Annotated in this window: 89 protein-coding genes, 1 tRNA gene and 1 pseudogene; 52 read left to right on the top strand and 39 right to left on the bottom strand. The window is 51.5% G+C overall.

Going from position 1 to position 113,734, the window contains the following annotated elements:
* Positions 1–70 precede the first annotated feature (70 nt).
* The 4 genes from SPM24T3_RS12620 to SPM24T3_RS12605 all read right to left on the bottom strand — a co-directional run bounded on the left by SPM24T3_RS12620 (position 71) and on the right by SPM24T3_RS12605 (position 5,513).
* Positions 71–1,906, bottom strand: a complete 1,836-nt coding sequence (locus tag SPM24T3_RS12620; protein WP_009637148.1) for a CocE/NonD family hydrolase — start codon at positions 1,904–1,906, stop codon at positions 71–73.
* Between the two features lie 24 nt (positions 1,907–1,930).
* A complete protein-coding gene (locus SPM24T3_RS12615) occupies positions 1,931–3,346 on the bottom strand; it encodes a YfcC family protein (RefSeq protein WP_009637147.1) in 1,416 nt (471 codons plus the stop codon).
* Between the two features lie 32 nt (positions 3,347–3,378).
* Positions 3,379–4,119, bottom strand: coding sequence for an IclR family transcriptional regulator (locus tag SPM24T3_RS12610; RefSeq protein ID WP_009637146.1), 741 nt, complete (start codon positions 4,117–4,119; stop codon positions 3,379–3,381).
* A 284-nt stretch (positions 4,120–4,403) separates the two neighbouring features.
* The gene (locus SPM24T3_RS12605) at positions 4,404–5,513 is read right to left on the bottom strand and encodes an AI-2E family transporter (RefSeq protein ID WP_009637145.1); all 1,110 of its coding nucleotides are present in this window, start codon (positions 5,511–5,513) and stop codon (positions 4,404–4,406) included.
* A gap of 296 nt (positions 5,514–5,809) precedes the next feature.
* Between SPM24T3_RS12605 and SPM24T3_RS25900 the strand changes: the two are divergent.
* Together SPM24T3_RS25900 and SPM24T3_RS12600 are read left to right on the top strand one after the other, a co-directional pair.
* A pseudogene (locus SPM24T3_RS25900) lies at positions 5,810–5,950 on the top strand (fatty acid desaturase); the annotation flags it as partial.
* Between the two features lie 31 nt (positions 5,951–5,981).
* Positions 5,982–6,737, top strand: coding sequence for a phosphate/phosphite/phosphonate ABC transporter substrate-binding protein (locus SPM24T3_RS12600; protein WP_009637144.1), 756 nt, complete (start codon positions 5,982–5,984; stop codon positions 6,735–6,737).
* A 4-nt stretch (positions 6,738–6,741) separates the two neighbouring features.
* Here the strand turns inward: SPM24T3_RS12600 and SPM24T3_RS12595 are convergent, their stop codons facing one another.
* The 5 genes from SPM24T3_RS12595 to SPM24T3_RS12575 form a co-directional block, all read right to left on the bottom strand.
* Positions 6,742–8,376, bottom strand: coding sequence for an FGGY-family carbohydrate kinase (locus SPM24T3_RS12595; protein WP_009637143.1), 1,635 nt, complete (start codon positions 8,374–8,376; stop codon positions 6,742–6,744).
* A gap of 44 nt (positions 8,377–8,420) precedes the next feature.
* The gene (locus SPM24T3_RS12590; protein WP_009637142.1) at positions 8,421–9,374 is read right to left on the bottom strand and encodes an ABC transporter permease; all 954 of its coding nucleotides are present in this window, start codon (positions 9,372–9,374) and stop codon (positions 8,421–8,423) included.
* 1 nt (position 9,375) lies between these two features.
* Positions 9,376–10,362 carry an ABC transporter permease gene (locus tag SPM24T3_RS12585; protein ID WP_009637141.1) on the bottom strand — a complete coding sequence of 329 codons (987 nt, stop codon included), beginning with the start codon at positions 10,360–10,362 and terminating at the stop codon, positions 9,376–9,378.
* On the bottom strand, positions 10,355–11,896 hold the full coding sequence (locus SPM24T3_RS12580) for a sugar ABC transporter ATP-binding protein (RefSeq protein ID WP_009637140.1): 1,542 nt from the start codon (positions 11,894–11,896) through the stop codon (positions 10,355–10,357). Before SPM24T3_RS12580 ends, SPM24T3_RS12585 begins: the two co-directional genes overlap by 8 nt.
* Before the next feature lie 119 nt (positions 11,897–12,015).
* Positions 12,016–13,002, bottom strand: coding sequence for an autoinducer 2 ABC transporter substrate-binding protein (locus tag SPM24T3_RS12575; protein WP_009637139.1), 987 nt, complete (start codon positions 13,000–13,002; stop codon positions 12,016–12,018).
* Between the two features lie 426 nt (positions 13,003–13,428).
* Here SPM24T3_RS12575 and yghU point away from each other — a divergent pair, with 426 nt between their 5' ends.
* The gene (gene yghU / locus SPM24T3_RS12570) at positions 13,429–14,262 is read left to right on the top strand and encodes a glutathione-dependent disulfide-bond oxidoreductase (RefSeq protein ID WP_009637138.1); all 834 of its coding nucleotides are present in this window, start codon (positions 13,429–13,431) and stop codon (positions 14,260–14,262) included.
* 163 nt (positions 14,263–14,425) lie between these two features.
* Here yghU and SPM24T3_RS12565 read toward each other — a convergent pair whose 3' ends face one another.
* Positions 14,426–15,130, bottom strand: a complete 705-nt coding sequence (locus SPM24T3_RS12565; protein WP_009637137.1) for an SDR family NAD(P)-dependent oxidoreductase — start codon at positions 15,128–15,130, stop codon at positions 14,426–14,428.
* A gap of 213 nt (positions 15,131–15,343) precedes the next feature.
* On the opposite strand from SPM24T3_RS12565, the gene SPM24T3_RS12560 reads away from it, so the two are divergent.
* On the top strand, positions 15,344–16,267 hold the full coding sequence (locus SPM24T3_RS12560) for a LysR family transcriptional regulator (RefSeq protein ID WP_009637136.1): 924 nt from the start codon (positions 15,344–15,346) through the stop codon (positions 16,265–16,267).
* Here SPM24T3_RS12560 and SPM24T3_RS12555 read toward each other — a convergent pair.
* Complete coding sequence (locus tag SPM24T3_RS12555) at positions 16,241–17,266, bottom strand: LacI family DNA-binding transcriptional regulator (protein WP_009637135.1); 1,026 nt, start codon at positions 17,264–17,266, stop codon at positions 16,241–16,243. The genes SPM24T3_RS12560 and SPM24T3_RS12555 overlap by 27 nt on opposite strands.
* A 215-nt stretch (positions 17,267–17,481) precedes the next feature.
* Here SPM24T3_RS12555 and SPM24T3_RS12550 point away from each other — a divergent pair, with 215 nt between their 5' ends.
* From SPM24T3_RS12550 to SPM24T3_RS12540, 3 genes are all read left to right on the top strand, one after another.
* Complete coding sequence (locus tag SPM24T3_RS12550) at positions 17,482–17,925, top strand: PTS sugar transporter subunit IIA (protein ID WP_009637134.1); 444 nt, start codon at positions 17,482–17,484, stop codon at positions 17,923–17,925.
* Positions 17,926–17,944: 19 nt separating this feature from the next.
* Complete coding sequence (locus tag SPM24T3_RS12545) at positions 17,945–18,211, top strand: PTS sugar transporter subunit IIB (RefSeq protein WP_009637133.1); 267 nt, start codon at positions 17,945–17,947, stop codon at positions 18,209–18,211.
* A 128-nt stretch (positions 18,212–18,339) separates the two neighbouring features.
* On the top strand, positions 18,340–19,599 hold the full coding sequence (locus SPM24T3_RS12540; RefSeq protein WP_009637132.1) for a PTS ascorbate transporter subunit IIC: 1,260 nt from the start codon (positions 18,340–18,342) through the stop codon (positions 19,597–19,599).
* Between the two features lie 14 nt (positions 19,600–19,613).
* Here the strand turns inward: SPM24T3_RS12540 and SPM24T3_RS12535 are convergent, their stop codons facing one another.
* The gene (locus tag SPM24T3_RS12535; RefSeq protein WP_009637131.1) at positions 19,614–20,525 is read right to left on the bottom strand and encodes a LysR family transcriptional regulator; all 912 of its coding nucleotides are present in this window, start codon (positions 20,523–20,525) and stop codon (positions 19,614–19,616) included.
* 125 nt (positions 20,526–20,650) lie between these two features.
* On the opposite strand from SPM24T3_RS12535, the gene SPM24T3_RS12530 reads away from it, so the two are divergent.
* From SPM24T3_RS12530 to SPM24T3_RS12515, 4 genes are all read left to right on the top strand, one after another.
* Entirely contained in the window at positions 20,651–21,790 is a 1,140-nt protein-coding gene (locus SPM24T3_RS12530) for a M20 family metallopeptidase (RefSeq protein WP_009637130.1), read from the top strand.
* 373 nt (positions 21,791–22,163) lie between these two features.
* Complete coding sequence (locus SPM24T3_RS12525) at positions 22,164–22,847, top strand: nucleoside recognition domain-containing protein (protein ID WP_009637129.1); 684 nt, start codon at positions 22,164–22,166, stop codon at positions 22,845–22,847.
* Positions 22,840–23,307 carry a YjiG family protein gene (locus SPM24T3_RS12520; RefSeq protein WP_009637128.1) on the top strand — a complete coding sequence of 156 codons (468 nt, stop codon included), beginning with the start codon at positions 22,840–22,842 and terminating at the stop codon, positions 23,305–23,307. The genes SPM24T3_RS12525 and SPM24T3_RS12520 overlap by 8 nt, the downstream gene beginning before the upstream one ends.
* A gap of 52 nt (positions 23,308–23,359) precedes the next feature.
* Complete coding sequence (locus tag SPM24T3_RS12515; RefSeq protein ID WP_009637127.1) at positions 23,360–24,463, top strand: amidohydrolase; 1,104 nt, start codon at positions 23,360–23,362, stop codon at positions 24,461–24,463.
* A gap of 43 nt (positions 24,464–24,506) precedes the next feature.
* Here SPM24T3_RS12515 and SPM24T3_RS12510 read toward each other — a convergent pair whose 3' ends face one another.
* The 7 genes from SPM24T3_RS12510 to SPM24T3_RS12480 are packed head-to-tail and all read right to left on the bottom strand — an operon-like array spanning position 24,507 to position 31,198.
* Positions 24,507–25,565: an ABC transporter substrate-binding protein gene (locus SPM24T3_RS12510; RefSeq protein WP_009637126.1), complete on the bottom strand. Its 1,059-nt coding sequence runs from the start codon at positions 25,563–25,565 to the stop codon at positions 24,507–24,509.
* Between the two features lie 57 nt (positions 25,566–25,622).
* Complete coding sequence (locus tag SPM24T3_RS12505; protein ID WP_009637125.1) at positions 25,623–26,738, bottom strand: FAD-binding oxidoreductase; 1,116 nt, start codon at positions 26,736–26,738, stop codon at positions 25,623–25,625.
* Positions 26,731–28,116: an NAD(P)/FAD-dependent oxidoreductase gene (locus tag SPM24T3_RS12500; protein ID WP_009637124.1), complete on the bottom strand. Its 1,386-nt coding sequence runs from the start codon at positions 28,114–28,116 to the stop codon at positions 26,731–26,733. The genes SPM24T3_RS12505 and SPM24T3_RS12500 overlap by 8 nt, the downstream gene beginning before the upstream one ends.
* Complete coding sequence (locus tag SPM24T3_RS12495) at positions 28,109–28,435, bottom strand: (2Fe-2S)-binding protein (RefSeq protein ID WP_009637123.1); 327 nt, start codon at positions 28,433–28,435, stop codon at positions 28,109–28,111. The genes SPM24T3_RS12500 and SPM24T3_RS12495 overlap by 8 nt, the downstream gene beginning before the upstream one ends.
* Positions 28,432–29,229 (bottom strand): ABC transporter permease, encoded by a 798-nt coding sequence (locus SPM24T3_RS12490; protein WP_202799592.1) that lies wholly within the window; start codon positions 29,227–29,229, stop codon positions 28,432–28,434. Before SPM24T3_RS12490 ends, SPM24T3_RS12495 begins: the two co-directional genes overlap by 4 nt.
* Positions 29,229–30,119 (bottom strand): ABC transporter permease, encoded by an 891-nt coding sequence (locus SPM24T3_RS12485; protein ID WP_009637121.1) that lies wholly within the window; start codon positions 30,117–30,119, stop codon positions 29,229–29,231. Before SPM24T3_RS12485 ends, SPM24T3_RS12490 begins: the two co-directional genes overlap by 1 nt.
* Complete coding sequence (locus tag SPM24T3_RS12480) at positions 30,119–31,198, bottom strand: ABC transporter ATP-binding protein (RefSeq protein ID WP_009637120.1); 1,080 nt, start codon at positions 31,196–31,198, stop codon at positions 30,119–30,121. Before SPM24T3_RS12480 ends, SPM24T3_RS12485 begins: the two co-directional genes overlap by 1 nt.
* A 226-nt stretch (positions 31,199–31,424) precedes the next feature.
* Here SPM24T3_RS12480 and SPM24T3_RS12475 point away from each other — a divergent pair, with 226 nt between their 5' ends.
* Positions 31,425–32,231 carry an IclR family transcriptional regulator gene (locus SPM24T3_RS12475; RefSeq protein WP_009637119.1) on the top strand — a complete coding sequence of 269 codons (807 nt, stop codon included), beginning with the start codon at positions 31,425–31,427 and terminating at the stop codon, positions 32,229–32,231.
* Here the strand turns inward: SPM24T3_RS12475 and SPM24T3_RS12470 are convergent.
* The gene (locus SPM24T3_RS12470; protein WP_009637118.1) at positions 32,228–32,701 is read right to left on the bottom strand and encodes an Lrp/AsnC family transcriptional regulator; all 474 of its coding nucleotides are present in this window, start codon (positions 32,699–32,701) and stop codon (positions 32,228–32,230) included. The genes SPM24T3_RS12475 and SPM24T3_RS12470 overlap by 4 nt on opposite strands.
* Before the next feature lie 146 nt (positions 32,702–32,847).
* On the opposite strand from SPM24T3_RS12470, the gene SPM24T3_RS12465 reads away from it, so the two are divergent.
* The 4 genes from SPM24T3_RS12465 to SPM24T3_RS12450 all read left to right on the top strand — a co-directional run bounded on the left by SPM24T3_RS12465 (position 32,848) and on the right by SPM24T3_RS12450 (position 37,568).
* Entirely contained in the window at positions 32,848–33,252 is a 405-nt protein-coding gene (locus SPM24T3_RS12465) for a DUF2000 domain-containing protein (protein ID WP_009637117.1), read from the top strand.
* A gap of 258 nt (positions 33,253–33,510) precedes the next feature.
* A complete protein-coding gene (locus tag SPM24T3_RS12460) occupies positions 33,511–35,622 on the top strand; it encodes a TonB-dependent siderophore receptor (protein WP_009637116.1) in 2,112 nt (703 codons plus the stop codon).
* A 23-nt stretch (positions 35,623–35,645) separates the two neighbouring features.
* The gene (locus SPM24T3_RS12455) at positions 35,646–36,677 is read left to right on the top strand and encodes an ABC transporter substrate-binding protein (protein ID WP_009637115.1); all 1,032 of its coding nucleotides are present in this window, start codon (positions 35,646–35,648) and stop codon (positions 36,675–36,677) included.
* A gap of 69 nt (positions 36,678–36,746) precedes the next feature.
* The gene (locus SPM24T3_RS12450) at positions 36,747–37,568 is read left to right on the top strand and encodes a CPBP family intramembrane glutamic endopeptidase (protein WP_009637114.1); all 822 of its coding nucleotides are present in this window, start codon (positions 36,747–36,749) and stop codon (positions 37,566–37,568) included.
* Positions 37,569–37,575: 7 nt separating this feature from the next.
* Here SPM24T3_RS12450 and SPM24T3_RS12445 read toward each other — a convergent pair whose 3' ends face one another.
* The 7 genes from SPM24T3_RS12445 to SPM24T3_RS12415 all read right to left on the bottom strand — a co-directional run bounded on the left by SPM24T3_RS12445 (position 37,576) and on the right by SPM24T3_RS12415 (position 44,798).
* Positions 37,576–38,175, bottom strand: a complete 600-nt coding sequence (locus SPM24T3_RS12445) for a M15 family metallopeptidase (RefSeq protein WP_009637113.1) — start codon at positions 38,173–38,175, stop codon at positions 37,576–37,578.
* 43 nt (positions 38,176–38,218) lie between these two features.
* Positions 38,219–39,031 carry a gamma-glutamyl-gamma-aminobutyrate hydrolase family protein gene (locus tag SPM24T3_RS12440; RefSeq protein WP_009637112.1) on the bottom strand — a complete coding sequence of 271 codons (813 nt, stop codon included), beginning with the start codon at positions 39,029–39,031 and terminating at the stop codon, positions 38,219–38,221.
* A gap of 190 nt (positions 39,032–39,221) precedes the next feature.
* Positions 39,222–40,232, bottom strand: coding sequence for an ABC transporter ATP-binding protein (locus SPM24T3_RS12435; protein WP_009637111.1), 1,011 nt, complete (start codon positions 40,230–40,232; stop codon positions 39,222–39,224).
* A 1-nt stretch (position 40,233) separates the two neighbouring features.
* Positions 40,234–41,283: an ABC transporter ATP-binding protein gene (locus SPM24T3_RS12430; RefSeq protein WP_009637110.1), complete on the bottom strand. Its 1,050-nt coding sequence runs from the start codon at positions 41,281–41,283 to the stop codon at positions 40,234–40,236.
* Positions 41,284–41,338: 55 nt separating this feature from the next.
* Complete coding sequence (locus SPM24T3_RS12425) at positions 41,339–42,190, bottom strand: ABC transporter permease (protein ID WP_009637109.1); 852 nt, start codon at positions 42,188–42,190, stop codon at positions 41,339–41,341.
* Positions 42,187–43,125 carry an ABC transporter permease gene (locus SPM24T3_RS12420; protein ID WP_009637107.1) on the bottom strand — a complete coding sequence of 313 codons (939 nt, stop codon included), beginning with the start codon at positions 43,123–43,125 and terminating at the stop codon, positions 42,187–42,189. The genes SPM24T3_RS12425 and SPM24T3_RS12420 overlap by 4 nt, the downstream gene beginning before the upstream one ends.
* An 80-nt stretch (positions 43,126–43,205) precedes the next feature.
* Positions 43,206–44,798, bottom strand: a complete 1,593-nt coding sequence (locus SPM24T3_RS12415; RefSeq protein ID WP_009637106.1) for an ABC transporter substrate-binding protein — start codon at positions 44,796–44,798, stop codon at positions 43,206–43,208.
* 295 nt (positions 44,799–45,093) lie between these two features.
* Here SPM24T3_RS12415 and SPM24T3_RS12410 point away from each other — a divergent pair, with 295 nt between their 5' ends.
* The 8 genes from SPM24T3_RS12410 to SPM24T3_RS12375 all read left to right on the top strand — a co-directional run bounded on the left by SPM24T3_RS12410 (position 45,094) and on the right by SPM24T3_RS12375 (position 58,021).
* Positions 45,094–46,089 carry a GntR family transcriptional regulator gene (locus SPM24T3_RS12410; RefSeq protein ID WP_009637105.1) on the top strand — a complete coding sequence of 332 codons (996 nt, stop codon included), beginning with the start codon at positions 45,094–45,096 and terminating at the stop codon, positions 46,087–46,089.
* A complete protein-coding gene (locus SPM24T3_RS12405) occupies positions 46,076–46,771 on the top strand; it encodes a creatininase family protein (protein ID WP_009637104.1) in 696 nt (231 codons plus the stop codon). Before SPM24T3_RS12410 ends, SPM24T3_RS12405 begins: the two co-directional genes overlap by 14 nt.
* Before the next feature lie 53 nt (positions 46,772–46,824).
* Positions 46,825–47,919: a ketopantoate reductase family protein gene (locus tag SPM24T3_RS12400; RefSeq protein ID WP_009637103.1), complete on the top strand. Its 1,095-nt coding sequence runs from the start codon at positions 46,825–46,827 to the stop codon at positions 47,917–47,919.
* Complete coding sequence (locus tag SPM24T3_RS12395; protein WP_009637102.1) at positions 47,903–48,667, top strand: SDR family NAD(P)-dependent oxidoreductase; 765 nt, start codon at positions 47,903–47,905, stop codon at positions 48,665–48,667. Before SPM24T3_RS12400 ends, SPM24T3_RS12395 begins: the two co-directional genes overlap by 17 nt.
* Before the next feature lie 255 nt (positions 48,668–48,922).
* The gene (locus SPM24T3_RS12390; RefSeq protein WP_009637101.1) at positions 48,923–50,221 is read left to right on the top strand and encodes an MdtA/MuxA family multidrug efflux RND transporter periplasmic adaptor subunit; all 1,299 of its coding nucleotides are present in this window, start codon (positions 48,923–48,925) and stop codon (positions 50,219–50,221) included.
* Positions 50,218–53,472 (top strand): efflux RND transporter permease subunit, encoded by a 3,255-nt coding sequence (locus SPM24T3_RS12385; protein ID WP_009637100.1) that lies wholly within the window; start codon positions 50,218–50,220, stop codon positions 53,470–53,472. Before SPM24T3_RS12390 ends, SPM24T3_RS12385 begins: the two co-directional genes overlap by 4 nt.
* The gene (locus SPM24T3_RS12380) at positions 53,469–56,597 is read left to right on the top strand and encodes a multidrug efflux RND transporter permease subunit (RefSeq protein ID WP_009637099.1); all 3,129 of its coding nucleotides are present in this window, start codon (positions 53,469–53,471) and stop codon (positions 56,595–56,597) included. The genes SPM24T3_RS12385 and SPM24T3_RS12380 overlap by 4 nt, the downstream gene beginning before the upstream one ends.
* Before the next feature lie 23 nt (positions 56,598–56,620).
* On the top strand, positions 56,621–58,021 hold the full coding sequence (locus SPM24T3_RS12375; RefSeq protein WP_192807948.1) for an efflux transporter outer membrane subunit: 1,401 nt from the start codon (positions 56,621–56,623) through the stop codon (positions 58,019–58,021).
* 68 nt (positions 58,022–58,089) lie between these two features.
* On the opposite strand, the gene SPM24T3_RS12370 is transcribed toward SPM24T3_RS12375, so the two are convergent.
* From SPM24T3_RS12370 to SPM24T3_RS12360, 3 genes are read right to left on the bottom strand one after another with little or no spacing between them, the layout of a single operon-like run.
* Positions 58,090–59,502: an efflux transporter outer membrane subunit gene (locus SPM24T3_RS12370; RefSeq protein WP_009637096.1), complete on the bottom strand. Its 1,413-nt coding sequence runs from the start codon at positions 59,500–59,502 to the stop codon at positions 58,090–58,092.
* Entirely contained in the window at positions 59,495–62,644 is a 3,150-nt protein-coding gene (locus SPM24T3_RS12365) for an efflux RND transporter permease subunit (RefSeq protein ID WP_009637095.1), read from the bottom strand. The genes SPM24T3_RS12370 and SPM24T3_RS12365 overlap by 8 nt, the downstream gene beginning before the upstream one ends.
* 10 nt (positions 62,645–62,654) lie before the next feature.
* Positions 62,655–63,788: an efflux RND transporter periplasmic adaptor subunit gene (locus SPM24T3_RS12360; protein WP_009637094.1), complete on the bottom strand. Its 1,134-nt coding sequence runs from the start codon at positions 63,786–63,788 to the stop codon at positions 62,655–62,657.
* A 668-nt stretch (positions 63,789–64,456) separates the two neighbouring features.
* Here SPM24T3_RS12360 and SPM24T3_RS12355 point away from each other — a divergent pair.
* The 3 genes from SPM24T3_RS12355 (at position 64,457) to SPM24T3_RS12345 (ending at position 67,860) form a co-directional block, all read left to right on the top strand.
* Positions 64,457–66,085, top strand: a complete 1,629-nt coding sequence (locus SPM24T3_RS12355) for a PTS transporter subunit EIIC (RefSeq protein WP_009637093.1) — start codon at positions 64,457–64,459, stop codon at positions 66,083–66,085.
* A gap of 134 nt (positions 66,086–66,219) precedes the next feature.
* A complete protein-coding gene (locus SPM24T3_RS12350) occupies positions 66,220–66,909 on the top strand; it encodes a hypothetical protein (protein ID WP_009637092.1) in 690 nt (229 codons plus the stop codon).
* 15 nt (positions 66,910–66,924) lie between these two features.
* A complete protein-coding gene (locus tag SPM24T3_RS12345; RefSeq protein WP_009637091.1) occupies positions 66,925–67,860 on the top strand; it encodes a hypothetical protein in 936 nt (311 codons plus the stop codon).
* Between the two features lie 60 nt (positions 67,861–67,920).
* Here the strand turns inward: SPM24T3_RS12345 and SPM24T3_RS12340 are convergent, their stop codons facing one another.
* Positions 67,921–69,678, bottom strand: a complete 1,758-nt coding sequence (locus SPM24T3_RS12340) for an ABC transporter ATP-binding protein/permease (protein ID WP_009637090.1) — start codon at positions 69,676–69,678, stop codon at positions 67,921–67,923.
* Positions 69,679–69,839: 161 nt separating this feature from the next.
* Between SPM24T3_RS12340 and SPM24T3_RS12335 the strand changes: the two genes are divergently transcribed.
* On the top strand, positions 69,840–70,559 hold the full coding sequence (locus SPM24T3_RS12335) for a tetratricopeptide repeat protein (RefSeq protein ID WP_009637089.1): 720 nt from the start codon (positions 69,840–69,842) through the stop codon (positions 70,557–70,559).
* A 45-nt stretch (positions 70,560–70,604) separates the two neighbouring features.
* Here the strand turns inward: SPM24T3_RS12335 and SPM24T3_RS12330 are convergent, their stop codons facing one another.
* Complete coding sequence (locus SPM24T3_RS12330) at positions 70,605–71,546, bottom strand: LysR family transcriptional regulator (RefSeq protein ID WP_009637088.1); 942 nt, start codon at positions 71,544–71,546, stop codon at positions 70,605–70,607.
* A 164-nt stretch (positions 71,547–71,710) separates the two neighbouring features.
* Between SPM24T3_RS12330 and lysA the strand changes: the two genes are divergently transcribed.
* A complete protein-coding gene (gene lysA, locus SPM24T3_RS12325; RefSeq protein WP_009637087.1) occupies positions 71,711–72,982 on the top strand; it encodes a diaminopimelate decarboxylase in 1,272 nt (423 codons plus the stop codon).
* Positions 72,983–73,040: 58 nt separating this feature from the next.
* On the opposite strand, the gene SPM24T3_RS12320 is transcribed toward lysA, so the two are convergent.
* On the bottom strand, positions 73,041–73,385 hold the full coding sequence (locus SPM24T3_RS12320) for a PTS lactose/cellobiose transporter subunit IIA (RefSeq protein ID WP_009637086.1): 345 nt from the start codon (positions 73,383–73,385) through the stop codon (positions 73,041–73,043).
* A gap of 171 nt (positions 73,386–73,556) precedes the next feature.
* Here SPM24T3_RS12320 and SPM24T3_RS12315 point away from each other — a divergent pair, with 171 nt between their 5' ends.
* The 4 genes from SPM24T3_RS12315 (at position 73,557) to SPM24T3_RS12300 (ending at position 77,550) form a co-directional block, all read left to right on the top strand.
* Positions 73,557–74,903 carry a PTS sugar transporter subunit IIC gene (locus SPM24T3_RS12315; protein ID WP_009637085.1) on the top strand — a complete coding sequence of 449 codons (1,347 nt, stop codon included), beginning with the start codon at positions 73,557–73,559 and terminating at the stop codon, positions 74,901–74,903.
* 20 nt (positions 74,904–74,923) lie between these two features.
* Entirely contained in the window at positions 74,924–76,360 is a 1,437-nt protein-coding gene (locus SPM24T3_RS12310; RefSeq protein ID WP_009637084.1) for a glycoside hydrolase family 1 protein, read from the top strand.
* A 14-nt stretch (positions 76,361–76,374) separates the two neighbouring features.
* Positions 76,375–76,692 (top strand): PTS sugar transporter subunit IIB, encoded by a 318-nt coding sequence (locus tag SPM24T3_RS12305; protein ID WP_009637083.1) that lies wholly within the window; start codon positions 76,375–76,377, stop codon positions 76,690–76,692.
* Between the two features lie 84 nt (positions 76,693–76,776).
* Positions 76,777–77,550 carry an FCD domain-containing protein gene (locus SPM24T3_RS12300; protein WP_009637082.1) on the top strand — a complete coding sequence of 258 codons (774 nt, stop codon included), beginning with the start codon at positions 76,777–76,779 and terminating at the stop codon, positions 77,548–77,550.
* 78 nt (positions 77,551–77,628) lie between these two features.
* On the opposite strand, the gene galR is transcribed toward SPM24T3_RS12300, so the two are convergent.
* Positions 77,629–78,633, bottom strand: coding sequence for an HTH-type transcriptional regulator GalR (gene galR / locus SPM24T3_RS12295; RefSeq protein WP_009637081.1), 1,005 nt, complete (start codon positions 78,631–78,633; stop codon positions 77,629–77,631).
* 281 nt (positions 78,634–78,914) lie between these two features.
* On the opposite strand from galR, the gene SPM24T3_RS12290 reads away from it, so the two are divergent.
* The 3 genes from SPM24T3_RS12290 (at position 78,915) to lplT (ending at position 85,092) form a co-directional block, all read left to right on the top strand.
* On the top strand, positions 78,915–81,173 hold the full coding sequence (locus SPM24T3_RS12290) for a molybdopterin-dependent oxidoreductase (RefSeq protein WP_009637080.1): 2,259 nt from the start codon (positions 78,915–78,917) through the stop codon (positions 81,171–81,173).
* A 545-nt stretch (positions 81,174–81,718) separates the two neighbouring features.
* Entirely contained in the window at positions 81,719–83,887 is a 2,169-nt protein-coding gene (aas, locus tag SPM24T3_RS12280; protein ID WP_037378394.1) for a bifunctional acyl-ACP--phospholipid O-acyltransferase/long-chain-fatty-acid--ACP ligase, read from the top strand.
* Positions 83,884–85,092 (top strand): lysophospholipid transporter LplT, encoded by a 1,209-nt coding sequence (gene lplT, locus SPM24T3_RS12275; RefSeq protein WP_009637077.1) that lies wholly within the window; start codon positions 83,884–83,886, stop codon positions 85,090–85,092. Before aas ends, lplT begins: the two co-directional genes overlap by 4 nt.
* 57 nt (positions 85,093–85,149) lie before the next feature.
* Here the strand turns inward: lplT and SPM24T3_RS12270 are convergent, their stop codons facing one another.
* On the bottom strand, positions 85,150–86,190 hold the full coding sequence (locus SPM24T3_RS12270; protein ID WP_009637076.1) for an NADP(H)-dependent aldo-keto reductase: 1,041 nt from the start codon (positions 86,188–86,190) through the stop codon (positions 85,150–85,152).
* 536 nt (positions 86,191–86,726) lie between these two features.
* On the opposite strand from SPM24T3_RS12270, the gene SPM24T3_RS12265 reads away from it, so the two are divergent.
* The 3 genes from SPM24T3_RS12265 to SPM24T3_RS12255 are packed head-to-tail and all read left to right on the top strand — an operon-like array spanning position 86,727 to position 89,847.
* Positions 86,727–87,452 (top strand): hypothetical protein, encoded by a 726-nt coding sequence (locus tag SPM24T3_RS12265; RefSeq protein ID WP_009637075.1) that lies wholly within the window; start codon positions 86,727–86,729, stop codon positions 87,450–87,452.
* A gap of 29 nt (positions 87,453–87,481) precedes the next feature.
* A complete protein-coding gene (locus SPM24T3_RS12260; RefSeq protein ID WP_009637074.1) occupies positions 87,482–88,663 on the top strand; it encodes a cysteine desulfurase family protein in 1,182 nt (393 codons plus the stop codon).
* Between the two features lie 20 nt (positions 88,664–88,683).
* Entirely contained in the window at positions 88,684–89,847 is a 1,164-nt protein-coding gene (locus SPM24T3_RS12255; RefSeq protein WP_009637073.1) for an MFS transporter, read from the top strand.
* 87 nt (positions 89,848–89,934) lie between these two features.
* Here SPM24T3_RS12255 and SPM24T3_RS12250 read toward each other — a convergent pair whose 3' ends face one another.
* Together SPM24T3_RS12250 and mutH are read right to left on the bottom strand one after the other, a co-directional pair.
* Entirely contained in the window at positions 89,935–90,153 is a 219-nt protein-coding gene (locus SPM24T3_RS12250; protein WP_009637072.1) for a YgdI/YgdR family lipoprotein, read from the bottom strand.
* A gap of 111 nt (positions 90,154–90,264) precedes the next feature.
* Complete coding sequence (gene mutH, locus SPM24T3_RS12245; protein WP_009637071.1) at positions 90,265–90,951, bottom strand: DNA mismatch repair endonuclease MutH; 687 nt, start codon at positions 90,949–90,951, stop codon at positions 90,265–90,267.
* Positions 90,952–91,647: 696 nt separating this feature from the next.
* Here mutH and rppH point away from each other — a divergent pair.
* The 12 genes from rppH to recD all read left to right on the top strand — a co-directional run bounded on the left by rppH (position 91,648) and on the right by recD (position 110,597).
* Positions 91,648–92,175, top strand: a complete 528-nt coding sequence (gene rppH / locus SPM24T3_RS12240) for an RNA pyrophosphohydrolase (RefSeq protein ID WP_009637070.1) — start codon at positions 91,648–91,650, stop codon at positions 92,173–92,175.
* An 11-nt stretch (positions 92,176–92,186) separates the two neighbouring features.
* Positions 92,187–94,433 carry a phosphoenolpyruvate--protein phosphotransferase gene (gene ptsP / locus SPM24T3_RS12235; protein ID WP_037378392.1) on the top strand — a complete coding sequence of 749 codons (2,247 nt, stop codon included), beginning with the start codon at positions 92,187–92,189 and terminating at the stop codon, positions 94,431–94,433.
* 317 nt (positions 94,434–94,750) lie between these two features.
* Positions 94,751–95,620 (top strand): prolipoprotein diacylglyceryl transferase, encoded by an 870-nt coding sequence (gene lgt / locus SPM24T3_RS12230; protein WP_009637068.1) that lies wholly within the window; start codon positions 94,751–94,753, stop codon positions 95,618–95,620.
* Between the two features lie 6 nt (positions 95,621–95,626).
* On the top strand, positions 95,627–96,421 hold the full coding sequence (thyA, locus tag SPM24T3_RS12225; protein ID WP_009637067.1) for a thymidylate synthase: 795 nt from the start codon (positions 95,627–95,629) through the stop codon (positions 96,419–96,421).
* A gap of 242 nt (positions 96,422–96,663) precedes the next feature.
* Positions 96,664–97,155 (top strand): prepilin peptidase-dependent protein, encoded by a 492-nt coding sequence (locus tag SPM24T3_RS12220; protein ID WP_157135292.1) that lies wholly within the window; start codon positions 96,664–96,666, stop codon positions 97,153–97,155.
* Positions 97,149–97,718 carry a prepilin peptidase-dependent protein gene (locus SPM24T3_RS12215; RefSeq protein ID WP_009637065.1) on the top strand — a complete coding sequence of 190 codons (570 nt, stop codon included), beginning with the start codon at positions 97,149–97,151 and terminating at the stop codon, positions 97,716–97,718. The genes SPM24T3_RS12220 and SPM24T3_RS12215 overlap by 7 nt, the downstream gene beginning before the upstream one ends.
* Positions 97,715–98,239, top strand: a complete 525-nt coding sequence (locus tag SPM24T3_RS12210) for a DUF2509 family protein (protein ID WP_009637064.1) — start codon at positions 97,715–97,717, stop codon at positions 98,237–98,239. Before SPM24T3_RS12215 ends, SPM24T3_RS12210 begins: the two co-directional genes overlap by 4 nt.
* Positions 98,232–98,588: a prepilin-type N-terminal cleavage/methylation domain-containing protein gene (locus tag SPM24T3_RS12205; protein ID WP_009637063.1), complete on the top strand. Its 357-nt coding sequence runs from the start codon at positions 98,232–98,234 to the stop codon at positions 98,586–98,588. Before SPM24T3_RS12210 ends, SPM24T3_RS12205 begins: the two co-directional genes overlap by 8 nt.
* A gap of 157 nt (positions 98,589–98,745) precedes the next feature.
* On the top strand, positions 98,746–102,120 hold the full coding sequence (gene recC / locus SPM24T3_RS12200; protein WP_009637062.1) for an exodeoxyribonuclease V subunit gamma: 3,375 nt from the start codon (positions 98,746–98,748) through the stop codon (positions 102,118–102,120).
* Between the two features lie 145 nt (positions 102,121–102,265).
* Positions 102,266–105,151, top strand: a complete 2,886-nt coding sequence (gene ptrA / locus SPM24T3_RS12195; protein ID WP_009637061.1) for a pitrilysin — start codon at positions 102,266–102,268, stop codon at positions 105,149–105,151.
* Positions 105,151–108,720: an exodeoxyribonuclease V subunit beta gene (gene recB, locus SPM24T3_RS12190; protein WP_009637060.1), complete on the top strand. Its 3,570-nt coding sequence runs from the start codon at positions 105,151–105,153 to the stop codon at positions 108,718–108,720. The genes ptrA and recB overlap by 1 nt, the downstream gene beginning before the upstream one ends.
* Positions 108,717–110,597 (top strand): exodeoxyribonuclease V subunit alpha, encoded by a 1,881-nt coding sequence (gene recD, locus SPM24T3_RS12185; protein ID WP_009637059.1) that lies wholly within the window; start codon positions 108,717–108,719, stop codon positions 110,595–110,597. The genes recB and recD overlap by 4 nt, the downstream gene beginning before the upstream one ends.
* Positions 110,598–110,663: 66 nt before the next feature.
* On the opposite strand, the gene argA is transcribed toward recD, so the two are convergent.
* Entirely contained in the window at positions 110,664–111,989 is a 1,326-nt protein-coding gene (gene argA, locus SPM24T3_RS12180; protein ID WP_009637058.1) for an amino-acid N-acetyltransferase, read from the bottom strand.
* 224 nt (positions 111,990–112,213) lie between these two features.
* Here argA and amiC point away from each other — a divergent pair, with 224 nt between their 5' ends.
* Positions 112,214–113,476 (top strand): N-acetylmuramoyl-L-alanine amidase AmiC, encoded by a 1,263-nt coding sequence (amiC, locus tag SPM24T3_RS12175; RefSeq protein ID WP_009637057.1) that lies wholly within the window; start codon positions 112,214–112,216, stop codon positions 113,474–113,476.
* Positions 113,477–113,576: 100 nt separating this feature from the next.
* Here amiC and SPM24T3_RS12170 read toward each other — a convergent pair.
* A tRNA-Met gene (locus tag SPM24T3_RS12170) sits at positions 113,577–113,653 on the bottom strand.
* Positions 113,654–113,734 lie beyond the last annotated feature (81 nt).

Here is a 113,734-nt window from a genome sequence, read left to right as displayed (position 1 = left end):
TTTAAACCTGCACAATCTTGGTTCACGGTTGTTGTTCGTTCAGCGCGATCACAGTTTCGCCATCGCCTGATCAGAGGGGCAAAACGCTGATGATCAGTCTCGATGGCCTCAGAGAATCGACAAATACCTGATTGGTCGCCGTCTGTTTTAATCTTGCCTGACCTTCCGGTTCGCCGCTGTTGGGGTTGCTGTCAAAGCGCGGGAAATTGCTGCTGGCGATGTCCAGGCGAATGCGGTGCCCTTTTTTGAACAAATTACAGGTGGCAAAAGGCGCGATAGTGACTTCGACAATTTCATCGGGTGAAAGCAGCTGCTCTTTTTCCCAACCCTGGCGATAACGACAGCGAATAATTCCGTCAGTGATGTTCATCGCATAGCCCTGCGGATAATCTTTTGAGGGCGGATAAACGTCGACCAGCTTGGCGGTGAAGTCGGTATCGAGCGCCGAGCTGGAAATCCACAGCTTGATAGTCACGTCTCCTGCGACCAATAGATCCTTTTCAAGTTCTGGAGTCTGGAATACCAGCACATCTGCGCGCGCGCTCAACGGTAAATTATCGCCACGCGTGCCGAAAAATTCACTGCTTTCGCGCTGGTCAAACGCGCCGCCCTGAAATACCGGCAAGCCCGAGGTCACGGAACCGCCAATCGTCGGCACTGGGTGATGCGGGTCCGCGAGATAACGCAGCGGGGCGGCAGAGCGGGAGGGTTGCTCGCAAGACAGAGCGCCGTCACGATGTAAAAACAGGGTGGTGGGTTGGCTGCCTTTTAACGGCCATTGATCGCTGTTCAGCCATTTTCCGCCGTGCTGCAAACGCCCGGCATCATTTTTATCGCCGCCACCGCCGCCCATCACAAACACTTCAACCTCGTGCGGTGCCTCTTTGCTGGCCGAATTTTTTAACCAGCGATCGAACCAGTCGAGCCTGCAGGTCATCCAGTCGGCTGCAACGTTGTTATCAAATGCCGCGGCGCGCCCAAACTCGGCGTTGCCGCTAAAGGTGATGTTACGGTCGCCATGCAACCACGGACCCATGATCAATCGCTGTGGGTAGGTTTTGCCCTGACAAAATGCCTTGAAATTATCCAGCGTCGAGCTGACATAAGCGTCGTACCAGCTGGACATAAACATCACCGGCATATCAGGAATTTGCTCAAAACTCTCGGCGGCATAAATCCCGTTTTGTCGCCAATAATCCGAGAATTCGCCCTGCGACCACTGCTCGAACAAATAATTTTCATATTCCGGGACGTGGCGCAGCGGGGAGTGTCCGGGAAACCACGGCATTTGCGCAAACCAGTCGAGAATATTCTCCTGTTCCAATGCCTTGCGAATCAACGGATTTTGCTGCGCCAGCGGGCTTTCCTGCGACCATTTATACGCCCAGGTTGCTTGCTTGAGTTCGAAGGCTCCACCTTGGCGAATGCCGCACTGAAACGCATTATGAAAACCTCCGGAATCCAGCACCATGGTTTTCAAACCGGGTGGATTAAGACAGGCCATCGCCAGCTGGGTATGGGCAGCATACGATAGCCCCATGCTGCCGATATCTCCATTGCACCACTGCTGTTCGATAATCCATTGCAGGGTATCGAAGCCATCGACGCCCTCTGAGGTATATTTTGTGAACACGCCTTCGGAACCATAACAGCCGCGACAGTCCTGAAATACCACCGCATAGCCGCGATTGACCAATGCCTGCGCCATATCGCGACGCGAAAGTTTGCTGCCATCGACATTTACCTCAGAGCGCGACTGCCCGCGTTTGTTATAAGGCGTACGTTCAACCACCACCGGGAAAGGGCCTGAGCCAGCGGGTAAATAAATGTCGGTTGCCAGATTTACACCATCGCGCAGGGTGATCATCACGTTTTCAAGCAGAGTCATTGTGGTTTCAGATTGCATTATCGTTTTCCATCGAAGGATAAGTTAGTAGCCGATGGCGACTGCGACAGTTAGCATCGCAATCGCCAGCGCGGCAAAAATAAGAAACAGCGGCAGCAGAAACTTCGCCCACTGAGTCCATCCCACTTGTGCAGAAGCGAGGAAAATCAGTAGCCCGCTGGAGGTGGGCGTTATCATGTTGGTTAGCCCGTTGCCCATCAGGAAAGCAAACACGGTGGTCTGTGGCGCAACGCCGGAAAGCTGCCCCAGTGGCCCGAGTATCGGCATGGTGACAGCAGCCTGGCCCGAGGTTGAAGGGATCACAATGTCCAGTAACAGCTGGCAGATAAACATGCCGTAAGCCGAAATGTACGGGCCGTGCTGCCCGACCAGCTGCACCAGCGCGTTGATTAAAGTGTCCATCACTTTGCCCTGGCTGAGCACGATTTCAACCGCCGTTGCCAGCCCAATCAGCAATCCGGCAATCAGCACTTTTTTCATCCCGCCGACAAAGGCATCCGCCGACGCGCTGGCACCCATGCCGCTCATTGCCGAGAAAATCATGCTTAAAAACAGGTAGTAGGCCGAGAGTTGGGTGTTTTTCCAATGCCACTGATTGGCGGCAAAAACCATAAAGGCTATGCCAACCAGCAGAGTCGACATCATCAGGCAGTGGCGCAGCGAAAGCGGCTGAGTAGAGAACGAAGTGTCGATCGTGCCGCCAACGGGGCCGTGTCGGCGTATCGCCCATAAAACGAAAGCGACGCCTGTCAGCATAAACAGCACATAGGCCGCCAAACGCATGCTCAGGCCACTAAATATCTGCACCCCAACCAGCGGCTGCGCGATGGAAAGCGCATAAGGATTAGTGACAGACGCCAGATAGCCGACCTTGACGGCGACAGCGACAACCGCCAGCCCGAGAATATTGGGCAAGCCAAGCCGGTTCATCAAGGCCACCACCAGTGGGATGACCAGCAAATACTCTTTCGCCAGCCCCATAAAGGTGCTGCCCGCTGAAAACACCAGCATCAGCGTGGGTACCAGAAAGTAAATATTACCTTTGGTGATACCCAGCAGACGTTCCAGCGAGGCTTCTATCGCGCCCGACTGGTTCAGTACGCCAAACATCCCGCCGATAAACAGTACCATGACGATCAGCCCTGCCTGTTTCACAATCCCCGCTGGGATAGCCATCACGCCGTCAATAATGCCGACCGGCGCGGCTTGTCCCGCGGCTGGAGCTGCTCCGAGACCTAGCATCTGGGTCAGTGAATAATGTTTTTCAATGACCTGATAGGTTCCTGGGATCACCTTTTGACCCTGATGCTGAAACTCCCCCGAGCTGAGTATCCAGGTCATGACGACTGCCACGACCACGATAAACAGTAAAACCAGCGTCGGATTCATTTGCTTGCCGCTGGTGAATTTCTTGTGCGTTGTCAGGCTGGATTCAGTCATGGTGTTGCCCTCTGTTCAAGATAAAACAACCGCTAAAGTGTGCAGTAGGATGAACATCCCAGCTGCGCCGAAATTTGTGCCGCTGCCTGGCTTAGTTGTTCGATGACCTCATCGGCGCTCGGCTCGGCGCGCTGCATAGGTGCGCTCAGACTTAACGCCGCGATACATTCACGGCGGCTATCAAATATCGGCACGGCAAAGGCCCAGACTCCCGGCGTCAGTTCTCCCCGCGAGCGGGCGAGCTGTTGTTGGCGTATCTCTCTTAGCTGAGCGGATAACTGCGCTGGATCTTTTGCCTGTTCGACATATTGGTCCTGTAAAGCCTGCGTGGCGTAGGCCAGCAGCAACTTTCCCGAAGGGCCTTCGCCCAAACGTCGACGATTACCTACCGCGCTTCTCACCTGAAGCGTCTGTTTTGAGGTGCGAGAAATAATCTGAACCACTTCTTCACCCTCGCGCAGGCGAATTTGTAGATTCTCGTTTAGGCGTTCGCTCAGTTGGTCAAGCCACGGTTCTGCCGCGCAGAGCAGCAAGTTCTGGCTTCGAGCACTGATGCCAAGCACCAAAATTTGGTGCCCCAGACGATAAGTCGCCGGATCGCCGCTTTTTTGGACATAGAACCGTGCTTCGAGGGTCGATAGCAGGCGATAAACGCGCGACTTGGTAATACCGCTGCGGCGCGCAATTTCGCTAAGACCGATCCCAGGGCGGTCTGCCAGCAGGTTTAACAGCTGCAAAGCGCCGTCGAGGCTTGCTACGCCAGGCTCATTCATTTTTTTCCTTTTATTATCGGTAGGTTCGTTAGGTGAACCGATGTTTTATTTTTTGTGAAAATAAACATTGCACGTTTTATCAACGATGACAAGTGAGAGCAAAAGGTAAACGCGCGCCAGGTCACAGAGTTTTATTCGGCATTAAGTTGAAGTTTATAGAGGGTAATCAGTGACAGTATTTGAAATGGGGAATGATGGGCTACAAGAGGGAATATTGCTGGCGGATCCAAAAAAATAAAAAAGAGCGGTGATTAGCCGCTCTCAGTTGTGAGCAATCGAAATTATCAGTTTTCAGGCGGTGCTTTGCCGTCTTCAATAAAGTCTTCGTCAATCTCTTCGATATTTTCTTCATTATCGCGACCGGAAAGAATATTCCAGCAGGCAATAAACAGCGCAGCGATGAGTGGACCGATCACAAAGCCGTTAATACCGTAGACTTCCATACCACCCAGCGTGGCGATAAGGATCATGTAGTCAGGCATTTTAGTATCTTTACCTACCAGCAGCGGGCGAAGAATATTATCCACCAGCCCGATGATAACGACAAAGAACACGACCAGGAAAATACCTTGCCACAGCTGGCTGGAGGCGAAGAAGTAAATCGCCGCCGGAACCCAGATAATGGCAGAACCTACCGCCGGAATAAGAGACAGGAAGGCCATTAGCGCGCCCCACAGCAAAACGCCCTCAATACCCGTTATCCAGAACGCCAATCCGCCCAGCGCGCCCTGCACGATGGCGACGATAACGGTGCCTTTAACCGTGGCACGAGATACCGCAGCAAACTTCATAAACAGATGATGTTTAACGGGTTTAGTTAGAGGCAGTGCTTCGAGAATCAGGTTTACCAGATAAGCTCCGTCCTTTAGCAGGAAGAACAGCAAGTACAGCATAATGCCGAAGCCGACCACGAAACTAAAGGTGCCTTTACCGATTAGGAACACGCTGCCAGCCAGATATTGGCTGCCTTTGAGTGCGAAACCAGAGAGCTTTTGCTGAATGCCAGCAGCAGTGTCGAGGTTGTATTCGGCCATTTGGTGCTGCGCCCAGACCGGCAAATGCTGGATAACGTCGGCAATAATAGTTGGAAGCTGAGTATTGTTATGCTGCAGCTTGCTGTAAACCATATTGAACTCAATCGCCAGTGAAGAGGCGATAACCGCCAATGGCGTGAATACAATCAGGCAGATCACCAGCAGTGTCAGCAATGCCGCGATGCCGTTCTTGTCTCCAAGCCAGTCTCGGAACTTGGTTTTTAGCGGATGGAAAATTATCGCTAAAATAGCCGCCCACAGTACGGACGAATAGTACGGCTGTAAAACATCCAGAAACGCCCATGTCACGATGAAAAGTATCAGGATGAAAAATCCCTTGGAAATGCCGCTTAATCTCATGTGTTTCCCCTGAAACTCAATTTAGTCATCGAACTATAGAGTGAAGCTGCCGCTTTGCAACTTTACGACAGTGACTTAAGCACTTCTGACGCAGAAAAAATAACTTAAGTTAAATTATCGCGCGTAATTCTGTTTGAGCCTTCCTTAAGTCAGAAAATACATGTTTTGTGGTTCACAAAAGATTTTAACAGCAGCCCCTGTGGCGTATGCGCATTGGCTTAAAACTAAAATTACGATAAATAATCAACATCCGTAAATTAGTTGATATTTCTGAGCCTAATAAATATTAGAGTCATCTAACCAAAATCCGCTATTTTCTCGAACAATGGGCGGCAGAAGACCCGCAGGCCAGAACGGTGATTAATCAAGCAGCCTTGATCTGGGGTATACTTTTTCTTAATCTTAATTATCACTCAGTGCAGCACAACCTTCCGGGGCGCTCATCCCTGTAAAACGTAGGCGAAAAGCATGAATAATGCAGTTTCTTTACCGATGTATGCGGTAAATCCTCCTGATGTTGACGCGCTATGGTCGGGTTTGCGTGAGCTGATGGCAGAAGAGGGCCTTACTGCTGGCAATGCGTCTTTATCCTGGCCACAAGATTTGATTCAACATTGGCAACAGCCACAGTTGTTGTTAAGCCAAACCTGCGGCTATCCGTTGGTGACCCGTCTAAAAGATGTGCAACCGCTGGGCTGTTTCCACTATTCAGCGCCGGGCTGTGAAGGGTTGGGTTATCGAAGTTTTTTAGTCACGCGCCAGAAAGATATGGGGGCTGGGGTAACCGATTTTCGCCAGCGCGTAGTGGTGTGCAACAGCGAAGATTCGCAGTCGGGTTTTAATGCGCTGCGCAAAATGGTTGAGCCGTTGAGTGAAAACGGCTGCTTCTTTCGTCAGATTATCTTTAGCGGTAGCCATCGCCAATCTTTGCAGGTGATCCAGCAGGGCGAAGCGGATATTGCCGCTATCGACTGCGTGACTTTTGCTTTATTAAAGAAATATCAGCCGCAGGCGCTTGCCCAATTGAAGGTGATCGGTGAAACGCCGCTTACTCCGGGGTTGCCGCTGATTACCGGCCCCAACACTTCTGCCGATCAAATCTTCGGGCTGAGAAAAGCGCTGAAAAGGCTGGTCAGCGAGCCGCGTTATCAGCAGCTCTGCCGCCAGGCGTTGATCACCGGTTTTAGCAAAGTCAGCCGCAAACAGTACGACATCATTCTTTAAGCGCTTATCCTCCCTGCATCAGGCGGCGATATTTCATGTGATCGTTATAAAGCTCATGAAATACCTTATATTTTCGGTCGTAATACTCTTTGATCTTGTTGGTCTGCGGTGTCACCGTCTTGCCGATACGGCTCATGGCCGCCATCGCCTCGGGTAACGATTCATACACTCCCGCAGCCACCGTGCCCATCATTGCGCTGCCTAGCAGCATCGCCTCGCTCTCTTCCGGTAACAGCATCGCGCAGCCGGTCGCGTTGGAGTGCTCCTGAACAAATACCGGATTTTTAGTACCGCCGCCGCTGGCCATCATGGTGTCTATCGCATAGCCGCTGTGATTCATGGTTTCGATAATGTGCCGCGTACCTAGCGCCAGCGCCTGAATGGTCGCTAAATAATGCAGCGCCATATCTTCCGGCGTGCGAGAAAGTTTCAAGCCGGTGAGGGTGCCGGTTAAGGTCGGATTGGCGCGCGGTGAACGGTTGCCGTGGAAGTAGGGCAGCATGTGAATATCCTGGGTCAGGAAAGCAATATTTTCGCGTTCTCCCGCCATCTCGCGCAGCAGCGCATTCAGGGTTTCATAAATTGTTTTACCGCGTTCTTTGCTCTGCTTCAGCAAATCGGCATAACAGGGATGTGACTGAATTACGTGGTCGATAAGTGCGCCGGTGGTCGATTGACCGCCTTCGTTGAGCCAGTAATCCGGCAACAGTGCAGAGAAATAGGGTCCCCAGATGCCGCCAATATAGCGAGCAGATCGCGACATCGCCATGTGTGCGGTCGAAGTACCCCCGATCAGCGCGATACGGCGGTCGAAATCGGCGGTCTCGCCGGATGCGCCGCTTGCGCCAAGAATTCCCAGACTGCCGGCGTGGGCATCGATAATCGATACACTCACTGCGGTGCCCGGCATCAGCCCCAGTTCACGGGCGGCAGTTTTCGTCAGGCCGTGTCCTAGCGGCTGGCCCATGGTTTTCACCTCGCTGCCAATTTTCGCCGCGTTGTTATCCAGCAAATCTTCAAGACCGATCTGCTTGAAATAACTGGTGTCCCAGCGATCTTCGTGGCCGATATAGGTCCATTTACAGACAGTAGAACATAGCGAGCGGGCAGTATCGCTGGTTGCGCGCCAGGTCAGGAAGTCAGGTAAATCAAAAAGATGGCCAACGTTACTCCAGGTAGTCGGCATATGCTGTTTGAGCCATAGCAGCTTCGGTGTCTGCATCTCTGGCGAGATAATGCCGCCTACAAACTCCAATACCCGATGGCCGGTAGCGTTAATGCGTTCGGCCTGTGAAATAGCCCGGTGATCCATCCAGACAATAATGTTTTGCTCGCTGCGACCCGAGGGGCTCACGGTCAGCGGTTTGCCTTCTTTATCCAGCACCACCAGCGAACAGGTGGCATCAAAGCCCATGCCTTTGACCTGAATCGGGTTGATATCTGCCTGATTCATTGCATCTTTTACCGCGTTGCAAACGGCGGCCCAAATTTCATCCGAGGATTGTTCCACAAAATCGGCTTTCGGGCGGTACAAGGTAATGTCGCGGCTGGCCTGACTGACCATGTGTCCCTTCAAATCAAACACGCCTGCGCGAGCACTGCCAGTTCCCACATCCACGCCAATAAAATAACTCGCCATGTTTAGATCCTTATGTCTCTGTAATCAATGTCTTTTAAAGTCGATTATGATTTACGATTCTGTAATGCGATAAACAGGATCAACACGCCGCCCCAGAGCGCCATGGTCAGATAACTGCTGACGCCCATCAGGTTCAGGCCGCTTTCCAGCATCTGCAATACCACCAGCGCCAGCACCAGACCAATCACTCGACCAAAGCCGCCGTCAGGATTGATGCCGCCCAACACCGAGGCCAGAATAGTGACCAGCAGGTAGGAGTCGCCATAACCCGCCTTGGCCGAGTTGAATTTCGACATCATCAGCAGCGCCGCCGCCCAGCCAAACAGCGCCGACAGTACATAGACCACCAGCGTCACGCGATGGGTACTGACACCGCTGAAGCGCGTGGCCTGCTCGTTGGAGCCCATCAGGTACAAACTTCGGCCCAGCGTAGTGTGCTCGAGCACGACCCACAGCAGAAACGCCACCAGTAGAAACAGCACCAGCGCAATAGGTATTCCTAGCAGATTTCCGCTGCTAAGATACTGAATAGCAGATGGAAAACCGGAAATCACCGTTCCTCCGGTAAGCAGGATATTCAGCCCGGCAATCAGGGTCATAGTGCCCAATGAGGCGAGAATGGGTGAGACGCCAATGTAGGCAATCAGCGAGCCGTTAAGCAGGCCAATCACGATTGCCACGGCGATACCCGCCAGCATTGCCAGCGCAAAATACAGCGGCTGATCAGGGTGGGCGACCAGAATAGCCGCCATCACCAGTGAGCAGGCGTTGGCTCCGGCGATTACCGACAGATTAATGCCGCCGGTTAACATGGTTATGCCCATTCCCAGTGCCAGCATGCCAAGGATCGGCAGTTGCGAAGAGATGGACTGGAAGTTGCCAAGACTAAAGAAACTTTTACCCAGCGTGAACGAGAACAGCAGGGCGACGGCAATAATGATCAACACCTGCAAACGGATGATTCTGTCAGCGGGGATAAAGCGGGTTAATGTGCTCATGTTAAATACCCTTCGCCAGTTTGCGTTTTTCATTCCACGCGGTGCTGCTGATGCTGACCAGAATGATCACTCCGCTAAACACCTGATGCCAGTAAGAGGAGATCGACAGCAGCGTCAGACCGTTTTGCAGGAAGGCCAGCAGCATCACGCCGAGAATGGTGCCGGTCAGCGAACCGCGACCGCCGGTCATGCTGGTGCCGCCCAATACCACGGCCGCCAGTACTGTTAGCTCAAAGCCCAACAGCGAATTTGGCGCTACCGATTGGGTGATTTGCGCTTGCACCACGGCGGCAATGCCCGCCAGCAGCCCCATAAAACCGTAAACGTAAAAGTGTAATCGCAGAATGTTCAGGCCCAGCCGCGATGCTGCATCGCGATTGCTGCCCATGGCATAGATTTGCCGACCAATACGGGTGCGGTTCATTAGCACGCCAGTGGCGATAATCACCGCCGCCAGGCTGAGCAGCGGCAGCGTCAGGCCGTAATCGTTGCCGTCGGAAGCGGTGAACGAGAACCAGTTTATGCCGTTCATAAACCAGTCGGGGAAGCCGTACAGCCAGGTACCGTCGGTGAAATACACCAGCAGGCCGTAGTAAAGATTTAGCGTCGCAATGGTGATGATGATTGCCGGCACGCGTAACCAATAGACCAGAAAACCGTTGACCAATCCGAGCAACAGCCCGACGCCCATCGCCATCGCGAAAGCCACCGGGAAGCTGCCGCCGTGATGAATGATGTAGCTCGCCATTACATATTGACCCATCGAGGTCATCGCCGGAAACGAAATGTCGATCCCTCCAGCGATCAGCACTACGAACAGGCCGCAGGCTAGAATCCCCAGAATGGCATAGCTGGTGGCGACATCGGTGAGGTTGCCGATGGTCAGAAATTCTTTGGTGCTGATGCTCAGGCCAACCGCCAGTAATAGCACCAGCACCCCAAGCCAAAACTCATGATAAGAGAGGGCTTTAGATAAATGATTACGCATTGATCACCTCCGCAATCTGCTGTTCGCTACACTGGTGCGGCGAGAACTCGGCGACCAGCTCACCTTTGCGCATGACCAACACGCGGTGGCTGTTGTAATAGGCCTCCGGGATTTCGTCGCAAATCATCAGCACCGCCATGCCCGACTCGGCAAGATCGCGGGCAATTCGGTAAATCCCTTCTTTATTAGCGATATCAACGCCAACCGTGGGGGAGTCGAGGATCAGAATATGTGGCTCGGTGGCGACCCATTTGGCGATGGCGATGCGCTGTGCGTTACCGCCGGACAGTGTTTTCACCGGCAGCGCACTGTCAGAGACCTTGATATTCAGATCACGGATCAGATCGTTAACCACCGATTTAGCTTTGCGATGATTCATCAGTCCGCTGGGTTTTTGCAGCTTGTTGAAGATCGAAACCAGTGTGTTGTCGTAGATCGACTGCTCCATAATCAGCCCTTGAGTCAGGCGATCCTCGGAAACATAGGCGATGCCATTGCGAATCGCGTCACGGTTGCTGCGAAAACTCACCGGCTTGCCATTAATGCGGATCTCGCCGCTGTCGGGGCGGGTCATGCCGAACAGGCTGAGGCACAGCTCGGTTCGCCCGGAGCCGAGCAGTCCAACGATTGAGGTGATCTCGCCCTGACGCAGCGACAGGGAAATATCCTGATATTGCCCGGCGCGGCTAAGGTGACTGACTTCCAGCAGCGGCGTGACTTCAGCGGGCGCGCGATGGGGCAGGTGGCTGTAGCTGAAACGCTGGCCTGTCATGAGAAACGCGAGCTCATTGCTGTCAAGTTCGCTGGCTGGATAGGTGCCGACCAGCTTGCCATCTCGCATCACGCTGATTCTATCGGCGACTTCCATGACTTCATCGAGGCGATGGCTGACAAACACTACGCAAATATTGGCCGCTTTAAGCTCGTTCACGACTCGCAACAGGCCATTGACCTCGGTACGCGTCAGCGAGGCGGTGGGTTCATCCATGATAACCAGGCTGGCGTCGGCGGCGATGGCGCGACAGATAGCGACCAGTTGGCGATCGGCGATCGACAGTTTTTCAACTTTGCGATCTGGATCCAGCGCCACGCCAACGCGTTTCATCGCCGCCAGAGCTTTTTGGCGCATTGCGTCTTTATGCACCCAGAAATCGCCGCCGGGTAAATAACGGTGAATGGCAATATTCTCGGCTACCGATAAATTAGGGAATAACGATAAATCCTGATAAATCACCTGAATGCCGTAAAAAGAAGACAGCTGCGGGGTTAGCGAATGGAATAATTTGCCATCCAGCATAATTGCCGCGCCTTTTTCAGGCTGATAAACCCCGGAGATAACTTTAATAATTGTGCTCTTTCCGCAGCCATTTTGCCCGGCCAGACAGTGAACCTCGCCCTTATTCAAAGTCAGAGTGACGTTATCCAGCGCTAATACGCCGGGAAATTTTTTACTGATATGTTCGAGGCTGATTAATGCCTCGGATGAGGAAGCAGAATGACTCTGGCTGGAGTCAAGCGTCGCAATATTATTCATCGACATTTTCCTTACTGCACTGGTGATATATCGATGCGGGTTAGGCATCGATATATTAAATAACCTACTAAAAATAACTAACTGTAATTTTAAAAAACCGTGCCGAAGCGATTATTATTTTAGAAGCCCAGGCTTTTGGCATTATCTGCCGAAACTTCAAGAATACGGTTAAAGCGGATCACGCCGGTATCCATATCGACGTCGGCTTTGCCCAGGCCGTCAATAGTCAGATCCTTGGTGACTGCCTTACCCTGTAGCATTTGATCTGCCAGACTCACCAGCGCGAAACCCGCGTCTTTCGGGTCCCACAGCAGCACTTTTTTGATATCACCGCGAACCAGATACGGCGCGGCCTGCGCTGGCATGGCTATGCCGACGACGGCAACTTTATTCTTGGCGCGTTTTTGCTGAATCGCCTGACCTGCACCAATTGGGCCTAATGAACCAAATCCAATAATCCCTTTCAGATCCGGATAGGCTTTCATTAAGTCGAGAGTAGTGGAATAGGACTTATCAATACTTTCAGCCACCGGCAGGCGCGAGGTGACTTCATGCATATCGGGATATTTTTCTTTTTGATATTTAATCGCGGTATCGGCCCAGGCATTATGCAATGGCACAGTCAGTGAACCGACATAAATAGCGTAGCCTCCTTTACTGTCCATAGCTTTTGCCAGCGCATCCATATTGGCTTCGGCATATTTCTGGCTGTCGATGGTTTCAATATCCCATTGGCCAATTCGCTGGTCGGGAGATTCATTGGTCAATACCACAATTCCGGCCTCACGAGCTTTTTTAAGCACCGGTTCTAATACTTTGGCATCATTTGGCACCACAATAATCGCGTCGACTTTTTTAGCGATCAAATCCTCAATGACTTTTACCTGTTGTGCCGGATCTGGCGTAGAAGCGCCGACTTCATAGGCATTAACGTTTAATTTGGTAGCGGCTTCTTTTACCCCGACTTCCATACGTGTGAACCATGGAATACCGGTGACTTTAGCGACGACGGCAATATCGTAAGGCTTGGCGGCAAAGCTTGGCGTTGAGATCAACATGCATGCTGAAATTACACATGCACTGATTAATGCGTGGTTAAATTTCATGGCTGTACCTTTGTTATGTGTAGGGTGGTTATTTTTTCCACACAGCGAGATTAACAAAGGTCGAACTGGCCCATCGTTTAAAAGTTAACAATGTGTGATAAAAGCCCGTTATTGTTATTATTTATAATAAATAATGTTAATTTATGGTTAAATTTAATCTCGAATGACGCTAACTCATCCACCAAATCAATGCCATCATGTTAAATTATTAGATATTTAGATCATTAATTTAACTTTTACTTAACAATTGAGCTTGTTTTGCTGCTTCTTGCTGGGTGAAGAATGGCGGCTTTTAAAAATGAATTCGTAAACTGTGAGAACTATCACGCGCCATCGACAGCACGGGCAGAGTATCCGCAGTCAACGGGCCTGGTCTACACTGGGGTAAAGCCGTGCCTTCAATCTAACAAATACAGAGGAAGTGTTATGAGTTATCAACCACCTAAAGTCTGGACCAATAACGAACTTGGCGGCGCATGGGGCAAGCTTAACCGCCCCGTGGCTGGCGCGACTCACGAGAAAACACTGCCCGTCGGCAAACATCCATTGCAGCTCTATTCCCTGGGCACGCCCAACGGCCAGAAAGTGACTATTTTGCTGGAAGAACTGCTGGCGCTGGGTGTGACAGGGGCGGAGTATGACGCGCATCTGATCCGCATCAACGAGGGCGATCAGTTCTCCTCAGGATTTGTCGATGTTAATCCAAACTCCAAGATCCCCGCGCTGCTTGACGTTTCCGGCGACGAACCGGTGCGAGTGTTTGAATCCGGCGCAATCCTGCTTTATTTGGCCGATAAGTTTGGTTTCTTCCTGCCAAAAGATCGCGCCAAGCGCACCGAAGCCCTGAACTGGTTGTTCTGGTTGCAAGGTTCTGCGCCATACGTCGGCGGCGGTTTTGGTCATTTTTATCACTATGCGCCGGAAAAAATCGAATACGCCATTAACCGCTTCACCATGGAAGCCAAGCGCCATCTGGACCTGCTCGACAAGCAGCTGGCCGAGCACCGCTTTATCGCCGGTGACGAATACACAATCGCCGATATTGCTATCTGGCCGTGGTACGGCGCTTTGGTTAATGGCCTGCTTTACGAGGCGGCAGAGTTTATCGATGCCAAGTCTTACACTAACCTGCTTCGCTGGACCAATGAGATTGAAGCTCGACCAGCAGTCGCGCGTGGACGTATCGTCAACCGCACCTGGGGGGAGAAACAACTGGCTGAACGCCATGATGCAGCGGATTTTACGGCGCTGGGTCTCTAAGTCTTAATTTAATCACCGCGTGAATGAATGCTTCCTCGGACCTTGAACTGCGAAAGAGTTTTGAACTGCGCATACAAAGTCTGAGGAGGCATTTTATTTTCATTTTACACTCTGCTTTACAGATACCTTCTCAGACCCTCGATTAAACAAAGCAGCGCCGGATTTACCAAGGCACGACTTTCCCCTGATAATCCAGATAATGTAGTCCCGGAACGCCTGAATAGGTCTCGATAGTTTTCACTAGATTTGGAATACTTTCATCAATGGTCAGGCGCGCCTGTGGCCCTCCCATATCGGTTTGCACCCAACCCGGTGCCATCAGCAGCAAGGTACGCGGGTCTTCACTATGGCGGGCGGCGAAGCTGCGCATAAACATATTCAGCGCCGCTTTACTGCCGCGATAAACTTCATAATTGCCGTTGGTATTATTGGTCAGACTGCCCTGACCCGATGACATAATGCCAATTGAACCCGTCGGCGGCACCAAATCTTCAAATTTCTCAATCACTCGCAGCGGGCTGAGTGCGTTGGTCACCATCACGCGAATAAATTCCTCTGTCGAAACATCGGCAATCGTTTCTCCGTCGGCATTTTTAACCCCGGCGTTGACGAACAGCAGGTCAATCTGGCGGTTTCCTAACCTTTCATGCAGCGCATCGACGTCTTGCGGCACCGTGATATCGGCGGTCTCAACCTCAAGCTGCTGCGGCCAGACTTTCTGCAGTTGCAACAGCTTATCTGTTGATAAAGCTCGCCCGGTGGCGATCACTTTCGCGCCATGCTTGAGATATTCTTCCGCCATTGCGAAGCCGAGACCGCGCGAGGCGCCGATAAGCAAAACGGTTTTCTGTACAGAATCTGTTGTCATCTCTATTTCCTCTGGAGGGTTACTTAAGCAGGATTGCTGCCGGTTGAGAAACTTTACGCCTGTCTCAGATAAGGCGGAAGACGCAGCATTTGCATTGATAAGCTGCATAGAGCGCCTTTCAAGTTTTCGGCGAGGGCATTAGTATGGCTCAGGCGCAAAGAGACCAAAATCCGCTTTCTGGCAAAGTGATTTCTCACTTGAAAAGGCAGGCCCATGACTGAACCCGATCTGAATTTACTGATTGCTCTCGCCCCGCTGTTGGCAGAAAGAAGTGTAGCAGGCGCGGCTCGCCGTCTGGGATTAAGTGCCTCGGCGATGAGTCGAACGCTGGGGCGTTTGCGCGAGGCAACCGGCGATCCTTTGCTGGTACGAGCAGGGCGAAATATGGTGTTGACGCCTTACGCCGAGGAGATCCGCGAGCGCACGCATCATGTTTTGGCCGAGGCGCGAGCGGTTCTAAGCCCGTCGAAGGCCGAGCTGGATTTAACCACGCTGGACCGCACTTTTACCCTGCGAGCCAATGACGGTTTCGTTGAGGCTTTCGGCGCGGCGCTGATTGCGGCTGCGGTCAAGGCGGCACCGCGCGTGCGGCTGCGTTTTGCGCCCAAGCCGGAGAAGAGCGACCGGCCTTTGCGCGAAGGTTTGGTCGATCTCGAAATTGGCGTCTTGGGGGAAATGGGGCCGGAAATCCGCTTGCAGGCACTGTTCAGGGATCGTTTTATCGGTGTCGTGCGTAAAGGGCACACTCTCGAAAATCGTCGGGAAATTACCGCCCAAGATTATGCTGCCTGCGATCACGTTGTCGCGACGCGCAGTGGTAAAGCCAGCGGACCCGTGGATGAAGCGCTGGCAGAGCTGGGGTTGCAGCGCAATATTGCCGCCGTGGTATCGAGCTTTCATTCCGCGCTGGCGGTGGCAAGAGGGTCTGACCTGGTCGCTCTGGTGCCGGCGTCTTTTCTGAATTATCTGTCGGAAGAGGGAACAGCAGCCAGCTTCTACGCCTTTGAGTTACCGGTTAAAACGCAAAGTATTACTGTGTCTCAGATGTGGCATCCGCGTTCTGAGGTCGATTCGGCACATCGTTGGTTACGCCAGTTGGTGCACGCAACATTAGTGAACGGCAGTGCTACCACGTAGCATAAGCTGGGTCGGCAATGTGCTGTTCTCTTCCACCTCTTCTCCCTGAATGGCCTGGAGGATCAGTTTGCCGGTCAGCGTGCCCATCTGCTTGTAAGGGATCGCCACGGTAGTCAGTGCCGGTGAGCAAACTTGCGCGATATCGCCGTCGCCCAGACCGGCGATCGCCAGCTGTGCCGGTACTGAAATGCCCTTTTTGTGGCAGGCGGCGATGGCTCCGCTGGCCAGCTCGTCCGACGTACAAATCAGCAGGTCAAGCTCGGGCCAGTTCAGCAAAATTTCGGGCAGCAATTGCTGGCCGGTTTGAACCGTTGGCGGTAAGGAAGTGCTAACCACTCGATGCGGTGACTGGTTTAGAGACAGCATGGCAGAGTGCCAGCCGCTAAGAATTTGTTGCACCATATGATGTTCGTGGGCGGCGCACAGCAGAGCAATGTTGTGAAAGCCTTTCAATGCCAGCGCATTAATCAGCTGCTTGATTGCCAAACCAAAATTAGTGCCGATATTGATGCCAAGCGGGGTGGCGATAGTGCCGCCGACCTGAACCACCGGAATAGTCGACTTTAGCAACAGATTATTGCTCTCCTCGCTGCTATCGAACTGATACATCACCATCGCGGCAGGGTTATAAGACAGCATCATTTCAACCAGCCTTGACTCATCGGCGGCGGTAAAATGATCCTCCGCGAGGATCATATTGTAGCCTTTAGGTTTCAATACCTGATGCAGCGCTTCGGAAAACTGCGAACAACCGGGCGTGCTGGTGGAAGGCACCACCAAAGTAACCAGACGTGAGGTTGACGAGGCCAGATTACTGGCGGCCAGATTAGGCACGTAACCGAGTTCGCTGATCGCCGCCTCAATTTTTTCTCTCACCTGCGGCGACACTTTTTCCGGCTCTCTAAGCACGCGCGAAACGGTCATCGTACTGACGCCGGTCATTCTTGCGACGTCGGCCAGAGTACTCTTCCCTGAGTTTCGCCGTTGTTTTGCCTTCATTTTTTCCCCTGTCGTCTGATGCGCAATAGTGCCGCGATCGCCTGGACCTTTTTTACGCCTGTCGGCAATTATAGTCGATAGACTTTATAATTGTTAGCGTTAACATTGTGTTATCGAATTGCGTGTTAGCGCTAACAGCTTTTGCGATTCCCATCACAGAAAACAATCGGATGCATCACATATACTCCTGAAAACGTTTAATCAGTGAGGTTCCCATGCTCGCCAAATGGCTAACAGCAGACCGGGTCAAAATCGTGGAACAGACCGCTGGATGGCGTGATGCTGTCCGGCTATCCGCCGCGCCTTTATTGGCCGCCGGAGCCATTTCTCCCTGCTACGTCGAGGCCATTTTCGCTTCGCACGAGAAGCTGGGTCCTTACTACGTGATCGCGCCGGGGCTGGCGATGCCGCATGCCAGACCGGAAGAGGGGGGGATTACCCCCGGGCTATCATTGCTGTATGTCAAACAAGGCGTGCATTTCGAATCGGAGGAAAACGATCCGGTGTATGTCGTGGTGATGCTGTGCGCCATCAACGGCGAGGAACATCTGGAGATGATTTCACATCTGGCAGAGCTGTTCAGTGATGAAGATGACTTCCAGGCATTAATTAAGGCCGATACCTATCCGGCACTGAATGCACTAATCCAAAAATACTAATCGACGGTGTGAGAACAAAATGAAAAAGATCCTGATTGTTTGCGGTAATGGTTTGGGCAGTAGCTTTATTGTTGAAATGAACGTCAAGAAAATCATTAAAGAACTGGGAAAAGAGGCTGAAGTTAGCCACACAGATTTAAGCTCGGCCAAGTCTGAAGCCGCGGATATTTATATCGGCTCAAATGAAATTATAGCCAGCCTCGACGACGGAAAACGCACGGTGTTTGGTCTGAATAATTTACTGGATAATGCAAAAATAAAAGAAATCCTAAGCAATAATTTATAACTTTTATAACGATAAATCACTGAACTCTCAGGCTGCCATCCGGCCGCCGCTATGACCCTGTGTCTGAAAGCCGGGCTTAGAAAAAAGAAATTCAGCGGCATAATATTACCGATTATTTGGAGTCTTTTATGCTCAGTTTTATTATTAATGATGTTCTAGGGACACCTGCTATTCTTGTCGGCCTGTTTTCATTAATTGGCCTGTTATTACAGAAGAAATCTTTCTCCGATACTATTTCAGGCACCCTGAAAACGATTATGGGGTTCCTGATTTTAATTGCCGGTGCAGGGGTTATTGCCACCACGCTAACCAGCTTCAGTGAGTTATTTGTTCACTCGTTTAATATTCAAGGCATAGTGCCAAATAACGACGTAGTGTCGGCGATTGCACAGAAAAACTTCGGCACCTCAACCGCGATGATTATGATATTGGGCATGCTGTTCAATATTCTATTTGCGCGACTCACGCCGCTGAAATACATCTTCCTGACCGGGCACCACACGCTTTATATGGCGGCGATGCTGGCGGTTATTTTAGCGACCGGTGGTATGAGCGGTTTCCCGCTGGTACTGACTGGCGCGCTGATCCTCGGTGCGCTGATGGTGATATCGCCAGCCATTCTGCAGCCGTTCACCCGTAAAATTACCGGCAGCGACGATTTTGCGCTAGGCCATTTCGGATCAACGGGTTATCTGTGCGCGGCGCTGGTCGGTAAACTTATTGGCAAGGGCAGTCGCTCTACTGAAGAGTTTAAGGTGCCCAAGCATCTGAAATTCCTTCATGACTCATCGATAGCCATTGCGCTGACCATGACAATTCTGTTCATTGTGCTGGTGTTGGTCGCTGGCAAAGAGTTTACCGAAACTCAGGTTAGCGGTGGGCAGAACTATATTATCTTTGCGATTATTCAGGCGATTACCTTCGCTGCGGGCGTATACATCATTTTGGCCGGTGTGCGTATGGTTATTGCCGAGATCGTACCGGCGTTTAAAGGCATTGCCGATAAAGTCGTAAAAGACGCCAAGCCCGCTCTCGACTGCCCGACGGTATTCCCGTTTGCGCCGAACGCGGTGATTATCGGTTTCCTGAGTAGCTTCTGCGCGGGTCTGATTTGTATGTTCTTCTTCCCGATGTTGGGGCTGAGCATTATTGTTCCCGGCTTGGTGCCGCATTTTTTCTGCGGCGCAACCGCGGGAGTTTACGGTAATGCAACCGGCGGGCGTCGCGGGGCTATTGTCGGCGCTTTCGTCAATGGCCTGATTATCTCCTTTCTGCCCGCGATTCTGCTCTCGGTGCTCGGCGGCCTGTCGAATTCAACCACCTTTGGCGATGCCGACTTTGGGGTTGTGGGCATCATTCTCGGCAAGTTGATGAGCGCGTTTCACTAAGTGAATAGGGGGATTCATTCCCCCTTTTGCTGAAAAAAATTCAGCAGCAGTTGCCACAGATGATGCGCCGCTGGAGTAAACCGCCGGTCGGAATTACGCAGCAGGTGGCACTGCGCCTCGCTGGCTATTGGATGGTCGATAGGTACTGCGACCAGAATGTTATGTTCGATGCGTTCGCCCGCCGCCTGGGCGCTCATAAATGAAATTCCCATGCCCGAAATGCTCAGGCTCATGGCGGTTGAAAACAGGTTGCAGCGGTAAGCCGGGGTAAACAAATAGCCCTGACTCTGGAACATTGCGTTCATATGTCGCTGTAAACCAAACGTTTCACTCAGCGAGATCAACCGATGCTTGCTCAGTTCCTCGATAGTCACCGTTTTTAATTTTGCGACCGGATGTTGCGGATTGACCACCGCGCAAATCGGCCCCCACGGGAAGCTATGACGTTTCAGTTCTGGGTTGCCAATTGGCCCAAACGCCAGCGCCATATCTGCCTCGCCCTGCACAATAGACGCAAGCGTTTCCTGCATATTGCCCGCCACAATCTCGACAAACACGTTGGGATAAGAGGCGGCAAAAGTCTTCAGCACGTTTTCGACAAAAGTATCGACCAGACCCGCGCCAACGCGAATAGTGATCGCACCGCCTTTCATATAGCGCAGATCTTTTAAATGGCGCTCTAGCCGCGTGCGCCGTTCACGGCTTTCAAAGAAATCATCGGCCAGCAATTTTCCGGCCTCAGTCAACACCACGGTACGGCCTTTACGCTCGAGCAGAGGCAGTTGCAAATTGCGTTCCAGCAGGGAAATTTGGCGACTGATCACTGAGGCGTTAATCCCCAGAATATCTGCGGCTCGACGAATACCGCCCTGAATGCCGACTTCATACAAATAGCTGATTTGTTTTTCGTGAAACAGCTGGCTCATTTTTTGCGCTCGCGAGTGTTGCCCATAGGTCAACAATATAGTTATTGAATGGACATTTAACTAGCCCGTTAGGTTGGTGATAATCGAAATAGACTAATAAACCGTCGCCAACACCAGGAACCTTTATGTCATCTGCATATGATTACCTGCAACAGAACGCCGCGCTGATCCTTGGCGATATTAAACGTCTAGTGCAGGCACAGTCCCCTTCGTTAAATAAAGAGGCAACCGATCTCTGTGGCGAAGTCTTGCAAAGTATTGTCGCCGAGCGCCTCGGCGTTGCGGCAGAGGTTTGCCATCAGGAGATACTTGGCAATCATCTGTCGTTCAACGTCGGTAACGGACCGCTGCTAACCAGCATTCTCGGGCACTTCGACACCGTGTGGGACATTGACGAAATTCCGATGATCGAAAAAGACGGCAAGCTTTACGGGCCGGGCGTGCTGGACATGAAAGCCGGGCTGGTTCAGTCAATCTGGGCAGTGCGCGCACTTCAGCAAACCGGCGGTTTGGCGGCTCACAGTATTCGATTTATTTGTCCATCTGATGAAGAGTTGAGTAGTCCAAGCTCTCGTCAATGGATTGAGCAGCAGGCCAGCGGTTCTTCCCGCGTGTTAGTCGCTGAACCGGCAGTGGCGGAAACCTATGAGGCTAAGATAGCTCGCAAAGGGTCCGGGCGTTTTGAGGTTCACATCACCGGTCGCGCGGCCCATGCCGGGAATAACCCCGAAGAAGGGATTAGTGCGGTGCTGGAGATGGCGCACCAAATTCTCTATTTGCAAAGTCTGGGCGCACCTGAAATCGGTACCACCATTAACATCGGTGTCGCAAAAGGCGGGGGCAAGTTAAACGTTGTTGCCGACCATGCCCAGCTCGGCGTCGACTTGCGGGTAACCAATCTGGCTGAAGGGCTGCGCGTAGAGGCGGCAATCAAAGCCTGTGTGCCACACCTTGCTGGCGCGAAAGTTGAAGTCACTGGTGGCATGACGCGCCCGCCGATGGAACAGACACCGCAAAATCTGGCGTTGTTCAAACAGGCGCAGCAGGCAGTAAAACGTCTGGGCATTGATCTCAAGGGTAAATCAGTGGGCGGCGGCAGTGACGGCAATTTTACTTCGGCACTCGGCATTGCCACTCTTGATGGTTTAGGGGCTACCGGCCTGGGGATTCATGCCCGTCATGAACATATTATTATTGCCGACATCCCTTTACGCGCTGCGTTGATTGCCGAAATTATTCTCGGCGAAGACGGGCCGCAAGGATGATCAAATAACGCCTAAATTGCTCTCCAAAGCAGGGCCTTATTTTGGTGCATATTATCCTGAGGTGGTGCGTTGAGATGTGTAATCACTAATATGGCTATTAGGCTTTTTATTACCGTCCTTATTTAATTAGGGGCGGTTTTTCTGTTTTTATTTTATTGCATTCTTAAGTGTTATTTTCTTATTTATTTCTCTTTAGTCATCTAATAATCGATCTTTTAGTTTATTTAGTTATTTAACTGATATTGGCACGGATCCTGCCTTCTCTTAATTAAGTGAAAAAAAATACCGGCAGATGAAAGGTTAATTATTCGCAAAGCCATTAACACACCAGATTAATTGATTTTTTGATATTACTTTGAAGAAGGGAAGTAGCATGACAGACACACGACTATCTGAAGATAAACCGGCGGCAGAGGCCGAAGAGTGGAAGGTGGGTAAGGGCGCTTACATCGCGCTGATCGCCGTAATCCTGATGTTCTCGGGCGCGTTTTTGAAAGTTGACGGCAAGGCCTGGCTGGGTGCTTTTGACTTTACTACCCTAGGTGGCTCGTTTGGCACAATGAAAAATCCGGCTACCGATACTTTCGTCGGCGCAGGCGGACTCTCAGCTAAAGCCGGCTTCCTGTTCGCGCTGTCATTGGTGCCAACGGTGATGCTGGCACTGGGCCTGCTGGAAATTTTCACCCATTACGGCGCTATTCGTGCGGCGCACAAGTTACTGACTCCATTGCTAAAACCGATCCTCGGCATTCCGGGGCATACCGGACTGGCGTTGATTACTGACCTGCAAAGTACCGACGCGGGCGCAGCGCTGAGTAAAGAGCTGTACGACAGCAAACGCATCACCCGCAAAGACGTGGTGATCATGGGAGCCTGGCAGTATTCCGGCGCGGGACTTATTAATAACTATTTTTCGATTGGGTCCGCAATGTTTGCTTCATTAACGCTGCCGGTGATTATCCCGCTGTTGTTGATGTTTGTTTTGAAATTTGTCGGTGCCGTGTTTGTTCGCTTTATGTTGAGTACTGTTTATAAGAAGGATTTTGAGAATGAGTAATGTAGCCAAAGTTAATAATAATCCGTTTGATATTTTCGTTATTGGTGCGCGCAAAGGTTTCAATATCGCAATTAATAACCTGATGCCGAACGTGGTCATGGCTTACGTCATTTCCGAGATCCTGAACCTCTTGGGCGTAATGAACCTGATTGGTCACGTTTTTGCACCATTAATGGGCTTGCTGGGGCTGCCGGGAGAGGCGGTAACCGTGTTGCTGACCGCCTGGCTGTCATCATCGGCTGGTACTGGTGTGGCGATCAGCCTGTTGACCAAAGGCACGCTGGACCCAGCGCAAATCACTATTTTGGCTCCTGCAATCTTCTTGATGGGGTCGCAGTTGCAATACATGGGCCGCCTGTTGGGCGTTGCCGATGTGCCAAAAAAATATTGGCCGCTGTTAATGCTGACCAGCATCTTTAACTCTATTATCGCCATGATTGTTATGCGGATTATCTCCTGATAACGCATTTCGGCCTAAACAGTAACTGTGAAGTTTTACAGGAGACGATTTCGTGTCAAAAACATTAGCTCACTATCAGCATTTGCATCAGATCCCCGAACTGGGCTTCGTGGAGTTCAAAACTTCGGCCTATATCGCCGAGGCACTGGAAGCGGCAGGTTTTAAAGTCACCCGAAATGTTAACGGCACCACCGGCATTATTGCCGAGCTGGACAGCGGCCAACCTGGCCCGGTGATGGCGTTGCGCGCTGATATGGATGCGCTCGGTCATATTATCGATGGTCAGCTGGTCGCGCGTCACACCTGCGGTCACGACGGTCATTCTTCTGTGGTGCTGGCCACTGCTCAGGAAGTGATAAAGGAAGGGATAGTCAAAAAAGGCCGTCTTAAAATTCTGTTCCAGCCTGCCGAAGAGCTGGGAACGGGGGCGTTGGCGATGGTAGAAGGCGGCGCGCTGGACGACGTCGATATGCTGCTGGGTTTTCACGTTCGTCCACTGGAAGAATGCCCTATGGGGCAGGCGGTTCCGGCGATGCTGTATTCGGCCTGCGCGACCGTCGAGGCTACGATTACCGGTTTGCCTTCGCATGCGGCGCGCCCGCATCTTGGTATTAATGCGCTGGACGCCGCCGTGGCTGCCGTACAGGCGGTCAATACGATTCATCTTGCGCCGAACCTGACCTGGAGCGTCAAGGCTACGCGTTTCCTTTGCGATGCAGGCGTGACCAACTCGGTGCCTGATATCGCGACCGTTTGTTGGGATCTGCGTTCGCAGTACAACGAGCCGATGGATGAGCTTAAAGCCAAGGTGTTAAAAGCTATTGAACACAGCGTGGCGGCATTGGGTGCCAGCGCTGAGAGTAGAGTGATGAAGGAGATGCCTGCGGCTATCGTTAACGATGAGATAACAGCAATCATTGCCGAGTCGATTGTCGAAGTGTTAGGACCTGAAGGTCTGACCGAGCCGAAATTCACGCCGGGCAGTGAAGATTTCTTCCACTATCCGCGTCAGTGTCCGCAGGTGAAAACGGGTTTCTGGGGTTTGGGTGCCAATCTGACGCCGGGGCTACATCATCCTGAGATGCGCTTTGACCTTGAGGCGCTAGAAATTGGCGTAAGAGTATTTAAAGGCTGCGTGAAAAGAGTGCTGGGTTAAGGGGCGATTCACGCCCCTGCCTGAGTTGGAAAAGGTGATTATCTTATTGCTCGACGCTGCGGTTCCACTGGGTATTCCATTTAGGACGATTTTGATTAATGGTTTTCCAGTCCAGCACCACGGCGTTTTTAACGTAAGACTGCATCTGTTTTAACTGTTCTCCGGCAGCGCCACTTTCCGTAACCTGAGTATTCGTCGGGCTGTAGGCGGCGTGATCCAGCGCCAGTTTCTGCGCTTCAGGCGAGATAACCCAGGCCGCCAGTTTTTGCGCCAATTCCGGCGAGCTGTTGTTGGCAAGCACACACTGCGCTGACATCAGCAGCACGCCGCCTTCTTTCGGCGAGGCGTAGGCTACCGGCAGACCCTGACTTTTCAGCGCCGCGGCGAGTGTTGGGGTGAAGGGAAAAATCGCTGCCTGACTGGTCTGGATCATTTCTGCAAGCGTGGCCGAGTTGGCGATGTACACCTTCACGTTGGGTCCGACGGTGCTTGGCCACGCCTTGAATCCCGGCTCGACATTGCTCTCGGTACCGCCGTGCAGGCGGTTAATCATCAGGAAACCGTGCAGGCCAAAAGTTGAAGACGGCAGCGACTGGAATACCACTTTGCCTTTGTATTTAGGATCGGCAAGATCGTTCCACGAGGTGGGTGCCGGCCATTTATTCTCGGCAAATATTTTGGTGTTATAGCCCAATCCGGTTAGCCCCATGCTGATCCCGGTCGCCATATCGCCTTCAATGTGCGCCTGAGGATACAGCTGTGCACTCGCGGGTGACGGTTGCTGTTTCTCACATAAATTCATGCTGATAGCGCGATACATTACCCCATCGTCAAGGAACATCAGGTGCATCTGCGGACGTTCTTTGCTGGCGATCGCCTTGGCAAGAATATCGGATGAGGTTCCCGGAACGACCACCACTTTAACGTTATTGGCCTTCTCGAATGGCGGGAATACGTAATCGGTATAGGTTTGCTGCATGGTGCCACCGTTCATGCCAACATAAAGCGTAGTTTCTGCCTGAGCCGCCAGAGAAGACGACATCAGTACCGCTGCCAGACTAAACGCCATGAAGGAAATTCGCGAACCAGAAACAGTTTTCATCGTTGACTCCTGAGTAGTGGGGAAATTTTCAAGATGCTAAACCTGCAGACCAGCGGCCTACGACAGGGTAAATCGCTGTAAATCAAAAGTATGGATCGGCGTCTCGGTACGGCCATCAATGACCAGGTCGGCCAGAACTTCTCCCACTGCCGGGCCTATCTCAAAACCAGCGCCGGATAAGCCAAAGCCGTGAAACAGTCCGGCGGTTGTCGGGCTGGCACATAGGATTGGCTGTTTGTCTGGCGTATAGGCTTCGACGCCGCTCCAGGTACGGATAATCTGCACATTGCGCATCGAGGGGATCAGCCGGACGATGCGAGCCATCAGCGTTTGCAGCATCTCGGCGGTGGAACGACTGGTAGAATCGGTTAGGCCAATGCCGCGTCCGCCGCCCATCACCACGTTGCCGCGCTGAACTTGGCGGCAATACACCTCGCTGCCGCATACACCCAGGCTATAAGGGATAAAAAACGGTAGCGGCTCGGTGACCGCCATTGCCGGATAACCTTGAGTGAGCGGCACTTCATCACCAAACTGTGCGGCGAGATCCTTGCTCCAGGCCCCGGCGCAATTTAGCAGGTTAGGCGCGGTAAACCGGCTCCCGTCCGCGCCACTGACATGGAATTCTTCAGACAGCTTCTCGATGCCGCTAACGGTGAAACGTTCAAAAATCAAAGTTCCGGCTCTACGTGCCGCTGCGGCGAAGGCCGGTGATACCAGTCGTGGATTAGCCTGTCCGTCTTGCGGGCAGTAAGAGCCGCCGGTGACATTGCTGGCCAGCCACGAAAAGCGCTGGCGCAGCGTCATGGGTCCAATCAATTGCAAATCGAGGCCAAAGTCGCGCGTGCGTTCACGGTAACTTTCCAGTTCGGCAAACTCCTGCTGTGATCGGGCCAACTTGAGGTGACCGCTTTGAATATATTCCCCGTCGATGCCGATATAGTCGGGCAAGGTGTCCCAAATTCTTTTCGCGCGCACCGCCAGAGGAAGCTGCTCGATGGTGCGCCCCTGGCGACGCACGCCGCCAAAATTGACTCCGCTGGAGCGACTGCCGCAGGTGTCTCTTTCCAGCAAAATGACCCGCAATCCACGACGGCTCAACGACAGCGCCGCCGAACAGCCAACAATACCGCCGCCAATAATGACAACGTCCGCAGATTGAGGGTTAATCATGCTCTTTCTCCGCAGTAAACACTGGGATTGGTTTGATCGGAATTTGTGCGCGCAGGCGGCCAGACTGCTCGGTAGATTGACCGCTGGTGGAGGCAAGCAGTTCTGCAGTCGCAATGCCGCACATCCGACCCTGACAGCGACCCATGCCGCTGCGGCAAAACGCCTTGAGCTGGTTTATTTCGCGACAGCCGGTTTCGGCGATAGTGCGGCGTATTTCTCCGGCGCTCACCTGCTCACAGCGGCAAATAATCGTGTCGTCCGGTGCGCTGGACGCCCAATCATCGGGAAAAGGAAAAGCGTTATCCAGCCCGCGAGCAAAATGATTGAAGCGATCCAGACGCTGGTTGATTGCACTCAGTCTACGATTATTAATCGGGATATCAGCCTGTTGTAGCAGACGAAGCGCCGCTCGTTCTCCGCTAAGTTCAGCGGCGGCGGCGCCGAGAATGCCCGCGCCGTCACCCGCCAGATAAACGCCTTTTTTGCTGCTGGCTCCTTGCTGCTGGCGCGGCAGCCACGCGCGCTGGCGAGTGGAATAGTCAAATTCACAGCCGAACAGGTCGGCCAGTTGGGTTTCTGATCGCAGGCCATAGCCAAAGGCCACTGCGTCGCAGTCAATTTGCTCAATTCGTTGCGGATGATTTTTAGATTGCCAACGCAGGCCGCTGACCTGAGTTTCGCCGGTCGCGGAGAGGATACGTGCGCCGGAATGCAGAGCAACGCCCTGACTGCGCAACCAGGCGATAAAATACAGTCCTTTCATCAGTACTTTAGGTGCTTTACTCAGTGCCGGCAGTGCGGCCATCTTTTGGGCAGAATCGGCGTAGTCGAGCACTGCGCGTACATCGACACCGGCTTTCCTGTACTGCCAGGCCAGCAGGTAAAGCAGTGGGCCGCTGCCTGCCAACACCACCTTGCGGCCAATCGAACAACCCTGATATTTCAGCGCCACCTGTGCGCCGCCGAGTGAGTAGACGCCCGGCAAGGTCCAGCCGGGAAACGGCAGGATCCGGTCGGTAGCGCCCGTGGCAATGATCACCTGCCGCCACGGCACGCGGCTAAACTTTTGGCTGTGCGCATTCCACAGATCCAGCGCCTGTTCGTCGGCTCCCCATGCCAGTTCAGACGGGCGATAGTCTATCTGGCCAGTAAGTTGTTCAAAAGTTTGGTGGACTGCCTGCGCCGCGCGGGCATCGAAGCCATAAATTTGGCGCGGCGTACGCTGAAAATGAGGCGGCTGCTGGCGATAAATTTGCCCGCCCGCGCGAGGTGATTCGTCGATAACTATTGGATGCAGGCCGTGCTCGACCAGCGTTTGCGCCGCACGAACGCCCGCAGGACCGGCTCCTATCACCACCGGGGGAAACGCGTTATTCATGGTCGATGCCCTCAAGCGCAGGCCGTGTTCTTAACCGCATACCAGCCTCAAGCAGCGTTGAGCAACTGCGCAGGCGGGTGCCGTCTTCGCGCCAGATCCAGCAATCCTGACAGGCTCCCATCAGGCAAAATCCGGCGTGCGGCTGACCGCTAAATTCGTTATCGCGCAGTCGGTGACGTTGGGTCAGAATCGCGGTGAGCAGCGTATCGCCTTCGCAAGCCGCCAGCGTGATGCCGTCCAGGGTGAAAGTCAGCGCTTGGCGGTTAAACTCTTTAACGCGCTGTAACTGTCCAGCAGGAGCATTCAGATTATTGTTCATCCGCGACCTACCAAAATTCGATCCAGTCCGTAGAAGCGATCCAGTACCAGCATGGCGACGGCGGTAATGGCAATCATCAGCGCCGAGACGGCGGCCATCATCGGGTCGATGGATTCGGTGGTGTACATATACATCTGCACCGGCAGGGTTACGGTGGCGGGTGAGGTCACGAAAATCGACATTGTGACCTCATCAAAACTGTTGATAAACGCCAGCATCCAGCCGCCGCTTATTCCCGGCAGGATCATCGGCAAGGTAATGCGCCAAAATACGGTTGCACGGCTTGCCCCTAAGGATATCGCCGCCTGTTCGGCCGTGCGGTCGAAACCGGCCAGTGCCGACAGGACCAGGCGCAGCACGTAGGGGGTAATCACCATGGTATGTGCCAGCAGCAGCCAACCAAAATTGCCGTTGCCACCGAGCAGGGTAAACATACGCATCAGCGCCACGCCGAGCACCAGATGCGGCACCAGCAGCGGCGAAAGCAGCAGGCTACTCAACAGCCCGCGACCGCGAAATTCATAACGTGCAATCGCCAGCGCGGCCGGCACCGCCACTACGCAGGCGAGAGTTGCCGAAGCAATGGCGAGAATAATGCTGATGTAAAAGGAGTGAATAAACTCGTCGTGGCTAAACAGCGTGCGGAACCAGCGGAGAGAAAAATGTGTGGTCGGCAGCGTTAACGTCGGATAGGGCGTAAAAGCCATAATGCAGATGATCACCAGCGGAGCCAGCATGAAAGCCACCACCAAAGCATTAAAAGCCAGCGCCAACGGTCCATTTTTCGGCATCATTATTCCTCCAGGCGCTTTTTATAGCGCTGTTCCAGCAGGCGGTTGTACGACAGCATGATGAGCAGATTGGCAAGCAGTAAAATCAGTGCGATCGCCGCACCCAGCGGCCAGTTCAGCTCGCTCAGATACTGGTCATAAACCAGCGTGGCGACCATTTTCAGACGCCGTCCGCCGAGAATGCCCGGAATAACAAACGAGCTGGCGCCGAGGCCAAATACGATAAGACTGCCGGATAAAATCCCCGGCGTGAGCTGCGGCAAAATTATGCGGCGCAGAGTGGTGAAACGTGAAGCTCCCATCGACAGCGCGGCATTGGCAAGGCTGGGATCGATTTTTTGCAGCGAGGTCCAGACGGGGATAATCATAAACGGCAGCATGACGTGTACCAGCGCGATAATCACTGCCGCCGAGGTGTACATGATATGCACCTGGCCAATCCCCAGTGCGGCAAGAGATTGATTAATCAGGCCATTGTCATTGAGCAACAGGCTCCAGCCAAACGATCGCACGACCACCGACACCAGCAGCGGCGCGAGAACCACCACCAGTAAAATAGAGCGCCACGGGCTTTTCATCCGGCTAAGGATCAGCGCCTGCGGCACGCCAACTAGCAGGCAAATCCCTGTAACCACCAGACAAATCCACAAGGTGCGCCAAAAAATGCCGTAATACCAAGGGTCGCTAAGGATGGTGGTAAAATTATCGAAAGTAAAAGTCCCGGCCTGCGCGCCAAGATCCGGATTGTTGACATTGAACGCCAGCACTAACGTCATCGCCAGCGGTGCTATCAGCATCACGAGAAACAGCAGGATACCGGGTGCAGACAGGAACCACGGCCTTAATGGCAGCAAGGGGGCCGGTGACTTTCCGGCGTGCAGGCTCATATCCATCAGGCAATCTCCCTTTCACCCGGCACCGCAGGCAGCAGGCGCGAGGCATCGTCTGCCCAGTCAAGGCCGACTCTATCGCCGATATTCAACGTCGGCGCGACGTCATTCGGGGTCATGACCTGGATTTCACCCCATGTAGTTTCCACTTGATAAAGCCAGTAGCTGCCCATGAAAAAGCGCTCTTTTAGCATCGCGTCGAGCCGACCGCTGCCGTTTGGCACCATCTGAATCTTTTCCGGACGCAGGCTAAAAATCACGTCTACGCCTGCGCGGAACTGCACCGGGCGCGACAGAGTCAGTTCCTGCTGCTGCGGTAATTGCAGGCGAGGAGATTCTCCGTCGCTCAACACGTGTGCGGGAATGAGATTGGTTTTGCCGACAAATGACGAGACAAATTCGCTGCGCGGCTGCTCGTAAAGGGTATAAGGATTATCGACCTGCACGATGTGCCCCTGTTCCATGACCACCACGCGATCGCTGACCGACATCGCTTCATTCTGATCGTGAGTCACCATCAAGGTCGTAGTGCCGACCGTGCGCTGAATGCGTCGCAGTTCAAACTGCATCTCTTCGCGCAGCTTGGCATCTAGATTGGACAGCGGTTCATCCAGCAACAGTACCGGCGGCTCAATCACCAACGCGCGCGCGAGTGCAACACGCTGACGCTGGCCGCCCGAAAGCTGGCGCGGGTAGCGATGTTCAAAACCTTTGAGATGCACCAGCTCAACCATTCGTTCGGCTTTTTGCTGCTGCTGCTGTTTGGGCAGTTTGCGCATTTGCAGGCCGAAACAGATATTTTCCAGCACCGTCATGTGGGGAAATAGTGCGTAAGTTTGAAAGACGATCCCCAGACCGCGCGTGTTGGAGGCGGCGCGGGTAATATCTTTGCCGTCGAGGCTGATAGCACCATGGGTGACATCCACAAAGCCGGCAATCATTTGCAGGGTCGTGGTTTTGCCACAGCCCGAAGGCCCCAGCAGGGAAACAAACTCTCCTTGTTTGATCGACAAACTGACGTTGTTGACGACCTGTCGTTCACCATAAAACTTGCTTACGTTGTGCAAGGTCAGAAAAGACATGATGCGCGCTCTCCATTCACTGATGAGTTGTTCAAAACAAAAAGCAGTCTTCATGCCAGTTAACGAATTCATTCCATTTAAAGGAATGTTTTTTAAATTAATTCCATTCAGTGAAATAAATACAAAATAATGTGTTCAGCTATTTGAATAGGTGACAGTGCGAGGTAATGTCGAATAAAAGTTGTGCGCAGTAATGGTGAGCGTTTGCACTTGAAGAGGAAATTTCATGAACGATACATCGGCAGGCAGTGCTTCTCGCCTCTTTCAGGTGATCCGCGCATTGGCCGATTGCCAGCAGGAGGGAGGGCGCGTCACGCATCTTGCCCGCGCCGTGGGCCTGACGCCCGCCACCACGCATCGGCTGATTCAATCGCTGGTGCAAGAGGGTATGGTCGAACAGGACGAGAGCAGCAAGCGTTATCGACTGGGGATCGCATTTTTCACTCTGGCAGCCAAGGCAGGCAACGTTAACGGGCTGCGCACGCTATGCCGCCCAGTGTTGCTGCGACTCGGCGCGAGGCTTAACGATGCACTTTTTTTACTGGTGCGCGATGGTTATGACGCGGTGTGCCTGGATCGCAACGAAGGCCCTTATCCTATCCGCACTTTTACCGGAGATATCGGTGGGCGAGTGGCGTTGGGGGTTGGGCAGGGGGCATTGACGATTCTGGCATTTCTGCCGCCGGAGGAGCGTGAAGACGTGTTGCAGTACAATCTGCCGCGTCTGAAAGACTATAACGTTTACGATGAGGTTTATCTGCGTACCGAGATCGAACACATCCGCACTCAGGGTTATTGCGCCCGCAGCACTGGCGTTTTGCAGGGGATGGCGGGCGTGGCGGTGCCTATCATCGATGGCGAGGGCCGCGCGGTAGCCGCGCTCAGTGTCGGTACACTGGCCGAACGTTTGAATCCGGAGCGTTTACCGGTGGTTGTCAGCCTGCTGCAAAAAGAAGCCGAAATTATTGGCCGTAATATCAATCCTTTTGACCCGACGCTGCAACGCCCCTCTCAGGGATTAAGAAATGGTTAATACCCCACCGGCAGCGCGGTCAGCGGTTTGACTTCACGCAATACCAGCGTGGTTTGCATCTCTTTGATTCCGGGCAGGCGGCGTAGGGTAGACATGGCAAAGGTCGAGAAACTGTCAAGATCCCTGGCCACTACCTGCAACAGAAAATCTGCATCGCCTGCAACGGCATAACAGGCAATTACCGGCTCCAGCGCCTCGACCTGACGCTCAAAATGCTGGGCCTCTTCCTCGCTGTGGCTGTCTATTTTTACTCTGATAAAGGCCAGGATGCCGAGGCCAAGCTTTCGACGGTCCAATACAGCCTGATAGCCCGCAATTACGCCACTCTCCTCGAGCTGTTTTACTCGCCGCCAGCAGGGGGAGGTTGCCATGCCGACTTTCTCTGCCAATTCCTGATTGGTGATGCGCCCTGAGATCTGCAGCTGTTTCAAGAGTTTGATATCGGACAGACTAAACAGTCTAGTGGGCATAAAGTTCCTATTATTAGTATCTATTCGGTAGAGGTTACCAAATTTAGCGCATTTTGAAGATTATTAGGAAGCACTTTTCCGTGGGATAGGTTTATGATTTTCTAACTTTTAACCACCTGAAAAAGGAATCTATTGTGTCAGAGACGATGCGCATTGCAGTGATTGTAAATCCAGAACTTCCCGTGGGCCTGCTGGCAAATACCAGCAGCGCGGTGGCGATTGGTCTGGCGGCTAAATTCCCGATGCTGGCGGGTGAACAACTGGCTGATATAGAAGGAAAAGCCGTCGATGTCAGCTCAAAATTACCGGTGCCAATCTTGCAGGCCACGGCAGAGCAGATTCAGGCCATTTTGCATAAAGCCATGCAGGCTGGCGGTGAGGTCGCTATCGTACCTTTTCCTGCATTTGCGCGAGCGATGCACAGTTTTGAAGATTATCGTCAGGCTTTTCCTGCGCGTAATCTGTCACTGGAAACGTTGGACGGCTTAGGACTGGCGGGGCCGGAAAAGTGGGTCAAGTCGTTAACCGGTTCGCTGAAACTATTAAGATAGTTATAAAACATCACGCCAAATATCAGGAGGAAATATTAAAATACGCTGCGCAAATAATAATATGATTAATTACCTAAATTAACTATTTGAAAGGCAGAAACGTAAATAAATTATAAGTTTTTCGTTATGTACACCAGTATATATCGATGATAGCATTATTTTACTGTTTAATTATCCCCCGGTTTATTGAGGCATCTCAGCAACATAACCGCAACATTTGCATGTGCGGTGGGGATCTTGTTACTTATAAAAATATAAATGTTAAATAAAAATTTATTTACCTGCGCAGCGTCTTTTTTAATTCTGTCGGCGCACGCTCGTGCCGACGATACCGTAGTTGTTAATGCCACGGCGCCTGGAGCGACCACGCAATCAGAACCGGCCTCACCCGATAAACAGGCCACTTTAGGCAGTCTGGGCAAGCGTGACATTGCCAATACCCCTTATTCAATTGAAGTGTTGCCGGAATCGCTGATTAAACGTCAGCAGTTGCAAAGCGTGACGGATCTTTATCGCTACCTGCCTTCTGTTCAGGGCGACGGCGCGCGCCCTCAGTCCCGAGGTATGCAGGGCAGTGTGGTGCAGAATTCGATGATCGATGGCCTGAACGTGGTCTCTACTACTGATTATCCTGCCGAGCAATTTTCGTCGATTGAAGTGTTGAACGGACTGGCAGGATCGCTTTACGGCCCGGCCAACCCGGCGGGGATCTTCAACTTTGTCTCCAGGCGTCCTACCGATACGCCACAGCGTAGCATTACCGTTGGCGGCGGCACCGGTACAGGGCCACAGATTTCCACCGATCTTAGCGGGCCGCTGGACAGCGGAGACCGGGTTAAATATCGTCTGAACCTGCTCGATGACGACGGTCGTGGTTACGCCAGCGGCAGCACCCGCCGCCGTCAGTTGGCCAGTCTGGGGCTGGATTTCCAGCTAACCGACAAGCTGACCATGCAGACCAATTTCAGCTATTACCATTTTTATCAGAAAGGCCTGCCGGGTAAATTTGCACTGGCGAAAGGCACCTCGTTTCCGAGCGCGCTCAATCCGACCAACGGTCGCTTTGGGCAGTATTACGCCGGTGACGATGACAAGACTTCTACCGAAAGCGTGCATTTCAAGTACGACTTCGACGGCAACTGGCTCGGCGAATTCGGCTTCCTGCATCAGGTGGCGGATCGTCAGTCCACGGCGGTAACCAATACGCTGACAGACAATAAAGGGGATTATACCTCTACCGTTGCCAGCGCTACCGCCAGTCGTTTCACCATCAACAGTTATATGGCGAACCTGACCGGTCGCGTTGATACTGGCTGGATTTCGCACGATCTGTCGATGGGGATGCGCGGTTTTGTCTGGAAAAACTTCAACCCGATTGGCGGCGCAACCACCACGCTTGGCTCGGCGAATCTTGACGATCCATTGCAATTCAAAGAGCCGGATTACCCTGACTTTACTGACCGCTATCATTCGGCGACCAGCACTCAGCAGTCATTCCTGTTGGGCGATACCTTAACCTTTAGCCCGCAGTGGAGTCTGCTGCTGGCCGGTAGCGAAAGCTTCCTGACCGCCAACAATTACGCGAAAACCGGTACTCGCAGCAGCAAGTCTGATAACCACGGCCTCAGCGGTTCTGCCAGCCTGATGTATAAGCCGGTTGAAAACCTGACACTCTATTCCACCTATGCCGACAGCCTGCAACAGGGCGATGTTGCACCAAGCGGCAGTAATAATGCCGGGGCTATTCTGTCTCCTTATCGCAGCAAGCAGGTCGAGGTGGGCGGCAAGCTGGCAGTCAATGATAAATTGCTGCTGACGGCAGACGTGTTCCAAATCCAGCGCCCGTATGCTTACACCTTGACCAACGGCGATTATGGTATTGCCGGCAAGCAGCGCAATCGGGGCCTTGAACTGTTGGCCGACGGCGATTTGACTTCGAACCTGCACGTTTTTGGTGGCATCACCTGGCTCGACCCGCTGTTGCACGATACCGGCTCGGATAGCACCGACGGCAAGCAGGTCGTTGGTCTTCCTCGCGTGACCAGTGATTTGCTGGTGGTTTATGATTTGCCGCAGGTGCAGGGGTTGTCTATCAATGCTGCAGGTCACTATGTGGGCCGTCGTTCAACGGATAACGCCAATTCGACCTGGGTCGGCAGCTATGCGACTTTTGACCTCGGCACTGCTTACCGCACCACTTTGCTCGGCACCGCCACGACTTTCCGTCTGGACGTGACCAATCTGACCAATCGTCATTACTGGACCAATATTGTTCCGGGCGGATTGAACGGTTATACCGGCAGTGGTTACGCCAGCGCTTCGTTGGGCGATCCTCGCATGGCGCAGCTTTCCATGCAGGTTGATTTCTAATTACCCGGAATTCGAGGCTTGTTATGAGTATTAAAACCAAGGCGCTGGTGTTGACCGCAACGCTATTACTCACACCTTTGCACGCCGCGCTGGCTGCGCGGCAGGTTGTTGATGATTCGGGAACAAAGATAACGTTGCCCGACCACGTCAATCGCATTGCCGACGCGTGGTATGCGCATCATTCACTGCTGATGACGCTGGGAGCCGGAGATAAAATCATCGCCACGGTTAATCATGCCCAAGATAGACCCTGGATGTTTCTAATTCAGCCTTCGCTCAACAAGGCGTTAAGCGTGCGCGGCGTGACTTTTAACAGCGAAACGCTGCTGGCGGATAAAACCGAAGTAGTTTTTGCCTCGAAAGGCAACGGCGACGTTGCGGCGTATCGTCAGGCACAGCTGCCGACCGTCGAGGTGCAATTCGACGATTTTCCGTCAATGAAACACGCGATGCTGACCACTGCTGCGGTGCTGGGAACGCCGCAGGCCGAGAAACAGGCTCGCCTGTATAATCAATATCTCGATCAGCAGATTGCTGCAATTCAGGCGAAAACCAGCAAGCTGACCGAGGCACAAAAACCGCGCGTGCTGCACATCGAGTCGCTGCATCCTTTGAAAATTGACGGCAGCGATACGCTGATTGATACCTGGATCCGCCTGGCCGGTGGCATTAACGTCGCCAGCGAAGTGAAAGGCAATATGAAAGAGGTGTCGCCGGAGCAGGTGTTGGCGTGGAAACCCGACGTGATTATCATCGGCGCCGGGGCAGGAACACTGGACAACTCGGACTATGGCAAGCTGTTCCAATCGTTGAAAGCGGTGCAGCAGCACAAGGTGTGGCAAAATCCGTCAGGCGTGTTCCCTTGGGACCGTTACGGCACCGAAGCCGCGTTGCAAATCCAGTGGGCTGCGCAGAAATTACATCCTGAACTTTTCCCTGATTTGAATATTGTTTCTGCAACAGAGGATTTTTATCGTCGCTTCTTTAATTATCCTCTGACGGCGAGCCAGGCGAAACGGATCCTCAACGCATTGCCACCCGAGTCAAAATCGTAAGCGAAAATCCTGTATATTGGCCTCCGCAAAAGGCTGTGAAGGCCAATGGAAAGCAGGGAGCTTCTGATTATGTGGTGGATATTAGCGGGTTCATTAGCGATGCTGCGGTTGCATCGTGGAACCGCCGTTTGTTTGATGTTGATAGCCCTCGGCTGGGGCATGATAGATAAAGTTATTGATTTTAGTGGACTGCTGGCGATTGCCGGCATCGGCTTAATCTGTCTGATCGTTAAAGCCGGAGACGGCTTCTGGCGCGGCTTAAAGCCCGCAGGCGAGGTTCTGCTGCTTGCCAGCGCGATAGGGCTGTTCGTGCATATTTTCCCGGGCTTTAATAACCCCAAAATAATCGATGCCGTTAAAGTCGGTCAGCAAAGTGCGCCATTTTCGATGTGGTTCAACTTCGACAAAGCGATCATCCCGTTCATTCTGCTAATGGCGCTTCCCACTCTTTTTTATCGACCCTCAGTCTATCGTCCTGCTCGCTGGGCCTGGCTACTGTTGATATTGAGCGTTCCGGCCCTGTTGCTGATTGCGGTAGGTCTTGGTGGATTGCGGATCGAAGCGCATTTTCCTGAATGGTTGGGAAGTTTCGTACTGGCAAACCTGTTTTTTGTCTCGCTGGCGGAAGAGGCGCTATTTCGTGGTTATTTGCAACAGCGTCTGGCAGGTTGGTTAGGGCCTATTCCCGCGCTGTTTGTCACGGCATTAGTGTTTGGATTGGCACATATTGCCGGAGGCGTAATGCTGATGGTGTTTGCCGCCTTGGCTGGGGTTATCTACGGTTTGGCATGGATGTGGAGCGGCCGTCTGTGGACCTCAACCCTGTTCCATTTCGCGCTGAACCTCTGCCAGCTGCTGCTGTTTACCTATCCTTATTATCTCAACTCGTAAATCAGATTTAATCAGCGGCGGGATGCCAGCACCAGTGCCACGGCTCGTAGATAAATCCCCACGGGTTATTTAATGGGAACGACATTTTAAAGCCGAAGCGGAAGGCGTTATCACGAAGCCATTCGAAGGCTGGAGTGTCGCCAAACACGCCGCTGACCTCGTCGCAATCGGGAGTATTAATGTCAATCGCGCAGCCGGTATGGTGCTCGCTACAGCCTGGAGGGGCGAGGTAGGTGAAAAATTCTTCAGGAGCTATGCCCAGCTGCTGTTTAATTTTTATCAGGTTCATCTGATACTCGACGCTGCGAAAGGCCGAGACCAGATACAGCTCAATACCATCAACTTTGGCGCTTTCGCACATTTTCCACCAGGCAGACGCCGCTTCCAGAGTTAACAGAAACGCTTTACCGTCGGCATTGGTTTGTGCAGTCACCAGCGACTTTTCATCGACCTGCGGGAAAAACGGCAAAGTGCGGTGAGCAATCACTTCGCTGCGAATGCCCAGTTTTCCAAGCCAATCAACTATCTGCGCCTGATTTTCAATAGCTATTTCAAGGTCAGCCTCAGGCTGGGTCGATGTTTTAGTGGTCGATGTTTTAAGGGTCATAGTTTAATGGTCATAGTTGAGTTGCGATTGCAGTCATAACGAATTATTGCCCGTGCGACTGACTCATCGCCTTAGCCATCGCCTTGCCCGATGAACGGCGCGCATTTTTATAGTCATCGGCAGCATCAACAAAGGCTTTCAGTAACTCTCGGTCATGCTCGTGTTGTAAATATTCCGGATGCCACTGCACGCCGAGACAAAAGTAATAGTCATCGCATTCAACGCCTTCGATTACGCCGTCTGGAGAAATAGCATTGACGCGGCAATTTTTACCCAAGGTTTTAACTGCCTGATGATGGGAGCTATTAACCTCATAATGGCGAGCGCTGACTAACCGGCTAAGCTTAGTGCCGTCGAGGATTTCAACCTGATGACGAGCGCGCTTCTTTCCGCCCGCATTCTCGGTATCAACCGTTGTGCTGTGCTCCAGCGCATCCGGTAAAGCATCTGGAATATGCTGAATCAGGCTGCCGCCGGTCAACACTGCCAACAGCTGTTCGCCACCGCAAATACCCAGTAACGGCATATCTCGCAGCATTGCGCCTTGCACAATCGCTTTTTCAAACTCGGTACGAGCGGGTTTGAGTCGGATTTGATCGCTGACTTGCTGCTCGTTGAACAGCTCGGGAGAGACGTCGAACGCGCCTCCGGTGATAATAATGCCGTCACACAATGACAAAAATTCGTCAGACAGCTCCGCGTGATGCGGCAAGGCCAAAGGCACGGCACCAAGTTCGGCCAGGCTGGCCATATAGTTCTGGCGCAATGCGTACCACGGATAATCTGCGTATCCACCTGCTTCTTCACTATCCAACGTTACGCCGATAACGGGCTTGGAATGAGGATTAATGCTCATAGTGACTCGCTTTGCCTTTTTAAAATCGCACCGGCATGTCTCGCAGGGATCGCTTGGGTGCTGAGAAAATATTCAATACCTTAAGATATCAAGGGCAACTCGGAGGTCAATATTAATTATTCTTCAATTTAAACAAAAAAAGGCAAACCGTTTGGTTCGCCCTTTGAACTATTGATCTGATAACGGGTTTTTAAACCAGATGACAGGCTACCCGTTGGCCGCCGGGTTTAATGAGCAGAATAGGTCTTTCCTTACGGCAGCGGTCGGTGACATAAGGGCAGCGAGTATGGAAACGGCAACCAGAAGGTGGCGAAAGCGGGCTAGGCAGCTCGCCGGTCAGACTGACATTTTTTCCTCTGTCGCGTGGATCCATAGTCGGAGCCGCGCGTAAAAGCGCCTGTGTATAAGGATGTAGCGGCGTTTGAAATAGCGTCTCGGTATCGCCCACTTCAACCACTTCACCGAGATACATCACGGCCACGCGGTGAGAAATATGCCGCACCAGCCGTAAATCGTGGGCTACAAACAGCACGGTGAGGCTCAATTTTTGTTGCAAATCCAGCAGCAGGTTCACTACCTGGGCCTGTACCGAGACGTCCAGCGCAGAAACCAGCTCGTCGGCAATCAGCACTTTCGGCTCGACCGCCAGCGCGCGACTAATACCAATACGCTGGCGCTGACCGCCGGAAAACTCGTGGGGCAGTTTATCAATAGCATCTATCGGCAGGCGCACCAGCTCCATCAGCTCTCGAATACGCGCCGGAATGTCTTTTTTGGCACACATTTTGTGAACGGACAACGCCTCGGTCAGCATCTGGCCTACGGTCATTCGCGGGTTCAGCGAGCTGTAGGGGTCCTGAAAAATCATCTGTACCTGGCGATTAAAACTGCGGCGATCTTTACCACGCAGGGTAGAAATGTCTTTGCCGTTGAAATAAATTTTGCCTTCACTGGTTTGCAGCAGACCAACCATAGTGCGAGCAAGGGTAGATTTTCCACAGCCGGACTCGCCAACCACGCCCAGCGTTTCGCCGCGCATCAGCTCAAGGCGCACGCCGTTTAATGCTTGAACGAACTGGCGGGGCTTGCCCTGAATCTTGTCCATAATCGAATGAGTGACAGGAAAGTGCACCATCGCCTCTTCAACGCTGACGATCGGCATTCCGGGTTTGGCCTGTTTATCGCCTACGATTGCGCTCATCTTAAAGCTCCTCCAGCGAAGGTTGCGGGGATTGTGTCGTCGCTAAACTGTCCTTGAGGTCGGCGTGATGATGACAGGCCACCTGATGAGCAGCGTTAATCACTTCCAGCATCGGCACCTCGCGCAGGCAAACCTCGGTTTTATAGCGGCAGCGCGGATTAAAACTGCACCCCGACGGCAGGTCGAGCAGTGAAGGTGGCGTTCCTTCAATCGACAACAGCGGTTTTCGCTCGCCGCCACTTTGCGGGACAGAAGCCATCAATCCCTGAGTATAAGGATGGCGAGGTCGGCTGAAGATCTCCTCGACCGGCGCGGTTTCGACGATACGCCCGGCATACATCACCGCCACGCGATCGCATAGCTGGGCAACCACCCCAAGGTCGTGAGTAACAAAGATAATGCCCATGCCAAGCTGGTCACGCAGGCTGAATAACAGCTTGAGGATTTGCTCCTGGATGGTGACGTCCAGCGCGGTTGTCGGTTCATCGGCTAGCAGCAGGCGAGGGTTGCCCGCCAACGCAATCGCAATCATGACTCGCTGGCGCATACCGCCGGAAAACTGATGCGGATAGTCATCAAGGCGCTTTTCCGGAGCGGGGATCCCAACCTGATTCAGCAGTTCGATAGCCCGCAAACGCCGTTGCTTGCGGTTCAAGTCGGTGTGCGCGTGCAGGCTTTCTTCGATTTGCCGCCACACGGTAAGCACCGGATTGAGGGCAATCATGGGCTCCTGAAAGATCATTGCTATCTCGCCGCCGCGGATCGACTGCAACTCGGCGGGTTTCATGGTCGAGATCTCCCGACCCTGCCATTTTACCGAGCCGGAAATTTCTGCACTTGGCGGCATCAGGCGCAGCAAAGAACGCAAAGTGACGCTTTTTCCCGAGCCGGATTCGCCCACCAAGCCGAGAATTTCACCCGGCTTGAGGCTGAAGCTAACGTCTTGAATCGCGCGCAGGCTGCCGCGCGAGGTGTGAATTTGGGTGTTGAGTTGGCTCACATCGAGCAAATTTTCGGTATCAATATTCTGTTCGCGCGTTTGGCTGGGCATAGTTTGCTCTCATCATTTGCTAACGGCTTAAGGTCGGTTCCTTGTTGCTGCCGGGCTATCGGCTGCCCGGACGAGGCCAGTCTGACAACAGATCGCCAAACAGACTGAATCCCAAACCGGTCAACACAATCGCGATGCCGGGGAAAATAGTGAGCCACCAGGCGGTATCCATGAAATTTTTCCCGGAAGCAATCAGCACGCCCCATTCTGCCGTTGGCGGCTGCGCGCCGAGGCCGAGATAACCCAGGCTGGAACCCAGCAGGATTGCCAGCGCCATATCGGTCATCCAGTACACCAGCGTGGTAGTAATCACGTTGGGCAGCACGTGTCGAAAGATGATACGCAGCGGGCTGTAGCCCATGACTTTACCGGCCGCAACGTATTCGAGGCGCTTTTGAATGCTGACCTCGCCAGCTATCAAACGTGCGTAGAACACCCAGTAAATGATGCCAACGGCGATATACATGCTGTTCAGGCCGGGGCCGAGAATAGCCACGATGGCGATGACCAGCACCAGCAGCGGAAATGTCACTACTGCATCGACGATGCGCTGGAAAAGCGTTTCGGCTATCCCGCCACAATATCCTACTAGCAGGCCAACCAAGGTGCCGAACACCATCGGGAACAGAGTGGTGAAAAAGGCAATCTGCAGGTCGATTTGATAGGCATAAATCACCCGCGAAAAGATATCGCGACCAAAGTTATCGGTGCCGAAAAAGTGTTGCAGGCTCGGTCCTTTAAGGATTGCACGATAGTCAAATTTCAACGGATTGGCGGTTGCGATTAAATGCGGGAAAAAGGCGGTCAGCAAGCTAAACGCCAGGATTACGCAGCCCAAAACCGATGACCACGGCAGATGTTTGCGCCATTTACGGGTGATCGAACGCTGGACAATAAGCTCGCTCATCTTGCTCTCCTTGGGTCAATCATCACCTGCACAATGTCGGTTATCAGGAAAATTAGTGAAACCAGCACCGAAAGCACGATAACCAGCCCCTGAATCATCGGATAATCACGGCTGAAAATGCTGTCGACCATCAGGCGGGCAATGCCCGGTACGGCGAATACGGTTTCGGTGATAACCGCGCTGCCAATCGTGGTGCCGATATTCAAGGCAAACAGGCTGAGCATCGGGATCAGTGAATTACGCAATACGTGGCGCATCAGAATCACTCGCGTACTCAGGCCTTTGGCGCGTGCAAAAGTGACGTATTCAGCGTCGAGCACGGCGATAATCGAGTTTCGCAGGCTGCCAATCAGTACCGAAGTGATGCTCACTGCCAGCGTTAAAGCCGGTAAAAACAGGTGATAAACGCGTTGTCCAAAACTGTCGCCGTAGCCACCTACCGGAAACCAGTGCAACTGGGCGGCGAAAATAGTCAGTAAAACCAGTCCGATGTAGAAGGAGGGCATCGATAGCGTGACCTGCGACGCGCCGCGAATGGTGATATCGGTAGCGCTGTTGCGTTTTAACGCCGAGACAAAGGCCAGCGGGATCGCCATAACGATCGCGAACAACGCCGCCATGCCGGTCAGCAGCAAAGTGACCGGTAAACGTTCGGCAATCACTGAGGTGACCGGCGCGTGCATGGCGTAAGAGTTGCCCAGATTCCCCGTCGCAACCTGACGCACAAAATACAGGAACTGCACCGGTAAGGGCTGGTCCAGACCCAATTCTTTATTGATTCGCGCCACGTCGGCGTCGGTCGCACGATCGCCAATCATTGCACTCGCCGGGTCGCCCGGCAGCAGGCGCACGATGGTAAAGGTCACCACCAAAATCACCAGCAGCGTGGGGATGATTAACAGTATGCGTTTTAAAATATATGAAAATTCAGTCAAGGGATGACCTCAAACCTTGATACTCAAGGCTGCAATTTAATTAATTACAGCCTTAAGTCGTGGGTTTTAATCGTGTTTGATCACTTCTTCAGCCAGGTTGAGGTGAAGATATTATTCCCGAGCGGGATCTGCACAAATCCCTGTACGTCTTTTTTCAACGCAACGGGATAGGAGCTTTCATACAGCGGAATCGTTGGGCCGGTGCTGTTATAAATGTCCTGAATTTCTTTGTACTCTTCCTTACGTTTGGCTGGATCAGTCTCTTTCTGCGAGGCCTCGAACAGCTGATCTAACTTGTCGCTTTTCCAGCCTGAATGCAGTGCCTGAATATTTTTCGAATAGGCGTAATAGGACGTGATTTCGTTGGGATCGGCGATGTCATCGGTCCAGGGGCCAATACGTGTACTGAAGTTGCCTTTGCGGAAGTTGGCGTTCAGCGTAGCGTTATCCATCTGATTGATCGTGAGTTTAACGCCAATCTGTGACCACATTTGCTGTAAGCCGGTGGCAATGCTCAGGCTGTCTTCGTTACCCGCCAAAATATTCATGCTGGTGGTAAAACCGTTGGGGTAACCGGCCTCTTTCATCAACGCCTGCGCTTTTTCGACGTCAACCGGATACAACGGTTTAGTGCCGGAGTTAAGCGGTGTCGAGGTCGACATAAACGAGGTCATCGGTTTGCCGATTCCAAAAGTGACCAGCTGAATAATGCCATCTTTATCAGTCGCATAGTTCAGAGCCTCGCGAACCTTGGGATTGGCCAGCGGGTTCGGTTTGCCGTCGATTTCAGGGCGAGCGTTAACACTGCCGACTTCTACGCGGGTCGATGGGAACAGTTTCATGTTAAGCGAAGCATTGCCCTGCAACTCCTTTACCCGTGAGTAAGGGATAAATTCCGCACCGTCCAGCTCGCCGGACTGGAGTTTAAGAATACGCGTGGCGTCATCGGGCACAATTTCAAACTTGATGCTGTCAAGGTATGGCAGCGCCTTGCCGTCCGCACCTTTCGCCCAGTAATAAGGGTTGCGCACCAGCGTCATGGTGGAGTTATGCTGCCAGGATTTGAGGATAAACGGCCCTGAACCTACTGGATGTTCGGCGAACGCCGCGGCCTTGTCGTGATCGGTCGCGCCGGGCTCAGCTTCGAACTGTTTCTCCGGCATGATCGCGGTGTTAAATACGGTTAACGCGCTGAGGATCGCCGGGTCTGGATGAGAAAGATGCACCACCACGGTATGTGGATCGCTGATGCTTACGTTATCGATTGCGCTGACCAGAAACTGCCATACGCCGTTGCCTGGTTTGGCGGCACGTTCCAGCGACCATTTCACATCTTGCGCAGTAATTGGCGTACCGTCCGAGAATTTGGTATCTGGACGCAGGGTGATGGTCAGGCTTTTGCCATCGTCAGACAGTTTCCACGCGGTGGCGAGGCCCGGTTTAATCCCTTTACCGTCATCGGTTGGCAGTAGCAGCGTGTCGTAGAGGTTCGAGAGGATCCAGATATCGTTATTGCTTTCGTTCAGGACTGGCTCAAGGAAATTACTGTCGGCGTAACGGCCATAGACCAGTGTGCCACCGCGCTGTACTACCTCGGCGGCATGCGCGGACAGCGTGCTGAACGCGCCGGTTGCGAGTAAGGCTAACAAGGTCAATTTTGTCTTAACTTTCATTACCATGCCCCTCTGTTCATCAGAATAAAGTGCTCGTCAGGAAAAATATTTTTGCCTTCTAAACTGCCAAGGCGAAACCTGTAAAAATGCTGTTGAGGATTGTGTTCTAGTTAACTAATACGATATTTGAAGCATTGGTCACGGATTGTCAATAATTCGTGCAAAAAAAATGCAACAAAGTGGGTGAGGGTTGAGTATGGAGATAATTTGCGCGTTTTTTTATGATAACGGCTTGCATTGATGTAAAAAACAGCATTATTGTATTATCAGACCAGTACAGTTACCAAGGCAGGCTATGGAATTCCACCTCGACCGTACCTCTTCGATTCCGTTGGGCGCACAGCTGCGCGGAACCATTGAATATGCAATCACTTTTGGCGCTTTGAAGCCCGGCGAGCAGCTACCTTCGGTCAGGGAAATGGCCGATCTGCTCGGGGTTGCGCCAATGACCGTCGCGCATGTTTATCGTGAATTAAAAGCGGCAGAGCTGGTTTACAGCAAACCCGGCGCAGGAACTTTTATTGCTGATGCTTCGGCGTTGCTGGGTTCATCCGGTGCGCATTTGAGCGAGCTGCATCAGCATCTTGATGCCTTGATAAACTGCGGAATTTTAATGGGTTACAACGCCACCGACTTGGGCGCGTTAGTAAGTAACCGCTTCAGCGAAAGGCAGCGTCAGTTAAGAAAGAAAACGGTCATTCTTATTGGTAATTTTATTGATGCGGCGCGCGATTACGCCAATTGTATCGCCGAAACGCTGGGTGAAATTGCCGAGGTTGAAGCTACCACGTTAACCAGTCTGAAAAATGATGAATTGCTGCGTCAACGGGTAGGTCACGCCGATTTACTGCTGACATTTGCCCATCGTCGGCGTGAAGTCAGTCAGTTGATGCCCGGACAGCCGTTGTTGAATATCAGCTTTATTCCTTCTGAATCAACGCGTCGCTCGCTGGCTTCACTGGAGCCGTTGACCAAAACGTTAGTGGTGTCGATTTTCCCGGAATTTACCTCGTTGATGACTCACGGTGTCGAGCGTTTTGCACCGCACGTTACTTTGGTCACTGTGGTTCATCGCAATGATCCGCAACTTGCCGAGCTTATCAAAGAGACCGATGCGCTGGTTTACGCAACAGGCGCTCAGGATCTCATCTCACAGCTTCGTGAGGGGCAAATTTCTTTTGAATACAGGCATGTTCCTGATGCAGGGGAAATTCAGCGGGTGGTCGTACCGCTGCTGCAACAGGGTATTTTTCAAGCGTCCAACACCGGGGACCTTAATGAAAATCAGTGAGATGAATTGGCAACAGCTGGAGAACTATCTTGCCACCGACGATCGTGCGATTGTGCCGCTGGGCAGTACTGAGCAGCACGCGTACCTGAGCCTTTCCGTAGACTCGATTCTGGCAGAAAGGGTAGCATCCGAGGCCGCAGAGCCTTATGGTATACCTGTCTTCCCGGTTATGCCTTTTGGCATGACACCCGCGTTTAGCGATTATCCCGGCACCATCAGCCTGAGCATGAACACCTATGTGGCTCTGCTCAACGACATTCTCAACAACCTGAAACGTCAGGGATTTCGCCGCGTATTATTTGTGAACGGCCACGGCGGTAACTCACCGGCGCAGAACATTATCAGCGAGTGGATGGTCAATAATCCCGGCCTGACGGTGCAGCTGCATAACTGGTGGAATGCGCCTAAAACGCTGGAAAAAGTGCTTTCTATCGATTCGGTGGCTTCGCACGCCTCGTGGATGGAAAATTTCCCGTGGACACGGTTGGCGGGGATAACTCAGCCGCAGCAACAGAAACCGATGGTAGATTTGACGGCGCTGCGCAAACTCGACCCGACAAGGGCGCGGGCCTATCTCGGGGACGGCAACTACGGCGGATATTATCAGCGTCCCGACCAGGAGATGCTGGCAATCTGGGAAATCGCTCTGGCGGAAACGCGCGAGATTATTGACGCGCTTTAATCCGCAACGATGCTACCGCTGTTTCGAAGATTTTTAACTCGGAGGTAGAACTGATGTCAGTAGCCACTCTGGTTGAAGAAGATATGTATCCCTATCAGCCGCAGGCGCTGTCGCCCATCGTGATTTGGGGCGCAGGCGCCATCGGCGGCGCAATAGGCGCATCGCTTATTGAATCCGGCCGCTCGGTTATTTTTGTTGATAATGTCGCCGAACATGTCGAGGCGATCAATTTGCACGGCCTGCGTATTACCGGCCCGCTCGGAGAGCGAAAGGTTCAGGCTCAGGCCTATCTGCCCCAACAGCTTGAAGGTTTTTATAACTGCGTGCTGCTGGCGGTCAAATCTCATCATACCCCTGACGCAATTCACCAGATAGCGCCTCTGTTAGCCCCGGAAGGCTATGTTGTTTCAATGCAGAACGGCCTTAACGAGCGAGTCATTGCCGATGTCATTGGCGTCGAGCGCACGGTCGGGGCATTCCTTAATTTCGGAGCCGATTTCATTGAGCCGGGCGTGATTCATCATGGCGGCCGTGGCGCTGTCGTGCTCGGCGAACTGGATGGCATTACTCGCCCGCGTACCGAAGAACTTTACAGCCTGCTGCTTAACTTTGATTCATCGGCAATCCTGACCCCGAATATCTGGGGATTTCTGTGGGCCAAGATGATCTACGGCGCGCTGCTGTTTGCCACTGCGCTCACCGATGACAGCATCGCCGACGTGCTGGCAATGCCAAAATTCAGACCGGTGCTCACCGCGCTGGCGCGTGAATTAGGTGCTGTCGCGCACGCGCAGAGTATTGTTTTGCAGGGCTTTGATGGCTTTGACCCCTCGGCTTTTCTGCCGGATGCCACGAAGGAGCACACCTCGCAATCGTTTGACGACATGGTGGCTCACAATCGTCGCTCGGCCAAATCCCACTCGGGAATTTGGCGTGATTTGGCGGTTCGCAAGCGCCAGACCGAGATCGACGCGCAGATAGCCCCCGCTATTGATATTGGTATCGGATTCAATCTGCCGATGCCTTTGACCACGCGGTTAGTTAACCTGATTCACTTGGTTGAGCGCGGTGAATTGCCGCAGACCCTGGAAACGTTGGCGCTGCTTGAAATTAACGAGGCTGGAAGTCCCTATGCAAAATCCTTTTGATTACTCGCAGCGCACGGTGTTGGTGACCGGCGCGGCGCAAGGTTTTGGTCGTGCAATTTGTCTGGCTTTTGCCGAGCGCGGTGCGCAGGTGATTGCCTGCGATATCCAGAAAGGATTGGTGGAGGAGACCGCTGCGCTGGCTGGCGAACGTTGCCTCGCTGTCGAGGCGGATATCAGCGATCCCGCTGCGGTAAACGCGCTGTTTGCTGCGCTGCAAGAGCAGGGCTTGAGTGTCGATACGCTGGTCAACAATGCGGGTGGCGTGGTCGGGCAGCAGGGCCAGCCGGTGGAAGAGGTGACTTTTGCCCAGTGGCAGGCCATCGTGGCGGTGAATCTTAACGGCGCGTTTTTGATGTCACAGGCTGCGGTGAGTGGAATGAAGCAGCGCAAATTCGGCCGTATCATTAATATTTCCAGCGGAGCAGGGTTGGGGGTTAGTTTGACTGGCATTCAGGCCTACGCCAGTGCCAAGGCCGGGCAGATTGGCCTGACTCGGCAGCTTGCTCACGAGCTGGGGCCGTGGAATATTACAGTCAACAATGTCGCGCCGGGGTTTGTGCGCAGCAATCCTTCTACCGAAAGGCAGTGGGAAGCGATGGGCGAAGAAGGGCAGCGGCGGCATGTGCAAAATGTTGCTCTCAAGCGCCTTGGAACCGCTGAAGATATCGCCCACGCAGTGCTGTACTTTGCTTCCGACTGGGCCAACTGGGTCAGCGGCCAGATCCTCTCCGTGGATGGCGGAAAATAACAATTATTGCGGCTCTCTAAACTGAGAGCCTTTCCCCTTATAGTCTTCGCAATAACCTCTATAATCACAAAACCTTATCCTTTATATTGTTGTGTAAATTATCACTCTTAGTGACTTGTTTTGTCATACTTGCTTACGTAATCTTTACGTTGCCCTAAAAACAGTCTACCGGTAAATTCTGGATAATGGGCCTTTCGGTTGAACGACCCTTTTCAGCTGTTTTCTTCCCATCACTCGTGCGAACTTAAGAAATTTATGCTGCCAACTGCCTCACCTCGTTCCAAAAGCCGCAAAACTTTGTGGTTTATCATTGCTGTGATCGTATTGGCGGTCTTGGCCTGGTTTTTCTTTTTTCACAAGAGTGCAAGCACATCCGATGGTGCGCCGGGTGGTAACGATCATCGCCAGCACGGGATGCGCGGTGGCATGCGCGGTATGGCAGGAGCGGGGGGGCCAACGCCGGTGCAGGCTGGAGTTGCAGAACAGGCTAACGTGCCAGTGTATCTGCGCGCTTTGGGTACGGTAATCCCTAATGCTTCGGTGACGGTGACCAGCCGCGTCGATGGCCAGTTAATGAAGGTATTTTTCACCGAAGGGCAGAAAGTTGAAGCCGGGCAGTTGCTGGCACAGATTGATCCGCGCAGCTATCAGGCCACGCTGGAACAGTATCAGGGCGATTTGGCGCAGAATCAGGCACTTGAGAAAAGCGCTCAGCTGACTTTGGCGCGTTATCGTAAACTTTATGCTCAGGACTCTCTGGCGCGTCAGGATCTGGAAAGCCAGATTGCCACAGCTGGTCAGTACAGTGGCGCAGTCAAAGCCGATCAGGCTCAAATTGATGCTGCCAGGCTAAATCTAATTTATGCCCGTATTACCGCGCCAATCAGCGGCCATGTTGGCCTGCGCCTAGTGGATCCGGGCAATATTGTCAGCAGCGGTTCAACTACTGGCATAGTCACTATTACCCAGACTCAACCGATCGCAGTGACCTTTAGCGTGCCGCAAAGCAACCTGCAAACCATCCTTAAAGCTTTGCGTGGCGGGCAAACTCTGCCTACGACGGCATTTGATCAGGACGGCGACAAGGTTCTGGCGCAAGGCAAGCTACAGTTTATGAGCAATGAAATCGACACCAGTACCGGCAGCGTCAAGCTTAAAGCGGTGTTCGACAACAACGATGATGCGCTGTATCCGAATCAGTTTGTCAATGCGCGCTTGCAGGTTGGAACGCTCGAAAACACTACCGTTATTCCATCTGCTGCCTTACAGCTAAGCTCCGACGGCGACTTTGTTTATGTCATCAAGACCGATGGCAGCGTGACCCGTACCGCTGTCAAAGCGGGTCCAAACTATGGCGACGATCAGATTGCCGTGTTGTCTGGCGTCAAGCCGGGCGATCGGGTGGTGACTACCGGTATCGACAGACTGAACGACGGCACCAAAGTTCAAGTCGTGACTGCGGCGAGTGCGGCAGCCGCGGCGACAGGCACCGCACAGCCTGATAAAACCGGCGTAGATAAAGCCACCACCGGCAAAGACAGCGGGACTAAATGAATCCATCACGCCTCTTTATCCAAAGGCCGGTAGCCACCATCTTGTTGATGGTGGCGGTGCTGCTGTCGGGCATTTTTGCCTACAACATGCTGTCCACCTCGGCGCTGCCGCAGGTAGATTATCCGACTATTCAGGTGACCACGCTTTATCCAGGTGCAAGCCCGGATGTGATGGCCTCCGGCGTTACGGCTCCCCTTGAGCGCCAGCTTGGGCAGATGTCTGGTCTGAGCCAGATGTATTCCACCAGCTCCACCGGTTCATCGATTATTACACTGAAGTTTTCTCTCGACTTGTCGCTGGACGTAGCCGAGCAGGAAGTTCAGGCGGCCATTAACGCCGCCAACAGCCTTCTACCCAGCGATTTGCCCAATCCGCCGACCTATAAAAAAGTTAACCCGGCCGACAGCGCGGTAATTACGCTGGCAGTGACCTCTGACTCGTTGCCGCTGACTAAAGTACAGGATCTGGTGAACACCCGCGTGGCGCTCAAGCTGTCGCAGATCTCGGGCGTAGGCTTGGTGACGCTGGCCGGTGGGCATCAGCCTGCGGTACGTGTGCAAGTGAATCCCCGCGCTCTTGCCGCACACAACCTGACGCTGCAAGACATTAATACGCTTATCGGCAACAGCAACGTCAACGGCTCCAAGGGTGGTTTCGATGGCAAACACCATTCCATCACTATTGATGCCAACGATCAGCTGCGTACCGCCGACGAGTACGGCAATCTTATTGTGACCTACAGCAACGGTGCCGCGTTGCGCCTGAAAGATATCGCGACTCTGAGCGAAGCACCGGAGAACGAATATCTTTCTGCCTGGGCCAACAATAAACCGGCAATCATTATCAACGTGCAGCGCCAGCCCGGTGCCAACGTGATTTCCGTGGTTGACGACATCAAGACTCAGTTGCCAAAACTGCAGGCCTCGCTGCCGGATTCAATCAAAGTCACCATTCTTTCTGACCGTACTCAAACCATCCGCGCCTCAATCAGCGACGTTCAGTTCGAGCTGCTGCTGTCGATTGCGCTGGTAGTGATGGTGACCTTCCTGTTCCTGCGCAACATTGCTGCGACGCTTATTCCAAGCGTGGCGGTGCCGCTGTCGCTGGTGGGCACTTTTGGCGTCATGTACCTGTGCGGTTTCAGTCTGAATAACCTGTCACTGATGGCGCTGACTATCGCCACCGGTTTTGTCATTGATGATGCCATCGTCGTGGTCGAGAACATCTCTCGCCGCCTCGAGGACGGAGAAAGTCCGATGGAGGCGGCGCTGAAAGGCTCGCAGCAAATCGGTTTCACTATCATTTCACTGACTTTCTCGCTGATTGCCGTGCTGATCCCGCTGCTGTTTATGGGGGACGTGGTGGGTCGTCTGTTCCGCGAGTTTGCGATTACGCTGGCGGTGTCGATCGTCGTGTCGATGCTGGTCTCGCTGACTCTGACGCCCATGCTTTGTGCCTACCTTTTGCGGCACATTCCCGAAGAGAAACAGAGCAAGTTTTATCGCAAGGGCGGTCAGGTGTTTGACAAACTGATCGCTGGTTACGACCGCATGTTGACGGTGGTGCTTAACCATCAGCGTTTGACACTGCTGGTGGCGCTGGCAACGCTGGTATTTACCGGGCTGCTGTACGTGATTGTGCCGAAAGGTTTTTTCCCATCGCAGGACACCGGCATGATCCAAGGTATTACCATGGCCTCGCAGGACGTGTCCTTCAGTGAGATGGGTCGCCGTCAGCAGGCGCTGGCCGCGGCAATTCTCAAGGATAAAGACGTTGAAAGTGTGGCCTCGACCATTGGTGTCGATGGCAATAACACCAGCCTCAACAGCGGGCGTTTTCAGATAAACCTCAAAGCCATCAATTTGCGTGACGATCGCGCCCCAGCGGTGATTGCCCGTCTAAAGCAGGAAACGTCTTCTGTGCCGGGTATTGAGTTATATATGCAGGCCTCGCAGGATTTGACCGTTGATGATCAGGTCACTCCGAGCCAGTATCAATTTACCCTTGATGACACTGATAGCGCCAATCTGGTTTCATGGACGCCCAAGCTGCTCGACAAACTTAGTCATGAGCCGGAGTTCAACAGCGTAGTCAGCAACCTGCAAGATCAGGGGCAAGTGGCCTATGTTGAACTCAACCGTGATGCTGCATCGCGCTATGGGATTACCGCTTCTGATGTCGATACGGCGCTGTATAACGCCTTTGGCCAGCGTCTGGTTTCAACTATCTTTACTCAGTCCAACCAGTATCGCGTGGTGCTTGAAGTTGCGCCGCAGTACCAGCAATCGCCGGCCTCTTTCGATGATATCTATCTGGCGACCAGCAACAGCAATAACTCAAGCAGTACCAGCACCAGCAGTTCGACCAGCAGTAATTCGACGAACTCAAATTCCAGTTCCAGCAGCAGTACCAGTTCAACGACTGGCAGCAGTAGCTCGACAAGTACCGACAGCAATAGCTCATCGTCTACGTCCAACAGTTCGACGACCGGAATGATCAAGCTGACGTCTATCGCTACTATTCACATGCGCACTGGTGCGCTGTTGCAGGCGCGTCTTAATCAGCTGCCAGCGGTCACGGTTTCATTTAACCTTAATGATGGCTACTCGATTGAACAGGCGCAGCAGGCGATTAAGAAAACCACTCAGGAGATAGCTCTGCCAGACAGTATTACTCTGCGATATCAGGGTTCTGCGGCCTCGTTTGAGAGCGCCACCGGCAATACGCTGTGGTTGATTCTGGCGGCTTTACTGACAATGTATGTGGTTCTGGGCATCCTTTACGAGAGCTTTATCCATCCGGTGACTATTCTGTCTACGCTGCCGTCAGCCGCGGTGGGTGCGCTGCTTTCTCTGCTGTTCAGCGGCACAGAGTTCAGTTTGATTGCGCTAATCGGGGTGATACTGCTGATTGGTATCGTCAAGAAGAATGCCATCATGATGATCGACTTTGCGCTGGAGGCGGAGCAGAAGCACCATATGTCGCCGCGAGATGCCATTCATCAGGCCTGTCTGCTGCGATTTCGCCCCATCCTGATGACAACTATGGCTGCACTGATCGGCGCACTGCCGTTGATGCTGGCCAGCGGCAGTGGTGCAGAACTGCGCCAGCCGCTGGGCTTGGTCATCGTCGGCGGCCTTATCTTTAGTCAGGTTCTGACGCTGTTCTCGACGCCGGTAATCTATTTGATGTTTGACCGACTGGCCACCCGCTGGCGTCCGGCTCGCCGTAAAGTACAGGAACAGGAATGAATATTTCCCGCTTCTTTATTTTTCGACCGGTAGCTACGCTGCTGCTCACCTCGGCAATTGTTTTGCTGGGGTTGCTGGGCTATAACCTGCTGCCGGTGGCTCCGCTGCCACAGGTGGATTTTCCGACTATCATGGTCACCGCCAGCTTGCCGGGCGCGAGTCCGGAGACCATGGCGGCCACGGTAGCTACGCCGCTGGAAAGGGCGATGGGCACCATTTCAGGGGTCAGTGAAATGACCTCATCCAGTTCGCAAGGCTCCACGCGCATCGTGTTGCAGTTTGATCTCGACCGCGATATCAACGGCGCGGCGCGAGATGTGCAGGCGGCGATCAACGCCTCTCGCTCGCTGTTGCCGAGCAGCATGCCTTCGCTGCCGACCTACCGTAAAGCCAACCCGGCAGATGCGCCGATCGTCATGTTGGCGCTGACTTCTTCAACGCGCAGCAACGGGCAGCTTTATGATATCGCTTCGAGCCAGTTGCAGCAGAAAATCGCGCAGGTCAACGGCGTGGGGCAAGTCTCACTGACCGGTAGTGCGTTGCCGGGCGTGCGAATCGACCTGCGCCCGCAGTTGATAAGCTCTTTTGGCATCTCACTCGACACCATTCGCACCGCTGTCGCCGACAGCACCACCAATCTGCCGAAGGGGGTATTGCAGGGCAACGATCAATCGTGGATGGTCGAGGGTAACGGTCAGCAAAGCACCGCAGCGCAGTATCGCAAGCTGATTGTGGCCTATAAAAACGGTAACGCGATTCGCCTGGGCGATATTGCCAACGTCTATGATTCGGTTGAAGACAAATACAATGTCGGTTATTACAACGGCACGCCAGCGGTAATGATTGCGGTGACGCGCCAGGCCGGGGCTAACATGCTCGACACCATCAACTCGATTAAAGCCGCATTGCCGGTGATGGAAAAAGAGCTGCCGGGCGACGTTAAACTCAATATGGCGCTGGACCGTTCACCGACTGTCTCCGAATCTCTGCGCGACACGGAAACCACGCTGCTGGAAGCTACTCTGCTGGTTATTGCAGTGGTGTTTGTATTCCTGCGCAATGGCCGGGCAGTATTGATCCCGGCTCTGGCATTGCCGGTTTCGCTGATCGGTACCTGTTCTATCATGTATTTACTGGGCTATAGCCTGGATAACCTGTCGCTGATGGCGCTTATCATCGCGACGGGTTTTGTGGTCGATGACGCCATCGTAGTGCTCGAGAATATTACCCGACATATAGAAGAAGGGCTGAGTCCGGTCAGGGCGGCTATTCGCGGTGCCGGGGAGGTCGGGTTTACCGTGCTGGCGATGACGCTGTCGCTGATTGCAGTGTTTATTCCTATCTTGCTGATGGGCAGTATTGTTGGCCGCCTGTTCCGCGAGTTTGCGGTCACGCTGTCGCTGTCGCTGGTGATTTCGATGGTGGTGTCGTTAACCCTGACGCCCATGCTGTGCGCCCGTTTCCTGAAGCGCAAACCGCCGGTAGAAAAACGCCAGCCGCATATTTATCGCCTTATTGAACGCTGGCTGAATAACCTGCTGAAGGCCTACTCCAACGGGCTGAATTGGGTAATGCGCCATCAGCCACTGACCATGCTGGTTTTACTGCTCACCGTGGTGCTGAATTTTTATCTTTATACCGTGGTCGAAAAGGGGTTTTTCCCCGAGCAGGATACTGGCATGTTAATGGGCATGTTGCGCGCCGACCAGAACACTTCATTCCAGTCTATTCAGCCGCAGATGATCAACTATGCCAAGATTATCCAGCACGATCCTGACGTTTCGGCTGTATTAAGCTCGGCGGGCAACGGCGGTTTTGGATCGCGCAATACTGCGTTGTTCTTCGTCAGGTTGAAAGATTTCAGCCAGCGTAAATCTACAGCCAATCAGGTTGCCAACCGCATCATGATGGAAACCGCCAAGCTTCCGGGTTCGCAGCTGTTCCTGATGGCGGCACAAGATTTGCGGGTCGGGGGCCGTAGCTCCAATTCTGAGTATCAATACAGTCTTCAGGCCGACGATCTCGGGCTGCTGCGCGAGTGGGGACCGAAAGTCAAAGCGGCGCTAAGCACTTTGCCGGAACTGACCGGGGTCGATTCTGACTCTCAGACCGGCGGCCAGGAAGTGATGCTGAATATTGACCGCGACAAAGCGACGCAGCTCGGAGTGAACGTTAAAACCATTGATGCGCTGCTCAATAACGCGTTCTCGCAGCGCCAGGTTGCCACTATTTATAAAACGCTGAACCAGTATCACGTTGTGATGTATCTGACGCCGGACTTCACCAACGACCCTGATGTGCTTAAGCAAATGTATGTGGTGACCAGCTCCGGCACTCAGGTGCCGCTGTCGGCATTTACGACTTTCAGCAGCGCCAACGCACCGCTGTCGGTGGCGCATCAGGGGCAGTCGGCAACCACCACGGTTTCCTTTAACCTGGCCGATGGTGTTTCCATTGAGCAGGGGCAGGCGGCGGTAAAAACCGAGATGGCTAAAATTGGGCTGCCGGATACGATTCAGGCAGGTTATGCAGGCACTGCGCAGGCGTTTCAGGCGCTGGCGCAGCAAATGCCGTGGCTGATTCTGGCGGCGCTGGCTGCGGTTTATATCGTGCTGGGCATGCTGTATGAAAGTTATATTCATCCGCTGACCATCCTCTCAACGCTGCCATCGGCGGGATTGGGGGCATTGTTGCTGATGCTGATAACCAATACGCAGCTAACGGTGATTGCGCTGATCGGTATTTTGCTACTGATCGGTATCGTGAAGAAAAACGCCATTATGATGATCGACTTTGCGCTCGATGCCGAACGCAGGCTAGGTTTAACGCCGCAGCAGGCGATAGTTCAGGCCTGCCTGATGCGTTTTCGTCCGATCATGATGACCACGCTGGCCGCATTTTTCGGTGCATTACCTTTGGCACTGGGCAGCGGCGGCGATGCTGACCTGCGAAGCCCGCTGGGACTGGCCATTGCCGGTGGCCTGGCAATGAGCCAGATACTGACGCTGTTTACCACACCCGTTGTCTATCTCTATATGGACAGAAGCAGCCGTGCGACCAGGCGTTTATGGGCGCGTATTCGTCCGCACCCTACGCCAGCCGGATCTGAAGGCCATTCGAAATGATTTTTAATAAAGTGAAGCCCGTGATGACATCAATTAAAGCAGGTTCCCGGACTTTTCGTCTGGCCCCATTGGCGCTGGTGTTAGCGCTGGTCGGCTGTACCGTTGGCCCTGACTATCACCGTCCTGCGGTAGCAATGCCGACCGCCTTTAAAGAGGCCAAGGGCTGGACGGCGACTACGCCAAAAGATAACCAGAGCAAGGGCGACTGGTGGTCGGTTTATCAGGACCCACAGCTTTCTGCTCTGATGAGCCTGGTACAAATTTCCAACCAGAACGTGGCGCAGTATGCCGCGCAGTATCGTCAGGCGCAGGCATTGGTGACACAGGCGCGAGCCGAGCTTTTCCCGCAGGTTACCGCCACGGGTGACAGCACGCGCAGCGGCACTGGGTCGGTTGCCAGCAACAAACAGTCGGTGAGTCTCGGAGCGAGCTGGGAACTTGATATCTGGGGCAAGCTGCGCCGCACGGTTGAAGAACAGCGTGCCAATGCGGAGTCCAGCGCGGCGGATCTGGCCAACGCCACGCTGAGCGCGCAGTCGGAGCTGGCGCAGGATTATTTCCAACTGCGGGTGATGGACGCGCAGATTGCGCTCTACCAGCAAAGCGTTGATGACTATCAGCGTTACCTGACGGTTATTCAGAATCAGTATACCGGTGGCAACACCTCGCGGGCGACGCTGGCGCAGGCGCAAACTCAGCTCGAAACCACCAAAGCTTCGGCGCTGGATTTGCAGTGGCAGCGCGCGCAGCTCGAACATGCAATCGCCATTCTGATCGGCAAGCCTCCGGCCCAGTTCAGCCTTGCGGCAGAGCCTATCAAGTTTACGCTGCCGTCCATTCCGGCGGGCCTGCCTTCGCAACTGTTGCAGCGCCGCCCGGATATTTCTGCTGCCGAGCGCAACATGGCTTCGGCCAATGCGGCGGTGGGAGTTGCAACAGCCGCGTACTATCCTGACTTAACCCTCAGCGCCAGCGGAGGTTTTACCGGCACGGCGCTGCATAACCTGTTCACATTGCCGAATCGCGTCTGGTCGTTAGGACCCGAGCTGAGCCAGACGGTGCTTGATTTTGGCGCAACGCGCGGCAAGGTTGCCGAAGCGGAAGCTGCGTATGATGCAGACGTAGCGGCTTATCGCCAAAGCGTGTTAACCGCCATGGGTGAGGTGGAAGACTATCTGGTTGAGTTGCACACCATCGACAGCGAGATGACTGCCCAGCAAAATGCGGCCCAGTCAGCCAAAGACTCTGCGAGGGTGACTTTCAATCAGTATCAGGCGGGGATGATTAACTATCTTGACGTGGCAACGACGCAAAATACCAGTCTGAGCCAGCAGCAGAATGTACTGTCCCTGCTCGGCACGCAGATGGTGACCAGCGTCAAACTCATCGCCGCTCTCGGCGGTGGCTGGCAAGCCAAAGAGTAATTATTCATTGTCAAAAAAAACGCCAGCATTTGCTGGCGTTTTTGTTTCTGGTGACAGGGGACGGAAGATTACTCCTTCCAGCCGCCGCCCAGTGCTTTGAACAGAGTAATGTCAGAGTTCAACTGCGCCAGTTTGGTAGAAATCAGCGTTTGCTGAGAGGCATACAGTGAACGCTGCGCAACCAGTACGCTCAGGTAGCTGTCTACGCCACCCTGGAAGCGCTGCTGTGACAGGTCGAAGTTACGCTGGTTGGCATCGGTCGCCTGTTGAACAGATTTCAACTGATTGCCGTAGGTTGCCTGACCGGCAAGACCATCAGAAACCTCTTTAAAGGCGGTCTGAATGGCTTTCTCGTAGTTGGCAATCTCGATTTTCTTCTCGTCCTTGGCAATATCCAGATTTGCACGGTTCACGCCGCCGTCAAAGATAGGAATGCTCAGTGACGGACCGAATGACCATGCGCCGCTGCCAGCACTGAACAGGTTGCTCAGGCTGCCGCTCTCGGTACCGTAAGAACCGGTCAGAGAGATGCGTGGGAAGAACGCTGCACGCGCTGCACCGATGTTGGCGTTGGCCGCTTTCAGTGTGTGCTCGGCTGCGATGATATCCGGGCGACGCGTCAACAGGTCTGAAGGAAGACCCGCCGGGGTTTGCGGGAAGTTCCAGTTGTTGTTCAGACTGGCATTTTGCAGCAATTTTTCTGGGATTTCGGCACCGACCAGCAGGGTCAGGGCGTTAACGTCCTGACGAACCTGACGGGTGTATTGCGCGATATCAGCCTGCGCGCTACGTACGGTGGTTTCGGCCTGAGCCAGATCCTGCGAGTTGCTTACGCCCTGATCGTAGCTGCGTTTGGTCAACAGGTAAGAATTGTTCTGGCTGTTGGCAGTATCGATAGCCAGTTTCAGCAAGTCGTTATCTGCCGCCAGGCTCAGGTAACCTTCACCAACCTGGGCTACCAGGCTGATTTGGGTTGCTCGCTGAGTTGCTGCGGTTGCCAGGTAAGTTTCCAGACCCTGATCACGCAGGCTGCGAACGCGACCAAACAGGTCAAGTTCGTAGGCGCTTACACCCACGCCAGCCGAGTAATCATGATAGGTAACCGCGCCGGTACTTTTGGTCGAGTAAATTCCGGCAGGCAGGTGAGTACCGGTGCCGCTGGCGGTGCCATCCAGCGTCGGCAGCAGTGCTGCACGATCAATCTGGAAGGTCGCACGCGCGGTATCGACGTTTAATGCCGCGACCCTAAGGTCGCGGTTGTTTGCCAGAGCTAAAGTAATCACCTGCTTCATATCAGGTTGATTAAAGAATTGACTCCAGCCGATGTCCTGGATTTTACCAGCATCAACGCCTTTGCTGGTGGTCCAGTCACTCGCAACCGGCAGTGCCGGTCGGTTGTACTTGGGCTCCATGGTACAGCCGGCCAAAATAGTCAATGTCAGCGCTGAGAACATTGGCAGCGCAAAACGTGGTTTATTCATGGTTCGAAACCTCAGTATCTGAATGCGGCTTATCTTGTTTTTTTGACTTACGTGTAAATAGGTTAACCACGACCACGTAGAACATTGGAACAAAGAAAATCGCCAGGAATGTTGCCGTTATCATCCCACCTACTACCGCAGTACCGATCGAGTGCTGACTACCAGAACCTGCACCATGCGAAATGGTCAGAGGTATAACACCGAGGATAAACGCCATCGAGGTCATAATAATTGGCCTGATACGGAGTTTAGCTGCTTCTACGGCTGCATCAATGAGCGACATTCCTTCTTTTTCGTGTAGTTCTTTGGCAAATTCAACGATCAGGATGGCGTTCTTGGCTGCCAGCCCCACCGTAGTCAAAAGGCCTACCTGGAAGAAGACGTCGTTGGATAATCCACGGAGTAATACTGCACCGATTGTACCCAGTATACCCAATGGAACCACTAGGATGACAGAGAATGGAATAGACCAACTCTCATATAGTGCTGCCAGACACAGGAATACCACGATAATCGACAGAGTATACAGTGCTGGAGTCTGCGATCCTGCTGCCTGCTCTTCGTATGACAAACCGTGCCATGCGATTTTGAAGCCCGGTGGCAGTTTCTTGGCAATTTCGAGCACAGCTTTAGTGGCATCACCGGAGCTATAACCCGCAGACGGTGAACCCAGGATCTCTACCGATGACACGCCGTTAAAGCGCTCGAAGCGTGGAGAACCGTAGACCCATTTACCTGAACCAAACGCAGACCACGGAACCATCTGACCAGAACTGTTACGGAAATACCATTTGTTCAAATCTTCAGGCGTTACGCGCGATGCAGAACGGCCCTGCATGTAGACTTTCTTGACACGGTCATTAAACATGAACTGGTTGATGTAGGTTGAACCCCACACCGCAGACAAGGTGGCGTTAATGTCGCTTAGGCTGAGGCCCAGAGCACTTGCCTTCTCGTCGTTAATTTCCAGCTGATACTGTGGTTCATCTTCCATACCGTTTGGACGCGTTGCCATCAGACGTTTGTCTTTGGCCGCCATTCCGAGGAACTGATTACGTGCTGCCATCAGTGCTGCATGGCCCTGCGCGTTGGTATCCTGCAGATAGAAGTCGAAACCGGTGGCATTACCCAACTCAAGTACGGCTGGCGGTACGAAGGCAAATACCTTGGCATCTTTCATCGTCGAGAAGTGAGCCATGGCGCGTGCGGCGATGGACTGCACACTGTTTGCCGTGCCTGGACGGGAATCCCAGTCTTTTAATGAAACGAAGCCGATACCGACGTTCTGACCACGACCGGCGAAGCTAAAGCCGTTGGCAGTAAACACGGAAACCACGTTGGCGCTTTCATTCTTCTGGAAGTATTCACGGACGTTATCCAGAACCGCCTGAGTACGTTCAGCCGAGGCGTTGGCTGGCAACGTTGCCTGCACGAACAGAATCCCCTGGTCTTCATCCGGCAGGAAGGTGGTTGGAACACGGGTAAACATATAACCCATGGCGACCACGATCAGCAGATAAATCACCATAAACAGACGACGACGGGAGATTACGCCCGCAACGCTGGAGGTGTATTTAGCAGCGCCCTTGTCGAAGTTACGGTTAAACCAGCCGGCGAATCCGGTGGTTTTCTGTTCTTCAGAACCCTGCTTGATGATAGTTGCACACAGCGCAGGGGTAAAGATAAGCGCCATAAGCACTGACAGCGCCATCGCGGAAACGATGGTTATCGAGAACTGACGATAGATAATACCGGTGGAACCGGCGAAGAATGCCATTGGAACCAATACGGCAGACAGTACCAGTGCAATACCAAACAGCGCGCCCTGAATCTGCGCCATCGACTTGATGGTCGCTTCTTTCGGCGACAGTTTTTCCTCGTGCATTATACGTTCGACGTTCTCTACCACCACGATGGCGTCATCCACCAACAGGCCGATGGCGAGCACCATCCCGAACATCGTCAGGGTGTTTATCGAGAAGCCAAATGCGTTCAACAGACCGAAGGTACCCAGCAACACCACTGGAACTACCATGGTCGTTACCAGAGTCGCACGCAGGTTTTGGAGGAACAGCAACATCACGAAGAACACCAGGATGATCGCTTCAATCAGGGTTTTCACCACTTCATGAATCGATGCACTAACCACGGGTGAAGTCTGGTACGGATAAACAACTTTCACGCCTGCAGGTAATGAAGACTGCAAACCGGCGATGGTGGCTTTAACCGCGTTGGCAGTGTCCAGCACGTTCGCGCCGGTAGCCAGACGTAATGCGATACCCGTAGCCGGACTGCCGTTGTAGGCACCGGAAATAGAGTAGCTTTCAGGACCCAGATCAATGTTCGAAATATCACTCAAACGAACCTGAGAACCGTCCGGATTCACTTTCAACAGCACGTTCTGGAATTGTTTAACGCTGTCGAAACGCGTTTTACCAATAATAGTGGCGTTGATTTTTGAATCTTTAATGGTTGGCAGACCGCCAAGCGCACCAGATGAAACCTGAACGTTCTGGGCTTCAATCGCAGTAGTAACATCACTAGGAACCAGCGAGTATTTGTACATCTTGGCCGGATCGAGCCAGACACGCATCGCGTACTCTGAACCGAACACCTGGAAGTCACCCACGCCTTTGGTACGCACGATCGGGTCTTCCATCTTGGTCACCAGCAGGTTACCCAAGTCGGAATTGCTGAGCTTGCCATCAGTCGAGGCCAGGCCGACTACCAGCATAAAGTTTTGCTGATACTTGGCTACGCGGATCCCCTGATTGACAACTTCAGTCGGCAGCTGAGATTCGGCCAGAGACACTTTGTTCTGAACCTGAACCTGAGCGATATCCGGGTCAGTACCCTGATCGAAAGTAACGATGATAGTTGCACTACCGTCGCTGGCGCTTTGCGATTCGATATAACGTAATCCATCCAGACCGTTCAGCTGTTGTTCAATTACCTGAACCACAGTGTTCTGAGTCGTCTCGGCTGATGCACCAGGATAGGTAACGGCAACAGAGATGGCTGGAGGCGCAATGTTTGGATATTGGTTTATTGGCAATTTCATTATCGATAGCGCACCGGCTAACATAATGACAATCGCGACCACCCAGGCGAATATCGGGCGGTTAATAAAGAAAGTAGACATCTGTGTTCCTCTATTGCGCGGATGGATCAGTCATTGACAGATTTGCGTCCACTTTCGGGGCTGCTTCTTTACGTTCGCTGCCGTTAACTTTGGCGCCAGGGTGTACGTTTTGCAGTCCGTCAGTAATGACTTTATCGCCGGCATTCAAGCCGGAAGTGACCAGCCAGTCACCAGAAATCATTGGGCCAGTGCTGATGTCACGCTCTTCAACGGTGTTATCTGCATTAACAATATAGACATAAGGTTTGCCTTTGTTGTTATGCATGATGGCTTCCTGAGGAGCCAGAATACCATTCTGATCAACAGCCTGACTCAGGGTTGCGTGAACGAACATCCCTGGCAACAGCTCATCATTCGGGTTGGGGAACGAGGCACGCAGCGTAACAGAACCTGTACCTTCATCTACGGTCACTTCGGAGAATTCCAGTTTACCCGGCAGGCTGTATTGGCTACCGTCTTCCAGAGTCAGTTGAACTTTGGCCGCATTTTCACCGGCGGAAGCGACTTTGCCTTCAGCCAGAGCGCGACGCAGTTTTAGCAAATCAGTGGATGATTCGCTGACGTCAACATAGATAGGATTCAGCTGAGTGATGGTTGCCAGGTCAGTAGTCTGACCGTTGGTGACCAATGCACCTTCTGTCACGGTAGAGCGGCTAATGTGGCCAGAAATTGGTGCATAAACCTTGGTGTATTGCAGGTTGACGCGGGCTGTTTCCAGATCGGCAGCTGCTTCGCCGGTCGATGCTACAGCATCGTCATAAACCTGGCGGCTGACGGCGTTGGAGGAAACCAGACCTTTGTAGCGAGTAGAGGTTGCCGCTGCGCTTTTGTAGGTGGCAAGTGCTTTATCATAAGCTGCCTGATAAGTTGCAGGATCGATTTGATAAAGCTGTTGACCAGCCTTGACTTCACCACCTTCAACAAAGGTACGTTTCAAAATAACGCCGCTGACCTGAGGACGAACTTCTGCAGTTTTTACCGCATCGGTACGGCCTGGCAGACTAGTCGTCAAGGTAACTGGTTTTGATTGCAGGTTGACGTATTCAACAGCTGGAGCTTGGGCAGCTGCTTGCGGGGCCGAACTGGACCCATCACAAGCGGAAAGCAGTAGCACAGTACTGACAGAAAGAACCTTCAGGCGCATAGAATTCACTCTCTTAGGGGGGTTGAGAACAATCATTCTCAATAAGTCCCCCACTATACGAGAGGCGGTCAATTCACTCTGTAAGTATTTGGTTGTTAGATATGTCTAAATATTTCAATGTTTCGTGACAAGAAAAGTCAAATCTGATAATGAATTTTGTGAATAGCTATCAAATTTTAGAACTTTTAAAACCCAAGGGCGAAAAGTAGTCACATACAAAACTATTTTATCAGCATAAAGCAGAAGGATATTCTGCTTTTCAGGTTTTGCAGGAATTCATAAAAGTATGATCCCGATCAAAGTAAGAAATACTTTTTAACAGTGGCCTTACCAGAAATGACTGCTGTTATCCGATAAATGCCGTTAACGTACTCCTTGAGAGCGAGCAGTTCTCACATTTGCATTGTTGCAACCGGTTTATAAAAATCGGTATATCGCAACCCTGATGCCCACTGTCCGATGTGGGCTTTTTTTCGCCCAAACCTTCTGCAAAACCCCTACTTTCCCTAAGCCGATAGCACTAACTGCTACACTATACTCTGCTTTCTAAATGTTAACAAACTGTGATCTCTTTCATAGTCCTGGCCTACAGGTCTATACAGCAATTCATTGTGTGACTTTACTCAATAGTGAACGCTTTTTAAGCAACGAACTCCGAGGGATAGCACATGTTGAAATTAGGAAGCAAAATCCATGACTTAGGCAAGGCACTGATGACACCCATCTCGGTTATTGCCGCAGCGGGGATCTTTCTTGGGTTGGCATCGGCTTTACAAAACCCCAATGTCACTGGCGATACATTTACCCATTTGAGGGCTTTGCAGCTGGTCATAGGCTTTATTCGTCAGGTGTCGAGCGCACTTTTTGCCAATCTACCGATATTTTTCGCCGTGGCTACGGCAATGGGACTGGCCAATGCAGAGAAGGCAACCGCTGCCTTTTCCGCAGTGATTGGTTTCGTCGGGCTGCATGTCGGGATTAATTACAGCCTGCTGGCGCAAAACATTACTCCGGCGACTACGTCGGTTCAGCATCTTACTGCGCAGGGCATGTCGTCCAGCGACGCGATGATCTTTGCCTCTGAGTTCACCAACACGCTGGGGATTTTTACCTACAACATGAGTGTCCTCGGCGGGGTGCTGGTCGGGCTAATTACCATGTTCCTGCATAACCGCTTTTATACGATCGTTTTGCCTACCGCAGTGGCGTTTTTTGGTGGCCGCCGTTTTGTGCCGATTATTACCGTAGTGGTGCTGCCAATCGTTGGCGTTTTGGTTTCTCTCGTCTGGCCGACCGTAGCGCTGGGGATTCAGTGGGTGGGTGAGCTGATTGGCCGAACAGGAGAAGTCGGCACATTTATTTACGCGACTTCTGAACGGCTGCTTATTCCCACCGGACTACATCACATTATTAATGAAACCGTGCGTTTTACACCGCTGGGCGGCGTGGCGACTGTGGACCACCAAAGCGTGGTGGGCGCGCTGAATATTTTCAACGCCTCGCTGGCTAATCCCGGAGCTGTGAGCGATGACGTCACGCGGGAGGCAACCCGTTTTCTGGCACAGGGGAAAATCCCGGTCATGATGTTTGGCCTTCCTGCTGCGGCATTGGCGATGTACCACACCGCCAAACCTGAGCATAAAGAGCGCGTAAAGGCGCTGATGCTGGCAGGGGCGCTAGCCTCATTCACCACGGGCATCACAGAACCGCTGGAATTCTGTTTTATCTTTATCTCGCCGGTGCTCTACATTTTGCACGCCGTATTGACGGGTATTTCCTTTGTACTGATGCAATCACTGCACGTGATGATTGGTAATGTGCAGGGCGGGGCAATTGACTGGGTGATATTTGGGATTCTTGGCGGGAGCAAAACGCATTGGTGGTATCCACTGATTCTGGGGATCGTTTACGCACCGCTTTACTATTTTTCTTTCCATTGGGTAATTACCAGAATGCACATCAAAACGCCTGGCCGTGAAGATGATGCCGAAAGCGAAGACCTGCGTGGAATCTCGGCGGTGGGCCCTGCTTCAACCTCTGCAGCAACATCTTCCGCGAGCGAAAAGACGACCAATATAATTAAAGGATTAGGGGGAGAGGGTAATATTTCCAGCGTCGACTGCTGTTTTACGCGATTGAGAGTAAAAGTCGTAGACATGTCGCAGGTAGTGGATAAAACGCTGATGACAACCGGAGCTATGGGCGTGAAACGAGTAACCGAGACAGATGTCCATGTGATTTATGGTCCGCAGGTGGAAAAAATAGCCAATGATGTAAAAGTTAAGCTAGCCAGTTAAAGGTTCTATTAATAAAGTCTTATAGAAAACGCTCATTTTTTTAAATGAGCGTTTTCTGACTGTTCATATTTCCAGCAGGGAGGTAATGTCTAGACGTCAAAACATTTCAGACCCAAACTGCCGAGGGAATTACCATGTCAATTAGCCAATTAAGTTTTGCCTCCCAAAGAATAGGAGCAGAGTTTATTCAAAAAGCAAATATCGCCCCTAGAACCAATCATTTAATTGAATTACTGAAAAACTCTGCCAAGAAAATAACGTCAAATTTTGCCAGTGAAATAAATCACCTCAACACGGAGAAGAAAATAGTCACAAACTTTCTAAAGTCATATCAGAAAAGTAGTGTTATAGGTCTTGCTGTAGGTAAATTGAATTTAGATGCTATTTCTCGAGGTAAAATAAAACCTGAAGAGCAGGTGGGGAAAGAAAAATTTAAAATTATCAGCAGTGTCTATGCCAAGTTTGGCCCTATTGGCAAGAATAAAAGCGCCGGAGAGGAAGTGAGCATTAAAGAAGCACTAACGCCAAACTCGCCTACCGGTTCTATTCTTGATAAATATGAGAAAAAATCTTTGGGCGGCGATAAGTTTTCCTGGATGAGGAAAGAAATGACCCCGGCTGAACTTGAAAGTAGCATGGTTTTTAGGCAGCCTCAGGGCCAATTTAACATCTGGGACGGTGTAGTAAGATCACCCGTGCTTTCAGTGGATTTTAATAAAAAAGATCCGGCCGAAAGAATAAATAACCACGGACAGAGCTCGCTCTATACAAAACTTGCATTAGAAGCTAATGCTGATTTAGCTTCTCGTAAAAATGTTGAATAACAAATCAATGATTCTATGATTTTTGACTATGCCAGGGAGGGCAACCTTTTGAGAATATATAATAACACGCCATTAAATAAGCAAGTAAACGTAACGCCGTATCAGCAAGTCAAAGCCACCTTGCAATCATCGAATTTTTGCCAGGCAATGACTACAGTAAGAAATATACCTCAGGAGGAGATATCTTTTAATAAAGATTATATGAAGCTATTAAATAATACACGAGCTAGATATGAGGCGTTATATGCTGATATTGATGAGGTCCAAAATAGTTTCGGGGATAACGGCTCATCAAGTTGGCGAACACTTACGGTAAAAGAGTTCGCGGATAAGCAAACGCAAACTGATGCTGTGATTCCTCAGGAAAATATAACGCCCAGAATCCAGACCCAGCCATTGATTGAAAAGTCTACTGATGGAGGTAAAGCCGAGCCAAAAAAGCCTTTGCATGGCTATAAAATTAGCCGGTTAAATATGATCAATCCTCCAGCCGTTAAAGCCGCAACGCCTTATGGGCAAAGAAAGGTTAGTTTTAAAGGGTTGGTCGATTTTTATAACGATATTGATAATGTGGGGAAATACGAAAGTTTAAGATCAGCAAAAATCAGCGAGCCTGTGCCTGAGAAGCCGCCGGTGGTGAGTAAGCCTCCTGTTCCGCCCAAGCCTGCTCATCTTTTAAAACTTCGAAAATTAGAGCCGGAAGCTGCCCCTGAACCTGGGTTAAAGGAGTTTTCCGTTGTTTTTAATCAGTACCTAAAATCTAAAGCAAAAATTCCGTGGACGAAAAAAATCATTGAAGTAAGTCGCGAGCAAACGGCTCCGCTAAAAATAGAAACAGCGCCATTCGATGATAAAGATGAACTCAAAAGCATCAAACTGTTCGATAAGCTGCAACAGGATTTTCGTCGTATGAGACAGCGCAACGGATTATCGTCGAGAAGAATAGTGTGACTAAAAAGAAGAGAATCTACAGAGAGAAAGCCCTCCCTTAATCAAAGGAGGGCTTAACAATTACTTATTTACTACCAGTTCTGGATGCAAGTTTGACGCCGTCATATTGCACTGGCCATCATCCTGAACTCTAAAACGCCAGCAATGCTGATGATATTTGGCCACGCTGTTGCGGTGGGCGACGCTGAGCACGGTGGTATTCGGCAGTTTTTCCAATAACAGGGAATACATTCGCTGCTCGGTATCATCGTCAAGCGCGCTTGTCGCTTCATCGAGATACAAAATTTCAGGCTTAATCAGCATCGCGCGGGCAAATGCCAGCCTCTGCTGCTCACCCGGAGACAGGCGCTGACTCCAGTTAGCGTACTGATCCAGCCCCGGTTGCAGATAGCTGAGATTACACCATTCCAGCACCTCGCAAAGCCGCTCGTCAGTGTATTCCAGGCTGGTCTCCTCTGGATAAGTCAAAGCTTCGCGCAGTGAGCCAATGGGAATATAACTGCGCTGAGGCAAGAAAAGCTGTTTCTTGTTCTCGGCGGTATTAATCTCGCCAGAGCCGTAAGGCCATACTCCTGCAATTGCCCGCAGCAGCGTAGATTTGCCACAGCCTGAAGGCCCGGCCACCAGTACGCGCTCACCGGTCGCCAGTGAAGCAGAAACCGATGAGAACAGCGGGTTGCCATTCGGCAGGTTCAAAGTCAGATTATCTAACTGCAAATCACTGCCTTTTGCGTGACCCAGAGAGATATTGCGCGGTTGGGCGTTAACCTGATCGATGGCAGCATTAAAACCGGCAAGACGGTTAACACAGGCCTTCCAGCTAGCCAGATCGTTGAATGCATTGATAAACCAGGAAAGGGAATCCTGTACCTGCCCGAATGCGGAGGAAATCTGCATCAGCAGACCCATTTGAATAGCGCCTGAGAAATAGCGCGGGGCAGCAACCAGGATCGGGAAAATAATCGCAAACTGACCGTAGAACGAGCTGGCAAAGTTCAGGCGTCGAGTGACGCGCATGGAGGACCACCAGTTAGACTTGATCGCTTCAAAGTTATCGGTCAGCTGTTTTTTCTCGCTTTTTTCACCGTGATACAGCGCGATGGCATCACTGTTTTCACGGATACGAATCAGACCGAAACGGAAGTTTGCCTCGAACCATTCCTGGTTAAAGCTCAGTTTAACCAACGGACGGCCAATCAAGCCGACAATAACCGACCCTACCAGCGCATAAAGCAGTGCAAACCACAGCATGTAACCATGAATGGTTATGTTGTGCGAGCCGAGCATAAAGCTGATTGGCCCGCTGACCGACCACAGGATAGTGACAAACGAAAACAGCGTGACCAGGCTCGAAAGCAGGCCGAGAGACAGCGACAAAGTGCCCGAGGTCAACGCGCTTAGGTCGGAGGCAATACGCTGATCGGGGTTATCGACCTGATGCTGATGCTCGGTATAGTAATAGGCGTGATTATGAAGCCATCTATCCATGTATTGGTTGGTCATCCAGCGACGCCAGTTCATTTCTAAACCTTGCGTCAGGTAAACCTTGTAAATGGATACGACAATAAATATCAGAGCCAGCCAGGTAAATTTAAACAGCTGTTGCTTGAAGATCGGGAAGTTTTTGTTTTGCAGTGCGTCGTAGAAAACGCGGTTCCATTCGTTAAACTGCACGCTAAGGTAGACAGATCCCAACGAAAGAATGATGATTGCCGCCAACATGCCCCAGGCCTTCCACTTCTCTTCAGAGTGCCAATAGGGCTTAATCAGCTGCCAGACTGCACGCCACCGTGCCGTTTTCCCAGGTTTTTTAGTCATAAATAGCCATATAAAATATTAATAAGTGGTGGTTCCTAATCATCCCAGAATGAGTGACAGTGTGCGAGAGGGCAATGCCCTACTTGTAAGGATGTTTTTCGTCCGCCACAGTTCTATACCTTTGCCACAGTGAGTAAGTTAGCAATACAAAGGGGAGATCAATGAAATTTTGGTTGCCTGCATGCTTTTTGGCAGGCTGGTTTATGTGCTTTAACGTTTGGGCAAAGATTGATGAGCCCGATATTAAAACTGACTGCCTGAAGACAGGTATTTATGCTTCGGCAGGCAAGGTGGCCTACCAGCAGGGCGATTACACCAAGGCGCAAAACCTGTTTCGCAATCAGGTTGCCTGGAGCGAATTCTGCCACTTGCCTGCAAGCGAGACGTCTACTGCGTATAACAATATTGCGTTGACCTATCTACATCTGGGCCAATATGGCAAAGCCAAAGCCTGGTTAAGTCTGGCACCGCAGGACAGAAAGACCCAATTCAACTTCAAAAAAGTTGAAAATAAGCTGCTCGCCAAACCGATCACAGAAGATCCTGCCGGACTTTACTGGCAGTATGCCGGGCAGGGGAGCTGGAACACTGTCGAGGTAAAACCTGAAGAGAGTCAGTATGTTATTCAATTTCGGGGAATGTTTATGGGCGCGATGTCACTGTACTACGGTCCTAATACCGGGGATTTCTCTACCATGACAGCGATTAAACATCATCAGGCACTTTATAACTCGATTAATGATGCCAGCGCTGCAGGCTCCGACTGCACAGTAGCCATGAGCTTTGCCGGGCAGAGCCTGAGCCTGAAAACCACCGGAGACTGCGGGTTTGGGGAAAACGTTCAGGCTACAGGGCAGTACGTGAAGGTTGAAGATTACTGATCATAGAGGGTTGCGCTTTGTTTTCGTTGATGGGGCTTTTGCCCTCTATTCTCCAAGCGCTTCGGCCAGGCGAACAGGAAAATGCTCGGCCTGCTGATGACAGTGGTTAATAAAGGCGTCAACCAGCGCCGAGGCCGGGCGATGCAGCGGTCGGATCAGGCTTACGGTAAAAGGTACATTTTCGCTGAACCGCCTGACAACGATTCGCCCAGCGCCTTTCAAACCTGCTTGCGCGTATTCCAGCGCGGTAAGCGGATTAACGATCGATACACCAATCCCCTGCGCGACCATGCTACACACCGAGGCAGCGCTGTGAGTTTCCATCACCATGCGGCGCGAAATGTTGTGTTCACTAAACAGCGCATCCAACAACTGACGATAATTATCAGTAGCCGACAGGCTGATATAGTTCAAATCGCTAAAGTCCTGCGGCGTGATAATCGCTTTCTCTGCCAAAGGGTGACCCGCCGGTAAAACGCAGACTTCATTGAGCGTCAACAACGTTTGCCGTTCGGTGCCCGCCGGAGTGTGCGAGTTTTCAGTAATCCCTAAATCATGACGCTGCGCCGATAACCACTCCTCCAGCAGCGGCGACTCCTGCGGCACGATATTAAAGCTGGCTTGTGGATGCTGCTGCAAAAAAATCTGGCAGACAGCGGGCAGCAGCGACTGGCTAAACACCGGCAGGCAAACTATCGACAGTTGCGCCTGTTCGAACTGGCGGATACCTGCGGCAGCATTGATAATTCTATCAAGGCCATAGTAGGAACGCTGGACTTCTTCGAACAGCCGCAGCCCTTGCGCAGTGGGGAATAACCGCCCACGCCGCCGTTCAAAAAGCTGTAGATTCAGCAGCTTTTCACAGCGCGCCAGTTCGCGACTGACCGTTGGCTGAGACGTTTGCAATAACGCTGCGGCCTCCGTCAGGTTGCCGGTAGTCATTACAGCGTGGAATATTTCGATATGGCGCAGTGACAGGGCAGGCATGTTCTGTCTCCTCGATTGGGTTAAGCCATATCATAAATGAATAGACTATCGCTAAATAGATATTTTAATCCCGAAAAGCGCTGCGGCATAATCAAGCCAGATTGTTAGAAACCCTTAATATCGAGAGTGGCGCTGAAACAGCGTGGCTCCCGCCGGAGAACGTGATGCCTTTTGATCTTCTGAATAAAGAAAACGCCCTCAACGCTGATAATTTGCTGGCAGTGGTTAAAGAATTTGGCTGCCCGGTTTGGGCCTATGATGCACAGGTTATTGAGCAACGTATCAATCAGTTGCGCCAGTTTGACGTGATCCGTTTTGCCCAGAAGGCCAGCTCCAATATTCATATTCTGCGCCTGATGCGCGAGCAAGGTGTAAAAGTGGACTCAGTTTCCTTAGGCGAAATCGAGCGCGCGCTGGCCGCCGGTTTTAAGCCGGGCTATCAGTCGGGAGAGCACAGTGAAATAGTGTTTACCGCCGATCTGCTGGATCAGGGGACGCTGGATCGTGTCACCGAATTATCAATCCCGGTCAATGCGGGTTCTATTGATATGCTGGAGCAGATTGGTCAGCAGAAGCCTGGACATCCGATTTGGTTGCGCGTTAACCCCGGTTTTGGTCACGGCCACAGTCAAAAAACCAATACTGGCGGTGAAAACAGCAAGCACGGTATCTGGTTTGGCGATCTGCCGCAGGCGCTGGAAAAAATTCGTACTTATCAACTCAAGCTGGTGGGCATTCATATGCACATCGGGTCTGGCGTTGACTACCAGCATCTCGAGCAGGTGTGCGATACCATGGTGCGGCAGGTTATTGAATTGGGGCATGATATTGAAGCGATTTCTGCCGGTGGCGGCCTGTCAATCCCTTACCAGTTTGGCGGTGAGTCAATCGACACCGGCCACTATTATGGTTTGTGGAACCGTGCGCGTGAGCAGATTGCCGCACATCTTGGGCATCCGGTCAGCCTTGAGATTGAACCGGGTCGTTTCCTGGTAGCAGAATCTGGCGTGCTGGTGGCGCAAATTCGCGCTGCCAAAGCGATGGGCAGCCGTCATTACGTGCTGGTCGATGCCGGTTTCAATGATTTGATGCGTCCGTCGATGTACGGTAGCTATCACCATATTTCCGTGCTGCCTGTTGATGGGCGTGACCTTAGCCAGCAGCCGCTGCGCGAATCGGTGATTGCCGGGCCGCTATGTGAATCCGGTGATGTGTTTACCCAGCAAGCTGGAGGCGGCGTTGAGACTCGCCATCTGCCTGAGGCAAACATCGGCGATTATCTGGTTTTCCACGACACCGGCGCTTATGGCGCTTCAATGTCATCAAACTACAACAGCCGTCCGCTGATCCCGGAAGTGCTGTTTGAGAATGGCGTTCCGCGTCTTATCCGCCGCCGTCAGACCATTGAAGAGCTGCTGGCGTTAGAACTCATCTAACCTATCAATGAGTTGAAAAAGCCGTGTCGTGATAAGCGCCACGGCTTTTTTATTACTTTTACACCGAGATATTTTTGGCGAACATCTCTTGCCGCAGTAGCACAATTTCCTCTGCCAGATCGCGACACAGCATTGCGGTCATTAAGTGATCCTGTGCGTGCACCATAATCAGCGTCATCGGGATTTTCCCACTCCCTTCGTCAAGCCCAATCAACAGCGTCTGAATCTTGTGAGCCTCGCGGGCCGCAGTTTGTGACGCCTCTAATTGCCGCTGTGCTTCCTGCCAATTTTGCTGGCGAGCGCTTTGAATCGCCATCATGGCACAGGATCGAGCTTCTCCTGAATTGATCAGCAGTTCCATGATCGTTTGTTCAAGACTGGTCTGTTCAAGGTCAAAAGTCATAGATAAATCCATATTGGCATACCAAAATTGGCGTAATTCATCATATTGGAATTCCAATATTTGCTTCTGCGAATGCGGTCACAGAAATAAAGCTCAGTTACGCTATTTTTTGGCATACCAATGAGTGTAAAAACACAACAACACAACCATGCAATTCGCAGAGGTGCTGTCATGTCTTATAAAGACCGTTTTATTGATTCTCTGGGGGGCTTTGCCAACACCTTTAATAGCCTGCGATATATTATGGCGATTAAGGCCTCTTTTATCACACTGATGCCGGTGATTATTGTCGGTGCATTTTCAGTGCTTATTTCCAATATGGTGATGGACCCGAAAAACGGTCTGGCGCATTTCGAGATGTTCTCGTTTCTCGCCACACTAAAACCGATCATGACCAGTATTAATTACGCCACGCTGAGTTTTCTGACTATCGGTGCCGTATTTCTGATTGGTATTGAACTCGGAAAAATAAACGGCTCACGCTCATTATTTCCAGGATTGCTGGCGGTCATCTGCTTTATTTCAGTCACGCCAACCACGCTGGATATGATGGTTAACGGACATATGCAGGAGGTGAAAGACGTATTGGCAAAACAGTTCTCTGATACTAAAAGTCTGTTCCTGGGAATGTTTATTGCAATCCTCGCCGTCGAAGTCTATTCCAAGCTTGAGTCTTTTGACCGGCTGCGCATCAAAATGCCAGAAAGCGTACCGCCTAACGTTTCTGCCTCATTCTCTGCGCTGATTCCGGCCATTATTACCGTGATAGTAGTGGCGACTTTTGGGTTTGTCTTCCATCGTCTGACGGGTATTTATCTTTACGACGCCGTGTATCAGGTAATTCAACGCCCGCTTGAATCAGTAATGCAAAGCCTGCCGGGTATTTTGCTGCTGATGTTTGTATCGCAACTGTTCTGGGTGATCGGTATTCACGGCAATCAGATGATTAAACCGATCCGCGAACCGCTGCTGCTTGGCGCAATCATGGTCAACATGACCGCTTTTGAACAAGGTAAAGAAATTCCCAACATCATTACCATGCCTTTTTGGGACGTTTATATGAGTATTGGCGGCTCCGGCTGCACCATTGGCTTACTGTTGGCCGTGCTGATGGCGACTCGCCGCAAAGAGATGAAAGAAATTGCCAAGCTTTCACTTGGTCCGGGCTTCTTCAATATCAATGAACCCGTAATTTTCGGCATGCCGATCATGCTTAATCCGATTCTCGCCATTCCGTTCGTTATCACACCACTTATTACCGGCACTATTGGCTATTTCGCGACCAGCCTCGGCTTTGCGGGACGCGCGGTGGTGATGGTGCCGTGGACTACGCCGCCCGTAATCAACGCCTGGCTGTCAACCGCGGGTTCAATGGGAGCCGTGGTCACTCAGTTGGTGTGCATTGTGGTAGCGACCGGGGTTTATCTGCCGTTCGTCAAAGTCGCTTCTCGTCGCGCAGAACAGGCACAGAAAGAAGCTCTTCAAAATCAATCTGCTGGCGTACAGCGCCCGGCCTGACTTTAAAATGGAGGTAAGTCATGAGTAAGGTTTCGATAAATATTCCAGAAGATTTTATCCTGGGAGCCGCCGCGTCAGCGTGGCAAACAGAAGGATGGGACGGCAAAAAACAGGGGCAGGATTCGTATCTAGACCTGTGGTACAAAAACGATCGTCACGTGTGGCACAACGGCTTCGGACCGGCCAAAGCTACGGATTTTATCAATCGTTACAAAGAAGACGTGGCACTGATGAAAGCCAGCGGCCTGACCCATTACCGCACCTCCATCAACTGGGCGCGCTTTTTTACCGATTATGAAAACGGCATCGTTGATGAAGAGTACGCCAGCTACCTCGACAGCTTGCTGGACGAAATGCGCAGCGCGGGCATAGAGCCGATGCTGTGCCTTGAACACTATGAACTTCCCGCTTATCTAATTGAAAAATATGATGGTTGGAGTTCAAAAAAGGTCGTTGAGCTGTTTGTGCTTTATGCCGAGAAAGTCTTTGCGCGTTTTGCTCACAAAGTGAATCGCTGGTTTACTTTCAACGAGCCGATTGTAGTGCAGACGCGAGTTTATCTCGACGCTATTCGCTGGCCTTATGAGCAAAATACCACTAAATGGATGCAGTGGAATCATCACAAGGTATTGGCAACCGCTAAAGTCGTAGCGCTTTTCCGCGAGCAGGGATATTCCCATCACGGCAGTATTGGCGTCATTCTCAATCCTGAAGTAACTTACGCCCGTTCCTCTGCCGCTCATGACAGGCAGGCTGCGCATCTTTATGACCTATTTTATAACCGGGTCTTTCTCGACCCATTAATCAAGGGCGCTTATCCACAGGAGTTACTCGATCTGCTGGCTAAACACCGGATTGACTTTATTTATTCGCAGCAAGAGCTGGATATTATTCGCGAAAATACTGTCGATGAGGTGGGAATTAATCTTTATTACCCGCATCGGGTAAAAGCGCCAAGTCGGGAATGGAATAAAGAAACGCCTTTCCATCCTGCTTATTATTACGAGCATTTTGAGCTGCCAGGCCGCCGTATGAACAAGTCGCGCGGATGGGAGATTTATCCAAAAATTGTTTATGACATGGCAATGCGGATGAAAACTGAATACGGCAACAAGCCATGGTTTATTTCGGAAAATGGCATGGGTATTGAGGATGAAGGCCGTTTCCGGGAGGCATCGAGTGGGGAAATACAGGACGATTACCGTATCGAGTTTATTGCCGAACATATTTATTGGGCTTTAAAGGCGCGGGAAGAAGGCGCGAATTGCCTTGGTTACATGCTGTGGGCCTTCACCGACAACGTTTCCCCGATGAATGCTTTCAAGAATCGTTATGGGCTGATCGAAATAGATTTGGATAATCAACGCCAGCGCCGCCGCAAGAAATCTTCGCACTGGTTTAAAGCGCTGGTCGACCAACGCAAGCTTTCATTAACCCTGGATGATGAAGAAAAATAACCCGGAGAATGACTATGAAACGTATCGTATTAGCCTGCTCGGCGGGCATGTCGACCTCATTGGTGGTGACCAAAATGGAGAAAGAGGCCGCGGCGCGAGGGCTAGAATATAAAATCTATGCCATTCCCGAGCAAAATCTGCGTGATGAGCTGGAAGCTTACGCGCAGGATGTCACCGCCGTGCTGCTAGGCCCGCAGGTTCGTTTCAAACTGGCTGAAAATAAAAAACTTACCGATCACTATCACATTCCCATCGCGGTGATTGATTCTGTAGCTTATGGCACCTTAAATGGTGCAAAGGTACTCGATCAGGCGCTGGGTTTGGTAGACTAGGCCACAACGAGGGCCGCTTCTCTGCGTGAGGGCGGCCTGTCACGGGGCATAATTTGCGGTTGTTGCCGCGGGTAAGGTGGGAAAGTGGACAAGGCCGTGGTTTCGCAGGAAAGAAAACAGTATCAGGAAATAGGTCACGATCTGCGTGAAAAAATCAAACAGGGACATTTTGCTATTGGCTCGCGCATGCCCCCCGAGCGCAATATGGCTGAAACTTATGGCGTGAGCCGTACTATTGTCCGCGAAGCACTGCTGATGCTTGAGCTGGAAGGGATTGTCGATATCCGTCAGGGATCAGGTGTTTACGTTGTACGCATTCCTCTGGAAGAAGAAGGGCGGGATGATTCTGTGTATCAGGGGCAGATTGGGCCTTTTGAACTCCTGCAGGCGCGACAGCTGATTGAGAGCAACATCGCTGCTTTTGCTGCCAAAATGGCCACTAAAGCGGACATTGAAAACCTGCGCCGCACGCTGGAGCAGGAACAGAGTGCCATTGTTGCCAATGATGAAAGCGGCGATAACGACAAGCTGTTCCACCTGCTGATTGCCGGGGCTACGCAAAATCAGATGCTGCTGGATTCTGTTAAAAACATCTGGGCCCATCGAGAATCTAGCCCGTTATGGAAACAGCTGCACAGCCATATTGCTACCCGTGGTTATCGCCTGAAGTGGTTGGCCGATCATCAAAACATTCTTGCCGCACTGCGCCGACGCGACGTGATGGGCGCCTACCAGGCGATGTGGCAGCACATGGAAAACGTCAAAAATACTCTGATGGAGCTTTCTGATGTCGATGCTCCCGAGTTTGACGGCTACCTGTTTGAGTCGGTGCCGATCTTCCAGGGTAAAATGGTATAACCTAAGCGTTAACCTGTCGTGTGACTTAGTTCCCCTTGTTTTCAAATTATTTATTTTTAATAACAAGGGGATAGCAAGCTACTGGTTGGGTACGCTGACCGAGTGGCGACGTACCAGCGTAGGGCTGAACATATTGGTCGTTTCCGGCAGCGGTTGGCCTTTGGCGAGAGCAAGTGCCAGCTGCGCGGCCTGATTGGCCATAGCGATGACCGGATAACGAATAGTGGTCAGCCTTGGGCGCAGATAGCGTGAGATCAGCACATCATCGAAGCCAATCAACGAAATTTCTCCCGGCACATCGATGCCGTTATCGCTCAGCACTGACAGCGCGCCAGCGGCCATCGGATCGTTATAGCAAGTCACCGCGGTAAAGTTCTTACCGTGGCCAAGCAGTTCGGTAATCGCCTGCTCGCCGCCGATTTCATCGGGTTCTGCAGAAACAATCAGCCTTTCATCGACCGGAATTCCGTGCTCATTCAATGCATCAAGATAACCTTGCAGCCGGTCGCGGGCGTCGGAAATATCGTGGGTCGAACACAGGATAGCGATGCGCTGATGCCCGGCCTGAATAAGGTGTCGAGTGGCGAGCCAGGAGCCGTAACGGTCGTCAAGCGCCACGCAGCGGTGCTCAAAACCCGGCAGAGTTCGGTTGATAAGCACCATGCCCGGGATCTGTTGCATCAGGCTGCCAAGCTCATCCTCAGGCAGCATTTTTGCGTGGACCACCAGCGCAGCGCAGCGATGGCGGATCAGTTGCTCAATGGCCTGCCGCTCTTTATCAATGTTGTGGTAACCGTTACCAATCAGCAAAAAATTGCCGGTGGTATAGGCAACCTGTTCAACCGCTTTTACCATGGCACCAAAAAAAGGATCGGAGACGTCAGAGACGATCAGGCCCAGCGTTTCGGTCGCCTGCTGGGCAAGTGCTCGAGCATTGGCATTGGGATGATACTGCAAGTGTTGCATCGCGCTCATTACAGCATCGCGCGAGCTTTCGCTGGCTTTGGGGGAGTGATTTATCACGCGTGAAACTGTTGCGACAGAAACGCCCGCCAGTCTTGCGACATCCTTAATCGTAGCCATTTTGAGTATCCAACGAATTGAGGGTAAACGTTTACATTGCCTAGTTTTGCGGAAAAAGTCGGTGTCTGCAAGGGACGTAGATCGCAACTTCTCAAGCAAGCGCATTGAAACAGCGAATAAACCTCGGCAAAAGGGGCTATTTTAAGCCTTAAAGCTCGTCAGATTTTTGAAATGGCGCGTTAAGACGTTATTCACTCTTTTATGCCGATTTGTGATTTGAGTACCGCAAGCAGGATTGCTATTTTGTTAGCGATAACCATCAAATCGCAAAAAAGAGAATCATGTCAATTAAACGCTATCCGCAGCTTGCTCACTGGGGTGCCTACACGGCCGTGGTTGAAGACGGCCGCTTAGTCAGGTGTGAACCTTACTCTGCGGATGCCGACCCTTCGCCGATGCTGGCCTCTATTCCAGAACTGGTTTATTCCGACAAGCGTATTCGCAAACCTGCAGTCCGTCGTTCCTGGCTGCAAAAACGCGAAAACAGCGACCGAACCCTGCGCGGCAAAGAGGATTTTGTTGAAGTTGATTGGGATCTGGCGCTGGATTTGGTGGCTGAAGAAAATCGCCGCGTGCGCGACAGCTACGGTGCCTCCGGGATTTTCAGCGGCTCTTACGGCTGGTCATCAGCCGGACGCCTTCATCATGCCCGCTCTTTGGTGCGACGCTTTTATTTCGCCGGCGGCGGCGCTGTCGATCAGCAGGGTAACTACAGCTGGGGTTCGGCGCAGTTTTTCCTGCCTTATGTGATTGGCACCTACACGCCGCTTACTGGCAGGGTTACCACCTGGCCGAGCGTGGTTGAGCATTGCGATATTTTGCTGGCGTTCGGTGGGCTGGCGTTGAAAAATGCCCAGGTTGCCTCCGGCGGCGCGGTGGAACACACCCTGAAACCTGCGCTGGAGCAGTTGGCAAAAAAAGGCACACCGGTAATTAATATCAGCCCGATGCGCGATGACTGCCCTGAATTTGTCAATGCCGAATGGATACCTATCCGCCCGAATACCGATGTCGCATTGATGCTGGCATTAGGCTATGAGATCCAAAGAAAAGAGGCGCAGGATACTGCGTTTCTCGCCAGTCACTGCGTGGGTTATCCGCAATTGGCCGACTATCTCAACGGTGTTAAAGACGGTGTAGCGAAAACGCCTGCGTGGGCCAGTGCTATCACTGGAGTGCCTGCTGCGCGTATCGCGAAACTGGCAGACCAGCTGATTGGCGTGCGCAGTTTTATCACTTGTGCCTACGCGGTTCAGCGAGCCCATCGCGGGGAACAGCCTTACTGGATGATGATTGCGCTGTCGGCAATGTTAGGGCAAGTCGGCCTGCCGGGCGGCGGTTTTTCATTTGGTCACGGTTCGATGAACGGCGTCGGCAACCCGCGTTTTGATACGCCGGGGCCTGCGCTCAGCACGGGGCCAAACCCGTCGGGCCTGTCGATCCCGGTGGCGCGAATCAGCGATATGCTGCTTAACCCCGGAGAATCCTACGAGTTTCAGGGAGAAACCCAGACTTATCCAGACATTCATCTGGTGCATTGGGCCGGCGGCAATCCGTTCCATCACCATCAGCAGCTCAATCGGCTGGTCGAAGGCTGGCAAAAGCCCGACACGGTCATCGTGCAGGACAATGTCTGGACTCCCGCGGCCCGCATGGCCGACATTGTGCTGCCAGTGACGACATCGCTCGAGCGCAATGATATTGGTGGCTCATCGCGCGACAGATTCGTGCTGGCGATGCATCAGGCTGTTCCTGTGCAGCATCAGGCGCGAAATGATTTCGATATTTTTGCCGAACTGGCTGACAGGCTGGGATATCGCGAAGCTTACACCCAGGGGCGCGACGAAGACGCCTGGCTGCGCCTCATCTATAAGCAATGCGGGCAGGCGCAGGACGGTACCAACATTGAGTGGCCCGATTTTGAGACTTTTTGGGAGCGCGGCTACATCGAGTTGCCCAAACCGGAGAAAGACTATGTGTTCTTTGACTCGTTCCGTAAAAGTCCGCGCGCTAACCCTCTAGGCACGCAAAGCGGCAAGATTGAGCTGTACAGTCAGAAAATTGCTGACTATCACTATGAAGATTTCGCCCCTCATCCAGAATGGCAGCCGCCGATCGAGTGGCTGGGATCGCAAACGGCGAAAAAGTGGCCGCTGCACTTGATATCTATTCAGCCGAAGGACCGTTTGCACAGTCAGCTTGACCAAACATCGTTGGCGCAAAACAATAAAATCGGCGGTAAGGAAACGCTGTTTATGCATCCTGAGGACGCCGCCCAGCGCCAGCTTAAAAACGGTGATGTGGTGAAAGTCAGTAATGAGCGGGGTAGCTGTCTGGCTGGAATTTCCTTTAATGACGGTATTACCCGCAGTGTCGTACTGATGGCTACCGGGTCATGGTTCAATCCGGGATTCGGCAAAAAATGGCAGGAAACCGAGCAGTCAGGCAATCCGAATGTCCTGACGCTTGATATCGGCACATCGCGCCTGACGCAAGGGCCTAACGCCATGAGTTGCCTGGTAGAAGTATCGGCTGTTTGAATCTCACCGCTGGTTACACTTTGCGAAGCTATGTTGCGATTGGCTGCTGGAGGTTGGCTGGCCCGAGCGGCTACATTAGCAGTCCCAGAGGTATTGATTGGTGAATCATCAGCATACTTTGTGTGTTGATACCGATTACACTTGCACCAACCTACGCGGATGCGTAGGTTTTTTTTCGCCTGCATTCGTGGTGTTAACTTTTTATTCACATCTAAAGAACCTTAATATTACATCCAGTGTGGTAATTTTACAGTTGGTTGCAGTTTGCGCAGAACTCTTGCGATTGAAAGGTAGTGCATTGCGGCAGTGTTCTTTAATGTTGGTGATCCCAGAGGTATTGATTGGTGAATCATCCAACATGTTCTGCATGTTGAAACCGATTAAAATTGCACCAACCTACGCAGATGCGTAGGTTTTTTTTGCCTCAGATTTTTCTCTGATTTTTTTCTTAAACTCCCTTACCTGTCGTCAACCAAAGCCCCATTATGCTAACCTCGTTAACTGCCTGTTCTTATTCGAATAGGTTCATATAACAGGAGAACGGGATGCTCTATCGGTTGTTACACTCATTTTTTCGCGCCTTGTTTAAGGTGATATTCCGCATCAGCGTAACGCCGGAAAACGCCCAGTTCACCTATCCTAAAATGTTGCTGACCCCCAATCACGTTTCGTTTCTCGACGGCATGCTGCTGGTGCTGTTTCTGCCGATAAAACCCGTATTCGCCGTGTACTCGACTATCAACGAGAGCTGGTATATGCGCTGGTTGAGCACTTATATCGACTTTGTGCCGCTGGACCCTGCCAAACCGATGGCGATTAAACGCCTGGTGCGCGAAATCGAAAAAGGGCGACCGGTAGTCGTATTTCCTGAAGGACGTATTACCGTGACCGGCTCGTTGATGAAAATCTATGATGGCGCGGCTTTTGTTGCTGCAAAATCCCAGGCAACGGTGATCCCTATCCGCATCGATGGCGCAGAGTTCACGATTTTTAGCCGGCTTTTGGGCAGCTTCAAATTGCGCTGGTTCCCGAAAATCTCAATCAACATTCTGCCCGCGCAAACTGTGGCCATGCCAGAGGCTCCGCGCGCTCGTGACCGTCGTGTTCTCGCAGGGCAGCAGCTGCACGGCATCATGATGAACGCCCGAATGGCGACCCGCCCCCCCGAAACACTGTATCAGGCACTGCTTTCGGCGCAGACTCGCTATGGCCGCCGCAAACCCTGCATTGCCGATATCGCATTCAAAGAAGACAGCTATCAGGGGCTGTTGAAAAAATCGCTGGGCGTAAGCCGTATTTTGCAACGCTCCACCCGCGAGGGGGAGCACGTCGGCATGCTGCTGCCCAATGCTACCATCACCGCGGCGGCGATTTTCGGTGCCTCGATGCGCAACCGTATTCCTGCATTGCTTAACTACACCTCCGGCGCCAAGGGGATCAAAAGCGCGGTGAAAGCGGCGCAGATTGAAACTATCGTCACCTCGAGACAATTTTTGGAGAAGGGCAAGCTTACCCACCTGCCGGAGCAGGTCACTGAAGTCAAATGGGTTTATCTGGAAGATCTAAAAGATACGGTGACCAAGGAGGACAAACTGTGGATCTTGTTCCATCTCATTTTCCCGCGCCGCGCGATGCTCTTTCAACAGCCAGATGATGCGGCGCTGGTGCTGTTTACTTCAGGCTCCGAAGGCAATCCCAAGGGCGTAGTGCATTCACACGCTAGTCTTATCGCCAACGTCGAACAAATTCGCACGGTCGCTGATTTCACCCCGCGCGATCGCTTTATGTCAGCGTTGCCGCTGTTCCACGCTTTTGGCCTTACCGTGGGCTTATTTACCCCGTTGATGACCGGTGCGCGCGTGTTTCTTTATCCAAGCCCATTACACTACCGAATCGTGCCGGAGCTGGTTTACGACCAAAACTGTACGGTGCTGTTTGGCACCTCGACCTTCCTGGGTAACTACGCCCGCTTTGCCCATCCGTACGATTTCGCGCGCGTGCGTTATGTCGTGGCCGGTGCCGAAAAGCTTTCTGAAAGTACCAAACAAATCTGGCAAGACAAGTTTGGCCTGCGCATTCTTGAAGGTTACGGCGTGACTGAATGCGCGCCGGTTGTGGCCATCAACGTGCCAATGTCGACCAAAATCAATACCGTGGGCAAAATCCTGCCGGGTATGGAATCACGCCTGATGCCGGTGACGGGGATCGATAAAGGCGGTCGACTGCAATTACGCGGCCCTAACATCATGAAAGGCTATTTGCGCGTAGAGAATCCGGGCGTGCTTGAACTGCCGACGGCAGAAAACGCGCTGGGGGAAATTGAGCCGGGCTGGTATGACACGGGCGATATTGTCACGCTGGATGAGCAAGGTTATTGCGCTATTCGCGGTCGAGTGAAGCGTTTTGCCAAACTTGCCGGCGAAATGGTGTCGCTGGAAAACGTTGAGCTGTTGGCGCAACACGGATCTCCAGAAGCCCAGCATGCCGCCACTTCTCGCAGTGATAATGCTAAAGGGGAAGCGCTGGTGTTGTTCACCACTGACCCGCAGCTGACGCGCGATCAGCTCAGCAAAAGTGCTCGCGAGCTGGGCATTCCAGAGTTGGCCGTGCCGCGTGATATTCGCGTTATCAAAGCGCTGCCGCTGCTCGGAAGCGGAAAACCTGATTTTGTTACCCTGCGCGAAATGGCAGAAAAACCGGAGAGTAAAGCATGATTAAGCCCCTGGGGAGCAAGTTTCCCCTGATGTCCCGTGGCATGACTGCGGTTATCGTCGCGCAGTTTTTATCCGCCTTTGGTGATAACGCCTTGCTGTTCGCGACGCTGGCTCTGATCAAACAGCAGCTTTATCCCGACTGGAGCCAGCCAGTGCTGCAAATGGCCTTTGTGGCTGCCTATATTATTCTTGCGCCATTTGTTGGCCAGTTTGCCGACAGCTTTGCCAAGGGCAGGGTGATGATGTTTGCCAACGGGTTGAAACTCATTGGCGCGTTGGTGATTTGCTTTGGCTTTAACCCATTCCTGGGATACGGGCTGGTTGGCGTTGGCGCTGCGGCCTATTCTCCGGCCAAATACGGCATTCTCGGGGAAATCACCTCCGGCGATAAGCTGGTCAAGGCCAACGGTCTGATGGAGTCCTCGACCATCGCGGCAATCCTGCTGGGATCGGTCGCGGGCGGCGCTCTGGCCGACTGGCATATCACGGCGGCCCTGATGATCTGCGGGCTGGCCTATGCGGCTGCCGTGGCGGCCAACGTGTTTATTCCCAAACTCACGGCGGCACGCCCAGGGCAATCCTGGGATCCTCGCCGCATGTCATCGACCTTTTTCCACGCCTGCCGTTCACTGTGGGCCGATGCCGACACGCGTTTCTCTCTGGTTGGCACTAGCCTGTTCTGGGGAGCGGGGGTGACATTGCGATTCCTGCTGGTGCTGTGGGTGCCGGTAGCATTGGGGATTAGCGATAACACTACACCTACTCTGCTAAACGCCATGGTCGCCGTGGGGATAGTCTTTGGTGCCGGTGCTGCAGCACGCTTGATAACCCTGAAAACGGTGCAGCGTTGTCTGCCTGCGGGTATCGGCATTGGCGTTGTGGTGGTGCTATTTGCCCTGCAACATAACATGCTGAATGCTTATGTTCTGCTGGCACTGATTGGCGTGCTCGGCGGCTTCTTCGTGGTGCCATTAAATGCTCTATTGCAGCATTTAGGCAAAGAGACTGTCGGCGCGGGCAATGCGATTGCCGTGCAAAATCTTGGTGAAAATACCGCGATGCTACTGATGTTGGGGCTTTACTCGCTGGTGGTATTGGTGGGAGCGCCGGTTATTGCTATCGGCGTCGGCTTCGGCGTGGTATTCGCGCTGGCGATTGCGGCTCTATGGGCTTGGCAGATTAAACAAAAACGCAGCAGAAAGTAAAACTCCGTAGAAAAAATAAAGGGCGCTGCGTGCGCCCTTTTGCAATTCTGTAATCGCTTATGGCGCAGGAATGGTAAAGCGCTTGTGGATAGCTTCCAGTGAATTAATCACTTCTTCGTCCAGCGTCAAGTCCTGGCTGTCGATGTTAATCTTCAGCTGTTCCAGCGTGGTTGCACCCAGCAGAGTGCTGGCAACAAATGGCTGTTGGCGAACAAATGCCAGCGCCATTTGCGAAGGATCCAGATTCAGCTTTTTCGCCAATCCGACGTATTCGGCAATCGCTGCTTCCGACTGGGCTGAAGAATAACGGGTAAAGCGGCTAAACAGCGTATTACGCGCGCCTGCCGGTTTTGCGCCATTCAGATATTTGCCGCTCAGCGTACCAAATGCCAGGCTTGAGTAAGCCAACAGTTCGACCCCTTCGTGCTGGCTAATTTCCGCCAAACCAATCTCAAAGCTGCGGTTCAGCAAGCTGTAAGGGTTTTGGATGGAGACAATGCGTGGTAAATCATGTTTTTCTGCCAGTTGCAGATAACGCATCACACCCCAGGGCGTCTCGTTTGACACACCGATATAGCGGATTTTACCGGCACGCACCTGCTCGTTCAGTGCCTCGAGAGTTTCTAGCAGGGTTACCGCCGAGTTGTCTTCGCTGTAGGTGTAGCCAAGCTTGCCGAAGAAATTGGTCGGGCGCTGCGGCCAGTGTAACTGGTACAGGTCAAGGTAGTCGGTATTAAGACGTTTCAGGCTGGCATCCAGCGCCGCACGAATGTTTTTGCGGTCCAGCACCTGCCCTGGGCGAATCGACGCATCATTGCCTCGTGAAGGTCCTGCTACTTTACTGGCAAGAATAATTTTTTCACGATTACCGCGCGCCTTAATCCAACTGCCGATGTAGCTTTCAGTCAAACCCTGTGTTTCCGGACGCGGAGGGACAGGATACATTTCTGCAGTATCAATCAGGTTGATCCCTGCCGCAACGGCGTAATCAAGTTGCTGGTGAGCTTCTGCTTCACTGTTTTGTTCACCATAGGTCATGGTGCCTAATCCCAGTACGCTCACTTCTAAAGAACTGTGGGGTATACGGTGATATTGCATTGCCTGTCTTCCTTAGTGTCTGAGAATGTCTGGCTGGCGCTTGAATGTGTGGTCGTTGAACCGTGCTGCATGAGCAGGCATCGCCCTCTTATAGCCAAACAAGCGCGTATCTAAGCAGCCACGCATTATTGACTATATACAAGGGATGCCGGAGGGGGAAGAGCAAAGGAGTAAAGCGCCAGTTTTGCTACCTTGAGGTATGTGTGGGCCGGAGTAAATACTTTTCGTTTTTAAAAGCGAATTTTATCAGAGTTTATTCATTAGTAAGTTATATTTTATTTAAAATAAATTGATTTATTAAATACATATTAATATTTGTTTTAATTATTAAAATCATGAGAGTTTGTTTTGCAGTAGTAATTTGAAGTGGATCTCTATTTTGTAAAATAGTGGTGAAATATCAAGTTCGCGCTGTTTTTTTGCTTAATAAATTACTATTCTCATCGTTCTCGCTAACCAGTGCGATAGTTGTTTTTACTAAAAGTTATTATAAAGCTTAAGCCATTTATCCTCAAGGAAGGGGGAGGTGCTCATTCATGTTCAAGCCTGTCAAAAAGATTAGTATTCTTGCTGGCAATTCAAGAGTCAGTATAAATGATAATAATAACATTGATATTGAATGCCAAGTGGCAGCTTTTGAGGCTGCCCTCAAATTCGCTTATAAGATTAGAGAGGAGCAGGGGTATCTTCCAAAAATATCAGTAGCTTTCGATCATATAGGTATTTTTCGCCTTCAGTTTTTAACTGAAGGACTGACTAATTCTCAAAAACGGCATCCTCGAATAAATAATTTACATCCAACCATAAGAAAGATATACGAACCTGTTTCAGAAAAGTACCAAATACCGCTGGATAAAATAATCGCCATTCATGAGGATTCTGCCAGGCAGCATTTAATGCATATAATTTCTACTAAAGATATTTCGCAAGATATTTATCAAAGGCTTGTAACTAAAGTCCATGTTAATGAAATTATAAAAGATGATTCAATTGTTGCTCAGGCACAAAGCCTGAAATTGACTTGCGGAGCTATAACAAAAGAATATTTTGATAGAGCTGCAGGAGGAAAGAAGGATGCTCATGCATTTTTAGACGTGTTCTTTGAAGAAAGCCCCTGGTCAAAAAGCTTGATATTTGCACGCGGCATACAGTTAAGTCATTTGCTAGGTCTCAATACTGCAATTAGGTTAAATCTTGTCAGCGAAGCCGGTGAGATTAGTCGAGGAGAGATCATCTTTCCTCCAAAATTCATCAGTTCTTAAAATAAGAAATCTTATAAAGGAAAAAGAAATTGAGCAGCTGCAAGGGACCTATATATTTAGACAATATTGCAACTACCAGGATAGATCCGCAAGTGCTTGATGCCATGATTCCCTATTTAACAATCAATTATGGAAATCCTTCAAGTGAAAGCCATTCCTTGGGATGGGATGCTTCCAGTGCTGTCGAACAGGCACGGGCCGAGATTTCTAAAGCGATAAATGCTCATCATTCACATCAAATTGTGTTCACCTCAGGGGCTACTGAATCAGTAAATCTGGCAATTTGTGGTATGCAAAAAAAAGCTTCTGGCCGTCATATTATTACCTCGGCAATTGAACATAAATCGGTGCTGGAAAGTTGTGCAAGACTTGAAAGCCAAGGTATTGAAGTCACTTACTTAGCTCCACAAAGGGATGGAGTAGTATCACCTTCGGCAGTCTACGATGCAGTAAGAGATGATACCTACCTTGTGTCGATAATGGCTGCTAACAATGAAATAGGTTCCATTCAAAAAATTGAAGAAATAGGGAAAATTTGTCTCGATAAAAATGTCGTATTTCACACGGATGCCACGCAAGCGGTAGGTAAAATATACTTTGACGTTCAGGCAATGAATATTGATATGGCTTCGTTTTGCTCGCACAAGATTTACGGCCCCAAGGGTTCTGGAGCGCTGTATATAAATAATTCATTAAAAAAAATAATATTGGAACCTTTGATCGTAGGCGGAGGGCAAGAAAATGGCTTGCGTTCTGGGACTTTGAATGTTCCTGGAATTGTCGGTTTTGGGCATGCAGTAAGAATCGCAATGGAAACTCTTCAACAAGAGTCGATTAGATTAAAAGGATTAAAAAGTATTTTTCTTGAAAACATTAATGTTGATCACGATGGGTTTTGCATCAATGGTCATCATCTGGAATGCCTGCCTGGTCTATTAAATATTTCTTTTTTGGGTATTGATGCCGACTCTTTATTATTAGAGATCCCTGAAATAGCTTTATCGGCGGGATCAGCATGTAATTCGGCTGGGAGACAACCTTCCCATGTTCTTAAGGCGATCGGCCTAAGCGATGCCAACTCACGGTCAAGTGTGCGTTTGGGGTTCGGAAGGTTTAATAACGAAGAAGAAGTAAAATACGTTTGCCTGAGAATTAATGAGGTTCTAAAAAAACTTCGCAAGATGGTGCCCACGCCCTTCATCACTAAATAATTATTTAAATGGAGTTTAAAATGCGAACGACCTCAGCGCTGTTTTTATTATTTGGAACCTTATTCATGGCCGCGGGTTATGGCGCTACCTTTCTGATATCAAGCTACTTTAGTATGCAGGGAGGGAGTGACATAGACACCGGCATAGCGATGAGTTTTGCATTGATAGGCACATTGATAGGGGTACCTTTAGTCGGGTGGTTTGCCGGATTGGTTGAAGCCGCGTGGCTTGCTGCAATAGCCGCTTTGACCTTAGCGGCAGGGTTTCTGATGCTTGGCTCGTCGAGTGATAATTCCGGACACATAATCAATTTTGCCGCGTTGCTTATTGGCCTGGGATGGGGAATGTTTTATATCAGCGGGCCAATGGCATTATCAGAACGTATCAATGATTTAAATCGAGGCAGTTGGTTTACTCGTTTTAGTGCCTTCCAAATGGCAGGCATTTGTGGCGGCCCGATATTACTTACCGCAATCGTTGAACAGTCAGAAGTGAGTCTGCATTCTGCATTTAATTATGTTGGGCTTGCCGGTGTACTGGCATCTTTTTTATTGATCGTGTTTGGTGTTAAAGAAAGGCGGAGTATCCATGAGTCAGCTACCAGATCATGGGTCAAAAAATTGCCCCAAATTGGCTTAAGTAGCGCAATCAGGCCCATCATTATGGTGGGCCTGGGCGGTTGCGTATTTTCTGCGATAATGACTTTTCAAAGTTCACTGGTTGATGGTACAGGTTCACGGGCAAGCACTTTCTTTGCCGTCCACGCTGTTACAGTGGTTGTTTCCAGACTCTTATTTGCTCGCTATCTTTCTGTATTACCGCGTTTAAAACTGGTTAGTTCATTAATGCTGTGTTTAATACTCGGCGTTCTGTGCATGCTGGGGCTCAATATTCATCCGTCGTTCCAGATAATGTCTGCCGTGTTGACCGGTTTGGGATACGGACTGGTTTATCCAGTCATCCAAACCTGGGCTATCAATGAATCTGATTTAGAAAATAGGCATGCAGCACTGACCTGGTTTGTTATTTCTTATTTTGTTGGAATCTTCGGTTTTCCGGTATTTGGAGGCTGGGTATTGGTAGAAGCTGGAAAAGTGTGTTTTATAAGCCTTGTGGCGGTGATAGCCAGCCTTGAACTTGCTGTCGCTACAGTGCCCGCCATTCGCAGAACACATCCATTGTAAACACAAGTGCCGGCATAACTTCACGCCGGTGCTTAAATTTAACGGATGTTAAAGCTGCTGAATTCAATGGGTAAGGCACTCGCCAAATCAGCGTTCCATAATTTCGGTAACTTGATCGTTATTGATTTGGCGATGATTGCCTTGTTGGTCTTCATAGCTCAGTAAGCCGGTACTTTTATCAAGCTCTGGCTTGCCGTTGGTTAAAATCATATCGCCATCTTTAGTTGCCATCACATAGTCGCTCGAGCAACCTGCGAGGATAAATGCCAAAGCTATCGTACTGACGATCTTCACTGCATTTTTCATTATGTATCCCCTGGAATTGGTCATCACAGACCACTCATTTAAGATTAGCAAAAAAAGAGCATAATGCAGCGCCGAGCTTGGCTGTGGCGTGTTATTTGGTAATAAAAAGGTTTATAACCAAAAATGACGAGCCAGCAATTCACGAGTAAAACGCTTCTTTAAATAAAAGCCACGCGGCAAGGTCATGATTGGCTGGCCCATTTCCCCGATAGCCTCGGTTCTGGCCTTATTATTGGCTGCTTTAGGGCGTAGTTGCAGGAACTCGCCGTGACGAGCTGTAATACTCTCAACTTTTCCCAAAACGATAAGATCCATTAATTCTTCCCAATCCTGCCGTAGCTGCTCGTCCTCTTCTACTGATGGACTCCAAAGCAGCGGGCTGCCGATTCTGCGCACCGCCAACGGGATTTGTCGCTCGCCTTCCACAGGTATCCACAGTACGCGTGCCAGCTTGTGTCTGACGTGACTGCTTTCCCAGGTCACACCGCTATTGCCAGTTAACGGCGCCACGCAGACAAAGGTTGTCTCTAAAGGGTTGCCTGAGGCATCTATCGGAATAGTTTTGAGTTCAATGCCTATCTCCGGAAAATCTTGCTCTGGCTTGCTGCCTGCACTAGCGCCTAGATAAACTTCAAGCAACATGCCGACCCAACCTTTTTCCCTTTTCAGGTCAGGAGGGATCGCCATATTAGCCCGCTCGGCAAGCTCCCCTAAGCTATAACCTGCCAAAGACTGAGCACGGTGAAACAGGGCATGTTCATCTTGAGGTGGCTTAAGAGCGGGCAGAGGGATCGACATAAAAAAGTCTCATTTTTATTGGTCAAAAAACAAACAACCGTTCGCGTCGACAGAAAATTAAATCTCGACGCTGTGATTAACCCGAATAATAGCATGATTTGCCGCAGGTTTTTTTGTCCTTCATTCCCAATGATTAAGCTAATTTTTAGAGTTGACCACCCGTTGAAGGGCATAATGAACAGGATCTTCCACCTAGTTATCCACAGATTTGTGGGATAACCCACAATATTTGATAGCACTGTTTCCATTTACAGGCTTGACTAGGGGGTTTTTATGAGGTTTTGTCCCATATATAACCTGTAATGGGGATTTATCTGTGGATAAAATCAACATTGTGCGATCTTTCGCCACTTTAGGATCTCTGCTGGTTTCGCCTGAGGATAACACCTGTATTAAAGCGGTGGATATCTTATTATTTATATGTTTTATATGAATTTTATTTTATATTTTTGAGAGGTGCCACGCAGGTTGGAATTAGTTTTACCCCTCTTACTCTTATGTTCTTCACACACCTATCCACAGAAAAAGTGAATAAAATTGGCGTAAAACGCGAGAGGCTGTTTATAACTTCGATAATTTGACAAAGTTATCCCTGATTTCCCCATTTGAACTGAGTGATAACCAGTGGTTTACCGCCTAGTAGTAGTATGAAACAATCAGTGTATCTATGCATTTTAAGCTTATCGAGGTAGTCCGGTGATCGATGATGATGGCTACCGCCCGAATGTTGGTATCGTAATCTGTGACAAACAGGGGCAAGTGTTATGGGCCCGTCGATATGGACAGCACTCATGGCAGTTTCCGCAGGGGGGCATCAACCCCGGAGAAACGGCCGAGCAAGCCATGTATCGTGAACTGTTTGAAGAAGTGGGATTGAGTAGAAAAGACGTTCGAATCCTGGCTTCGACTCGCAACTGGTTACGCTATAAATTGCCAAAACGTTTGGTGCGTTGGGACACAAAGCCGGTCTGTATCGGCCAAAAGCAAAAATGGTTCCTTCTACAACTCATGTGTAATGATGCAGACATCAATATGCAGCGCAGCAGCACGCCCGAGTTTGATGGGTGGCGTTGGGTGAGTTTCTGGTATCCGGTTCGTCAGGTAGTGTCATTCAAACGTGACGTGTATCGCCGGGTGATGAAGGAATTTTCCACCACTGTGATGCCAATGCAGGAAGTGCCGGTTAGCCGAACACCTCCTGCTTATCGTCGTAAAAGAGGCTAAGTCACGAAGAAATGCTCACGCGGTTGCGAGAAATAGTTGAAAAGGTGGCGATGGCGTCCAGCCTGAATGATGCGCTGGATGTGCTGGTTAATGAAACCTGCATGGCGATGGACACAGAAGTGTGTTCGATCTATCTCGCTGATAACGATCGTCGTTGTTACTACCTAATGGCTACGCGAGGTTTGAAAAAGCCTCGTGGGCGAACTATCGCGCTTGCATTTGACGAAGGCATTGTCGGGTTGGTAGGCCGTCTTGCAGAGCCTATCAATCTGGCAGATGCTCAGAGCCATCCAAGCTTCAAATATATTCCGCAGGTTAAAGAAGATCTGTTCCGCTCGTTTCTGGGCGTGCCGATTATTCACCGCCGTCAGTTGCTGGGCGTTTTGGTTATTCAACAGCGCGAGCACCGTCAGTTTGACGAAAGCGAAGAGTCTTTCATGGTCACGCTGGCAACCCAGATGGCGGCGATTCTTTCGCAGGCTCAACTCAACGTGTTATACGGGCGTTTTCGTCAAACACGAGTCAAAGCACTACCTGCGTCACCCGGTGTAGCTATCGGCATCGGCTGGCAGGATAGCAATCAGCCCTCGCTCGATCACGTTTATATGGCTTCGACGCTCGACCCCATCCGCGAGCGGGAACGCCTGACGCGCGCTTTGGAAGAGGCGGGTGCCGAATTTCGTCGTTTTAGCAAACGCTTTACCGCCAGCGCACAGAAAGAAAGTGCAGCCATTTTCGATCTCTATTCTCACCTGCTTAACGATGCCAGACTCAAGCGCGAGCTTTTTGATGAAATTGATCAGGGCGCGGTGGCTGAATGGGCTGTTAAAAAGGTTGTAGAGAAGTTCGCAGCACAGTTTGCCAGCCTGCAAGATACCTATCTGCGTGAACGAGGCAGCGATTTGCGTGCTTTGGGGCAACGCCTTGTTTTCCATCTTGACGATAGCATTCAGGGTGATACCCAGTGGCCAGAGAATTTTATTCTGGTCGCAGATGAATTAACGGCCACGCTACTCGCCGAAGTTCCTCAGGAACGCCTTAAAGGTGTGGTGGTGCGTGACGGTGCAGCCAACTCTCATGCGGCAATTCTGGTACGCGCCATGGGCGTCCCGACAGTTATGGGGGCTGATATTCAGCCTTCGCTCCTCAACCAAAGGCAGCTGATTGTTGATGGTTATCGCGGCGAGCTGCTGATCGATCCTGAGCCGGTGTTGGTCAAGGAGTACCGCCGCTTAATCAGTGAAGAAATGGAACTGAGTGAGCGCGCCGAGAGCGATGTCGAACAACCGGCCAAAATGCAAAGCGGCGAGCGAGTTCAGGTGATGCTGAATGCTGGCCTAAGCGCTGACCATGAGAAATTATTCGGCGGCCGTGTCGATGGTATTGGCCTGTATCGCACGGAAATTCCTTTTATGCTGCAAAGCGGGTTTCCGTCTGAAGAGGAGCAGGTCGCGCAGTATCAGGGGATGCTTCAACTATTCCCGGCTAAACCAGTAACTTTGCGTACGCTGGACATTGGCTCCGACAAGCAGCTCCCTTACATGCCTATCAGTGAGGAGAATCCTTGCCTCGGATGGCGCGGGATCCGCATTACCCTCGACCAGCCGGAAATTTTCCTCATCCAGGTCAGAGCCATGCTGCGTGCTAATGCGGCGACGGGAAATCTTGGTATTTTGTTACCGATGATCACCAGTCTCGAAGAGATCGATGAAGCTCGCAGGCTGATTGATCGCGCCGGACGTGAGGTCGAGGAGGCGCTGGGTTACGCACAGCCAAAACCGCGTATTGGCGTGATGATTGAAGTTCCTTCGATGATTTTCATGCTGCCATCTCTTGCCGGGCGTGTGGATTTCATCTCTGTCGGTACTAATGACCTGACGCAATATTTGCTGGCCGTAGACCGCAACAATACCCGCGTCGCCGGGCTTTATGACAGCCTTCACCCAGCTATGCTGAGGGTACTGAACCAGATAGCACGCGACGGGGCGACCGCCGGTGTTGATGTTAGCCTATGCGGTGAAATGGCTGGCGATCCTATGGGGGCGCTACTGTTGGTGGGCATGGGTTATCGCAATCTGAGCATGAACGGCCGCAGCGTTGCCAGAGTCAAATATCTCCTGCGGCAGATTGATCTTGCCGATGCCCAGGAACTGGTAGCTCGCACATTACAGGCGCAGTTTACCAGCGAGGTGCGACACATGACTTCAGCATTTATGGAGCGCCGTGGCCTCGGCGGACTTATTCGCGGCGGTAAATAACGCACTAACTAGCACTTTCTGCTAGCTAAAAAGTCTTTTCACGTTAATGCATTGCATCGTGAGGAGACTTTTTTTTACAGATCTTTTCCCGCTCCGTTGGAACAGACAACTGTTCTCTTATGCTATGCTTTGCACCCTCTGGCCTTGAGTCGTTCATATTGTTACCTGTCGTGATTGAAGCTGTAGTTATGTTGGCATGCTAATACGCCGCCGAGCTGCACCCATCGCAACTCCCTCTCGGGAAGCTAATTACTGCTGGTATGATAATGATCGAGTTAAACTTTTGGCCCACAACAACTTATAATTTGTGGTGATGGATGAGTAACAGCTATCTGGCGTTTCCCAAGTTTGATCCGGTCATTTTTTCATTAGGGCCGATTTCACTTCACTGGTACGGCTTGATGTATCTGGTTGGTTTTGTTTTTGCCATGTGGCTGGCCGTCCGTCGTGCTAACAAACCCGGCAGCGGATGGAAAAAGGAAGAAGTCGAAAACCTGCTTTATGCGGGCTTCCTGGGTGTCTTTGTCGGTGGCCGAGTAGGCTATGTGCTGTTCTACAACCTGCCGTTGTTTATTGATAATCCACTATATCTGTTCAAAGTCTGGGATGGCGGCATGTCATTCCATGGCGGTTTGATTGGCGTAATTCTGGTGATGCTGTGGTTTGCACGCCGCACCAAACGCACTTTCTTCCAGGTTTCTGATTTTATTGCGCCTTTAATTCCATTTGGTCTGGGTGCTGGTCGTTTAGGTAACTTTATTAATGGCGAACTTTGGGGCCGAGTTACCACCGATGTGCCTTGGGCGATGCTGTTCCCAGGTTCTCACGATGAGGACGTGGCTATCGCGGCTGCAGATCCTAAATGGCAACCGCTGTTAAACCAATATGGCGTTCTGCCACGTCACCCTTCGCAAATTTATGAACTGTTGCTTGAAGGTGTGGTGCTGTTTATCATTCTTAACCTGTTTATCCGTAAACCGCGCCCGATGGGCAGCGTTTCTGGCCTGTTCCTGATCTTCTACGGTGCCTTCCGTATTATTGTGGAACACTTCCGCCAGCCAGACGCCCAGCTCGGTTTATTCGACGGTATCATCAGTATGGGGCAAATTCTCTCCATCCCAATGATCGTCTTTGGTATCATTATGTTCGTCTGGGCCTACCGTCGCCCGCAGAAACAATTGTCTTGAGGTAATATGAAACAGTATCTGGAATTAATGCAGCGAGTGCTTGATGAAGGCACGCCAAAAGCCGATCGTACCGGAACAGGTACTTTGTCGATTTTCGGTCATCAGATGCGTTTCAATCTGCAAGAAGGTTTTCCGCTTGTCACTACCAAGCGATGCCACCTGCGTTCAATCATTCATGAACTCCTATGGTTCCTGAAGGGTGAAACCAACATTGCTTATCTGCGTGATAACAATGTCACTATCTGGGACGAGTGGGCCGATGAAAATGGCTCCCTTGGCCCGGTTTACGGCAAGCAATGGCGTGCCTGGGGCGCACCTGACGGCAAGCAGATAGACCAGCTTGCCAATGTGGTTAACCAACTGAAGCATGATCCCAATTCCAGACGTATTATTGTTTCTGCCTGGAATGTAGGCGAGCTCGATCAAATGGCTTTGGCGCCTTGCCATGCGTTCTTCCAGTTTTACGTTGCGGACGGAAAACTGTCTTGCCAGCTCTATCAGCGTTCATGCGACGTGTTCCTCGGCTTGCCGTTTAATATCGCCAGCTATGCGCTGTTAGTGCACATGATGGCGCAGCAGTGCGACCTTGAAGTCGGTGATTTTGTCTGGACCGGTGGTGATACCCACCTTTACAGCAATCACATGGAACAGACGCATTTGCAACTGAGCCGTGAACCGCGCGCACTACCGAAATTAATCATCAAACGCAAGCCTGCCTCGCTGTTCGATTATAATTTTGAAGACTTTGAAATCGAAGGTTATGACCCGCATCCGGCTATTAAAGCGCCTGTTGCAATCTAAACTTTCTTTAACGCCCGGCTATCCTGTCGGGCAGTTTCTCTTCCTGGCCCCATATTCCTCTCCCTCTTTTTTACTCCTGTTATGTGATTTTCCAATTACTTTGTGATGCCAATGTCAGAGTTTGGAATAGAGATTCCTGTTTGATTGTCACCTCTTGCAATCTCTAACGTTTTTTTGCGAGATGTCCTGGAAACCCCATTTTCCCTGCTTTTCATCACCTTTTCTCCCCGTAAACTTGCCACATGAAAAATCACACATCGGCAAAAGAGCGCGGAATGACCCTGATAGAAATCATGCTGGTGCTTGGCCTTATAGCGATGCTAAGCATTGGGTCGTTGCAAGGCTGGCGAGAACATCAGCAACGAGCCCGGCTTGAGCAACAGGCACAGATGCTGCGGATTTATCTGAGCGGATTACAGGCTCAGTCCTACCAATACAATCTAAGTCATTTGCTATGGACGATCGTCGGCAAGTCTGGTTGCGTAGGCAGCGGCATTAAACCAGTGGATTGTGCCTCGGCTGGCGGCAGCCTCTTTAAGCCAACGGCACCTGATATAACAGTGGGTGTTTATTCTGAAAAAACTATGGGGTTTTACGGCTTGCGAAATATGGCTCAGGCCGGTCATATCACATTAACAAATGCCGCAGGTACCATAAGAGTCATACTCTCGGCCCGTGGCAGGATCCGTTTGTGCAGTGAAGGAAAATCGATCGCAGGGATGGCCGTATGTTGAATGCCAAAGGCTTTACTCTACCTGAGACGATGCTTGCGATGGGGATTGGCAGCATGTTGATTTTGGGGGCGATGCAGTTTTTGCCGATGCTCAGGCAGCGAACACAGCAACTGAGCCAACATTACCAGCTAGATCAGCTGTTGCGGCAAACGGCACGCACACTACAAAAGGATTTTAGAAGAGCAGGATTTTGCGCGGGAACCTGCAGTGGCAAGCCGTTGGTCATCGGCCAGGCGAGTGGTGAAGTAAAAAACTCATGCATTATTGTAGCCTACGATCTCAATCGTAATGGACGATGGGAACCTATCGGGAATGCAGAGTCAGAGTATTTTGGTTACCGATTACGTGACGGCATGATCGAAAGTCAGCGCGGGGTGGCTAACTGCAATGGCTCTGGTTGGGAGCGCATGCTTGACCCCGGCGAGGTGAAATTCAGTCAGTTTGAGTTGTCGCTTATCCGCGCAGCCAGCGGTAGCGCATTGCTAACCATGGAAATAAAAGCAAACTGGAAGAAAACGCCAAAAGTGAGTAGTTGGCTGAATACAGTGGTGAAAATCCAATGAGTCAGCAGATTGGTGGGTTTAATTTTCGTCAGCGCGGCAGTGCGCTAATCGTGACTATCATGATGATGATGACATTGGGGCTGTTGGGCCTGAATACAGTCAATCAACATCTGAATGCGGCATTGGCATTGACCCGTAGTGAGAAAACTTACTTTCAATCCTGGGAGCTTGCAGTTTCTTCGCTCAATTGGGGCTTGGCACAAAGCGGGAGTTATCAGCATGCCGAGCAATGGCAGTGCGTCGAGTCTTCGCAACTTAAGCAACCATCAAGGGCGGGAACTCAGGCTTCATCAACTTTGGTTTCAGGTATCACATTGCGCAGCTGCGTTAGGCCCTCGGCAACGGAAGGGCAATATGTATTAAGAGGGGAAGGGCGGTATCTGGCCGGGTTTTTAACGGTCTACCTTTATCAATTGGCGACCTTGAAAACGGCAGAAGCAGGAGCAAGTCGCTTTGAATCCATACAAAATGGCTGGCTTGATTTTTGCCCATTTAAAGACGAAACCCAGTGCTATGAATAAATTAAGTGTCGAAAAGAATCAGACGGGATTAAGTCTGCCAGAAACGCTGATCGCTATGTTGCTGCTTTCAATCTCGGTTCTGGGATTACTGCATTATTATCAGTCATTAAGTCAGGGGTTTACTCGTCAGTGGCAGGTTAGGCAGGCATGGAGCGAGGCTCACGAACAGCTTGAGAGTTTTGCCATTACAGGCAAAGGCAAGGTCATTGATAAAATTGGCTGGCGGGTGGATATAAGTCTGGTTCAGATGTCACCGGCATGTCAACAGGTGACTGCGACAGTCACGACGCCAATGCGCTATACCAGTCAGCTGAGTCGTTTGATTTGCAAACCAATTGACGACTTTTAGGGCAAAAAATCGATTTACTAAACAATAATGCCTCAGACTGCCCAGCTTCCTTTGCAATAACGTGGTCGGTCGGTAAAGTATGAAATATCCCGGTAACTTTTCTCTGAGTTGCAGCGGATCCACTTAACTGTTGCTTAAGGGCCTCAAGGAAACAGCTATGTTTACGGTGTACCATTCCAATCAGCTAGACCTGCTAAAAATGCTGACGACCAGCCTTATAGAGGGGCGTCCCTTGGACAATCCTTTTGAGCAAGAGGTCATACTGGTTCAAAGTCCCGGAATGGCTCAATGGCTACAGATGGAACTAGCTCAGTCATTTGGGATTGCCGCCAACATTGCTTTTCCTCTGCCTGCGACATTCATCTGGGACATGTTTACCAAAGTTCTGCCTGGTATTCCCAAAGAAAGTGCCTTTAGTAAAGATGCGATGACCTGGAAGCTGATGTGGCTGCTGCCGGGCAAGCTTGAACAACCAGAATTTGCACCGTTGCAGCATTATCTGACTGACGATCGCGATAAGAGAAAGATCCACCAACTTGCGGCACGAGTTGCTGACCTCTTCGACCAATATCTGGTTTATCGCCCCGAATGGCTTAAAACCTGGCAGCAGGGCAGTCTGGTAGATGAAGAGTTAGATGCCTCTCAACAATGGCAGGCTCCGCTGTGGCGAGCGCTTTGCGAATACACTCAAGAGCTGGAGCAACCTGAATGGCACAGGGCAAATCTCTATGAGCGATTTATTCAAGCACTGAATAAAGCTGCTGTCTGCCCCGATGGATTGCCGAAGAGAGTTTTCATCTGCGGTATCTCTGCTCTGCCACCGGTTTATCTGCAAGCGCTGCAAGCTTTGGGTAAACACATTGATATTCATCTGATGTTTACCAACCCTTGCCAATATTATTGGGGCGATATTCAGAACTACGCTTTTTTGGCACGGCTGCAAAGTCGCAAGCGGCGACATTATCTTGAGAAAAGTGAATCAGGGCTGTTCAGAGACCCTGCGCTGGCAGAGCAATTATTTAATGAAGACGGTGAGCAAAACCTTAGCAATCCACTGCTGGCATCCTGGGGCAAATTGGGGCGGGATCACATGTACCTGCTGTCGCAAGTTGATGGCATTCAGGAAGTACATGCTTTTGTAGATGTCGGAAATGAAACGCTGTTACACGCCATTCAACAGGATATGCTCGATCTTGAAGACCGAGCGGTTATTGGCATGACTGCGGAAACACTCAACAGTAGCGAAACAAAGCGCATTTTGCAGGCCTCCGACAATTCCGTGAGCGTGCATCTCTGTCATAGTCCTCAGAGAGAGGTTGAAGTTTTACACGACAACCTTCTGGCGATGATGGAGCATGACCCAGACCTTACGCCGCGCGATATCATTGTAATGGTGGCAGATATCGATGCCTACGCGCCTTACATTCAGGCGGTATTTGGTAATGCCCCTAAAGAGCGTTATTTACCTTTTGCTATCTCTGACCGTAAAGCAAGCCAATCTCATCCGGCACTGCAAGCGTTTATCTCTTTATTGGACTTGCCTTTGAGCCGTTTTACCTCGGAGCAGGTTTTAGCGTTGCTTGAAGTACCCGCATTAGCCACGCGTTTCTCGATTGATGAAGACGGCCTGCGGCTGTTACGCCAATGGGTAGGCGAGTCTGGTATTCGCTGGGGATTGGATGATGATAACGTTCGTGAATTGGCGCTACCAGCTACTGGCCAACATACCTGGCATTTTGGACTAACCCGCATGCTGCTGGGTTATGCCATGGATAGCCGCGCCGGGGATTGGCAAGGGGTACTGCCCTATGATGAGTCTACGGGGTTGGCTGCGGAGCTTGCCGGGCACCTGGCCGAGTTGCTGATGCAACTTAGCCAGTGGCGCATTCGCCTCTCGCAGGCGCGAAGCCTGACAGACTGGCTGCCTGTTTGTCATGAGCTATTGATGACCTTCTTTTCTCCTGAAGGCGAAACCGAAGTTGCATTGGCGCTAATTGAACAACAGTGGCAAAAAGTGCTGAATCAGGGGGTAGCTGCGCGTTATCCTGACGATGTGCCTATTTCGATTTTGCGTGATGAACTAGCATCTCGACTGGATCAAGAACGTATAAGTCAGCGTTTTTTGGCCGGTCCAATCAATTTTTGTACCCTGATGCCCATGCGCTCTATCCCCTTCAAGGTGGTGTGCCTGTTGGGTATGAATGACGGGGTTTATCCAAGAACTTTGCCGCCCCTGGGGTTTGACCTGATGGCAAAGCAGGTTAAGCGGGGCGACAGAAGCCGCCGTGATGATGATAGATACCTGTTTCTTGAAGCGATCCTTTCGGCTCAGAATCAGCTTTATATCAGCTATATCAGCCGTTCAATCCAAGACAACAGCGTGCGCTATCCCTCGGTGTTAGTCAGTGAATTACTCGAGTATGTCGGGCAGAGTTATTGCCTGCAGGATGACCAAAAACTCAATGCCGATGAGAGTGAGAGAAGAGTACGTGAGCATCTTGAACAGTTGCATTCAAGAACGCCATTTGATGCCGGTAACTTTGACATTGATGCTCAGGCACCAAGCTTCGCCAGTGAGTGGTTACCCGCAGCGGGAGGGTTAGGAACCCCGGCCAGTGACTTCAATCAACCACTAAGCGAATTAACCTTAACTGAGATTTCACTGGATGACCTGTTGCGTTTTTACCGGCATCCGGTGAAAGCTTTTTTCCAGATGCGTCTTAATGTCAGCTTTCTGATTGAAGAGACCGAGCTGTCTGATGAAGAGCCTTTTATTGTTGATAACCTCAATCGCTATCAGTTGAATACGCAGCTTCTGAATTCTCTGATCGAAGAGCAGGATTCCGCTATTTTGTTCAGTCATACCAAAGCTTCCGGTGGATTGCCTTATGGTTCTTTTGGTGAGATTTTTTGGAACAAACAGTGTGAGGACATGGCAGAACTTGCAGCAATTGTGCGTGAAGAACGTGCCGATAGCAGCAGTACCGAGTTGGATCTTAGTTTGCAGGACTGCAAGATAACCGGTTGGATGCACCAGGTACAAGACGATGGCCTTTTGCGTTGGCGTCCTGCCGCACTGCTTGCTCGTGATGGCCTTTTGTTGTGGATTGAGCACGTTATCTATTGTGCCAGTGGCGGTATGGGCGAAAGCCGTATTTTTGGCCGGACTGGCACTGCTTTTCGCTATGGCAATCTGAAACCTGAGGTCGCCAAACAGCATCTTCAACAGTTAATCGATGGCTACAAACAAGGTCTTTGCTTACCGTTGAAACTATTAACTAAAAGCGGCTGGGCGTGGCTAAGTGTATGCTTTGACAAGACCAATGGGACCATAAATAGTGATCCTGAGATACAAAATAAAGGAATCAATAAGCTAGTGCAGGCTTGGCAAGGGGATAGCCGAGTACCGGGCGAAGGGGAGGACCCTTACGTTCAACGTGTGATGCGTCAGCTTGATTCAGAAAATATTCAGACAATAATCGCTGAGGCTCAACGCTTTCTTTTGCCAGTGGTACAACATAATCTGGCATAAAGACCTGCAAAGTCTGAAAAGGGCAGAGAAACCAAAACTATCTGCTACCCCTGAGGTCTTAATTATTAAGTACGCTTTTGGTTACGGGCTCGCACCATCCGACTCTTTAGCCTCTTTTTTATTTTTTATTCAAGGGAGACAGGTAATGTTGAAACAGCTTACCCGTGTAAGCGGGTTACTGTTGTTGATGACGTTTTGGGCCCCCGTAGTCTGGTCCGCAACAGACTGGCAACCAATTACAGAAACAATTCATAAAAGCCAGAATGATCCTCGTCAGTATCAGGCTATTAAATTAGCTAATGGCATGACGGTATTGCTGGTCTCTGATAATCAGGCTTCTAAGTCCTTGGCAGCACTTGCCGTTTCCGTGGGTTCTCTTCAGGACCCTAATGGACAGTTAGGTTTGGCGCATTTTACCGAACATATGTTGCTGATGGGTTCAAAAAAATATCCGAAACCTGAAAGCCTGTCAGAATTTCTGAAAATGCACGGCGGCAGCCATAACGGCAGTACGGCTTCTTATCGCACTGCGTTCTACCTTGAAGTTGAAAACGATGCCCTGCAAGAGGCGGTAGATCGCCTTGCCGATGCGGTAGGTGAGCCGCTATTGGACCCCAACTATGCCGACAAAGAACGCAACGCCGTAAACGCTGAACTGACGATGGCGCGCTCACGCGACGGTATGCGCATGGGCCAGGTCAGAGCTGAAACACTGAATCCTGCGCACCCTGGTTCTCGCTATGCGGGGGGGAATCTCGAAACCCTGCGCGATAAGCCGGGAAATAAACTGCATGATGCGCTGGTGGACTTTTACCATCGCTATTACTCCGCAAATCTAATGGTCGGAGTCATTTACAGCAACAAGCCTTTGGCTGAACTGGCACAGATTGCCTCCGACACCTTTGGCAAAATCGCTAATCATAACGCTACAGTGCCGCCTATCACTGTACCGAGCGTTACGCCTGCCCAACAGGGAATAATCATTCATTATGTTCCGGCCGAGCCGCGCAAACAGCTGCGTCTGGAATTTGCCATCGACAATAACAGTGCAGCCTTCAGGAGCAAGACAGACACCTATGTCAGCTATCTCATAGGAAATCGAAGCACTAATACCTTGTCTGACTGGCTGCAAAAACAAGGTTTGGCAGATGGTATCAGTGCTGGGGCAGACCCGATGGTGCAGCGAAATCAGGGGATCTTCGCTATTTCGGTGTCCCTCACTGATAAGGGCATGGCTAATAAAGATCAGGTCATTGCCGCTATTTTCAATTATCTGTCTCTTATCCGCTCTCAAGGTGTGAAAAAAGAGTATTTCGATGAAATCGCTCACGTAATGGCGCTGGATTTCCGCTATCCGGCGGTCACCCGCGACATGGACTACGTAGAGTGGTTGGTTGATACCATGATTCGTGTACCGGTCGATCACGTGCTGGATTCGCCTTATATCACCGACCGATTTGATCCGCAGGCGATTGATAACCGGTTGGACGGGTTGACGCCAGAGAAGGCGCGTTACTGGTTCATCAGCCCTGATGAGCCGCACAATAAAATGGCCTATTTTGTTGATGCACCCTATGAGGTTGATAAAGTCCCAGCCGATGATTTTACTAAATGGCGTCAGATGGAGGGGCAAATCAGTTTATCCTTACCTAAGCTGAACCCGTATATTCCTGAAAATTTGGATCTGGTAAACAAAAGCGATACGCAAACGCATCCTGAACTCATTGTTAATCAGAAAGGTTTGCGCGTCCTATATATGCCAAGCCACTATTTCAGTGCTGAACCCAAGGCCGACGTTACTTTGGCATTTCGTAGCCAAGAGTCTCTAGATACGGCTAAAAAGCAGGTGATGTATGGTCTGAATGATTACCTGACCGGTGTAGCCTTTGACCAGCTGAGCTATCAGGCGTCGATCGGCGGTATTAGTTTTTCCACTAGTCCAGATCACGGCCTGGAGTTCAATGCCAACGGCTTCACCGATCATTTGCCTGATTTGCTTAGCGAGCTGGTGGAGGAATATCCAAAGGTAGTGCCGACCCAGCAGCAGCTCGATCAGGCCAAATCATGGTATCTGGAGCGGCTTGATTCTGCCGACAAAGGCAAGGCGTTTGAACTGGCGTTACAACCTGTGCAGCTGATCTCCCGCATCCCATACAGCGAGCGTGATGTGCGCGAGAGGCTGGTGAAAGACATTACTCTGCAAGAGGTTACAAATTATCGTAAACAATTGCTGGATAAAGGGGCGTTGGAAGTATTGGTCGACGGCAATATGACTGCTGATGAAGTAAAGAAAATGGTCAGCAATATTCAGGCCAGGGTGAAGCCTCAGGGAACAACATGGTGGCGAGGTAGCCGCATCATTGTAAACCACCCTCAGAAGGTCAACATGCAGCGGGTGGGTACTTCAACCGATTCTGCTTTGGCGGCAGTCTATGTTCCTGTGGGCTACGATGAAGTCCGCAGCATGGGCTACAGCGCCTTGTTAGGGCAGATTATCCAGCCTTGGTTCTATAGCCAGTTGAGAACGCAGGAACAGCTTGGCTATGCTGTATTCGCCTTCCCAATGCCGGTTGGCAAGCAGTGGGGAATAGGTTTCCTGCTGCAAAGTAACAGTAAACAGCCTAAATATCTTTATGAGCGTTATCTGGCGTTTTACCCGCAGGCTGAAAAACGCCTGCGTGAAATGAAAGACAGCGAGTTTAGTCAGTATAAGCAGGGGCTATTAAGCGATATGCAGCAACGCCCGCAGACTATGGGCGAGGAAATTGGACGATTTTCTGAAGACTTTAGCCGTGGCAACGATCGGTTTAATACCCGAGAGAAAGTGATTGCGGTCATCCAGGGGCTGACGCAGAAAGAACTGGCTGATTTCTATCATCAGGCGGTGATTAAGCAAACCGGGTTTGCCATGCTTTCACAAGTTTCAGGAAAGGATAGCCAAACGCCTGCGTATGCGGCTCCTGTCGGTTGGAAAACCTATCCGACGACGTCCAGTTTGCAAAAAACCTTTCCACATCAGGTTAATAAATAATGACAGTAATAATCCCGCACAAGCTTAATCCTCTGACTTTGCCGCTATCTGGCGAACGACTTATTGAGGCTTCTGCGGGTACTGGAAAAACGTTCACCCTGGCTCTGCTGTATCTGCGATTGCTATTGGGGCTGGGCGGGCAGGCAGCTTTCGCCCGCAGATTAACGGTAGAAGAAATTCTGGTGGTGACCTTTACCGAAGCGGCAACCGAAGAGCTGCGTGGGCGCATCCGTAGCAATATTCATGAGCTAAGGCTTGCCTGTATTCGTAAATCCAGCAATAACCCAATGCTGGCGGCGTTAATGACTGAAATTGCTGACCTTTCTGAAGCTGCATCGACTTTATTGGCGGCAGAGCGGCAAATGGATGAGGCGGCAATTTACACCATTCACGGTTTCTGCCAGCGCATGTTGATGCACAATGCCTTTGAATCCGGGATCTTATTTGAGCAGACGCTGATACAAGACGAGATGCCGCTGCGTCGACAGGCCTGCGCCGATTTTTGGCGACGCTATTGTTACCCATTGCCGCTTGATATTGCTCGGATTATTTCTCAAGAGTGGAGCGGCCCTGAAGCGCTGTTAGCTGATTTGTCATCTTATCTCCACGGAGAGGCTCCACAATTGCGCTTTCCGCCGGAACAAGGGGAAACGCTGGAGAGCCGACATCAGCGAATTGTTGCGCGACTGAATGATATCAAGCAACAGTGGTTATCCGCTGCGGCAGATATCGAGGCCATCATCACTCAGTCTGGGGTAGATAAACGCAGCTACAGTACTCGTTTTCTGCCCAACTGGCTGGTGGCCGTGGCTGCCTGGGCCTCGCAATCCACCGAAAGCTACACTTTGCCGAAGGAGCTTGAGCGTTTCCGGCAGTCGGTTCTGCTGGAGAAAACAAAAAAAGGCGAGCCGCCACAGCATGCAATTTTTGACGCGATTGACCGGCTTTATGAAGAATCACTGACGATTCGCGATTTGGTGATTGCTCGCGCGCTCACCGAAATACGTCAGTCGATAGCTGAAGAAAAGCGTCAGCACGCCGAGTTGGGTTTTGATGATTTGCTGAGCCGTCTCGACAATGCCTTACAGCAGCCTTCTGGAAATCTATTGGCACAGGCGATCCGTCAGCGTTATCCACTGGCGATGATCGATGAATTTCAGGACACCGATCCACAACAATATCGCATCTTTAATTGCCTTTACGGTAATCAAACGCAGTGTGGACTGCTGCTGATCGGCGACCCAAAACAGGCAATTTATGCTTTCCGTGGCGCCGATATTTTTACCTATATGCGCGCACGCTCTGAGGTCAGTGCTCATTACACTATGGACACTAACTGGCGATCCTCTGTGTCGATGGTCAGGAGCGTGAACCAGCTATTTTCCCGGCTAGCGTCACCGTTTCTATTTTCGCAAATTCCGTTTATATCCGTGCAACCTGCGTCAAAAAACGCGGCGCTCGGTTTCGAGCTTCACGGCAAAACTCAACCGGGGATGCAGTGCTGGGTTCAGCCGGGAGAAGGCGTTGGGGTAAACGATTATCAGCAATTTATGGCGGCACACTGTGCGGCGCAGATCCGCGATTGGTTAACTGCTGGGCAGCAGCAGGAGGCGTGGTTAATCGAAGGCGAAAAACGTCGGTCGGTGCAGGCTTCCGACATCACAATTTTGATCCGCAGCCGTCGCGAAGCGGCATTAATCCGCGATGCGCTCAGCATGCTCAACATCCCTTCTGTTTATCTTTCAAATCGCGACAGTGTGTTTGATACGCCGGAAGCGCTCGATGTGCTTTGGCTGCTACAGGCGGTCTTGACGCCAGAACATGAAAGAACCCTGCGCAGTGCCATGGCAACCGGTTTGATGGGTTTGGATGCCTTGACGCTAGACGCGCTGAGTCAGGATGAGATCGCCTGGGACAAACTGGTAGACGAGTTTGACAGCTATCGTCAGCGCTGGATGCAACGCGGTGTATTACCGATGCTTAAAAACCTGATAATGCAGAGGCACATTGCCGAAGACCTGCTGGCAAATCCCGGGGGCGAACGGCGTTTGACCGATCTACTGCATCTGGGCGAACTATTGCAGGAAGCGGCGGCACAGCTCGACAGCGAGCATGCGTTGGTACGCTGGCTGGCACAGCAGATAGCGCAACCCGACACTCAGGCACAAAGCCAGCAGCTGCGTCTGGAAAGTGACAAACATCTAGTAAAAGTAGTCACAATCCATAAATCCAAAGGGTTGGAATACCCACTGGTCTGGTTGCCATTTATCAGCAATTTCCGCCAGCAACAGCGGGGCCTGTATCACGATCGTGAAAATTTTGCCGCTTTGCTGGATCTAAGCGAGGATGAGCAAACTCTTCAGCTCGCCGAGGAGGAACGTCTGGCAGAAGATTTGCGTCTGCTGTATGTCGCCCTGACTCGTTCGATCTATCACTGCAGTATCGGGATTGCGCCATTGATTCAGGGCACGCGCAAGAAGCAGGGTGACACCGACCTGCATCTTGGCGCTTTGGGTTATCTGGTTCAGAACGGGCAGGCGGGTGATGCGGCATATCTTGCAGAATGCCTGCAAAATCTGGCTGATGAAAACGTTGCCGTTACTGCCGTCGAACCGATTGATTCGACACTCTGGATTCCGCCCGAGCTAAAGAAGCCGCAGCTTGCCGCCGCGCACCTGACGCGGACTTTGGCCGATTTTTGGCGCGTTACCAGCTATTCCGGGCTACAACAGCACGGCTCGGCGCTGGCACAAGATCTGCTGCCAAAACTTGATGTTGATGCTGCCGGTGAACAACCGCAGGACAGCGAGCCGCAGATGACGGCGCATAGCTTTCCGCGTGGCGCGTCCCCCGGTACGTTCTTGCATAGCCTGTTCGAAGAAATTGATTTTAGCCAACCCGTCGACCCGGAGTGGTTGCACGAGATGCTTGAGGCACAGGGTTATAGCGCTGAGTGGTTGCCGATTTTGCAAGAGTGGGTCGATACCGTATTGACCACGCCACTTGATGACACCGGTATGTCGCTTAGCGCTTTGGAACCGGCGCAACATCAGTCCGAATTGCAGTTTTATTTGCCTATCGACGGCCTGTTGAAACCGCAGGATCTCAACGCGTTGGTGCAGCATTACGATGCGCTGTCAGCACAGTGCCCACCGCTAAATTTCCAGCAAGTTCGTGGCATGCTAAAGGGCTTTATTGACCTGGTTTATTGCTGGCAGGGTCGTTATTACCTGCTTGATTATAAATCCAACTGGCTTGGCGAAGACAGCAGCGCATATACCCAGTCGGCCATGGAAAATGCCATGGCGCAGCATCGTTATGACTTGCAGTATCAGCTCTATACTCTGGCCCTGCACCGATATCTTGGGCATCGGTTGGCGGACTACAACTATCAACAACATTTTGGCGGCGTGGTGTACCTGTTTCTCCGAGGGGTTGACTCAAATAAGCCTGACAACGGCATTTTCCGTCGACGGCCCGATGAAGAGTTTATTCATTCGATGGACGCCCTGTTTAAAGGTGAGCAGTTGCCGAGGTTGGCATCCCTGCAACAGGAGAATGCATCATGATGGCGCTTTATGAACAGGCGATCGCTTTGGGCGCTTTACGTGCGCTGGATGTGCAGTTTGCTCGCATGGTAGCAGGAAATGATCCGGCGATAATGTTGGCGGCTGCCAGTCTTAGCGCCGAAGCCGGGCGCGGGCATGTTTGTCTTCGGTTAAGTGAATTACAACCCGATACGCTGTTTGAGGGGCGCTTTCCTGCTTTGGCCAGCGGCCTGTGGCAAGCTGCCGGTGAGCCAGATGAGGCGGTTTGGCGAGAGCTGCTGGCCCGTAATCCAGCGGTGGGGGACGGTGGTCAGGCCACCCCGATAGTCTTGCAGCAACAGCGGCTTTATCTGCAGCGTATGTGGCAGGATGAAGGCCAGGTTGCCGCATTCTTTATCAATGATGAGCCCAATCCTTTATTGGCGCTGGGTGAGCAGGGTAATGAACTGGCGGTGGATGAACTTCGCCTGCGAGCGGTGCTTGACCAGCTGTTTGGTGCTGCCGAAAGCGATGAGGTTAACTGGCAGAAAGTTGCCGCTGCGGTGGCAGTAACACGAAGAATTTCGATTATATCAGGCGGACCCGGTACCGGAAAAACTACCACCGTGGCCAGGTTATTAGCCGCGCTGGTACAGCTACAAAGTGACAGGCGCCTGCGTATTCAGCTTGCTGCGCCAACCGGCAAGGCTGCGGCAAGGCTGACTGAATCACTGGGGCAGGCCAGCCGTCAGCTTGATTTAACAGATGAAGAGCGCGGCCAGTTTCCTGATGAAGCCTCTACTCTGCACCGCCTGTTGGGCGCTCAGCCTAATAGCCAGAGGATGCGCTATCATCAGGGCAATCCACTGCACCTTGACGTGCTGGTAGTTGATGAGGCTTCGATGGTGGATCTGCCGATGATGGCGAGGCTGATTGCCGCGCTGCCTGCGAAGGCCAGGGTAATTTTTCTGGGTGACCGCGATCAGTTGGCATCTGTTGAAGCGGGTGCCGTGCTGGGTGATATCTGTCGTTTTGCGGAACAGGGTTACAGTCCCGCTCGCGCCGAGCAGTTGCAACGTCTAACGGGTTGCCTGGTAGAGGGTAATGAACTGGAACATCCAGCCAGCGTGCGTGATGCGCTATGCCTGTTACGTAAGAGCTATCGCTTTGATGCCAGTTCGGGGATAGGCATTTTGGCGGCAGCGGTGAATGCCGGTGACAGCCAGTTGGCACGCCGGATTTTGTCACGTAATTTAGCCGATCTCGGCAATTTTCCGCTTAGCGAGACTGACGATTTTAAATCCCTGCTCGACGCCTGTGTTGCCGGTTACCGCCCTTATTTGCAGGCGGTAGCGGCGAGTGCCGATCCTGTGGTGATCTTAAAAGCTTTTGGTGATTTTCAAGTGCTCTGTGCCTTGCGCGAAGGCCCGTTTGGGCTGGCAGGTTTAAACGAGCGTATCGAGCAAATGTTGCAACGTCAGGGGTTAATTCGCCGACCGATAGCCCTCGGCGGTCGCTGGTATGCCGGTCGTCCAATAATGATCAGCCGCAACGACAGTGCTTTGGGATTATTTAATGGGGATATCGGAATTGCGTTACATAATGAGCTGGGTGAGTTAAGAGTTTATTTCCAACTGCCGGATGGGCAAATCAAGTCAGTACAGCCGAGCCGCTTGCCAATTCACGATACCGCCTATGCCATGACAGTGCATAAATCTCAGGGATCGGAGTTTGAGCATACGCTATTAGTTCTGCCGAATCATTTTTTACCAGTGCTGACGCGCGAGCTGGTCTACACCGCGATTACTCGAGCCAAGCGGCAGTTATCGCTGTATTCCAGTGAGAAAGTGCTGGGATTGGCAATTCGAACTCCAACACAGCGACGCAGTGGGTTAGTTGAGAGGCTAACAGCGGGTTGAATTGAGATAAAGTAAAAGGCGAGGTCATTTCACCCCGCCTTTTCAAATGGTCTACAGCAGGCTTATTTACAGGTCGGCAATCAGGATCTTGGAACGACGCTGATAGTTGTACATTTCCTGCTTTTGAATCGGCAGCACATCAACGTCTGCAGGTTTGAAGCCACGCTCCTGGAACCAGTGAATGCTGCGCGTAGTCAAAACGAACAGTTTGGTCAGGCCCATTTGCCTGGCGTGACTCGCAACGCGTTTCAACAGCATTTCCCCGCGCGAAGAACTGCGATAGTCGGGATGAACGGCAACACAGGCCATCTCGCCAATTTTCTCATCAAGGAACGGATACAGTGCCGCACAGGCGATGGTCAGGTTATCTCGTTCAATGATGGTAAATTTGTCGATTTCCATTTCCAACTGCTCGCGAGAACGGCGTACCAAAATACCCTGCTGTTCAAGAGGGCGGATTAATTCCAGTATTCCGCCAATGTCGTTGATAGTCGCTCGGCGCACTTGTTCCGAACTTTCCATCACGACTTGTGTACCAATACCGTCGCGCGAGAACAGCTCCTGTATAAGCGCACCGTCTTCCTGATAGCTGATCAAATGGCTGCGACGCACGCCGCTGCGGCAGGCTTTAACCGCCCCGCGCAGGAAACGCACGGTTTCTGAATGATACTCGCCAACGTCTTCAATCTTGTCGATGAAAATTTGCGCATCATTGGGGAACAGTTCGGAAATAATATTGCCATCTTCGTCGCTGACACCCTGCTCGGCGCCAAAGCCAATCATTTTTTCTGCTTTAAGTTTAACAGCCAGCTGGGTCGCCACTTCTTCGGACACCAGATTAAAACTTTCTCCGGTCACGGAAACAGCAACCGGACCCAGCAGCACGATTGCATTGTTGTCGAGCTGACGATGGATCGCCTCTTCATCGATACGGCGGATGCGGCCGCTGTGGCAATAATCCACGCCGTCATCAACCCCAAGCGGCTGCGCAATGATAAAGTTGCCGCTGACGACGTTGATATGTGCGCCTTGCAGCGGCGTATTGTTCAGACTCATCGACAGACGAGCCGTAATATCGAGCTGCAAAAGTCCGGCAGCCTGTTTCACCAACTCCAGAGCACGGGCATCGGTAACGCGAGTATTCTTGTGGTAAGTCGGCTCATAGCCATGCTCGGCAAGATTGCTGTCGATTTGTGGGCGTGCGCCATAAACCACAACCAGCCTAATGCCCAGGCTATGTAACAACCCGATATCATTGACTATGTTTGTGAAATTCTCATGTTCGATGGCCTCACCACTGAGCATGATAACGAAAGTCTTACCCCGGTGAGCATTGATGTAGGGAACTGAGTGGCGAAAACCTTGGACCAATTCAGTGCTTCGTTCCTTCACGGCAAAACCTCTTTTGCATTTTTATTCGTAATTTTCGTATTTTTATTCTTTTAGGGCTGTGTGGCAAGTAAGAAATCTCTGTTTTTGAAATTCAATTATTTCTAACCTACCAAAAACTGAAAAATCCTGACAATCCTGTGGGTGACAGTGGGAGAAGAGTTCGTTAAAGTTTGTCTCATTGCTTTTTGTTACCTTTATTCATCTTTAGATATCTTTGAGACTACATGCCTGACGAACAACATAATTCTGGCCGCCGCCTTCTCCTGCAAAGCGCTGCGGCAACCTGGTTGTTGAGCGTGAGTCGTATCGGTATGGCTGCCTCTTCGCATGTTGTTGCAGTCCGTGTCTGGCCTTCCTCGACCTATACCCGCGTTACTCTTGAATCCAACTATTCGCTCAAGTATAAGCAGTTTAGATTACAAAACCCTGCTCGACTGGTGGTGGATATTTCCGGAATTCAGCTTAACTCGGTGCTTAAAGAGCTGGGGCGGAAAATCACCTCAACGGATCCAAATATTCAGCAACTGCGGGTTGGGCAATTCGACACATCAACCGTTCGCCTGGTGATCGAGTTAAAGCAACCCATCAGCCCACATCTTTTTACCCTGACGCCAGTTGCAGAATTTCGTCATCGGCTGGTTATCGATCTTTATCCCGAGAATAATCCGCAAACCAGCAGTGATGGTGAGAGCGATGATCCGCTATTGGCGCTGCTTGAAGATTACAATCGAGGAAATGTTGCCAGAACCTTACCGCCAGAAAAGAAAAAGGATGGGAGGGCAGGGCATCAACGACCAATTATTATTATGCTCGATCCCGGTCACGGCGGTGAGGATCCGGGAGCAATAGGTAAACATAAAACTCGAGAGAAAGACGTGGTGCTGCAAATTGCGCGGCGATTGCAAAAACTGATCAAGCAGCAGCCCAATATGACTGTCTATATGACTCGCAATGAGGATATTTTTATTCCATTGAAGGTCCGGGTTGCCAAGGCGCGCAAGCAGCGAGCCGATCTGTTTATTTCGATTCACGCCGACGCGTTTACCAGTCGCGCCGCACGAGGATCTTCTGTGTTCGCACTTTCGACCAAAGGGGCAACCAGTGCCGCCGCGCGTTTTTTGGCCCACACACAAAATGAGTCGGATAAAATAGGTGGAGTCAGTAAAAGCGGCGATCGCTATCTGGATCACACCTTATTCGATTTGGTGCAAACCGCCTCTATCAATGACAGCCTGAAGTTTGGTAAAGAGGTGCTAACTCGCATCGGCAAGGTCAATCATCTACACAAGCACAAAGTTGATCAGGCCGGGTTCGCAGTGTTGAAAGCGCCGGATATTCCATCAATTCTGGTTGAAACGGCTTACATCAGTAATCTTGAAGAAGAGCGTAAACTGCGAACTGCTCATTTCCAGCAGCAGATAGCCGAGTCGATTTTAGCAGGGATCAAAGCTTACTTCGCCGATGGCGGTATGCTGGCAAGGCGCTAGATCGAACCAATAATGATTAAGAAGGGGGTAAATTACAGGCAAAAAAAACACCCTATTGGGTGCTTGTTTTTAACAGCTTCTTTTCTAAAAGACATTAGATTGGTTGCGGGGGCCGGATTTGAACCGACGACCTTCGGGTTATGAGCCCGACGAGCTACCAGGCTGCTCCACCCCGCGTCCGTTTACTGCTGACTTACTCTACACTATATACGCTATTAAATCACGTACTTATCGAACGCTTTATCCAATTCTTTCAAC

This window comes from Serratia sp. M24T3, assembly GCF_000257645.1.
Lineage (GTDB): Bacteria > Pseudomonadota > Gammaproteobacteria > Enterobacterales > Enterobacteriaceae > Rouxiella.
This window is presented reverse-complemented; position numbering and strand designations above follow the sequence as displayed.

Bases quoted from the DNA above. Each gene is read 5' to 3' on its own strand.
- SPM24T3_RS12615 (WP_009637147.1), bottom strand. From the start codon at position 3,346: ATGACTGAATCCAGCCTGACAACGCACAAGAAATTCACCAGCGGCAAG.
- SPM24T3_RS12455 (WP_009637115.1), top strand. From the start codon at position 35,646: ATGAGTATTAAAACCAAGGCGCTGGTGTTGACCGCAACGCTATTACTC.
- SPM24T3_RS12440 (WP_009637112.1), bottom strand. From the start codon at position 39,031: ATGAGCATTAATCCTCATTCCAAGCCCGTTATCGGCGTAACGTTGGAT.
- SPM24T3_RS12565 (WP_009637137.1), bottom strand. From the start codon at position 15,130: ATGACAACAGATTCTGTACAGAAAACCGTTTTGCTTATCGGCGCCTCG.
- ptsP (WP_037378392.1), top strand. From the start codon at position 92,187: ATGCTCACGCGGTTGCGAGAAATAGTTGAAAAGGTGGCGATGGCGTCC.
- SPM24T3_RS12585 (WP_009637141.1), bottom strand. From the start codon at position 10,362: ATGCGTAATCATTTATCTAAAGCCCTCTCTTATCATGAGTTTTGGCTT.
- SPM24T3_RS12525 (WP_009637129.1), top strand. From the start codon at position 22,164: ATGACAGACACACGACTATCTGAAGATAAACCGGCGGCAGAGGCCGAA.
- SPM24T3_RS12465 (WP_009637117.1), top strand. From the start codon at position 32,848: ATGCGCATTGCAGTGATTGTAAATCCAGAACTTCCCGTGGGCCTGCTG.
- SPM24T3_RS12435 (WP_009637111.1), bottom strand. From the start codon at position 40,232: ATGAGCGCAATCGTAGGCGATAAACAGGCCAAACCCGGAATGCCGATC.
- SPM24T3_RS12350 (WP_009637092.1), top strand. From the start codon at position 66,220: ATGTCAATTAGCCAATTAAGTTTTGCCTCCCAAAGAATAGGAGCAGAG.
- SPM24T3_RS12500 (WP_009637124.1), bottom strand. From the start codon at position 28,116: ATGAATAACGCGTTTCCCCCGGTGGTGATAGGAGCCGGTCCTGCGGGC.
- SPM24T3_RS12535 (WP_009637131.1), bottom strand. From the start codon at position 20,525: ATGAGCCAGCTGTTTCACGAAAAACAAATCAGCTATTTGTATGAAGTC.
- SPM24T3_RS12410 (WP_009637105.1), top strand. From the start codon at position 45,094: ATGGAATTCCACCTCGACCGTACCTCTTCGATTCCGTTGGGCGCACAG.
- SPM24T3_RS12340 (WP_009637090.1), bottom strand. From the start codon at position 69,678: ATGACTAAAAAACCTGGGAAAACGGCACGGTGGCGTGCAGTCTGGCAG.
- SPM24T3_RS12490 (WP_202799592.1), bottom strand. From the start codon at position 29,229: ATGATGCCGAAAAATGGACCGTTGGCGCTGGCTTTTAATGCTTTGGTG.
- SPM24T3_RS12220 (WP_157135292.1), top strand. From the start codon at position 96,664: ATGAAAAATCACACATCGGCAAAAGAGCGCGGAATGACCCTGATAGAA.
- SPM24T3_RS12425 (WP_009637109.1), bottom strand. From the start codon at position 42,190: ATGAGCGAGCTTATTGTCCAGCGTTCGATCACCCGTAAATGGCGCAAA.
- SPM24T3_RS12530 (WP_009637130.1), top strand. From the start codon at position 20,651: ATGTCATCTGCATATGATTACCTGCAACAGAACGCCGCGCTGATCCTT.
- SPM24T3_RS12605 (WP_009637145.1), bottom strand. From the start codon at position 5,513: ATGAGATTAAGCGGCATTTCCAAGGGATTTTTCATCCTGATACTTTTC.
- SPM24T3_RS12355 (WP_009637093.1), top strand. From the start codon at position 64,457: ATGTTGAAATTAGGAAGCAAAATCCATGACTTAGGCAAGGCACTGATG.
- SPM24T3_RS12335 (WP_009637089.1), top strand. From the start codon at position 69,840: ATGAAATTTTGGTTGCCTGCATGCTTTTTGGCAGGCTGGTTTATGTGC.
- SPM24T3_RS12290 (WP_009637080.1), top strand. From the start codon at position 78,915: ATGTCAATTAAACGCTATCCGCAGCTTGCTCACTGGGGTGCCTACACG.
- SPM24T3_RS12375 (WP_192807948.1), top strand. From the start codon at position 56,621: ATGACATCAATTAAAGCAGGTTCCCGGACTTTTCGTCTGGCCCCATTG.
- SPM24T3_RS12610 (WP_009637146.1), bottom strand. From the start codon at position 4,119: ATGAATGAGCCTGGCGTAGCAAGCCTCGACGGCGCTTTGCAGCTGTTA.
- mutH (WP_009637071.1), bottom strand. From the start codon at position 90,951: ATGTCGATCCCTCTGCCCGCTCTTAAGCCACCTCAAGATGAACATGCC.
- SPM24T3_RS12520 (WP_009637128.1), top strand. From the start codon at position 22,840: ATGAGTAATGTAGCCAAAGTTAATAATAATCCGTTTGATATTTTCGTT.
- SPM24T3_RS12495 (WP_009637123.1), bottom strand. From the start codon at position 28,435: ATGAACAATAATCTGAATGCTCCTGCTGGACAGTTACAGCGCGTTAAA.
- SPM24T3_RS12380 (WP_009637099.1), top strand. From the start codon at position 53,469: ATGAATATTTCCCGCTTCTTTATTTTTCGACCGGTAGCTACGCTGCTG.
- SPM24T3_RS12250 (WP_009637072.1), bottom strand. From the start codon at position 90,153: ATGAAAAATGCAGTGAAGATCGTCAGTACGATAGCTTTGGCATTTATC.
- SPM24T3_RS12215 (WP_009637065.1), top strand. From the start codon at position 97,149: ATGTTGAATGCCAAAGGCTTTACTCTACCTGAGACGATGCTTGCGATG.
- SPM24T3_RS12590 (WP_009637142.1), bottom strand. From the start codon at position 9,374: ATGAGCACATTAACCCGCTTTATCCCCGCTGACAGAATCATCCGTTTG.
- SPM24T3_RS12310 (WP_009637084.1), top strand. From the start codon at position 74,924: ATGAGTAAGGTTTCGATAAATATTCCAGAAGATTTTATCCTGGGAGCC.
- SPM24T3_RS12480 (WP_009637120.1), bottom strand. From the start codon at position 31,198: ATGTCTTTTCTGACCTTGCACAACGTAAGCAAGTTTTATGGTGAACGA.
- SPM24T3_RS12370 (WP_009637096.1), bottom strand. From the start codon at position 59,502: ATGAATAAACCACGTTTTGCGCTGCCAATGTTCTCAGCGCTGACATTG.
- SPM24T3_RS12360 (WP_009637094.1), bottom strand. From the start codon at position 63,788: ATGCGCCTGAAGGTTCTTTCTGTCAGTACTGTGCTACTGCTTTCCGCT.
- aas (WP_037378394.1), top strand. From the start codon at position 81,719: ATGCTCTATCGGTTGTTACACTCATTTTTTCGCGCCTTGTTTAAGGTG.
- SPM24T3_RS12210 (WP_009637064.1), top strand. From the start codon at position 97,715: ATGAGTCAGCAGATTGGTGGGTTTAATTTTCGTCAGCGCGGCAGTGCG.
- SPM24T3_RS12315 (WP_009637085.1), top strand. From the start codon at position 73,557: ATGTCTTATAAAGACCGTTTTATTGATTCTCTGGGGGGCTTTGCCAAC.
- SPM24T3_RS12445 (WP_009637113.1), bottom strand. From the start codon at position 38,175: ATGACCCTTAAAACATCGACCACTAAAACATCGACCCAGCCTGAGGCT.
- SPM24T3_RS12595 (WP_009637143.1), bottom strand. From the start codon at position 8,376: ATGGCGAGTTATTTTATTGGCGTGGATGTGGGAACTGGCAGTGCTCGC.
- SPM24T3_RS12550 (WP_009637134.1), top strand. From the start codon at position 17,482: ATGCTCGCCAAATGGCTAACAGCAGACCGGGTCAAAATCGTGGAACAG.
- SPM24T3_RS12560 (WP_009637136.1), top strand. From the start codon at position 15,344: ATGACTGAACCCGATCTGAATTTACTGATTGCTCTCGCCCCGCTGTTG.
- SPM24T3_RS12385 (WP_009637100.1), top strand. From the start codon at position 50,218: ATGAATCCATCACGCCTCTTTATCCAAAGGCCGGTAGCCACCATCTTG.
- SPM24T3_RS12395 (WP_009637102.1), top strand. From the start codon at position 47,903: ATGCAAAATCCTTTTGATTACTCGCAGCGCACGGTGTTGGTGACCGGC.
- SPM24T3_RS12255 (WP_009637073.1), top strand. From the start codon at position 88,684: ATGCGAACGACCTCAGCGCTGTTTTTATTATTTGGAACCTTATTCATG.
- SPM24T3_RS12365 (WP_009637095.1), bottom strand. From the start codon at position 62,644: ATGTCTACTTTCTTTATTAACCGCCCGATATTCGCCTGGGTGGTCGCG.
- SPM24T3_RS12390 (WP_009637101.1), top strand. From the start codon at position 48,923: ATGCTGCCAACTGCCTCACCTCGTTCCAAAAGCCGCAAAACTTTGTGG.
- SPM24T3_RS12305 (WP_009637083.1), top strand. From the start codon at position 76,375: ATGAAACGTATCGTATTAGCCTGCTCGGCGGGCATGTCGACCTCATTG.
- SPM24T3_RS12405 (WP_009637104.1), top strand. From the start codon at position 46,076: ATGAAAATCAGTGAGATGAATTGGCAACAGCTGGAGAACTATCTTGCC.
- SPM24T3_RS12415 (WP_009637106.1), bottom strand. From the start codon at position 44,798: ATGAAAGTTAAGACAAAATTGACCTTGTTAGCCTTACTCGCAACCGGC.
- lysA (WP_009637087.1), top strand. From the start codon at position 71,711: ATGCCTTTTGATCTTCTGAATAAAGAAAACGCCCTCAACGCTGATAAT.
- yghU (WP_009637138.1), top strand. From the start codon at position 13,429: ATGAGTTATCAACCACCTAAAGTCTGGACCAATAACGAACTTGGCGGC.
- SPM24T3_RS12485 (WP_009637121.1), bottom strand. From the start codon at position 30,119: ATGGATATGAGCCTGCACGCCGGAAAGTCACCGGCCCCCTTGCTGCCA.
- SPM24T3_RS12510 (WP_009637126.1), bottom strand. From the start codon at position 25,565: ATGAAAACTGTTTCTGGTTCGCGAATTTCCTTCATGGCGTTTAGTCTG.
- SPM24T3_RS12540 (WP_009637132.1), top strand. From the start codon at position 18,340: ATGCTCAGTTTTATTATTAATGATGTTCTAGGGACACCTGCTATTCTT.
- SPM24T3_RS12575 (WP_009637139.1), bottom strand. From the start codon at position 13,002: ATGAAATTTAACCACGCATTAATCAGTGCATGTGTAATTTCAGCATGC.
- SPM24T3_RS12270 (WP_009637076.1), bottom strand. From the start codon at position 86,190: ATGCAATATCACCGTATACCCCACAGTTCTTTAGAAGTGAGCGTACTG.
- SPM24T3_RS12205 (WP_009637063.1), top strand. From the start codon at position 98,232: ATGAATAAATTAAGTGTCGAAAAGAATCAGACGGGATTAAGTCTGCCA.
- SPM24T3_RS12330 (WP_009637088.1), bottom strand. From the start codon at position 71,546: ATGCCTGCCCTGTCACTGCGCCATATCGAAATATTCCACGCTGTAATG.
- SPM24T3_RS12345 (WP_009637091.1), top strand. From the start codon at position 66,925: ATGATTTTTGACTATGCCAGGGAGGGCAACCTTTTGAGAATATATAAT.
- SPM24T3_RS12475 (WP_009637119.1), top strand. From the start codon at position 31,425: ATGAACGATACATCGGCAGGCAGTGCTTCTCGCCTCTTTCAGGTGATC.
- SPM24T3_RS12400 (WP_009637103.1), top strand. From the start codon at position 46,825: ATGTCAGTAGCCACTCTGGTTGAAGAAGATATGTATCCCTATCAGCCG.
- SPM24T3_RS12450 (WP_009637114.1), top strand. From the start codon at position 36,747: ATGTGGTGGATATTAGCGGGTTCATTAGCGATGCTGCGGTTGCATCGT.
- lplT (WP_009637077.1), top strand. From the start codon at position 83,884: ATGATTAAGCCCCTGGGGAGCAAGTTTCCCCTGATGTCCCGTGGCATG.
- amiC (WP_009637057.1), top strand. From the start codon at position 112,214: ATGCCTGACGAACAACATAATTCTGGCCGCCGCCTTCTCCTGCAAAGC.
- recB (WP_009637060.1), top strand. From the start codon at position 105,151: ATGACAGTAATAATCCCGCACAAGCTTAATCCTCTGACTTTGCCGCTA.
- thyA (WP_009637067.1), top strand. From the start codon at position 95,627: ATGAAACAGTATCTGGAATTAATGCAGCGAGTGCTTGATGAAGGCACG.
- SPM24T3_RS12265 (WP_009637075.1), top strand. From the start codon at position 86,727: ATGTTCAAGCCTGTCAAAAAGATTAGTATTCTTGCTGGCAATTCAAGA.
- recD (WP_009637059.1), top strand. From the start codon at position 108,717: ATGATGGCGCTTTATGAACAGGCGATCGCTTTGGGCGCTTTACGTGCG.
- SPM24T3_RS12620 (WP_009637148.1), bottom strand. From the start codon at position 1,906: ATGCAATCTGAAACCACAATGACTCTGCTTGAAAACGTGATGATCACC.
- SPM24T3_RS12430 (WP_009637110.1), bottom strand. From the start codon at position 41,283: ATGCCCAGCCAAACGCGCGAACAGAATATTGATACCGAAAATTTGCTC.
- SPM24T3_RS12470 (WP_009637118.1), bottom strand. From the start codon at position 32,701: ATGCCCACTAGACTGTTTAGTCTGTCCGATATCAAACTCTTGAAACAG.
- SPM24T3_RS12505 (WP_009637125.1), bottom strand. From the start codon at position 26,738: ATGATTAACCCTCAATCTGCGGACGTTGTCATTATTGGCGGCGGTATT.
- SPM24T3_RS12320 (WP_009637086.1), bottom strand. From the start codon at position 73,385: ATGACTTTTGACCTTGAACAGACCAGTCTTGAACAAACGATCATGGAA.
- SPM24T3_RS12580 (WP_009637140.1), bottom strand. From the start codon at position 11,896: ATGAATAATATTGCGACGCTTGACTCCAGCCAGAGTCATTCTGCTTCC.
- recC (WP_009637062.1), top strand. From the start codon at position 98,746: ATGTTTACGGTGTACCATTCCAATCAGCTAGACCTGCTAAAAATGCTG.
- SPM24T3_RS12600 (WP_009637144.1), top strand. From the start codon at position 5,982: ATGAATAATGCAGTTTCTTTACCGATGTATGCGGTAAATCCTCCTGAT.
- galR (WP_009637081.1), bottom strand. From the start codon at position 78,633: ATGGCTACGATTAAGGATGTCGCAAGACTGGCGGGCGTTTCTGTCGCA.
- lgt (WP_009637068.1), top strand. From the start codon at position 94,751: ATGAGTAACAGCTATCTGGCGTTTCCCAAGTTTGATCCGGTCATTTTT.
- ptrA (WP_009637061.1), top strand. From the start codon at position 102,266: ATGTTGAAACAGCTTACCCGTGTAAGCGGGTTACTGTTGTTGATGACG.
- SPM24T3_RS12460 (WP_009637116.1), top strand. From the start codon at position 33,511: ATGTTAAATAAAAATTTATTTACCTGCGCAGCGTCTTTTTTAATTCTG.
- SPM24T3_RS12555 (WP_009637135.1), bottom strand. From the start codon at position 17,266: ATGAAGGCAAAACAACGGCGAAACTCAGGGAAGAGTACTCTGGCCGAC.
- SPM24T3_RS12545 (WP_009637133.1), top strand. From the start codon at position 17,945: ATGAAAAAGATCCTGATTGTTTGCGGTAATGGTTTGGGCAGTAGCTTT.